Annotated in this window: 116 protein-coding genes, 2 tRNA genes and 3 pseudogenes (2 of these 121 cut by a window edge); 64 read left to right on the forward strand and 57 right to left on the reverse strand. The window is 37.9% G+C overall.

The genetic code is table 11. The features are described 5' to 3' along the window. The 3 genes from AC5WOF_RS15185 to AC5WOF_RS15195 form a co-directional block, all read right to left on the reverse strand. Positions 1 to 56, reverse strand: the 5' portion of a protein-coding gene (locus tag AC5WOF_RS15185) for a M23 family metallopeptidase (RefSeq protein ID WP_496050800.1). 895 nt of this gene lie to the left of the window's left edge; the window shows 56 of its 951 coding nt (coding positions 1-56); it begins with the start codon at positions 54 to 56; its stop codon lies beyond the left edge, outside the window. A 162-nt stretch (positions 57 to 218) separates the two neighbouring features. Then, positions 219 to 1,010 carry a YjgB family protein gene (locus AC5WOF_RS15190; RefSeq protein WP_496050801.1) on the reverse strand — a complete coding sequence of 264 codons (792 nt, stop codon included), beginning with the start codon at positions 1,008 to 1,010 and terminating at the stop codon, positions 219 to 221. 263 nt (positions 1,011 to 1,273) lie between these two features. Continuing rightward, positions 1,274 to 2,248 (reverse strand): ABC transporter substrate-binding protein, encoded by a 975-nt coding sequence (locus AC5WOF_RS15195; RefSeq protein ID WP_496050927.1) that lies wholly within the window; start codon positions 2,246 to 2,248, stop codon positions 1,274 to 1,276. Between the two features lie 209 nt (positions 2,249 to 2,457). On the opposite strand from AC5WOF_RS15195, the gene AC5WOF_RS15200 reads away from it, so the two are divergent. The 4 genes from AC5WOF_RS15200 to AC5WOF_RS15215 all read left to right on the forward strand — a co-directional run bounded on the left by AC5WOF_RS15200 (position 2,458) and on the right by AC5WOF_RS15215 (position 5,781). Next, positions 2,458 to 3,432 carry a FecCD family ABC transporter permease gene (locus AC5WOF_RS15200; protein ID WP_496050802.1) on the forward strand — a complete coding sequence of 325 codons (975 nt, stop codon included), beginning with the start codon at positions 2,458 to 2,460 and terminating at the stop codon, positions 3,430 to 3,432. Continuing rightward, the gene (locus tag AC5WOF_RS15205; protein ID WP_496050803.1) at positions 3,429 to 4,433 is read left to right on the forward strand and encodes a FecCD family ABC transporter permease; all 1,005 of its coding nucleotides are present in this window, start codon (positions 3,429 to 3,431) and stop codon (positions 4,431 to 4,433) included. Before AC5WOF_RS15200 ends, AC5WOF_RS15205 begins: the two co-directional genes overlap by 4 nt. A 57-nt stretch (positions 4,434 to 4,490) precedes the next feature. After that, positions 4,491 to 5,363, forward strand: coding sequence for a lipoyl synthase (lipA, locus tag AC5WOF_RS15210; RefSeq protein WP_496050804.1), 873 nt, complete (start codon positions 4,491 to 4,493; stop codon positions 5,361 to 5,363). Between the two features lie 127 nt (positions 5,364 to 5,490). After that, entirely contained in the window at positions 5,491 to 5,781 is a 291-nt protein-coding gene (locus tag AC5WOF_RS15215; RefSeq protein WP_496050805.1) for a YutD family protein, read from the forward strand. 7 nt (positions 5,782 to 5,788) lie between these two features. Here the strand turns inward: AC5WOF_RS15215 and AC5WOF_RS15220 are convergent, their stop codons facing one another. The 5 genes from AC5WOF_RS15220 to AC5WOF_RS15240 all read right to left on the reverse strand — a co-directional run bounded on the left by AC5WOF_RS15220 (position 5,789) and on the right by AC5WOF_RS15240 (position 8,866). Beyond that, a complete protein-coding gene (locus AC5WOF_RS15220; RefSeq protein WP_496050806.1) occupies positions 5,789 to 6,040 on the reverse strand; it encodes a hypothetical protein in 252 nt (83 codons plus the stop codon). A 31-nt stretch (positions 6,041 to 6,071) separates the two neighbouring features. Beyond that, the gene (locus tag AC5WOF_RS15225; protein WP_240876183.1) at positions 6,072 to 6,338 is read right to left on the reverse strand and encodes a DUF3055 domain-containing protein; all 267 of its coding nucleotides are present in this window, start codon (positions 6,336 to 6,338) and stop codon (positions 6,072 to 6,074) included. A 45-nt stretch (positions 6,339 to 6,383) separates the two neighbouring features. Beyond that, on the reverse strand, positions 6,384 to 6,989 hold the full coding sequence (locus AC5WOF_RS15230; protein ID WP_496050807.1) for a MerR family transcriptional regulator: 606 nt from the start codon (positions 6,987 to 6,989) through the stop codon (positions 6,384 to 6,386). A 224-nt stretch (positions 6,990 to 7,213) separates the two neighbouring features. Beyond that, complete coding sequence (locus tag AC5WOF_RS15235) at positions 7,214 to 7,435, reverse strand: spore coat protein (protein ID WP_496050928.1); 222 nt, start codon at positions 7,433 to 7,435, stop codon at positions 7,214 to 7,216. Between the two features lie 534 nt (positions 7,436 to 7,969). Further along, positions 7,970 to 8,866: a DUF4349 domain-containing protein gene (locus tag AC5WOF_RS15240; protein ID WP_496050808.1), complete on the reverse strand. Its 897-nt coding sequence runs from the start codon at positions 8,864 to 8,866 to the stop codon at positions 7,970 to 7,972. A gap of 35 nt (positions 8,867 to 8,901) precedes the next feature. On the opposite strand from AC5WOF_RS15240, the gene AC5WOF_RS15245 reads away from it, so the two are divergent. Continuing rightward, complete coding sequence (locus AC5WOF_RS15245; RefSeq protein ID WP_496050809.1) at positions 8,902 to 9,333, forward strand: DUF86 domain-containing protein; 432 nt, start codon at positions 8,902 to 8,904, stop codon at positions 9,331 to 9,333. Beyond that, positions 9,326 to 10,282 (forward strand): MBL fold metallo-hydrolase, encoded by a 957-nt coding sequence (locus AC5WOF_RS15250; RefSeq protein WP_496050810.1) that lies wholly within the window; start codon positions 9,326 to 9,328, stop codon positions 10,280 to 10,282. Before AC5WOF_RS15245 ends, AC5WOF_RS15250 begins: the two co-directional genes overlap by 8 nt. Before the next feature lie 30 nt (positions 10,283 to 10,312). On the opposite strand, the pseudogene AC5WOF_RS15255 reads toward AC5WOF_RS15250, so the two are convergent. After that, positions 10,313 to 10,765, reverse strand: a pseudogene (locus AC5WOF_RS15255) (phosphatidylglycerophosphatase A family protein); the annotation flags it as partial. 160 nt (positions 10,766 to 10,925) lie between these two features. Between AC5WOF_RS15255 and AC5WOF_RS15260 the strand changes: the two are divergent. The 3 genes from AC5WOF_RS15260 (at position 10,926) to AC5WOF_RS15270 (ending at position 14,898) form a co-directional block, all read left to right on the forward strand. Continuing rightward, complete coding sequence (locus tag AC5WOF_RS15260) at positions 10,926 to 12,812, forward strand: OPT family oligopeptide transporter (protein ID WP_496050811.1); 1,887 nt, start codon at positions 10,926 to 10,928, stop codon at positions 12,810 to 12,812. Continuing rightward, entirely contained in the window at positions 12,799 to 13,143 is a 345-nt protein-coding gene (locus AC5WOF_RS15265; protein WP_496050812.1) for a PqqD family protein, read from the forward strand. Before AC5WOF_RS15260 ends, AC5WOF_RS15265 begins: the two co-directional genes overlap by 14 nt. A 108-nt stretch (positions 13,144 to 13,251) precedes the next feature. Continuing rightward, positions 13,252 to 14,898: a peptide ABC transporter substrate-binding protein gene (locus AC5WOF_RS15270; protein ID WP_496050813.1), complete on the forward strand. Its 1,647-nt coding sequence runs from the start codon at positions 13,252 to 13,254 to the stop codon at positions 14,896 to 14,898. A gap of 19 nt (positions 14,899 to 14,917) precedes the next feature. Here AC5WOF_RS15270 and AC5WOF_RS15275 read toward each other — a convergent pair whose 3' ends face one another. Beyond that, the gene (locus AC5WOF_RS15275) at positions 14,918 to 15,139 is read right to left on the reverse strand and encodes a NifU family protein (protein WP_240876194.1); all 222 of its coding nucleotides are present in this window, start codon (positions 15,137 to 15,139) and stop codon (positions 14,918 to 14,920) included. 145 nt (positions 15,140 to 15,284) lie between these two features. Here AC5WOF_RS15275 and AC5WOF_RS15280 point away from each other — a divergent pair, with 145 nt between their 5' ends. The 4 genes from AC5WOF_RS15280 to AC5WOF_RS15295 are packed head-to-tail and all read left to right on the forward strand — an operon-like array spanning position 15,285 to position 17,904. Beyond that, positions 15,285 to 16,205, forward strand: a complete 921-nt coding sequence (locus tag AC5WOF_RS15280) for a PLP-dependent cysteine synthase family protein (protein WP_496050814.1) — start codon at positions 15,285 to 15,287, stop codon at positions 16,203 to 16,205. Between the two features lie 2 nt (positions 16,206 to 16,207). Continuing rightward, the gene (locus AC5WOF_RS15285; RefSeq protein ID WP_496050815.1) at positions 16,208 to 17,338 is read left to right on the forward strand and encodes a bifunctional cystathionine gamma-lyase/homocysteine desulfhydrase; all 1,131 of its coding nucleotides are present in this window, start codon (positions 16,208 to 16,210) and stop codon (positions 17,336 to 17,338) included. Between the two features lie 13 nt (positions 17,339 to 17,351). Next, a complete protein-coding gene (locus AC5WOF_RS15290) occupies positions 17,352 to 17,681 on the forward strand; it encodes a DUF1462 family protein (RefSeq protein WP_496050816.1) in 330 nt (109 codons plus the stop codon). Then, positions 17,665 to 17,904 (forward strand): YuzB family protein, encoded by a 240-nt coding sequence (locus tag AC5WOF_RS15295; protein ID WP_496050817.1) that lies wholly within the window; start codon positions 17,665 to 17,667, stop codon positions 17,902 to 17,904. Before AC5WOF_RS15290 ends, AC5WOF_RS15295 begins: the two co-directional genes overlap by 17 nt. A 149-nt stretch (positions 17,905 to 18,053) precedes the next feature. Here the strand turns inward: AC5WOF_RS15295 and AC5WOF_RS15300 are convergent, their stop codons facing one another. The 4 genes from AC5WOF_RS15300 to AC5WOF_RS15315 all read right to left on the reverse strand — a co-directional run bounded on the left by AC5WOF_RS15300 (position 18,054) and on the right by AC5WOF_RS15315 (position 21,885). Further along, on the reverse strand, positions 18,054 to 19,040 hold the full coding sequence (locus tag AC5WOF_RS15300) for a ketoacyl-ACP synthase III (protein ID WP_496050818.1): 987 nt from the start codon (positions 19,038 to 19,040) through the stop codon (positions 18,054 to 18,056). Between the two features lie 178 nt (positions 19,041 to 19,218). Further along, entirely contained in the window at positions 19,219 to 20,292 is a 1,074-nt protein-coding gene (gene mqnE / locus AC5WOF_RS15305; protein WP_496050819.1) for an aminofutalosine synthase MqnE, read from the reverse strand. A gap of 34 nt (positions 20,293 to 20,326) precedes the next feature. Further along, positions 20,327 to 21,160 carry a 1,4-dihydroxy-6-naphtoate synthase gene (locus AC5WOF_RS15310; protein ID WP_496050820.1) on the reverse strand — a complete coding sequence of 278 codons (834 nt, stop codon included), beginning with the start codon at positions 21,158 to 21,160 and terminating at the stop codon, positions 20,327 to 20,329. Beyond that, a complete protein-coding gene (locus AC5WOF_RS15315; RefSeq protein WP_496050821.1) occupies positions 21,160 to 21,885 on the reverse strand; it encodes a futalosine hydrolase in 726 nt (241 codons plus the stop codon). Before AC5WOF_RS15315 ends, AC5WOF_RS15310 begins: the two co-directional genes overlap by 1 nt. 326 nt (positions 21,886 to 22,211) lie before the next feature. On the opposite strand from AC5WOF_RS15315, the gene AC5WOF_RS15320 reads away from it, so the two are divergent. Beyond that, positions 22,212 to 22,451 (forward strand): Spo0E family sporulation regulatory protein-aspartic acid phosphatase, encoded by a 240-nt coding sequence (locus tag AC5WOF_RS15320; RefSeq protein WP_496050822.1) that lies wholly within the window; start codon positions 22,212 to 22,214, stop codon positions 22,449 to 22,451. Positions 22,452 to 22,504: 53 nt separating this feature from the next. Further along, a complete protein-coding gene (locus AC5WOF_RS15325; protein ID WP_496050823.1) occupies positions 22,505 to 22,864 on the forward strand; it encodes a HesB/IscA family protein in 360 nt (119 codons plus the stop codon). Positions 22,865 to 22,896: 32 nt separating this feature from the next. Here AC5WOF_RS15325 and AC5WOF_RS15330 read toward each other — a convergent pair whose 3' ends face one another. Beyond that, positions 22,897 to 23,160: a hypothetical protein gene (locus tag AC5WOF_RS15330; protein ID WP_496050824.1), complete on the reverse strand. Its 264-nt coding sequence runs from the start codon at positions 23,158 to 23,160 to the stop codon at positions 22,897 to 22,899. Between the two features lie 254 nt (positions 23,161 to 23,414). Between AC5WOF_RS15330 and AC5WOF_RS15335 the strand changes: the two genes are divergently transcribed. Together AC5WOF_RS15335 and AC5WOF_RS15340 are read left to right on the forward strand one after the other, a co-directional pair. Further along, the gene (locus AC5WOF_RS15335; protein WP_496050825.1) at positions 23,415 to 24,611 is read left to right on the forward strand and encodes an NAD(P)/FAD-dependent oxidoreductase; all 1,197 of its coding nucleotides are present in this window, start codon (positions 23,415 to 23,417) and stop codon (positions 24,609 to 24,611) included. Between the two features lie 165 nt (positions 24,612 to 24,776). Beyond that, positions 24,777 to 25,058: a YuiB family protein gene (locus AC5WOF_RS15340; RefSeq protein ID WP_338057502.1), complete on the forward strand. Its 282-nt coding sequence runs from the start codon at positions 24,777 to 24,779 to the stop codon at positions 25,056 to 25,058. Here AC5WOF_RS15340 and AC5WOF_RS15345 read toward each other — a convergent pair. Together AC5WOF_RS15345 and AC5WOF_RS15350 are read right to left on the reverse strand one after the other, a co-directional pair. After that, entirely contained in the window at positions 25,055 to 25,678 is a 624-nt protein-coding gene (locus AC5WOF_RS15345; RefSeq protein ID WP_496050826.1) for a divergent PAP2 family protein, read from the reverse strand. The two genes, AC5WOF_RS15340 and AC5WOF_RS15345, sit on opposite strands and share 4 nt — an antisense overlap. Beyond that, positions 25,632 to 26,282, reverse strand: a complete 651-nt coding sequence (locus AC5WOF_RS15350) for a hypothetical protein (protein WP_496050827.1) — start codon at positions 26,280 to 26,282, stop codon at positions 25,632 to 25,634. Before AC5WOF_RS15350 ends, AC5WOF_RS15345 begins: the two co-directional genes overlap by 47 nt. Before the next feature lie 617 nt (positions 26,283 to 26,899). On the opposite strand from AC5WOF_RS15350, the gene AC5WOF_RS15355 reads away from it, so the two are divergent. Continuing rightward, a complete protein-coding gene (locus AC5WOF_RS15355; RefSeq protein ID WP_496050828.1) occupies positions 26,900 to 28,267 on the forward strand; it encodes an amino acid permease in 1,368 nt (455 codons plus the stop codon). Positions 28,268 to 28,319: 52 nt separating this feature from the next. On the opposite strand, the gene AC5WOF_RS15360 is transcribed toward AC5WOF_RS15355, so the two are convergent. The 3 genes from AC5WOF_RS15360 to AC5WOF_RS15370 all read right to left on the reverse strand — a co-directional run bounded on the left by AC5WOF_RS15360 (position 28,320) and on the right by AC5WOF_RS15370 (position 34,356). Further along, the gene (locus tag AC5WOF_RS15360) at positions 28,320 to 29,519 is read right to left on the reverse strand and encodes a peptidoglycan-binding protein (protein ID WP_496050829.1); all 1,200 of its coding nucleotides are present in this window, start codon (positions 29,517 to 29,519) and stop codon (positions 28,320 to 28,322) included. 113 nt (positions 29,520 to 29,632) lie between these two features. Beyond that, positions 29,633 to 31,951 carry an ATP-binding protein gene (locus AC5WOF_RS15365; RefSeq protein WP_496050830.1) on the reverse strand — a complete coding sequence of 773 codons (2,319 nt, stop codon included), beginning with the start codon at positions 31,949 to 31,951 and terminating at the stop codon, positions 29,633 to 29,635. A gap of 26 nt (positions 31,952 to 31,977) precedes the next feature. Beyond that, positions 31,978 to 34,356 (reverse strand): type IV secretory system conjugative DNA transfer family protein, encoded by a 2,379-nt coding sequence (locus AC5WOF_RS15370; protein WP_496050831.1) that lies wholly within the window; start codon positions 34,354 to 34,356, stop codon positions 31,978 to 31,980. Between the two features lie 493 nt (positions 34,357 to 34,849). Between AC5WOF_RS15370 and AC5WOF_RS15375 the strand changes: the two genes are divergently transcribed. Together AC5WOF_RS15375 and AC5WOF_RS15380 are read left to right on the forward strand one after the other, a co-directional pair. Next, positions 34,850 to 36,757 carry a heavy metal translocating P-type ATPase gene (locus AC5WOF_RS15375; RefSeq protein ID WP_496050832.1) on the forward strand — a complete coding sequence of 636 codons (1,908 nt, stop codon included), beginning with the start codon at positions 34,850 to 34,852 and terminating at the stop codon, positions 36,755 to 36,757. 149 nt (positions 36,758 to 36,906) lie between these two features. Next, positions 36,907 to 37,425, forward strand: coding sequence for a DNA topology modulation protein (locus AC5WOF_RS15380; RefSeq protein WP_496050833.1), 519 nt, complete (start codon positions 36,907 to 36,909; stop codon positions 37,423 to 37,425). A gap of 34 nt (positions 37,426 to 37,459) precedes the next feature. On the opposite strand, the gene AC5WOF_RS15385 is transcribed toward AC5WOF_RS15380, so the two are convergent. After that, positions 37,460 to 38,242, reverse strand: a complete 783-nt coding sequence (locus AC5WOF_RS15385; RefSeq protein ID WP_496050834.1) for a mechanosensitive ion channel family protein — start codon at positions 38,240 to 38,242, stop codon at positions 37,460 to 37,462. Positions 38,243 to 38,415: 173 nt separating this feature from the next. On the opposite strand from AC5WOF_RS15385, the gene AC5WOF_RS15390 reads away from it, so the two are divergent. The 6 genes and pseudogenes from AC5WOF_RS15390 to AC5WOF_RS15415 all read left to right on the forward strand — a co-directional run. Continuing rightward, positions 38,416 to 38,499 (forward strand) — tRNA-Leu (locus AC5WOF_RS15390). Between the two features lie 14 nt (positions 38,500 to 38,513). Then, positions 38,514 to 38,591, forward strand: a tRNA-Pro gene (locus AC5WOF_RS15395). A gap of 82 nt (positions 38,592 to 38,673) precedes the next feature. Further along, complete coding sequence (rnhA, locus tag AC5WOF_RS15400; RefSeq protein WP_496050835.1) at positions 38,674 to 39,084, forward strand: ribonuclease HI; 411 nt, start codon at positions 38,674 to 38,676, stop codon at positions 39,082 to 39,084. Positions 39,085 to 39,100: 16 nt separating this feature from the next. Then, on the forward strand, positions 39,101 to 40,240 hold the full coding sequence (queG, locus tag AC5WOF_RS15405; RefSeq protein ID WP_496050836.1) for a tRNA epoxyqueuosine(34) reductase QueG: 1,140 nt from the start codon (positions 39,101 to 39,103) through the stop codon (positions 40,238 to 40,240). 482 nt (positions 40,241 to 40,722) lie between these two features. Beyond that, positions 40,723 to 42,102, forward strand: a complete 1,380-nt coding sequence (locus AC5WOF_RS15410) for a cytochrome P450 (RefSeq protein WP_496050837.1) — start codon at positions 40,723 to 40,725, stop codon at positions 42,100 to 42,102. An 84-nt stretch (positions 42,103 to 42,186) separates the two neighbouring features. Continuing rightward, positions 42,187 to 42,675 (forward strand): annotated as a pseudogene (locus AC5WOF_RS15415) (amidase domain-containing protein); the annotation flags it as partial. 2 nt (positions 42,676 to 42,677) lie between these two features. Here the strand turns inward: AC5WOF_RS15415 and AC5WOF_RS15420 are convergent. Further along, the gene (locus AC5WOF_RS15420) at positions 42,678 to 43,517 is read right to left on the reverse strand and encodes a Cof-type HAD-IIB family hydrolase (RefSeq protein WP_496050838.1); all 840 of its coding nucleotides are present in this window, start codon (positions 43,515 to 43,517) and stop codon (positions 42,678 to 42,680) included. 25 nt (positions 43,518 to 43,542) lie between these two features. Then, positions 43,543 to 44,715 (reverse strand): MFS transporter, encoded by a 1,173-nt coding sequence (locus AC5WOF_RS15425; protein WP_496050839.1) that lies wholly within the window; start codon positions 44,713 to 44,715, stop codon positions 43,543 to 43,545. A gap of 105 nt (positions 44,716 to 44,820) precedes the next feature. On the opposite strand from AC5WOF_RS15425, the gene trmL reads away from it, so the two are divergent. From trmL to AC5WOF_RS15445, 4 genes are all read left to right on the forward strand, one after another. Further along, positions 44,821 to 45,285 carry a tRNA (uridine(34)/cytosine(34)/5-carboxymethylaminomethyluridine(34)-2'-O)-methyltransferase TrmL gene (gene trmL, locus AC5WOF_RS15430; RefSeq protein WP_496050840.1) on the forward strand — a complete coding sequence of 155 codons (465 nt, stop codon included), beginning with the start codon at positions 44,821 to 44,823 and terminating at the stop codon, positions 45,283 to 45,285. A gap of 338 nt (positions 45,286 to 45,623) precedes the next feature. Further along, positions 45,624 to 47,522, forward strand: coding sequence for a PrkA family serine protein kinase (locus AC5WOF_RS15435; protein WP_496050841.1), 1,899 nt, complete (start codon positions 45,624 to 45,626; stop codon positions 47,520 to 47,522). A gap of 28 nt (positions 47,523 to 47,550) precedes the next feature. Next, the gene (gene yhbH, locus AC5WOF_RS15440; protein ID WP_496050842.1) at positions 47,551 to 48,699 is read left to right on the forward strand and encodes a sporulation protein YhbH; all 1,149 of its coding nucleotides are present in this window, start codon (positions 47,551 to 47,553) and stop codon (positions 48,697 to 48,699) included. Between the two features lie 378 nt (positions 48,700 to 49,077). Continuing rightward, positions 49,078 to 49,428, forward strand: a complete 351-nt coding sequence (locus AC5WOF_RS15445) for a hypothetical protein (RefSeq protein ID WP_496050843.1) — start codon at positions 49,078 to 49,080, stop codon at positions 49,426 to 49,428. An 84-nt stretch (positions 49,429 to 49,512) separates the two neighbouring features. Here AC5WOF_RS15445 and AC5WOF_RS15450 read toward each other — a convergent pair whose 3' ends face one another. Together AC5WOF_RS15450 and AC5WOF_RS15455 are read right to left on the reverse strand one after the other, a co-directional pair. Further along, the gene (locus AC5WOF_RS15450; protein WP_496050844.1) at positions 49,513 to 51,324 is read right to left on the reverse strand and encodes an ATP-dependent nuclease; all 1,812 of its coding nucleotides are present in this window, start codon (positions 51,322 to 51,324) and stop codon (positions 49,513 to 49,515) included. A gap of 883 nt (positions 51,325 to 52,207) precedes the next feature. Next, entirely contained in the window at positions 52,208 to 53,914 is a 1,707-nt protein-coding gene (locus AC5WOF_RS15455; RefSeq protein WP_496050845.1) for a DUF262 domain-containing protein, read from the reverse strand. Positions 53,915 to 54,305: 391 nt separating this feature from the next. Between AC5WOF_RS15455 and AC5WOF_RS15460 the strand changes: the two are divergent. Continuing rightward, positions 54,306 to 54,565, forward strand: a pseudogene (locus AC5WOF_RS15460) (DUF444 family protein); the annotation flags it as partial. A 127-nt stretch (positions 54,566 to 54,692) separates the two neighbouring features. Here AC5WOF_RS15460 and AC5WOF_RS15465 read toward each other — a convergent pair. Genes AC5WOF_RS15465 through AC5WOF_RS15480 form a run of 4 tightly spaced genes read right to left on the reverse strand, consistent with a single transcriptional unit; the run spans position 54,693 to position 58,094 of the window. Further along, complete coding sequence (locus tag AC5WOF_RS15465; protein WP_496050846.1) at positions 54,693 to 56,129, reverse strand: glycoside hydrolase family 1 protein; 1,437 nt, start codon at positions 56,127 to 56,129, stop codon at positions 54,693 to 54,695. Beyond that, positions 56,122 to 56,484 carry a PTS sugar transporter subunit IIA gene (locus AC5WOF_RS15470; RefSeq protein WP_496050847.1) on the reverse strand — a complete coding sequence of 121 codons (363 nt, stop codon included), beginning with the start codon at positions 56,482 to 56,484 and terminating at the stop codon, positions 56,122 to 56,124. The genes AC5WOF_RS15465 and AC5WOF_RS15470 overlap by 8 nt, the downstream gene beginning before the upstream one ends. A 34-nt stretch (positions 56,485 to 56,518) precedes the next feature. After that, positions 56,519 to 57,757, reverse strand: a complete 1,239-nt coding sequence (locus AC5WOF_RS15475) for a PTS sugar transporter subunit IIC (protein ID WP_496050848.1) — start codon at positions 57,755 to 57,757, stop codon at positions 56,519 to 56,521. A 28-nt stretch (positions 57,758 to 57,785) separates the two neighbouring features. Continuing rightward, positions 57,786 to 58,094 (reverse strand): PTS sugar transporter subunit IIB, encoded by a 309-nt coding sequence (locus tag AC5WOF_RS15480; protein WP_496050849.1) that lies wholly within the window; start codon positions 58,092 to 58,094, stop codon positions 57,786 to 57,788. Positions 58,095 to 58,285: 191 nt separating this feature from the next. Here AC5WOF_RS15480 and AC5WOF_RS15485 point away from each other — a divergent pair, with 191 nt between their 5' ends. From AC5WOF_RS15485 to AC5WOF_RS15500, 4 genes are all read left to right on the forward strand, one after another. Then, on the forward strand, positions 58,286 to 60,187 hold the full coding sequence (locus tag AC5WOF_RS15485; protein WP_496050850.1) for a BglG family transcription antiterminator: 1,902 nt from the start codon (positions 58,286 to 58,288) through the stop codon (positions 60,185 to 60,187). A 558-nt stretch (positions 60,188 to 60,745) separates the two neighbouring features. Next, positions 60,746 to 61,579 (forward strand): AraC family ligand binding domain-containing protein, encoded by an 834-nt coding sequence (locus AC5WOF_RS15490; RefSeq protein WP_496050851.1) that lies wholly within the window; start codon positions 60,746 to 60,748, stop codon positions 61,577 to 61,579. Next, the gene (locus AC5WOF_RS15495; RefSeq protein ID WP_496050852.1) at positions 61,572 to 61,994 is read left to right on the forward strand and encodes a DUF2000 domain-containing protein; all 423 of its coding nucleotides are present in this window, start codon (positions 61,572 to 61,574) and stop codon (positions 61,992 to 61,994) included. The genes AC5WOF_RS15490 and AC5WOF_RS15495 overlap by 8 nt, the downstream gene beginning before the upstream one ends. Before the next feature lie 97 nt (positions 61,995 to 62,091). Continuing rightward, positions 62,092 to 62,712, forward strand: coding sequence for a LysE family translocator (locus tag AC5WOF_RS15500; RefSeq protein ID WP_496050853.1), 621 nt, complete (start codon positions 62,092 to 62,094; stop codon positions 62,710 to 62,712). 192 nt (positions 62,713 to 62,904) lie between these two features. Here AC5WOF_RS15500 and AC5WOF_RS15505 read toward each other — a convergent pair whose 3' ends face one another. Further along, a complete protein-coding gene (locus AC5WOF_RS15505; RefSeq protein ID WP_496050854.1) occupies positions 62,905 to 63,732 on the reverse strand; it encodes an alpha/beta fold hydrolase in 828 nt (275 codons plus the stop codon). Positions 63,733 to 63,876: 144 nt separating this feature from the next. Between AC5WOF_RS15505 and AC5WOF_RS15510 the strand changes: the two genes are divergently transcribed. The 3 genes from AC5WOF_RS15510 (at position 63,877) to AC5WOF_RS15520 (ending at position 67,346) form a co-directional block, all read left to right on the forward strand. Continuing rightward, positions 63,877 to 64,317, forward strand: coding sequence for an Lrp/AsnC family transcriptional regulator (locus AC5WOF_RS15510; RefSeq protein ID WP_496050855.1), 441 nt, complete (start codon positions 63,877 to 63,879; stop codon positions 64,315 to 64,317). Positions 64,318 to 64,357: 40 nt separating this feature from the next. Beyond that, a complete protein-coding gene (locus tag AC5WOF_RS15515) occupies positions 64,358 to 64,837 on the forward strand; it encodes a hypothetical protein (RefSeq protein ID WP_496050856.1) in 480 nt (159 codons plus the stop codon). A gap of 787 nt (positions 64,838 to 65,624) precedes the next feature. Beyond that, positions 65,625 to 67,346, forward strand: a complete 1,722-nt coding sequence (locus AC5WOF_RS15520; protein WP_496050857.1) for a M20/M25/M40 family metallo-hydrolase — start codon at positions 65,625 to 65,627, stop codon at positions 67,344 to 67,346. Between the two features lie 325 nt (positions 67,347 to 67,671). Here AC5WOF_RS15520 and ulaA read toward each other — a convergent pair whose 3' ends face one another. The 3 genes from ulaA to AC5WOF_RS15535 form a co-directional block, all read right to left on the reverse strand. Further along, positions 67,672 to 69,042, reverse strand: a complete 1,371-nt coding sequence (gene ulaA, locus AC5WOF_RS15525) for a PTS ascorbate transporter subunit IIC (RefSeq protein WP_496050858.1) — start codon at positions 69,040 to 69,042, stop codon at positions 67,672 to 67,674. Positions 69,043 to 69,196: 154 nt separating this feature from the next. Further along, positions 69,197 to 69,640, reverse strand: a complete 444-nt coding sequence (rpiB, locus tag AC5WOF_RS15530; protein ID WP_496050859.1) for a ribose 5-phosphate isomerase B — start codon at positions 69,638 to 69,640, stop codon at positions 69,197 to 69,199. Between the two features lie 102 nt (positions 69,641 to 69,742). Beyond that, the gene (locus AC5WOF_RS15535; RefSeq protein WP_496050860.1) at positions 69,743 to 70,540 is read right to left on the reverse strand and encodes an HAD family hydrolase; all 798 of its coding nucleotides are present in this window, start codon (positions 70,538 to 70,540) and stop codon (positions 69,743 to 69,745) included. Between the two features lie 648 nt (positions 70,541 to 71,188). On the opposite strand from AC5WOF_RS15535, the gene AC5WOF_RS15540 reads away from it, so the two are divergent. From AC5WOF_RS15540 to AC5WOF_RS15555, 4 genes are all read left to right on the forward strand, one after another. Beyond that, positions 71,189 to 71,722: a hypothetical protein gene (locus tag AC5WOF_RS15540; RefSeq protein ID WP_496050861.1), complete on the forward strand. Its 534-nt coding sequence runs from the start codon at positions 71,189 to 71,191 to the stop codon at positions 71,720 to 71,722. A 265-nt stretch (positions 71,723 to 71,987) separates the two neighbouring features. Then, the gene (locus AC5WOF_RS15545; protein ID WP_496050862.1) at positions 71,988 to 72,506 is read left to right on the forward strand and encodes a pyridoxamine 5'-phosphate oxidase family protein; all 519 of its coding nucleotides are present in this window, start codon (positions 71,988 to 71,990) and stop codon (positions 72,504 to 72,506) included. A 566-nt stretch (positions 72,507 to 73,072) separates the two neighbouring features. Next, on the forward strand, positions 73,073 to 73,186 hold the full coding sequence (locus AC5WOF_RS15550; RefSeq protein WP_496050929.1) for a LuxR C-terminal-related transcriptional regulator: 114 nt from the start codon (positions 73,073 to 73,075) through the stop codon (positions 73,184 to 73,186). Positions 73,187 to 73,313: 127 nt separating this feature from the next. Next, on the forward strand, positions 73,314 to 74,354 hold the full coding sequence (locus AC5WOF_RS15555) for an oxidoreductase (RefSeq protein ID WP_496050863.1): 1,041 nt from the start codon (positions 73,314 to 73,316) through the stop codon (positions 74,352 to 74,354). A gap of 132 nt (positions 74,355 to 74,486) precedes the next feature. Here the strand turns inward: AC5WOF_RS15555 and AC5WOF_RS15560 are convergent, their stop codons facing one another. The 5 genes from AC5WOF_RS15560 to AC5WOF_RS15580 form a co-directional block, all read right to left on the reverse strand. Beyond that, on the reverse strand, positions 74,487 to 75,041 hold the full coding sequence (locus tag AC5WOF_RS15560) for an RNA 2'-phosphotransferase (protein ID WP_496050864.1): 555 nt from the start codon (positions 75,039 to 75,041) through the stop codon (positions 74,487 to 74,489). Between the two features lie 29 nt (positions 75,042 to 75,070). Beyond that, on the reverse strand, positions 75,071 to 75,373 hold the full coding sequence (locus AC5WOF_RS15565; RefSeq protein WP_496050865.1) for a putative quinol monooxygenase: 303 nt from the start codon (positions 75,371 to 75,373) through the stop codon (positions 75,071 to 75,073). A gap of 15 nt (positions 75,374 to 75,388) precedes the next feature. Continuing rightward, positions 75,389 to 75,883 carry a DinB family protein gene (locus AC5WOF_RS15570; RefSeq protein ID WP_496050866.1) on the reverse strand — a complete coding sequence of 165 codons (495 nt, stop codon included), beginning with the start codon at positions 75,881 to 75,883 and terminating at the stop codon, positions 75,389 to 75,391. A 72-nt stretch (positions 75,884 to 75,955) separates the two neighbouring features. Next, the gene (locus AC5WOF_RS15575; protein ID WP_496050867.1) at positions 75,956 to 77,005 is read right to left on the reverse strand and encodes a hypothetical protein; all 1,050 of its coding nucleotides are present in this window, start codon (positions 77,003 to 77,005) and stop codon (positions 75,956 to 75,958) included. A gap of 2 nt (positions 77,006 to 77,007) precedes the next feature. Continuing rightward, positions 77,008 to 78,774, reverse strand: coding sequence for an HSP90 family protein (locus tag AC5WOF_RS15580; RefSeq protein ID WP_496050868.1), 1,767 nt, complete (start codon positions 78,772 to 78,774; stop codon positions 77,008 to 77,010). Positions 78,775 to 79,061: 287 nt separating this feature from the next. Here AC5WOF_RS15580 and AC5WOF_RS15585 point away from each other — a divergent pair, with 287 nt between their 5' ends. From AC5WOF_RS15585 to AC5WOF_RS15595, 3 genes are all read left to right on the forward strand, one after another. Further along, positions 79,062 to 79,508: a MarR family winged helix-turn-helix transcriptional regulator gene (locus AC5WOF_RS15585; RefSeq protein ID WP_496050869.1), complete on the forward strand. Its 447-nt coding sequence runs from the start codon at positions 79,062 to 79,064 to the stop codon at positions 79,506 to 79,508. 19 nt (positions 79,509 to 79,527) lie between these two features. After that, positions 79,528 to 79,950: an organic hydroperoxide resistance protein gene (locus tag AC5WOF_RS15590; protein ID WP_496050870.1), complete on the forward strand. Its 423-nt coding sequence runs from the start codon at positions 79,528 to 79,530 to the stop codon at positions 79,948 to 79,950. Positions 79,951 to 80,106: 156 nt separating this feature from the next. Further along, on the forward strand, positions 80,107 to 80,865 hold the full coding sequence (locus AC5WOF_RS15595) for a pirin family protein (RefSeq protein ID WP_496050871.1): 759 nt from the start codon (positions 80,107 to 80,109) through the stop codon (positions 80,863 to 80,865). Positions 80,866 to 80,994: 129 nt separating this feature from the next. Here AC5WOF_RS15595 and AC5WOF_RS15600 read toward each other — a convergent pair whose 3' ends face one another. From AC5WOF_RS15600 to AC5WOF_RS15620, 5 genes are all read right to left on the reverse strand, one after another. Continuing rightward, positions 80,995 to 81,129: a hypothetical protein gene (locus tag AC5WOF_RS15600; RefSeq protein WP_496050872.1), complete on the reverse strand. Its 135-nt coding sequence runs from the start codon at positions 81,127 to 81,129 to the stop codon at positions 80,995 to 80,997. Positions 81,130 to 81,230: 101 nt separating this feature from the next. After that, positions 81,231 to 81,848 carry a YcnI family copper-binding membrane protein gene (locus AC5WOF_RS15605; RefSeq protein ID WP_496050873.1) on the reverse strand — a complete coding sequence of 206 codons (618 nt, stop codon included), beginning with the start codon at positions 81,846 to 81,848 and terminating at the stop codon, positions 81,231 to 81,233. A 20-nt stretch (positions 81,849 to 81,868) separates the two neighbouring features. Next, complete coding sequence (locus tag AC5WOF_RS15610) at positions 81,869 to 83,119, reverse strand: copper resistance CopC/CopD family protein (protein ID WP_496050874.1); 1,251 nt, start codon at positions 83,117 to 83,119, stop codon at positions 81,869 to 81,871. A gap of 135 nt (positions 83,120 to 83,254) precedes the next feature. Beyond that, complete coding sequence (locus AC5WOF_RS15615) at positions 83,255 to 84,061, reverse strand: alpha/beta fold hydrolase (RefSeq protein ID WP_496050930.1); 807 nt, start codon at positions 84,059 to 84,061, stop codon at positions 83,255 to 83,257. A gap of 119 nt (positions 84,062 to 84,180) precedes the next feature. Further along, the gene (locus AC5WOF_RS15620) at positions 84,181 to 84,552 is read right to left on the reverse strand and encodes a YndA family protein (RefSeq protein WP_496050875.1); all 372 of its coding nucleotides are present in this window, start codon (positions 84,550 to 84,552) and stop codon (positions 84,181 to 84,183) included. A 155-nt stretch (positions 84,553 to 84,707) separates the two neighbouring features. Here AC5WOF_RS15620 and AC5WOF_RS15625 point away from each other — a divergent pair, with 155 nt between their 5' ends. After that, positions 84,708 to 84,896, forward strand: coding sequence for a hypothetical protein (locus AC5WOF_RS15625; protein ID WP_496050876.1), 189 nt, complete (start codon positions 84,708 to 84,710; stop codon positions 84,894 to 84,896). On the opposite strand, the gene AC5WOF_RS15630 is transcribed toward AC5WOF_RS15625, so the two are convergent. Continuing rightward, positions 84,893 to 85,018 carry a hypothetical protein gene (locus tag AC5WOF_RS15630; RefSeq protein WP_496050877.1) on the reverse strand — a complete coding sequence of 42 codons (126 nt, stop codon included), beginning with the start codon at positions 85,016 to 85,018 and terminating at the stop codon, positions 84,893 to 84,895. The two genes, AC5WOF_RS15625 and AC5WOF_RS15630, sit on opposite strands and share 4 nt — an antisense overlap. 374 nt (positions 85,019 to 85,392) lie before the next feature. On the opposite strand from AC5WOF_RS15630, the gene AC5WOF_RS15635 reads away from it, so the two are divergent. Then, positions 85,393 to 86,328 (forward strand): EamA family transporter, encoded by a 936-nt coding sequence (locus AC5WOF_RS15635; RefSeq protein ID WP_496050878.1) that lies wholly within the window; start codon positions 85,393 to 85,395, stop codon positions 86,326 to 86,328. Between the two features lie 116 nt (positions 86,329 to 86,444). Further along, a complete protein-coding gene (locus AC5WOF_RS15640) occupies positions 86,445 to 87,044 on the forward strand; it encodes a DUF4241 domain-containing protein (RefSeq protein WP_496050879.1) in 600 nt (199 codons plus the stop codon). Between the two features lie 19 nt (positions 87,045 to 87,063). On the opposite strand, the gene AC5WOF_RS15645 is transcribed toward AC5WOF_RS15640, so the two are convergent. Then, the gene (locus AC5WOF_RS15645) at positions 87,064 to 88,416 is read right to left on the reverse strand and encodes a protein kinase domain-containing protein (RefSeq protein ID WP_496050880.1); all 1,353 of its coding nucleotides are present in this window, start codon (positions 88,414 to 88,416) and stop codon (positions 87,064 to 87,066) included. Between the two features lie 320 nt (positions 88,417 to 88,736). Here AC5WOF_RS15645 and AC5WOF_RS15650 point away from each other — a divergent pair, with 320 nt between their 5' ends. Both AC5WOF_RS15650 and AC5WOF_RS15655 read left to right on the forward strand, forming a co-directional pair. Then, positions 88,737 to 93,065 (forward strand): PolC-type DNA polymerase III, encoded by a 4,329-nt coding sequence (locus AC5WOF_RS15650; RefSeq protein WP_496050881.1) that lies wholly within the window; start codon positions 88,737 to 88,739, stop codon positions 93,063 to 93,065. 56 nt (positions 93,066 to 93,121) lie between these two features. Next, positions 93,122 to 93,538, forward strand: coding sequence for a hypothetical protein (locus tag AC5WOF_RS15655; RefSeq protein WP_496050882.1), 417 nt, complete (start codon positions 93,122 to 93,124; stop codon positions 93,536 to 93,538). Positions 93,539 to 93,969: 431 nt separating this feature from the next. Here AC5WOF_RS15655 and AC5WOF_RS15660 read toward each other — a convergent pair whose 3' ends face one another. Beyond that, on the reverse strand, positions 93,970 to 94,593 hold the full coding sequence (locus AC5WOF_RS15660) for a flavin reductase family protein (protein WP_496050883.1): 624 nt from the start codon (positions 94,591 to 94,593) through the stop codon (positions 93,970 to 93,972). Positions 94,594 to 94,766: 173 nt separating this feature from the next. Beyond that, positions 94,767 to 94,946: a hypothetical protein gene (locus AC5WOF_RS15665; RefSeq protein ID WP_496050884.1), complete on the reverse strand. Its 180-nt coding sequence runs from the start codon at positions 94,944 to 94,946 to the stop codon at positions 94,767 to 94,769. A 267-nt stretch (positions 94,947 to 95,213) separates the two neighbouring features. Between AC5WOF_RS15665 and AC5WOF_RS15670 the strand changes: the two genes are divergently transcribed. The 7 genes from AC5WOF_RS15670 (at position 95,214) to AC5WOF_RS15700 (ending at position 100,852) form a co-directional block, all read left to right on the forward strand. Beyond that, positions 95,214 to 96,497 carry a phytoene desaturase family protein gene (locus AC5WOF_RS15670; RefSeq protein WP_496050885.1) on the forward strand — a complete coding sequence of 428 codons (1,284 nt, stop codon included), beginning with the start codon at positions 95,214 to 95,216 and terminating at the stop codon, positions 96,495 to 96,497. Positions 96,498 to 96,536: 39 nt separating this feature from the next. Further along, a complete protein-coding gene (locus tag AC5WOF_RS15675; protein WP_496050931.1) occupies positions 96,537 to 97,412 on the forward strand; it encodes an RNA polymerase sigma-70 factor in 876 nt (291 codons plus the stop codon). Between the two features lie 238 nt (positions 97,413 to 97,650). Then, positions 97,651 to 98,157 carry an SRPBCC family protein gene (locus AC5WOF_RS15680; RefSeq protein WP_496050886.1) on the forward strand — a complete coding sequence of 169 codons (507 nt, stop codon included), beginning with the start codon at positions 97,651 to 97,653 and terminating at the stop codon, positions 98,155 to 98,157. A gap of 246 nt (positions 98,158 to 98,403) precedes the next feature. Continuing rightward, positions 98,404 to 99,597 carry an NAD(P)/FAD-dependent oxidoreductase gene (locus AC5WOF_RS15685; protein ID WP_496050887.1) on the forward strand — a complete coding sequence of 398 codons (1,194 nt, stop codon included), beginning with the start codon at positions 98,404 to 98,406 and terminating at the stop codon, positions 99,595 to 99,597. Between the two features lie 78 nt (positions 99,598 to 99,675). Then, complete coding sequence (locus AC5WOF_RS15690; protein WP_496050888.1) at positions 99,676 to 100,302, forward strand: FMN-dependent NADH-azoreductase; 627 nt, start codon at positions 99,676 to 99,678, stop codon at positions 100,300 to 100,302. 213 nt (positions 100,303 to 100,515) lie between these two features. Continuing rightward, positions 100,516 to 100,644, forward strand: coding sequence for a winged helix-turn-helix domain-containing protein (locus AC5WOF_RS15695; protein WP_496050889.1), 129 nt, complete (start codon positions 100,516 to 100,518; stop codon positions 100,642 to 100,644). 1 nt (position 100,645) lies between these two features. Beyond that, entirely contained in the window at positions 100,646 to 100,852 is a 207-nt protein-coding gene (locus tag AC5WOF_RS15700; protein WP_496050890.1) for a hypothetical protein, read from the forward strand. Between the two features lie 78 nt (positions 100,853 to 100,930). On the opposite strand, the gene AC5WOF_RS15705 is transcribed toward AC5WOF_RS15700, so the two are convergent. The 4 genes from AC5WOF_RS15705 to AC5WOF_RS15720 all read right to left on the reverse strand — a co-directional run bounded on the left by AC5WOF_RS15705 (position 100,931) and on the right by AC5WOF_RS15720 (position 105,396). Further along, on the reverse strand, positions 100,931 to 101,284 hold the full coding sequence (locus AC5WOF_RS15705) for a nuclear transport factor 2 family protein (protein ID WP_496050891.1): 354 nt from the start codon (positions 101,282 to 101,284) through the stop codon (positions 100,931 to 100,933). Positions 101,285 to 101,321: 37 nt separating this feature from the next. Further along, complete coding sequence (locus AC5WOF_RS15710) at positions 101,322 to 101,750, reverse strand: MarR family winged helix-turn-helix transcriptional regulator (RefSeq protein WP_496050892.1); 429 nt, start codon at positions 101,748 to 101,750, stop codon at positions 101,322 to 101,324. Between the two features lie 366 nt (positions 101,751 to 102,116). Further along, positions 102,117 to 103,268, reverse strand: a complete 1,152-nt coding sequence (locus tag AC5WOF_RS15715; protein ID WP_496050893.1) for a D-glucuronyl C5-epimerase family protein — start codon at positions 103,266 to 103,268, stop codon at positions 102,117 to 102,119. 808 nt (positions 103,269 to 104,076) lie between these two features. After that, the gene (locus AC5WOF_RS15720) at positions 104,077 to 105,396 is read right to left on the reverse strand and encodes a tetratricopeptide repeat protein (protein WP_496050894.1); all 1,320 of its coding nucleotides are present in this window, start codon (positions 105,394 to 105,396) and stop codon (positions 104,077 to 104,079) included. A gap of 172 nt (positions 105,397 to 105,568) precedes the next feature. Between AC5WOF_RS15720 and AC5WOF_RS15725 the strand changes: the two genes are divergently transcribed. The 5 genes from AC5WOF_RS15725 (at position 105,569) to AC5WOF_RS15745 (ending at position 108,636) form a co-directional block, all read left to right on the forward strand. Next, complete coding sequence (locus tag AC5WOF_RS15725) at positions 105,569 to 105,799, forward strand: hypothetical protein (RefSeq protein ID WP_496050895.1); 231 nt, start codon at positions 105,569 to 105,571, stop codon at positions 105,797 to 105,799. A 319-nt stretch (positions 105,800 to 106,118) separates the two neighbouring features. Further along, a complete protein-coding gene (locus AC5WOF_RS15730; protein WP_496050896.1) occupies positions 106,119 to 106,292 on the forward strand; it encodes a hypothetical protein in 174 nt (57 codons plus the stop codon). Positions 106,293 to 106,408: 116 nt separating this feature from the next. Then, a complete protein-coding gene (locus tag AC5WOF_RS15735) occupies positions 106,409 to 106,819 on the forward strand; it encodes a hypothetical protein (protein WP_496050897.1) in 411 nt (136 codons plus the stop codon). 120 nt (positions 106,820 to 106,939) lie between these two features. Next, positions 106,940 to 107,347 (forward strand): GNAT family acetyltransferase, encoded by a 408-nt coding sequence (locus AC5WOF_RS15740; protein WP_496050898.1) that lies wholly within the window; start codon positions 106,940 to 106,942, stop codon positions 107,345 to 107,347. Positions 107,348 to 107,727: 380 nt separating this feature from the next. Next, complete coding sequence (locus AC5WOF_RS15745) at positions 107,728 to 108,636, forward strand: peptidoglycan recognition protein family protein (protein WP_496050899.1); 909 nt, start codon at positions 107,728 to 107,730, stop codon at positions 108,634 to 108,636. 89 nt (positions 108,637 to 108,725) lie between these two features. Here the strand turns inward: AC5WOF_RS15745 and AC5WOF_RS15750 are convergent, their stop codons facing one another. Next, on the reverse strand, positions 108,726 to 109,385 hold the full coding sequence (locus tag AC5WOF_RS15750; RefSeq protein WP_496050900.1) for an SDR family NAD(P)-dependent oxidoreductase: 660 nt from the start codon (positions 109,383 to 109,385) through the stop codon (positions 108,726 to 108,728). A gap of 385 nt (positions 109,386 to 109,770) precedes the next feature. On the opposite strand from AC5WOF_RS15750, the gene AC5WOF_RS15755 reads away from it, so the two are divergent. Continuing rightward, complete coding sequence (locus AC5WOF_RS15755) at positions 109,771 to 110,334, forward strand: DUF4309 domain-containing protein (RefSeq protein ID WP_496050901.1); 564 nt, start codon at positions 109,771 to 109,773, stop codon at positions 110,332 to 110,334. A gap of 141 nt (positions 110,335 to 110,475) precedes the next feature. Here the strand turns inward: AC5WOF_RS15755 and AC5WOF_RS15760 are convergent, their stop codons facing one another. The 4 genes from AC5WOF_RS15760 to AC5WOF_RS15775 are packed head-to-tail and all read right to left on the reverse strand — an operon-like array spanning position 110,476 to position 113,906. Beyond that, the gene (locus AC5WOF_RS15760) at positions 110,476 to 111,765 is read right to left on the reverse strand and encodes an MFS transporter (protein ID WP_496050902.1); all 1,290 of its coding nucleotides are present in this window, start codon (positions 111,763 to 111,765) and stop codon (positions 110,476 to 110,478) included. A gap of 11 nt (positions 111,766 to 111,776) precedes the next feature. Then, positions 111,777 to 112,562, reverse strand: a complete 786-nt coding sequence (locus AC5WOF_RS15765; protein ID WP_496050903.1) for a carbon-nitrogen family hydrolase — start codon at positions 112,560 to 112,562, stop codon at positions 111,777 to 111,779. A gap of 13 nt (positions 112,563 to 112,575) precedes the next feature. Then, a complete protein-coding gene (locus tag AC5WOF_RS15770) occupies positions 112,576 to 113,250 on the reverse strand; it encodes a DUF2848 domain-containing protein (protein WP_496050904.1) in 675 nt (224 codons plus the stop codon). Beyond that, complete coding sequence (locus AC5WOF_RS15775) at positions 113,247 to 113,906, reverse strand: GntR family transcriptional regulator (RefSeq protein ID WP_496050905.1); 660 nt, start codon at positions 113,904 to 113,906, stop codon at positions 113,247 to 113,249. The genes AC5WOF_RS15770 and AC5WOF_RS15775 overlap by 4 nt, the downstream gene beginning before the upstream one ends. A 267-nt stretch (positions 113,907 to 114,173) precedes the next feature. Between AC5WOF_RS15775 and AC5WOF_RS15780 the strand changes: the two genes are divergently transcribed. Further along, positions 114,174 to 114,617 carry a hypothetical protein gene (locus tag AC5WOF_RS15780; RefSeq protein ID WP_496050906.1) on the forward strand — a complete coding sequence of 148 codons (444 nt, stop codon included), beginning with the start codon at positions 114,174 to 114,176 and terminating at the stop codon, positions 114,615 to 114,617. Positions 114,618 to 114,816: 199 nt separating this feature from the next. Here AC5WOF_RS15780 and AC5WOF_RS15785 read toward each other — a convergent pair whose 3' ends face one another. Beyond that, positions 114,817 to 115,343, reverse strand: partial view of an NAD(+)/NADH kinase gene (locus tag AC5WOF_RS15785; RefSeq protein WP_496050907.1) — the 3' portion only. The gene runs 442 nt beyond the window's last position; 527 of the gene's 969 nt are visible here — the last part of the coding sequence; its start codon lies beyond the right edge, outside the window; the stop codon is at positions 114,817 to 114,819.

Raw genomic sequence — 115,343 nt, forward strand, 5'->3', positions numbered from 1 at the left:
ACAGAATGTGGAGGAAAATGGATGAAAAAGAAAATAAGTAAAAACAAGTAACGCATATGTCCACTCCTTTCGCTGTTAGTTTGCAAAAGAAGAATAGTAAGTATACATTACATGTCACATGAAAGTAGAGCAGTGGGAGTAAGGTGACGATGGACAGCTTATGTAAGCTGTCCAAATAGAAGGAGAATGAAAAAATCATCTCAGGAGTTGGAGATATTTTAATTGGAATAATTTATATCTACTAAAGAGATGTTAATCAGCTTTGGGGAAGGCTTATCTTCGGTCGGTTTAGGAAAAACCATCCGCAGTTTGTATTTGCCCATTTGATACACGAGAATATGTTGATTTAAATTTATATGATCATACTCTTTATCCGGTTTTCCAGTTTCTTTTAGTTGCTCCAAAGTTAATTTTTGTAGAGATGGATCAAAAGAACGTATATCAATCATTCGATTTTTGTAAACACCAATTGTGATATGGTGTTTTTTGTATTCCCAGTATTCGATTAATCCTAATTTGGATCGAGAATCAGGTTCTCCCCAGTTTTGGAGCAAGATTTCTTTGGTAGTTCCTATAGGGATTTGGCAATTTATCGTTTTTCCATTATTAGCTAATTGGTTTAGTTTGATCAAGGTCACTTCATCAGATTTTAATTGGGAATTAACAGGAGTTTTTACATTGACTTGTTTAGAATCGGCTGAGGCTTGTTGTTTTGTTTCTTCTGTACCAAATAAATTTTGTATCCATTTGTCAGTCGTATCTTGGTAAGCAGATAGGATAATGGGAATGAGAATGGTGGTAAGGAGAATACCTGCAAATTTAAGTCCCATTTGTAATTTTTTTTTGCTATTCTCTTTTTTGTCAGAAGGACTTATTTTCTCTAGCGTGGTTTGTTTATCAAAGGGGGTTGATTTAACCTTTGTTTTTGTATCAGAGGAGCTTTGTTCGTCTACACTTGTTTTTTTATCGGTACTACTCTTTTTATATACAAGAGTCTCTTTTTCTTCCAAGGATAACATCTCCCTACTACTCAAATTATGATTTTATATAATTTTCATAACGTTTCTAATTCTAAAAGATAACACAAAGGATGAAAGAATGTTAGTTTAAAAATGTTAACAATAAATGATGGATAAGAAACAGAAGGAAAACAGTTTTTGTGATCAGTGAATGAAAGAGTAAAAAAGCAGTTTGATCATGTCATTTCTTTAATAAACTTCAAAACAAATAAAACCGTCGGTTTGAAAACCGACGGTTTTATTTGTTTTGTTATTTACTTCATTTGTTTAGTGTATTCTACTAATTGATCCAACATCTTATTTGCAGCCAAAATGCCTCCAGCAGTATTCCAAACAATATCATCAACTTTAAATGCATGTTTCTGCTGAACAGCATTTAATGCTTTCCAAAGAGGATCATTGGTAAACTCTTGTTCTAATTTAGTACCGCCGTTATCTTTTCCTTTATCGTAGGTGAAGTAGAATAAGATATCAGCATCCATTTCAGGAATTTGTTCACGAGTAACTTGTATAGCTAAGTCATTTTTGTTTTGATTGGCAGGTCTTTGAAAACCGAGCTCTTTAAAGATCGCACCTGTAAAGCTGTTAAGTTGATAAATTCGAGTCTGACCCGCCATAAAACGTACAACTGAAACTTTTTTATGGACGAGATCCCCTAATTCTTTTTTCGTTTGTTGGATGTGTTGTTCGTAGGCAGCTAGTACTTTTTTCCCTTCTGCCTCTTTGTTTACAGCTTTCGCATATAGTTGGAAGTTTATTTTCCAATCCCCCCGCAATTCCTCTGAAAAGACAGTAGGGGCAATTGCAGAAAGTTGGGTATAAACTTTTTCTTGGCGCATTTTATTTCCGATGATCAAATCAGGTTTTAAGCTGGCGATTGCCTCTAAATTAGGCGCACTTTCAATTCCTAAGAGCTTTACACCTTGAAGCTTGTCCTTCGTATAGTCGTACCAAGGATTTCCATTGTATGGTTGAACAGCACCTACAGGTTTAATTCCCAAGGCCAGCAGGGCTTCTGTTCCTTCACTTGTCAAAACAACAATGCGTTTTGGATTTGCTGAAACTTTTGTCGTTCCCATTGCATGTTTGATTGAAATCGTATTATTTGCATTTTCCGATTTTTCTGGCGTACAACCTGTCAGTGCAAAAAGAAGTAAAGCCAAAACAACGAAGCTAGATAACCATTTACGCATGTGGTTGGTAATTCCCTTCTCAATAGTGATAATCATTCTCATAACAAATGTATCCAATATTGATTTGGACGTCAACATATTTGTGACAGAAATTTATATTATTTTAAAACGAAAATATTCGAAAAAGAAACATATTAGGATGAAATGAATATTTTTTGCAACTCTATTGAGAATGAAAATCATTGACGATACACTTTCCTTTTTTTAAACTGGATAAGAAAAGAACACAACAAAGGTTGAGATAGATGGTAAAATTTGTAAGTTTTGTCGGTGGTTTTATTTTATTAATTGGCTTGATGGCATCTAGTTTACTGGTTGGTACAAGGGACATTCCCATTCAGACAGTTTTAGATACATTTACCAACTATCATGCTACAGTAAATGAATTAATTATTCTTACAGATCGTTTACCTCGAACGATTATTGCAGTATTAGTGGGAGCCAGCTTAGCGATTGCAGGATGTATAACTCAAGTAATTTTTCGCAATCCATTAGCATCTGAGACAACACTTGGTATTAATGGCGGTGCTAGTTTTTTCATGGTACTCAGTGTTACGTTATTTACAGGATGGTCACTGAGTCAGTTAATTTGGGTCAGTTTTATAGGATCAGGATTGACTTTTTTTATTGTTTTTGCGATAGGACGAGCTCATTCTCCTTTACAGCTTACATTAGCAGGAACGAGTATTGCTGCTCTTTTTTCTTCTTTAACCCAAGGATTTCTGGTCATGAATGATAGAAGCTTGGAACAGATGTTGTATTGGCTAACTGGATCAGTAGAAGGGCGAAAATTAGGAGATATAACACCTGTCCTTCCCTATCTATTAGTTGGAATTATTTTAGCAATTTTTCTATCACGGTCTCTTAACCTGATGGCTTTAGGAGAAGAAGTTTCAAAAAGCTTAGGGTTGTCGGTCTCTATCTATAAATTTCTGGCTGGTGTTGCAGTGGTGCTGCTTGCAGGAAGTTCTGTGGCAATATCAGGACCTATCTTATTTATCGGTTTGTTGGTTCCTCATCTAGCAAAAATTTGGGTTGGACAAGATCACCGGGTAATTATTCCATTTGCTGGTCTATTGGGAGCTATTTTGTTATTAAGTGCAGATATGTTAGGACGAGCTATCATGATGGGACAAGTCATTCCAGTAGGAGTTATGACAGCTGTTCTTGGGGCGCCCGTCTTTTTGTATTTGGTTAGAAGGTGGGGTCAGAACATATGAAGAAATACGTTTGGGTGATATTATGCCTTATTCTTTTTTGTCTCGTTGTCATTAGTGTTGGGGTAGGGGAAGCATATGTTTCTCCTATAAATGTGATAAAATCATTTTTAGGATTTGGTAATTCATTTGATTCGCTAATTATTTTCCAACTTCGTTTACCTCGTATTGTGTTAGCAATTCTAGCAGGAATGGCTTTTGCTGTAGCAGGTTGTATCTTACAAGCGATTACTCGAAATCCAATGGCAACTCCTGAAATGATGGGAATAAGCGGAGGAGCTTCCGTAGCAGCAGTTTCGGTCATCATGATATTTAGTAGACCAGATGATGCGTTATCGATCGGTCTAAATTTTCTGCCTTTATTCGCTTTTTTAGGTGCTACGCTTGTAGCACTTCTTATCTATCTAGTTGCTTGGAAGAAAGGTGTTTCTTCTCTTCGGCTTGTGCTTGTTGGGATAGGATTTTATATTTCAATGAATGCACTTGTTAATCTGATTGTTTTAATGGGGCCTTTATTTCGTGCTATGCAGGCGAAAACTTGGTTGACTGGCAGCATTTATGGAACAACATGGAAAGAAGTTATGGTATTATTACCTTGGCTTGCAGTGTTGCTTCCCATTGCTTATTTATTCAGCCGCAGTTTAACAATTCATGAATTAGGGGAAAATACAGCGATTGGACTTGGAATGAAGGTGAAAATGGAAAGGTTTTTTCTTTTGATCCTCTGTACGAGTCTTACTGGTGCAGCGGTTGCATTTGTGGGAGGAATAACTTTTATCGGATTGATCGGCCCACATTTGGCCAGAAGATTGGTAGGAAATAATTATCGGTTCATTTTACCCGTGGCGGCTTTAATTGGGGCAATAATGGTAGTAGGGGCAGACTTGATTGGACACACGTTATTAGCTCCAAAAGAGATACCCGCTGGCGTTTTCACAGCTCTAATTGGTGTACCTTATTTTCTCTATTTGATTTATCGCAGTAAGGGACAGGTATCTTCCTAATTTTATCGGAAACAATGTGGTAAGATAGGATAGTGCTTAAAGGTGGGGAGTGATCATATGGCAGAGCGTAAACCAGAATGGTTAAAAGTAAAATTAAGTACAGGTGAGAACTTTCAAGAATTAAAAAAAATGATGCGCAGCAAAACTTTACATACGGTTTGTGAAGAAGCTCGCTGCCCGAATATATATGAATGCTGGGCGAATAGAACGGCAACTTTCATGATTTTAGGTGACATCTGTACCAGAGCTTGTCGTTTCTGTGCAGTGAAAACAGGAATGCCGACAGAGTTAGATTGGCAGGAGCCTGAAAGAGTAGCAGAGGCTGTAGAGCAGATGGGTGTACGTCACGCAGTTGTGACATCTGTTGCACGTGATGACTTGGAAGATGGAGGAGCGGCTATATTTGCTGCGACGATTCGTGCAATTCGTCAGCGTAATCCTTTGACTACGGTAGAGGTACTGATACCTGATTTCCAAGGAAATTGGAATGCATTAAAAGTTGTAATGGATGCAAAACCAGATATCCTCAACCACAATATTGAAACAGTGAGAAGACGTTCTGATCGTGTTCGTTCTAAAGCGAAATATCCACGTTCATTGGAATTGCTAAAAAGAGCGAAAGAAATGCAACCGCAAATTCCTACCAAATCCAGTATTATGGTGGGAGTAGGGGAAACGTTTGAAGAAGTAATCGAAGCCATGCAAGATTTACAAGCTCATGACGTAAATATTGTAACAATTGGTCAGTATCTCCAGCCTACGAAAAAACATATGAAAATAGAAAAATATTATACCCCAGAGGAATTTGCCATTTGGAAAGAAATGGGATTAGATCTTGGGTTCTCCCATGTAGAATCTGGGCCGCTTGTGCGTAGTTCCTATCATGCCCACGAACAAGTAAAATCCGCTGAGGCTAGAGCTACTAGTTAGACAATTGAAAGTAAATTATAATGAAAAAGATCTTGAAAGAATCTCTGTATGTATGGAATAAAAACACGAAGCAGAGCTAGCTTCTAATAGGAAGCTAGTTCCATTTCCATTTGAAAGGGGAATTAAAATGGATATTTTTCAAGTGGAAGAAAATCAATATAAACTGATAAAAAGCTATCGAAAAGGTTGGAAACAAAATGCATTCCGCAAACGGTATGTAGATTTATTGGAAAAGTATGATTATATTGTTGGTGATTGGGGATATGGCCAACTCCGTTTGAAAGGTTTTTACGAAGATACAAATGAACTATCAGAGAGAGAGACAAAATTTAGTTATTTGGAAGAATATCTTTCCGAATATTGTAATTTTGGTTGTGCTTATTTTATTTTAAAGAAAATACAAATACAAAAAAGCTAACCTTGGGCTAGCTTTCTTCTTCGTCATGGGTAGGATGACTGCCTGGTATTTGCCGTTCTATTCCTTCATGGAATTGGCGATTTTCATAAGTGAATTGCGCTGGTGCATGTTGTCCAGGAAGCCAAGGTGAGTTTTTACCCAATTTCTCTTCATTATGAGCTGCACCATAAGGTCCTTCTGGGAACTCTTCAAAAGCCAATTCTGAATGGTAGGCGATTACCGAATCGAGTTCCTTATAATCTTTTTTATTTTCATTCACATCAGGTCACCTCAATTATAAGGTGCCCAAACTATACGATCGTATGTAAAAAAGAATGAAGTTCTGCTGCCTCTGCTTCAGAGAGAGAATATGCTTCTTCTAAATATCCTTCTTCTTCTAGATCATCTCGACCAATGATTGCAAAGTTATTGGATTGAAGATGCATAATCAAGTGTTTACCATAAAAACGACCTGACATCATAATAACAAGGTCATAACGATTCTCTTTACCTACAAAACTGACAAAGCGTGTTTTCGTTTCTTCCAGGTCATCATACAAGAAATCAAATTCTTCCATTTTTTTGGCTCCTATATCTAAGATGTATCTTTGGCTTCTAGTATACTAAAAAAAGAACAAGAAGCGATTTTTTTTCTGACGACGCGGAAGCATCCCTTGTTCGGAAGTTGCAGAAGTGAGTCGTTGTGTAAAATGAACATTGCGTAATTCGATTTTTAATTGATCTTGTTTTTTACGAATTTCATCAAACATTTTATGAACTTCACCAGATGAAACCGCGTCTTGAGCCACAACTCCCATTTTTTGCTCTAGGTCTTCAAAGGAATCATAAATACCATAGAGGTGTTCTTCCATTCTTTCCATTCGTGAAAACAATTCTTCCATCATGTGTCCCATTTGATGCATAGAACTGATCATTTCGTCAAATGTTTGTTGGGAATAGTATGTTTCACTTGGTTGAGATAATTTCCCTTCGTCTAACATTTCTTCACGTAATTTACGCATTGACATACCAGGACTTTGTAGTTGTATTTGTATTTCTTTCAGCCTTTCTATACTTTCCTCCGAAAGAAGGTAATGTCCTTTTTCCGTCACGTCATATCCTATGTATTCTCCATACATATCGATCCACTTTCGGATACTTCTAGCATGTACTTTTAATTGTTCAGCAGCTTCACGAGTCGTAATAGAGAACACTTCTTGTTGAGCCATGATAGATTACCTCCCTGAAAAAGATGTTAATACCTTTTTCTACCATCACTTTTATCTCTCCTGCTCAGTGACAAAGGAAGTCATGAGTTGACAAAGGAAGTCATAAAAATCGAAAGAAAACTTGCAAATGTGTTAACAAACAAAGGTGTAAAGTTCGGAAAAAGTAAGGAAAATCATTTTTACAAAAAGAGAAGCGATTATTTTGAGATAATCGCTTCTTTTGATCAATATGAAAATTGGCTGCGGTATTCCGCGAACTGTGTAGTTTTTTGACTTATTTTCTGACTTTCAGCAGGTTCGATCTTATAGTAACCTTTTTGTTGCATCAAATTGTATAAATCTCGGGCAGCTTGATGGATATCGTTTAAATGCTTAATCTGAAGTTGATAAAGCTCTTCTATACTGGCTTCATTTACAGAATTATGCTGGTTGAAAGCCCACGGTATATCTGGTTTAAATCATGGGATGAAAAGCATCGTTGTTCGAATTCCAAAAAAAGGGGTTGTAAGAGCTACAAATATTTTGTATATTAGAACACATGATCGGTGATCATTCTACTGGTAGTAGGTTTGTTCTTTTAAAATGTAATGGTATGGGGTTTCGGTGGGCAAAGGTAGGTCTCCCATCGTGTAAAACCATTAGAGTTAGAAAAGGACTAGAATACTGGTAACAGGTATTCCGCCCATGTGGGTACATTTCTAACTGCACGGGATGGGCTGATGAGACAGCCCTGAACTTAGGAGTTGCACAAAACAGAAATGGACGCACGTAGCAGAACTACCTAAGAATCCCACGACTTCAGTCGTGGAGAGTCTCAATGCTGTAGTAGTTAAAATATCATTGATATAATCGTGATCATTCATTTGAGGGTCTTGTATCACTGAGGTATTGAAGATCTTTGGATGAAATTTGCATCTGGTTTATCTCCCTTCAAGGTGTACAATCATTCTGTAACCAAGAAGAGTTAGGTTACGCATAGATTATTTTTTTTGACGTTTCTTGATCAACATTCCGAATGGAATAGCAATGATAATAAACAAAACGAAGTATGGTAAAGCTTTTGCTAACCAAATGATAAATAATTGAAGTCCAATCCATAGATTGTTACAGGAATTGATAAACCCTTGTGAGATATCATTTAATAATGAGTATTTGGTTTGTAAGGGTTGATACGTAGATGAACTGATTTCAACCGTAATGGTGGAAAATGCAATACGATGTTGTAAGTATTGCTGTCTACCTGTCAATTGTTCCAATTGTTCTTGGGTGGTACCGAGAGTATTCTCGATATCTAGTAAATCACTGGTAGTGGTTGCTTTGTTCATCATTGCCAGTAGACGTGCTTCCATCGCTTTTTTGGCTTTGATACGTGCTGTGAGATCTACTAATTCTTCACTTACATCTTCACTTTGGATTTGTATATCTGGTGGAGTATTTGATATCTTTTTAATGTGGTCAAGAAACAGTTGAAAATTATTTTGTGGAACATTATAGGTGATACTCAGATTTCTTTCATCGAGTTTTTCTGTATCAGAACTGCTGACTACAACGGCATTGGTTTGTTTCACAATTCTATCCAATTCATTTTTTGCAGACTGTAGCTTGGTCACTTCTAAATAAATATCAGCATGATAGACCATTTGTTGCGTCTCACCAGCTACATGGTCAGTTTGAGGAGTTTGAGTTATTTGCTTTCCCGAATAATCTTTGGAAGCCTGTGAGTTATCAAAAGACGGTGATGTGTTATAAGATCTTGTTTCAGGAGAGTAACTATTATTGTTTTCATCTTGATTGAAGGAAGCTCCAAGTAAATAGCAACCAATCATTACAAAAATTACAATCAAGGAAAGCAATAGCCAATATTTTTTCTTATTCAAAAAGACAAACCCCTTTCAAAATTGGAGGTATTTTGGTGTACGAGCTTAATTTGAATCGAATTCATAGCCAAGCGAATTATTTATCAACTTGTTTAGATGTGTTAAAGGAAGTAGGAATACCTGCAACTAATATGGAACGATTTGCAGTGATGCGTTCTTTCCATATTGGTGTAGAGTGTGTTATCGACATTGGAAATACAATAATTGATGGATTTATTATGCGTGATCCAGGTGGATATTCAGATATTATAGATATTTTAGAAGATGAACAGGTGATTCCTACTATTTTAGCAAATAAGCTCAAAAATTTTGTGAAATTAAGAGAACAATTGGTACGATATTACGATCAAATAGAAGATTCCGTATTAGAAGACTCTCTTAAAGAAATAGCAGCGTTTCAAACATTTATCGATCATGTGGAAGCATTCATCAGGAAAGAAAAAGCAAGTGGTAACGTATATGTATAACATATTTGCAGTATCCTTGCCTTTACCTTTTTCTTTAAAGCAAATTACAGCTTATGTAGTAGAAGCTGCAGATAAATTAACGATTATCGATACAGGGCTTCATACCAGACAGACAAGTGATACATGGCAACGATTTTTTCACGAAAAAGACTGGAAATGGAAACAAGTAGAAAAGATTATTGTAACGCACTATCATCCTGACCATTATGGCTTTGCAGGAAAACTACAGGAGTGGTCAGGAGCAAGTGTATATATGTCCAAGCAAGAATATGATCAAATTCAAGCTTTTTGGAATCCAACCTCAGGAAATCCCGCTGAAGTAGCGACTTTTTTTGCTGCCTATGGTTTTCCAAGTGAACTTTTGCATGAAATAACAAAACATATGGAAGGGTTTCGAGCGGTTATCGAACCACATCCGTCTGGTTTAAAGTGGTTGGAAGAAGATGAAATAGTCAAGATAGGAGGAGAATATTATCGAGTCATACATACTCCAGGGCATTCTCAAGGTCATCTTAGTTTCCTTCATGAAAGTGGAATCTTTTTTGCAGGAGATGTAATTTTACCAGTAATCACCCCAAATATTCCTTTAATGCCATATGGTGATCCAAATCCTCTTGCAACCTTCCTCTCAACATTGGGGAAAATAGAGTCATTGGATATTGAAATAGTTTATCCTGCTCATGGCGACGTATTTTTTTCTGTAGAACAACGTATTAAAGAGATAAAAGATCACCATGGCAGGCGTTTGGAAAAAATAAAAGCTATGGTGCATGGCAATTCAACACAGACAGGATTTCAGATTTGTGAGCAGTTATTTAGTAATCGAAAGTTAGATATACATAATCTGAGGTTTGCATTTTCGGAAACGCTGGCTCATTTGGAGTATTTAAGGTTAGAAGGAGAAATCAAGCGACAATTCGACAGAAATGGATACCACTATTTTGATTAATAAACATCCGTTATTCGTTAACGGATGTTTTCATTCGATGATAATAGTACTTGAATGTGCTCGAGTATGGGCGAGCCTTGCAGCGGCGGCTGCAGCTACCGCAGCAACCAAATCATCTAGATATGTATGTATTTTTCCATCACTTTTGCTATTTAACCGACATAAAATGCCTGGTTTTAATCGATCGATGTACCCGTAATTGGTGAATCCTATGCTTCCATATACATTTAGTATGGCAAGTGACATGACTTCATCAATTCCATACAAACTTTCATCAGAGTAGATCATCTGTTGCAAAGGTTCTCGCAATATTTCTTTTTCAGCAAGTAGATCCAATTGAATTCCAGTCAGGAGTGCATTTTGTACTTCTCGTTTGGTGAGTACCGTCTGTACATTTTCCACGCATTCTTCCATGGTGACATCGGAAAAAAAATCTGCTTGTAAAAAAAACGTGAGTTCTGCAATATCTTCTATTTGTACACCTCATACACAGTTTGTTCTAATGGAGACATAGTATGCCCCTTCCGTTTTTTTTAGCTTTTACCTTCTTGTGTAAAGATATCCAATAAAAACATGGGAAAAGATGGTTTTGAGAGGCGGTTTATATTAACATTGAGTTAGATATAGATAAAGAGGTGTATAAATGAGCAAAAAGAACAATTTTGTACCGTATATTCCTGCTAGTAAATCGTTACCAGAATTGACGATAACGGCTGTGTTATTAGGCTTTGTTTTAGCTGTTGTGTTTGGAGCTGCAAATGCGTATTTGGGATTAAAAACGGGTCTGACAGTTAGTGCATCTATCCCAGCAGCAGTCATATCAATGGCGATTTTACGCGGCTTATTTCGAAGACAGTCGATTTTAGAAAATAATATTGTTCAAACGATGACTACTGCAGGAGAAGCATTAGCAGCAGGGGCAATTTTTACAATTCCCGCGCTTTTTTTCATCCACGCAGCGCCTACGCAAGGAACAATCATTTTTATCGTTTTGGTAGGAGGCTTTCTAGGAGTTTTGATGATGGTTCCACTCCGCCGGATGTTGATTGTAAAAGAGCATGAAGTATTACCATATCCAGAGGGGACTGCATGTGCAGAAGTATTAAAATCAGGGGAACAAGGCGGACATCAAGCCAAATTGATTGGATATGGATTTTTAGTCGGTGGGCTTTTTAAGATTTTAGGTGATGGTTTTCATCTATTTAAAACAACAGTAGAGACAGGGCTTGGGAAGTTTAAATATGCGTCACTTAGTATGGATACAATGCCTGCATTATTGGGAGTTGGATACATTATTGGACCTCGTATAGCAGGTCAGATGATCGCAGGTGGATTGCTGTCTTCTATCGTTTTTGTCCCGATAATTGGATTTTTTGGATCAAGTAATCCAACTTCTATTTTTCCTGCGATGAGTCCGATTGGTAACTTAACTCCACACGATATTTATTCTAACTATATTCGTTACATTGGAGCTGGTGCTGTAGCTACAGGAGGATTTATCACACTTCTCAAAACACTTCCACTACTAATCAGTTCTTTACGTGATACATTTGCTGGATTAAGAGATAAAAAAACAAAAAATTCGCGCTCTTGGGAAAGAACCGATCGAGATATTCCTCCTAGTGTTTTGATAATCGGGATTATACTGTTGGTTTTAATCATTGCTTTTGCCCCTGTGACAAGTGTAGGCATAATTGGAGCACTATCTATCGCAATATTTGGATTCCTTTTTGTTACTGTAGCCTCTCGAATAGTGGGGATTGTTGGAAGTACTTCTATGCCCGTATCTGGGATGACCATTGCAACCTTATTAATTGTAACGATCTTATTCAAATCTTCTGGATTATCAGGTCAAACTGGTATGATCGCATCACTGATTGTCGTAGCTATTATATGTGTTTCGTTGGGGGTTGCAGGAGATATTTCACAGGATTTAAAAACGGGGTATCTAGTAGGCGGAACCCCATGGAAACAGCAAATTGCAATGATGATTGGGGTATTATCAAGCGGTTTGTTTATCGGTAGTATTCTTTTCTTGTTTGATAAAACTTATGGATTGGGTTCTGATGCATTACCTGCACCAAAGGCTGCATTAATGAAAATCATAGCACAAGGACTTATGTCTGGTAATTTACCATGGGAAATTATTTTTATTGGGATAGCTTTGGCCATAAGCCTCGAGTTTTTGGGTCTAAACTCATTGACAGTTGCAGTAGGTTTTTATTTACCATTGTCCGTCAGTACTCCGATTATGATTGGTGGAATTGTGAGATGGGCAACAGAGCTTTTTGCAAATGCTGAAGTTAAAGCAAAACGAGATCGTATTGGTACACTTTTTGCTTCTGGTCTTATCGCAGGAGAAGCTCTTATCAGTGTTATTATTGCTATGCTAATTGTACCAGGGGTTATTAATCCTGATGCACCTGTATTTACAGAAAGCAACTTAATTCCATTTTTATTGTTTATGGTGCTGGCAGTATTGTTATTTGTCATTACGATAAAAAAGAGAGAAAAAAATGAGCTCGAATAATGTATTGTTGATGATTCCAAAGAGAAAAGAAAAAATCAGCTTAAAATTTTCGGCAGAAGAATCTGGGATTTTATATGTTCAAATTCCTAGAACGAATTTTTTAGAACGTCTGTCCATTAAGTATTTACGGCAGCCTGCTCACCATGAAGTGAAGCTGGATGAACTTGGTAGTTTCGTTATTCAATTGTGTGATGGTTCTTTTCCTGTTCATGCAATTGAGGATAAAATAGCAAAACAATTCGGTAGCAAGGCTGCTCCAATAAGAGAACGTTTATTTGCTTTTTTAACCATTTTAGAAGTAAATGATTGGATTGAATGGAGAGAACCTTAGGGCTCCCTCCATTCAATCCAATCGAGATTCGTTACAAGTTTCCTTTCCCAAATCGTTTCGATATAATGAATATATTAGAAACAAAAAATTCACAAAGGAGGCAAAAGTTTGTATATCAAGAAAAGGTGGATCCTCCTATTATTAGTAGTTGTTATAGGAGTTGCAATCGGATATATTTATAATCATTTTTTTCAAGAAAACGAAGCAGAGCAAGTATGTTGCCAAAAACACTACATAAAAGTTCCGTCCGTTTTAACGATAACAGAATCAACCCCTATACCAATCTTGGACAGCTCCAAAGCAAATCAGCAAATTACATATAATATTTTGAATCAAGTACAAGAAGGTTTGATGAGACTCGGTCCAAATGATGTTCCAGTACTTGGATTAGCTGAAACCTACCAAGTAAGTCCAGATTATCGAACTTATACTTTTACAATCCGAAAAAATGCACGGTGGAGTGATGGAAAACCTGTTACTGCAAATGATTTTAAATATGCATGGGAAAGAGCATTAAACCCTGCGAATGAATATGAATATGCGTTTTTATTTTACCCTATTCATAATGCACAAGCGTATTCTTTAGGAAAAGTAGGGTCGGATCAAGTTGGTATTTCGGTTACAGATGAAAGCCACATAACCATTCAATTAGATAAACCAGATCCAAATTTCTTAAGTCTTGTAACACTTACACCTTTTCTTCCAATCAGAGGTGATTTAGTCGATAAATATGGGGAAAGCTATGCAACATCACCTGAAACGATGAGCTTTACAGGTCCTTTTGTATTGCAGTCATTTACACCACAAAAAGCAGAACTGATAAAGAATAACTCATACTGGGATCAAGCAAAAGTTAAGCTTCCAGAAGTAGATATTAATGTTGAAGTGGACCAGAATAAACAAATAGAAAATTATAAGTCTGAATTAACAGGATTAATTAAAATAAACGAAAATGAATTAAAGAATTATAATGGGAATCCAGAACTACAAAGAATTCTAAAGGCCAAAGTTGATTTTATAGAGTTGAACGAAAAAAATGGGATTTTCAGTAATCAAAATATTAGAAAAGCTATACAACTAGCAGTTAGTGGTTCTGACATAGCCCAAAAACTAAATGATGGTTCAGTAGATGCTAATAGTGTTATTCCTTTGACTTTAATTAGGGAAAAACCAGATTGGAAATTAAACAGAAATATTCAAGAAGCAAAGGTAGTATTAGACAAAGGACTAAAAGAGTTAGGTATCAAAAGTTTACCCACACTAGAAATTAGTTCTTATAATTTGCAGCATTTTTTATCAGTTTCAAGTATTGTAGAAAAACAACTTGAGGAAATTGGTATTAAAGTTGATGTTAAGAAATATGATATCTCACAAAAATCAAAATTAGATTCTAGTGGCAATTATGATCTTTCAGTATCGCAATGGTCAAGTTATTATAATAATCCAGAGGACAATTTGAGATTATGGAGTTCTGATGATCAAAGGAATATTTCAGGTTTCAAAAATAATGAGTACGATCTTATACTTGAAAATATTGACAATGAAAAAAATAGAGTTAAAAGGAAAAGTTTAATGAGGGAAGCAGAAAGGTATCTAATCGTCGATAAAGCTGTCGTCATGCCATTAATATATGTTAATGATTTAAGATTGCAGAAACCTTATGTGAAAAATGTGTTGTATCATCCGTTTGGTGCAGATTATTCTTTAAAGTGGGCTGCTTATCAACCACCTAAACAAGTGGAGGCGACCAAATAGGTCGCCTCTTTTTCATATTTTATAGTACTTGTTCTACTTCGCGAACTTCTGGAATCTCTTCCATCAACGCACGTTCGATTCCTGCTTTTAAAGTGATGGTAGAACTTGGGCAACTTCCACAAGCACCAAGCAAACGAACTCGAACAATACCCTCTTCGACTTCCACTAATTCAACGTCTCCACCATCACGTTGGATATAAGGACGCAATTTATCTAAAATTTCTTGGACTCGTTCTTCCATTTTTAAAATCCCCTTTCGGTTGTTCAAATGCATCAAAGCTATTGTATGCCTTCTTGGAAAAGAAAGCAATGTAGCAAATTTATTCAAGTTCCTGTTAAAATGAGAATACGTTTTTAAGGATATTGCTAAAGGAGTAGGAAATGGTATGAGTAAAATATATGAGGGAATCCATGAGTTGATTGGTAACACTCCAATAATGCGATTAAAATCTTTGTCAAAGCATGCAAATATACTTGCGAAATTGGAGTTTTTTAATCCTGGCGGAAGTGTAAAAGATCGGCTTGGAGTTTCACTTATTAAAGAAGGGGAATCGACTGGAAAGTTAAAATCAGGTGGTACTATTATTGAGCCAACTGCAGGGAACACTGGGATAGGATTGGCTTTAGCTGCTGTTGGAACAGATTATCGTGTGATTTGTGTTGTGCCTTCCAAATTTTCTATGGAGAAACAAGAAATCATGCGTGCATTAGGAGCGACAGTTGTGAATACTCCTACAGATGGAGGAATAAAAGGGGCAATTGCAAAAGCAAAAAAACTCTCGGAAGAAATTCCTAATTCCTACATCCCTCAACAGTTTGATAATCCAGCAAATCCTATTGCACACTATGAAACGACCGGTCCGGAAATTTGGGAGCAGACTGGTGGAAAAGTAGATGTATTTGTTGCAGGTGCTGGATCATCAGGTACATTTATGGGTGTCGCACGCTATTTGAAAGAAAAAAATCCTGGCATTCGAAATGTGATTGTGGAACCACAAGGGTCTATTATCGGTGGTGGAGAATCTGGTCCTCATAAGACAGAAGGAATTGGCATGGAGTTTTTTCCGCCATTTTTTGTCCATGAGTTAGTTGATAAAGTTTATACCGTTGATGATGTAGATTCTTTTACTATGGTGAATAAATTAGCAGAACAAGAAGGATTATTGGTTGGCAGTTCTTCTGGTGCAGCATGTTTTGCAGCAGTACAAGAAGAAATAAATGCATTACCAAATGCTAATGTTGTGGTACTATTTGCAGATAGTAGTGATCGCTATCTCAGTAAGAAGATTTTCCAAGGAGGAGAATGAAAATGAAAATTGATACAAAATTGATTCATGGAAGTCATTTAATAGATGAACAGACTGGTGCAGTAAGTATTCCCATTTATCAAGTTTCTACTTACAAACAAGATGAAGTAGGGAAACACCGAGGATATGAGTATTCTCGTACTGGAAACCCAACCCGTCAAGCCTTAGAGGATTATATTGCTGCACTGGAGAATGGGGCGAGGGGGCTCGCCTTTTCATCTGGAATGTCTGCTACTGGAACAGTACTATCTTTGTTTGAGCAAGGAGATCATATCATTTGCAGTGATGATGTATATGGTGGTACGTTTCGCATTATGGATAAAGTATTTCGTCGTTTTGGATTAGAGGTTACTTATGTGAACACTAGTGATCTATCTGCTGTGGAACATGCCTTTAAACCTAGTACGAAAGCTCTTTTTGTCGAAACTCCGACTAATCCGCTCTTAAAAGTATCCGATATTTCGGCATTGAGTGTATTGGCGAAGTCGAAAAAAGCCACATTTATTGTCGATAATACGTTTTACACGCCATATTGGCAAAATCCACTTGATTTAGGTGCTGATATTGTAGTACATAGTGCTACCAAATATTTGGGTGGACATAGTGATGTCGTGGCAGGATTAGTTGTTACTAAAGAAGCAGAACTAGGAGAGAAACTTCACTTTTATCAAAATGCTATAGGTGGAGTACTTGGTCCACAAGATTCTTGGCTTTTGATGCGAGGGATGAAAACATTAGGTTTACGAATGAAGCAGCATGAATTTGGAGCGAATAAAATCGCAGAATGGTTGTCTTCCAAAGTGGAAAAGGTATATTATCCAGGTTTGCCAACACATCCCAATCATGAAATCGCAAAAAAACAAGCACGAGGCTTTGGAGGAATGATATCATTTGATGTAGGGGATGGCGAGAAAGCAGCTACAGCCCTAACAAAAGTGAAATATTTTACTCTTGCAGAAAGTCTAGGTGCGGTGGAGAGCTTGATCTCTATTCCAGCAAAAATGACGCATGCCTCTATTCCGGCTGAAACAAGAGCAAAATTAGGCATTACAGATGGTTTGATTCGTATTTCTGTTGGGATTGAAGATGTGGAAGACTTGATCAATGACTTAAATCAGGCCATTTTTGCATAAAGAAGGTATTCTCATGATGGATTTATACGTCTACGGGGCAGAGCAGGTCTGCCCAAGCTGTGTATCTTTCCCGTCTTCCAAAGAAACAGCATCTTGGCTTACACATGCATTAGAGCGTAAATATGGAAACCAAGTTACTGTTCATTATGTCGATATCTATTCTCCAAATGGAGAAGATCAAGTCCATTTTGCAAAAAGAGTATTAGAAGAAGATTTATGGTATCCTGTTGTTGTTATACAAAATGAGGTAATTGCAGAAGGCAATCCTAAATTAAAAACAATCTGTGATAGATTGGAAAAATTAGGGTTAGGAAAAGTGATTGATCATGAGGCCACTAATTGAGTTTTGCGTGAATAACTTAACTTCAGATGTACTCGAGATAAAAGCGAAATTAGAAAGCAATTTGGATTTCGATGTCTTGGAATATGGATGCTTAGGTAATTGCGGCCTTTGTGCTAAATCCCCGTATGCTTTAGTAAATGGGGAAGTAATTACAGCAGAGACAGCTGAAGAACTATATAAAAAAATATTACAAGCATGTGAAGAAATGGAATTTCGTTATTGATGAAAGCCTTGATATTATTTTCGAGGCTTTTTTGTCTGCTCTTTGCCAAGTATTTTGTAAAACCTAATTACTGTATGTATAAATAACAGAAGAGACAAAGGCATTTAAGGTACTTTGTCTCTTTTTGTACGGTAATAAGATCTCTAGTTTTATCCTATATTCCATTGGATCATAATGCCTAAATGCGTAAGCCCACCTCCAAAACCATAGAGAACAATGGTATCTTTGTTCTTTACTTTACCTTTTTTAATACCTAAATCTAGTGCTAATGGAATCGATGCAGCAGATGTATTTCCATAATGAGTTACACTTGTTAAAGTTTGATTTATGGAAATGCCTGATTTTTCGCAGATGGCTTCAATCATCCTTAAATTGGCACTGTGAGGAACAAACCAATTGATATCTTCTTTTGCATACCCTGTTTTATCAAGAAGTCTTTTAACCCCCTGAGGGACAGTACGCACAGCCCATTTGTATACTTCTCTTCCATTCTGAACTATTTTTCCTGAACGATTTAGTGGAGTAGTACCGAAAGAGTCAGAAAGATTTGTTCGGTATAAATGAACTCCTCCTTGTCCATCTGTCCCCATATATTGTTCGAGAAAACTTGGGTTTTCTGGATCGTATTCCATCAACATTGCACCAGCACCATCACCAAACAATATACAAGTTGTCCTATCTGTATAATCCGTCACTTTTGATAATGTTTCCGTTGCAACAACTAAAATTTTTTTATGTGTTTTAGCTGTAATTAGGCTGTTGCCCATGTGCAAAGCATAAGTAAATCCTGCACATGTTGCATTTAAATCAAATGCGCCAGTAAAAGGAATGTGGAAATGGTTCTGAATCTGACATGCTACACTAGGAAACATATGATCTGGGGTTGATGTTGCGACAATGATACAATCAACATCGTCCAAGCTCTTTTTGTATCTCTGTATAAGATCTTCTATGGCTTTAAAGGCTAATATAGAGGAATATTCCTTTTCTCCTGCAATTCTCCGTTCTTTGATTCCTGTACGTTGGGTAATCCATTCGTCACTTGTTTCAACCATTTTTTCTAAATCCCGATTGGTTAAAATCTGCTCTGGAACATAGGAGCCAATCGCTGTTATTCGAGCTGTTGATTTTGTCATCTTATGTCCTCATTTCGAGTCTCTTATGACCAGATATTAGTACTAGGTACTAAATTACTTTATCATTTTCTATTTGCATTCCGCAACTTTCTTTTTATAAAGTATAAAAACGAGTCCGAATAAAATAAACCCACCAAATTAGTGGATTTATTTTATCATGACTTTTTTGAGCAGCAGATTAAGTGTATACTTTTATTTCGTTATAGAATGTGTCTCGTTCAACAGGAATCCGGTCTGCACCTTGAATCAACCATTTCAGCTCATCACGTGTGATACCTGATTGAGTCAATGCTCCAACTGCATGGCTAATCCGTTCTTCAACCAATGTTCCATGGATATCGGAAGCTCCAAAATGAGTAGCTAGTTGAGTTAGCTGAGGTCCGATATTGATCCAATAGGCTTTGATATGTGGGAAATTATCTAGCATCAGACGACTAATAGCAATGGTTCGCATGTCATCCATGGCAGAAGTACGTCTTTTCAGCGATGCAGAAGTTTTTCTTGGCTGCATTGCCAGCGGGATAAATACCATAAATCCATTCGTTTCGTCTTGAAGTTCACGAACACGTATCATATGGATAAGGCGTTCTTCTAGCGATTCGATCGATCCATAAAGCATAGTAGCATGTGTTTTTAATCCAAGGGAATGGGCGATGCGGTGTGCTTCTAACCATCCATCTGTGCTTGCTTTATCAGGGCTCATTTTGGCTCGATAGCGTTCCGTTAATATTTCTGCTCCACCACCAGGAAGAGTATCTAAACCTGCATCCATTAACTCTTTTAGGATCGTTTCAGGTGTGCGACCGGCAATTTGAGCAAAGAATTGAATTTCAGCACCAGTGTAAGCCTTTATGGTGATATTGGGGTAATTTTTCTTTAAAATAGAAATGGTATCCAAATAATAGTCAAATGGAACAGTATGGTTGTGTCCACCGACGATATGGAATTCACGGGTACCTTTTGTAATACGTGTCTCAACGTAATGAAGAAGCTCATCCGTTGACATAGTATAAGCTCCATCTTCATCTGGATCTCGTCTGAATCCACAAAATGCACATTTGGCTTCACAGACGTTGGTCGGATTGATATATAAGTTTTCAATAAAGTAGACTTTATTTCCATTCCTTTTCAAATTAACCTCGTTTGCAAGTTGAGCAACTTGCAACAGATCTGGAGATTGATAGAGTGTTAATCCATCCTCTAAAGATAATCTTTCTCCTGCTCTCACTTTTTCTATAATTTCTTGAAGCATCATATGTATACTCCTCTCTTAAGCTATTATCCGGTTACTTTATCAAAAGAGATTTAAAATCAAAGGATGGAATCAAACCTTCCTTCATTGCCCTTGTAAGTAAAGCATGTATAGCTTCATATCCTTCTTTTCCTAAATCATCAGAGAAAGAATTGACGTATAAATCTATATGCTCCTGAGCTACATTCCAGTCTAATTCTTGGGCATGATCCATAACGTATTTCTGAGAAGATGCAGGGTGTTTTTGGGCATGAGCAAGGGAAGCTCTTATCCATTGTGCAATTTTAGCTAAATCGAGCGTTTTTTTGGCAATAATCGCACCTAGCGGGATAGGGAGAGAAGTATCTTTTTCCCACCAATCTCCAAGGTCTACAACACATCGTAATCCATATGATGGATAAGTAAACCTCGCTTCATGAATAACCAATCCGGCATCAATTTTACCATCGGCAATAGCTGGCATAATTTCATGGAAAGGTAAAATACGGATTTCTTTGATTCCTTCTGGTACATGTTTTGCGATCCACAAACGAAATAGTAAAAAAGCAGTAGATCGTTCACTGGGAACAGCAATGCTTTTTCCAGCAAGTGAAACATTCTCTTGCCCTTGCTTTGTAAGGATAAGCGGTCCACATCCTCGTCCAAGTGCACCACCGCATGGTAATAGCCCATAGCTCTCATGCACCCATGGAAGTGAGGCATAGGATATTTTCAAAATATCTGGTCCATCCGCTTTTTCAGCTAAGGTATTGGTTATATCGATATCGGCATAAGTTACCTTTAGTTTAGGAGCATCTGGTATTAGTCCGTTTACCCATGCATGAAAGATAAAAGTATCATTGGGACATGGGGAAAAAGCAATATCCATTATTTATCTGCTTCTTTCTGTATATGGTTTGTTTCATTTAAAGTTTCCTTTAAAACCATACCTACTTTTTTTAGTTGAGAGAATGCATCCACAAAACGCCATTTTGACTTATCTCTGGGTCCGATATGATTAGATATAGCTCGTATTTCGACAAATGGAATGGAAAAAGAGTCAGCAGCAGATGCCACACCGAAGCCTTCCATTGCTTCAGCAACTGCCATTGGATAGCGATCAGCCAATTGCTGTGCAGTATTTTTTGTTCCAGTTACCGTTGATAAAGTTAAAATAGTACCTGTAATGGTATGATTTATTTTCGTTTGAAAGATAATTTTAAGCGATTGTACGAAATCGGAAACCGTAGAAAACCTAGTTTTACCAAGCTCCAATTCCTCAAGTGACAGAAACATCTCGGATGACTGAGCCCCTAAATCAGCAGCAATAACTTGGTCAGAAATCACCAAGTCTCCAATAGAAGTGTGGTTTTCAAACCCACCTGCTATGCCAGCACATATAACAAGATCATATTTCTGCTTAGAAAGTAATTTCGTTGTTTCTATAGCAGCAGAGATAGAACCAACACCTACAACTTCGACGTCAACGGATGAAAGTTGACCTAACCCGTCTATTAGAGCCAATTTCTCAGCAAGAACGGAAGTTACTACAATGATTTTTATGTTAGCATTTGTGGAATCTGGTGGTGAGTCTCCAAGTCTTTCTTGGATCATTTCTCTCTCCTTTGCATTTCTTCGATATGAATAAATTTCTAGTGTCTAAATAAATAAAAACAAGCAATCTTGACCTGAAAAAGAAAACTTGTTTTGAACTTTTTTTAAAACAAGTTCATTCTATCACAAAGTTATGGATATCACCTATCCCTAAAAAATGGACAAGACAAAATTCTGCAAATGTAAATATTTGTCAATGTTTTTGTCGTGATCAAAATACAAAAAAAAACAAAACTGAAAAAAATGTAAAAAAATAGCTTACAAAAATCGTGTTAACATGTATACTAAAAATTGGTAGCAGATAAAGAATGAAGGAGGGCTTAAAGATGGGAGCGTGGGATTTAGAAGAGCGCATTGAAAAATTGCGTTTAAAAATGGTTGAATCTGCATTGCTTTTAGGGATTGGTCATCCTGCAGTGTACGAATTGAGTGTAGAGCTAGACAATCTTCATAACGAATGGCAAAGAAATTGGCAACAAACCAAACAGGATCGAAATTACATTCGTACTCACCCAAAACATCAGATCAAAGAGTCCTTAGATGAAAAATACCGTACAGTGGTTTAAGCGAAAGTGTGGTAAACTAAAAGGTATCAATTGTCACATTGGAGTGATGAGAAATGATTACCTTAACTGAACAAGCTGCATTTAAAGTAAGAGAGATGCTGAGGGAAACAGAGAATCCAGAAAAACAATATCTACGTGTGGGTGTTCAACATGGTGGTTGTAGTGGATTTTCTTATCTAATGGGCTTTGATGAAGAGAAAACAGCAAAAGATTTAGAACTTGAACAACATGGTGTTCGAGTACTTATAGATGACGAAAGTCAGGGATTGATAAAAGGTACTGTTGTTGATTATAAGGAGTCATTGATGGGTGGGGGATTTCAAATCGATAATCCCAATGCATCCCTAACTTGTGGATGTGGCTCTTCTTTCCGTACAGCTGTTGATGAAGGTAAACCAGATACCGATTGTTAGTCTTATATCCCTCTCCTAAAGAGAGGGATATTTCATGTTTGTATCTCATTGATAAACACCACTTTATCAAATCCACAAGCAGGGCAGAAGACTTCATGTGGACAATAATGCTGTCTACTACCGATTAACCAGCCATCATTTCGCTTCATTTCCTCGATAGGTCGATAAGGACTATACGAAGCTAACAAAAATGAAGCAGGTCCATAATCTTCCATAGTATGAAGGCAATTTGGGCATTCTTCTAAGTAAGATGTATATCCATTGCATAAAGGACACTGGAAATGGGTTGGGTTCATATAATCATCTCGTTTTTGATTAGCATAAGAGAAACCAATGGAAAACATGCATGATTGTCACAAGAAAGTTATAGAATAAAGAATGGAAATTAGAAACCCCTTGTAAAAAGTACGTGAAATACATATCATATTATTGTTAGCATTTTAGGAATCTAAGGGTTTTCCTCTATTAGGTTTGTGATCTCTCACACATAGTGTCTAAGTAGATCATATGAATGGAAAATATAATGAAAATTAGATGGAAGTGATGAACAATGAAAGTCCCCAAAATACTTATTTTAGGCGCCGGTTACGGTGGACTTATGACAGCAAAAGGCCTTCAAAAACATCTCCGTCCCGGAGAAGCAGAAGTAACTCTAGTGAATCAGAACTCTTATCATTACATTACTACTAAATTACATGAACCAGCCGCTGGAACTTCTCATCATGATCACGCTCGTCTTTCGATAACTTCTGTGATCCATCCTCATCGAGTAAACTTTATACAAGATCAAGTGACTACAATTGATACAGAAGCAAAAAAAGTCACATTAGCAGAACATAAAGAACCTTTGACTTATGATTATCTCGTGATCGGCTTGGGAAGCGCTCCCGAAACATTTGGAATCAAAGGTCTACTTGAGAACTCATTTTTCATCAGAAGTATCGATAGTGTTCGAATGATTCGCGAACATATGGAGTACATGTTCTCTCAATATGCAGCTGAGAAAAAAGACGAACTTATTACCATAGTAGTTGGTGGGGCAGGATTTACGGGAATCGAGTATGTAGGTGAATTAGTGGATCGTATGCCAGAACTATGTAGAGAATATGATATTCCCCTTGAAAAAGTACGTCTTGTAAATATCGAAGCTGCACCTAGTGTACTACCAGGGTTCGACCCTGAACTAGTAGAATATGCTACGACTTATCTAAAGAGCAAAGGTGTGGAATTTCACATCAATACTCCTATTGCAGAATGTACACCTGAAGGTGTTATTCTTAAAGACGGAGAAGAGATTAAAGCTTCCACGGTAGTATGGACTGGTGGTGTCAGAGGTAATAAATTAGTAGAAGACGCTGGAATTGAAACGATGCGTGGACGTGTGAAAGTCGATGGCCAATTGCGCGCTCCAGGACATGAAAATATTTTTATCATCGGAGATAGTTCACTTGTATTCCCAAGTGAAAATGAAAGACCTTATCCACCAACTGCTCAAATTGCCACTCAGCAAGGCCAATTCCTTGGTAAGAACTTAGTGAATGTGATACACGGTGGTCAAATGGACACTTTTGCTTATCATCCAAAAGGTACTTTTGCTTCCCTCGGAAGAAAAGAAGCGATTGGAGTTTTAGGAAAAAATAGCAAAATGTTTGGCTTTAAAGCTTCCTTTATCAAGAGAATTACTGAGTTGCGTTGGCTCTATTTACTGGGTGGAATTTCGCTTGTGCTACGTAAAGGTAAGTTTTAGAAGAGATCACTGTTGCGAAAATGTAGATAAGTTACTTAGCTACACAAAAAGAGCAATCATCTACAGGAAAGTAGGATTGCTCTTTTTGTGTAGAGAAAGACAGCCATTGACCGCATGTCTCATTTTTTGTACCATATAGGCAGCATGTGGAAGGAGATAATTCCAATGACAATGTTAGCAGTTCCCCCAATTAGCCTTGTTCAATTAATTATTTCTATCCCTTTATTACTGGTTTTCTTTTTTGGGATAGGATTTATCTTAAATATGATATTAAAGACTACATGGTTACCGATTTATTTATTTGCAGCCCTAATTGTGTATTTTGCATTTCAAATTAACACCGTTTATATGACGGATATTACGTGGTTAATTGCAAGTTTAGCAGGGGTTGTAGGCAGTGGTTTAACCATACGTTATTTAAGAGCTAAAGGTTACCGGATGTTCTAATACCAAAGATAATAATTAATGATAGCCACGATAATTCCAAACCATAATCCAACAAAGACTTCAATAGGTTTATGACCTAAGATCTCTTTTAATTTCTCCCTTGTCTCGGCAGGGGATTTTTCTTTTGCTTCTGCAAGCAACTTGGTCATATCTTCTGCGAGGCGATTTAATACTTGAGCGTGTACTCCAGCCTGTCTTCTTACACCTGTTGCATCATACATGACAACGACACTCAAGATTGTAGCAATTGCAAAAGTAGAAGAGTTCCATCCTTGTGTAAGACCAATTGCAGTGGAAAGAGAACTTACTGCTGAAGTATGTCCACTGGGCATACCACCGGAATGATAAATCCATATCCAATCCCATTTACCTGTCATGGAGAGATTCCATATTATTTTCAAAAATTGTGCGAGTAAAATCGCCAGTAACGATGTCCATAAAGGAAAATTTGCAAGTAAATCACTTACCATGTAGAGGTCCTGCCTTTCGGATACAACTGTGCATTTCTCCTTTATTGTCTCATATTCTGCACAAGAAAAACCAGCTTTCATTTGAAAGCTGGAAGTGGAAATATTAGAAAGATAGGTTTTCTTTAACTTCACGATTAAAGTCTTTTTCATTGAGCGTTTTCCAAGCTGCGTTAAATTCATCGATTTCTTTGTTGAAGTTATCGACAAGTTCTCCCTCTTTTTTGGAGTATTCATCGTATTTATCGATATTAGGTTGTTGACCTTGTGAGATAGTGACATAAGCTTGACGATAAGAGTCAATTAGATTTTGAAAGTTATTGATATAATCCACTTGCGATTGGGTTGCTTTCTTAAATGCCGTTAAATATTGGGTTGCTCTTGATTTGGTTTCTTCGTTTTTCAACTCATTTGCTTTGCTTTCAACGGCAGGGATTTCATTAAGCAAAGTTTGAACACCTTGCTTATATGTAGTTAGATCAGTATTAGCTTTATCTAAAGAGGACATTAATTGGTTGTACTGGGTTTCGCTCATATTGGTACCTTGGTTTAAAGCTTGAGAGATTTCATTTCCTAGCTGGTTTGCGGAGTTGTAGTCATTAATCATCTGACGTTGATTACCCATGTTTTTGTCATGATGATCCATCAATTTGTCCATTTGATCCATTAGTTCTTTTTTGGTACCAGAATCGGCAAGTAAGGAACAGCCAGATAGTAGTAAGAGGCAACTAAATAAAATGAGAGCTTTTTTTAACATATTATAAACTCCTTTAAAATTTGTAATGAAACTAGTGACTATTGTAACAAACTATGCAAAAAATTCAAGAAGAACAGAGATGATTTGGCAAAATAGAAATTGATGTGTTTATTTTTGTTATTGAAAAAACGGTCCGAATTGAGTTGCTGATTCACCTGAAAAAAGTACTCCGAGTTTTAAAACAGCTTCAGTAATGGATAATCCTTTTCCTTCCGCTACTCCCATCTTTTTTGAAAATGCATGGAAACATTACACCCCAAACCCAAACTTCATAATAAACTGTTGTGTGTTTGTTGCCATGGATAACAGTATCTCTTGTATTTGGCCTAAAAATATGATCAAGTGTCATCTACAGCCTTTCTTGTCGAGCAAATACATCATTTTCCTTTAACATGGGGATTTTATAAGACAATCAGCAGTTCATTATCAATGCTCCTCTCGTAAAGTATTGGTAGTCCCATATCACCTAATATATGCCTCGAATAAGACTAGATAACAGATACACTCTTTCTAAGAAAATTTTAGGTATATTAAAATGAAATATTTAAACAAATTAGACATTATTTGCAAACAAAATAAAAACATGTCATAATGGCTTAGTCAGTGAGGAGGTATTTATGGATAACCAAAATAAGTTAAAAAGATCAATGAAAAGTAGACACCTTTTTATGATCGCATTGGGTGGAGTCATTGGGACAGGCTTTTTTAATGGCTCTGGTTATACAATTAGTCAAGCAGGACCAGTCGGAGCAATTCTTTCGTTTCTTGTTGGCGGTCTGGTGATGTATCTAATCATGTTATGTCTAGGGGAATTAACACTAGCAGATCCATCTTCTGGTTCATTTCAAGATTATACAACCAAATATGTAGGCCCAGGAACGGGTTTTATGGTCGGTTGGTTATATTGGTTTGGTTGGGCAGCAACCGTTGCATTGGAATTGGTAACAATTGGTTCAACAATGAAGCGGTGGTTTCCGGATGTAAGTATTTGGGTGTGGAGTTTAGTATTTGGTGTCATACTGTTTTTAGTAAACGCTTTCTCCGCAAGAAGTTTTGCAGAGACTGAGTTTTGGTTTGCAATTATCAAAGTTTCGATGATTGTCCTCTTTATTATAATTGGTGCAGCTGCTATTTTCGGTTTCATACCTGTACATAGCGGAGTAACTGGATTTGCAAATTTGTTCAAAGATGGTATATTTCCAAATGGATTTACTCCCATTTTAATGACAATGATAGCAGTGAACTTCTCATTTCAGGGAACTGAACTAGTGGGAATTGCTGCAAGTGAAAGTGAAAATCCAGAGAAAACCTTGCCTAAAGCCATTCATCAAACCGTTTATCGGACAATTTTATTTTTTGGTTTAGCAATTGCGGTGTTGGTGTGTTTAATACCATGGAAACAAGCTGGCGTTGTAGAAAGTCCATTTATACTGGCTTTAGATAAAATTGGAGTCCCCTATGCTGCAGACATCATGAATTTTGTTATTATCACAGCATTGTTATCTGTCGCAAACTCTGGATTATATGCTGCAACCAGAATGTTGTATGCGCTATCAAAAAATAAGATGGCTCCTAAATTACTAGGAAAAGTAACAGATCGAGGGGTTCCATTTTGGGCACTAGTCATAAGTTTTTTGGTTGCTAGTTTGTCTTTGCTTACATCTAAGTTTGCTGCTGATACCGTTTATATGTGGATTCTGTCCATAGCAGGTACTACAGCTGTTATTGCTTGGATGTCCATTGCTGCATCACAGTTTTTCTTCAGACGACAATATGTGAAAAATGGTGGAAAAGTAGAGAATTTATCTTTCCGAACTCCATTCTATCCATTTGTTCCTATTCTTGCTTTTGTTCTAAATGCTATTGTGATGTTAAGTCAAGTTTTAGATCCATCAACAGCTCTATCTGTATATTTAGGTATTCCAGCTATTATTTTGTGTTACATCATATACTATGTGTTTGTTGATAAAAGGCGTAACGCTTAGACTGACGAAAAAGAAACGCTACTTTCCAATGAAAGTAGCGTTTTGCATGTTTCTAGTGACTATATTTTGTATAGTACTTATTGTATAAGCGTTTCCATGTTTCGGGACCTGGGTATCCATCAGCATCGCCGCCTGTCCAGCCTTGTGCACGCTGGAATGCTTGTGTATTTTTCAAATCAGCTGATGTCCATTCTGGTCCAGGGCCAACTTTGTAATACTTTCCATAACCAGCTGCTACTAACATGTGACCTAATTGTGTAACAAATTTATTTTTAGCACCTGTTTTAAAGTATTTTGTTCCAGGGAATGTCTTTTGTACTGCATATGGTGCTTTTGGTTTTGATGGTTTCGAAGTCGAAGTACTCGGTTTCGAAGTTGAAGTACTAGGCTTTGAAGTCGAAGTACTAGGCTTTGAAGTCGAAGTACTAGGCTTTGAAGTCGAAGTACTAGGTTTCGAAGTCGAAGTACTCGGTTTCGAAATTGAAGTACTAGGCTTTGAAGTTGAAGTACTAGGTTTCGAAGTTGAAGTACTAGGCTTCGAAGTTGAAGTACTAGGCTTCGAAGTTGAAGTACTAGGCTTTGAAGTCGAAGTACTCGGTTTCGAAGTAACAGGCTTTGTAATGACTTGTATTGGTGTTGGTTTCTCTTTTACAGCTGGTTTTGGCTTTGATTTTTGGATAGCTGCTGTAATTAGGTTGGAATGTTGTTTGTCTTCTTTTCCTTTTACTTGTTCTTTTTCGACGTTGCTATCTGCTACAGCATAGTCTGGATCAGTAATGATCTCAACTGGGTTTGTTGGTTCTGAAGACTGAGAATCAGCTACATCAGTTGAGGTTGAATCAGTTGTTGTCGATGGTGTTTGTGAAGCTATAGAAGTATCAGGCAATTCGACTGCATCACTACTACCCTGTGGAGTAGAAGAAACTCCCGTTAGGGGTACATCTTCATTTTGATCCGTTCCATTGTAAGGAATAGGCTTTACTTTTAGTGTTGTTTCCAAACTTTTGGATGGAAGGTTCTCCATCATCTGTTCATTCGCATCTTTAGAAACAACAGTATTCATTACAATAGGTGATTTTTGAACACTTGGTTGCTGCTGTGCAGGTGGAGACTGCGCAAATGTTTGAGTATAGTGATAGACGAAAAAACCACCAAATGTGCAAATAACACCAATGGATGTTAGTTCTAACCATTTGGCAAGCTTGCTACTAGTTGGTGATTCTTTCTTAAATAGACCGGATAATTTTGACATACACTTCCTCCCCTCACTAATTAGTTATCCACATCATACTACAAGGGAATAGGAGAAGAGTATACAAAATTAAAATTTTTAGTAACAACAGAGGATTCTTTTTACTGTTAATTTTAGGAAACATCATTTTCGTACAATTGATCAATAAGTTTATAAACTGGATCTTCTTGTTTTTCTTTTACCAATGGCTTAAGTCCTAATTTAATTTCTGCTCGTTTTGCTTCTTCTGTTTCTAGAGCTGTTGCTAATGATTTATCTGCTATGGATTGTCCCGTTCCTGTGTAATTTGCAGGATTAATTTCTTTTGGGTTTAAAATAAACACTTCTGATCGAAGTAGAGTATGTTGTATATAACAATGACGAGGATTGATTTGATAATAGTCGAATTCTGTTAAAGAGAATGATTCTGAACGCAGACTATCTCTCACGGTTTGAGCATCTTTAATACTTCCTAATTGGAAGACGGCATGAGTACCGAAGTTACGGAAAAAAGCTTCTGTATAACTCGGCGGCATATGATCTTTCAAACCTTGGGTTGATAATATCAATGGCATGTTAAACTCCCGGTAAAAATCAGTAAGAGTTTTTAAATCACCAAATAGATCAACGAATCCTGACCCTTCGTCAATAATAAGTGGATGTTGTGCGTATTTTCCTTCTGCATTTTTTCTTCCACGTGATACCATACCAAGTTCGAAGTGAGCGATGGTACAAGCAGCGATAAGTCGTTGATCTCCAGGTGGCATACCTGATATATCAATGATATTGTAGTGACCATCTTCCCATGATTTCAACCATTTAATTCCACATGTGTAAGCATTCATCATTCTAGTGATACCAGAAGTATTGATATTACGTAATCGAGCAGTACTGAAACTTTCGATAAACTCACGAGGCCAGCTGATTTTATTGCTATCTTTTTGTACGTATTTTAACAGAGAGCGTTTTAGGGTAGCTGTTTCTGGTAAAGATTCATCAAGTTGATCGATAACCCAGTTACAAAATTCTGGTTCCTCAATGACTCGTTGAATGTTCCGCAAATTAGGAATGCCTATTTTAGAGAGAGAATATCCAATAAGCAATAATGTTTCCGTGACGACAGGTTTCCAATTAGAGGAATCTGCACGAGCTAATATATCGACTACCTGTCCACCTTTTTGTTGAATCGAGTAGTCCACATCAAATGGATTAAAAGGAAAATTGCCTTCCCTTGCACGTACAACTGTAACTTTATCATGCATTTCTGGAGGGATACGATCTAGCACATCATTGGCTAATGTCCCTTTTGTATCGATGATGGTGAAGCCCATGCGGTTTTCATCTGTCCGCAGTTTAATCAAGTCATCAATGAGATTTAAAATAAAACCGCTTTTCCCCGATTTTGGTCCACCCATAACGGCAATATGATCATCTAAATTTTCTGGTCGTAGATAGATGGGGAAACGAGCTGTAAATCGTTTACCATTACCTATAAAGATATTACCGGGCTCTTTCGCTAATTTTCTAACCACGACAGGTGGAGGTGGATATTGCATTTTGGTACGGACTAGCTTACTAGAACCTGAAGTGGTTGGCCATCTTGCTAATCCAGATAGTTCTGGAGTACCTAAAATCACTGCATTTTGTGGTCTGCGAAAAGGAAAAATACGATTTTGTGCTTCATATCTAAATAATGGATGAATGATTCTCCACCATTCACGGGAGTGAAATCGATTTAATTCTGGAGAGTTTAACATGGCCAGAGACCGATAAGTATGCTCCGTAATTTTTTTTGCATTCTCTTCAGAATCAGCAAAACTTAAGATTTTAATAGCGACTTCTGCTTTGGGTTGTTCCATTTTTTCTTGAATTGCATCAAGGTACATTCCTGTATCGGATGATTTATCTTTTTTAAGGCTGTTTAGTACTCTTCTAAATTTAGGAATCATCTGCCTATCATAAACTGGTCTTATCAAATATTGAATCAATAATTCCTGTCCTGGGCCGACATTGCTCATATGTTCAACAAGTTGTGTCAGGCTGTCGTGGCTGCCTGTAAATATTTCAATTGGGACAGTGAAGTCACGCTCTAAAAATAACTTCATGCCATTATGAGGCTTAGAAAAATCAAGCTGATAAGGGTCTTCGGCATATTCATAATTGAATTCAAAGTGCTCTAAAGCAATTCGGTCTAGTGTATGCTGTCCGATCGTTTCATTAGGTGCCCAATAAAAAAAGCGTGTTCTTGTCCCGGTAGCAAATGCTTCCCACGCTACCCAAGGTTCAAACCAGGCATATGGAAAACGACGAAACCATTTTTGCTGCAAAAATTCGAGAATGTTTTGCCAAGCGATGGCAGTTAAATCATAGGAAGGTGAATCTGCTAATAAGGTATTTACTTCATAAAGGACGCCTTTTGGAATGGATTGTGGTAAGAAATGATACCTTTTCAATGATTTTCACTCCTTTCAACTAAAAATCAATCTTCATAGAAGATGTCGATAAAGTCATCTTCTTCCTCTTCAGATGAATAGGGTTCCATATTCTTTAATTTTTGTTCTAATAATTTTACTTTTTCTTCGATGTCCTGCCAATTCTTTTTTCTTTGATTTTCTTTTTCTTTTGCTACCTTTTCTTCGATTTCCATTGCTTTATCGAAGTGTTCTTTGGCCATTTGATCTGCTGATATATCGTGTATTGGGTTTGGAGGTTTTCTAATGTTCATACTAAAGGTCCGTATCTTTACATTGTCCACTATCATTTGAAGATAAGCGACATGTTTTTCCACCAAGTTAAAATCACGATGGGATAGTCCATAAAGCAACATATTTTCTACAGCGACTTGTGCATCACTTGGACTGCCTTGTTGGAAAGCAAATATCGTACCAAAATTACGGAATAAAGTTCCAATGTCTTGATCTTGAAGTTGTGATTTTAACGCTGAATTTGCCAAGATAAAAGGTACATGGTATTTTCTGGCTTCATTTAATACAAACTCAATATTGTCCAGTGCTGCATTCATGTACAAACTAGCATCATCCACGATAAGAGGGTGCAACGGCATATGTTCATTAGCTCCAAATTCTTTGGCGCGTGTAACCATTGCTTGACGAAATAGAACAAAACAAGCAGTTCCAAAAAAGGTACGTTCATAAGCTGGACAGGCGGATATATCTAAAATAACGATGTGACCTTCATCTAAAGCTTCACGCCATTTAATATAATTGGATTTCTTATTCATCAGAATTCCAGAATAAGATAAGAGCATTCCTCTAAAACGAGCTAATGTGGAGCTGAGTACAAATTCTTTTCGCCAATCAATTCGCTTTGTGTCACGCAGGTTTCTCATGAGACTTCGAATAAGTGTCGCTTGTTCTGGATCATTTTCATCTAACAGACAGATGACTCGTTTGCAGAACTCTTCATCTTCGATAACCTTTAATAAGTTTTCTAAGGTTGCCATGCCAACTTTTAATAGAGCAAGGCTTGATACAAGAAATATTTCTTGCATCATAGGGTTCCAACTACCTGTAACCCGTCGAATGATTTCCGAAATGAGATTTGCTTTTCGGTTATCACTTGCAGGGAAATCCATATCATATGGATTGAATGGAGTTCTTGTACGAAACCGGACTACACGAACCAAATGATGCCATTTAGGTGGAATTTGTTCTAATAATTGATCAGACAATGTCCCCTGTGTATCAATTAAGGTTAAACCGTGTTTATTTTCCTCTGTTTTTAATTTTAGAAAATCAGAAAGCATGTTTACGATGAGGGTACTCTTTCCCGTCTTAGGACCTCCGACAATCGATACATGATTTTTTAGATCTTCTACAGGCAGGTAGACCGGTGCCTTGTTGATGTTTCTGTTATTATGACCAACCAATATAGTAGGGTCAGGGCGATTAGCTAAATTTCGCACCTCAACAGGAATGAGCACTCTTCTACCTTTAATTTTTACAAATTTTGTTGTACCTGCAATACTGGGCAGTCGTGTAAGACCAGCAAGCTCTGGAGTGCCAAGCACAACTTTGTTTTCTGGTTTGCGAAAAGAGAATATACGTTTATTCCATTCATAACGGAACATCGGACGGACAATTTGCCACCACTCACGAGATTGAAATCGATTTAACTCTTTTGAGTTCATATAGCTCAATGTACGTGCAGTTTGGTCTGTCAGTTCAAATGCTCGCTCATAAGATTGTGCTGTTGCAGCAATGCGAATAGATACTTCCGCTTGTGCTTGGGCGCTTTTTGTTTTTATAGCATTCAGATACATTTCCGTTTCTTTTCTAGTTGCAGTTTTATCTCGACTAACTTCTCGAATCGCTCTCTGGAATGCCTTATCAGTTTGGTGATGAAAAATAGGCCTGATTAAAAATTGTAGACCAACTTGTTCGCCTTCCTCTACATTGCTAAGAAACTCGAGAAGTGCAGATTGAGTATCGATTGTGCTCTTTTCATAAATGCGCATCGGCACAGTAAAATCACGTTCTAATTGAAGCTTTAAACCTGCATGAGGTAAAGAAAAATCCATCTTCGGTGTATCTGCTAGGGTGAAATTAAGTTCAGGACTCCAAGTATACATCCGGTTCCAAAATTCGTTTCCCCACTGTAGATTTGGTGCCCAAAAAAAGTACCTGGTTTGTGTATCATCAGCATATATTTCCCAAGAAATCCAAGGTTCAATCATACGAAAGGGAAAGCGTCGGTACCACTTCCACTTCATATAATCGATGTAGTCATTAAGGGATTTCTGTGTATTTGCATAATTCGGCCTTGAGCCTATAAGTGTTTCTATTTCATACGTAACCCCTTCAGGGATGAGAAAAGGTAAGAAGTGAAACCTCTTCAAGATTATCTGCTCCTTTCCCTTACGATGGGATGTAAGGCTAGTCTATTTTCTAATAGGATGGGTAAACCTATCAACTTCAATTGATCGAGAAGTGGTCAGATTTTCTTTAAATTTATCATAATAGTGCAGAAAACGATAGTAAAAACAGAATCATAAAAATGAAGTCCTTATTTACATTAGGGCTTCTTTTTTTGAAACAGCAAATAGAGCGGCATTGGTTCTTCATATTTCAAGTGGGGTGTTATTTTAATATAGCAGTAGTTTTTATACTGCATTAGCCTACCTTTGTAACCTTTATCCTCTTATCTTGTACTTGGAACAGTACACAACAACAGATTGAAATTAATAAAAATAAGTATTCACAAGTAATCATTTTTACTTTATAATAATTATCATAAAGTTGCGGGTGGGCAAAAATGAAAATCATTCTCATTACATCGTCCTTTTGCCCAAAAGGTAGAAATAAAATTCGCTAATAATGGTGGTGAAGATCATGGAATTAGTGACATATCAAATAGATAAAAAAAGTAAAGAATCAATGGAACCTACAAAAAAAATAGATCAATATTTGGAATTTGTTTTTGCCATCTCAAGTGGATTGTTAACATTTGTCGCGTTTTTACTGGAAAAATCAAGTTTTCATTATGCAGTTACTTTTTATGCTATGGCATTTCTTATTGGGGGATATGTAAAAGCAAAAGAAGGACTTGTGGAGTTATGGAAAGAACGTGAATTCGGTGTGGATTTACTTATGATGGTAGCTGCAATTGGCGCAGCATCAATCGGATATTGGTTGGAAGGAGCACTACTCATCTTTATATTTTCCTTAAGTGGAGCACTAGAGACATATACAATGGCTCGAAGTGAACGAGATCTATCTAAGCTGCTCAGTCTACAACCTGAAGTTGCGACAATCGTTTTCTCAGATGGTTCGGAGGCTGAAGTTCCAGTCTCACAGCTAAAAGTGGATGATGTTGTCGTTGTAAGACCTGGTGGGAGAATTCCAGTAGATGGGGTTGTGTTAGAAGGATCTTCAGAAGTTGATCAAGCAAGCATTACAGGAGAATCAATTCCAGTAGCAAAAGTCATGAACGATGAAGTATACGCCGGGACTATGAACAGCACTGGTTCACTTTTCATTAAAGTTACAGTTTCTAATGAAAATAGTTTATTCGCAAAGATCGTAAACATGGTAGATCAAGCTAGAGAAGAGGTACCAGAGTCTCAACTAAAAATAGAACGTTTAGAAAAAACATATGCAAAAGTAATTTTACTGGTAACGTCTATTTTATTATTTGCTCCTCACTTTATTGTTAGCTGGAGTTGGTCAGAGACTTTCTATCGGGCAATGGTCTTTCTAGTTGTAGCTTCTCCATGTGCTTTGGTTGCATCCATTATGCCTGCCATTTTGTCTGCAATGTCAAATGGATCGCGAAAAGGAATTTTGTTTAAAAATGGGATGCAACTCGAAATCTTGTCTGAGATAAATGTTGTAGCTTTTGATAAAACAGGTACTTTGACAGAAGGAAAACCGAAAGTAACCGATATTGTACCGTTTGTGGAATTGGAAGAAATGAAATTACTACAAGCTGTAGCTTCTATAGAGTGGTTGTCTGAACATCCGATTGCAAAAGCAATCGTTTCCCATGCAAAATGCAAAGGGATAGATCGTACGAAACCAGAGATGCTCCAAGCGGAAACTGGTTATGGTGTCAAAGCAAATTACCGTGGAGAAGAGTGGAGAATCGGTAAACCAGAATGGTTTTTCCTGACGAGTGAAAGGCAGAGATCAGTTCAAGAATTGGAAGCTCAAGGAAAAACAGTTGTGATCATAGAAAGGAAAAAAGAAGTAATCGGTGCTATTGCGTTAAAAGATACAATAAGAAATGATGCTAAATCTCTGATTCAATCACTGCATAAATTAGGAATTCATACAGTAATGTTGACAGGTGACCAAAGACGAACAGCAGAAGTTATTGCAGATGAATTAGGAATTAAGGAGTACTACAGTGGTTTACTGCCTCAAGACAAGGTTAATAAGGTAAGAGAATTAAGGGAAACTCATGGTAAAATTGCAATGGTAGGGGATGGCGTAAACGATGCTCCAGCATTGAGTCAAGCAAGTATGGGTATTGCGATGGGGGCAGGAGGAAGTGATATTGCTCTAGAGACTGCTGATGTTGTCCTGATGAATGATAAGCTTTCACGAATTACTACAGCTGTCAGTTTATCCAAGAGAATGAAGCGGATTGTGCAGCAGAATCTTATTTTTGCAGCAACCGTTATCTTACTCCTCTTGCTCTCTAATTTTACGGAGTTGATCAATTTGCCTTTGGGAGTAGTTGGACATGAAGGTAGTACGATTTTGGTTATTTTAAATGGATTGCGTTTATTACGGTAAAAGAGGATTTGCTTTCTTTGTTTATAAAAAAAGAAGCAAGAAGGTAAAGCGAAGCCTTATCTTGAATAAGATAGAACACCAAAAATAGATATGTGCAGGAGTAGGCTCTCTAACCCTACTCTTTTTTTTGTCTGGAAACGGAGGAGGTAATGAGAAGACTATGTATTGTGGGTTCACCGGGTTCTGGCAAGTCGACTTTAGCAAAAAAATTAGGTTGTCTATTAGAGATAGAAGTTATTCATTTGGACAAACTTTTTTGGAAACCTGGTTGGAATGCTGTTTCAACTGAAGAATTAGCAAGATTGCAAGAAAAATATTTGCAAAAAGACAGCTGGATAATAGATGGTTCTTACACTAGTGTCTGGAAACAAAGGCTTGAAAGGGCAGACACGATCATTTTTTTAGATATTTCGCGGTGGATTTGTCTTTATCGTGTATTCAAACGTTACGTTTTAACTTGTAATCAAACAAGATCGGATATGGGCAGCGGTTGTCTAGAGAAGATCGATTTTGCTTTTTTGTTGTATGTTTGGAGATACCCAGCACACCGTAGAAACAAAGTATTGGCGATGACACAGAAATATACCACTCAAAAAAATATCATTATCTTACGCAATGGTAAAGAGGTAACGGAGTTTCTGATAAACATAGAGCAAGGCAATCGATAAGATGGATTGCCTTGCTTTAAAAAATAAAAGTTGTTTAAACCGTGACCGTTTTTTCTACTTCTACAATTTCCTTCGCATGTTGTTCTAAAACATTAGCAACAGCTATTCCTTGATTTGGTTCTGTTTTAGCGATAATGCGGATATAATTTTCTGCTTTGTTTGGTGTATGTACATCAAGTACAGCAGGTCCTTCCACTATTTGTGGCATATCTGTTTTTAGTTGGTTCAATTTTGCTTGGAGTTCTGATATGTAAGGGAGCATATCTTGTCCATTGTTATAAGGAATTTTCACATTGACGATCGTATTGGAAGTACCTTTTGAATGGTTGGTCAGTGATTTTAACTCGCGATTTGGTATAAAGTGAAGGTCTCCATTAAGATCACGAATTTTTAAAACACGTAGCCCTGTCTGTTCTACTACACCAGAAAATCCGTTAACGGTGATGTGATCATTTACATTTACTTGGTCTTCCATCAAGATAAAGAAACCTGTTACAATATCACTTACAAGACCTTGTGCACCAAAACCAATAGCTAAGCCAATAATTCCGGCGCTGGCGATGAGTCCTGTTGCATTGATACCAAACTGATCCAGTAATGCAACTATCGCTACAAAGAAAAGGACATATCCAATAAAATTGCTGGCTAAACTGGCTAGCGTTTGTAGGCGAGGAATTTCTTTTTTTCTTCCAACGATAAAACGATAAATAATTCCTTTGATAATCAAAAAGGCTATGTAGGTAATAGCAATAATAACAAGACAACTGATGATGACCTCAGAAACATGAGCCCAATTGATATTAAAGTTCCAATTCATAATATCTTCCTTTCTTGTTAGGATAAATAATGGGAGTAGGTATAATATAGCATATTTAAAAATAAAACATATAAGAAAATTCAATCAAAGATAAAAATGTTTGCTAGATAATTTTCTTTTGAAAAGGGATTGACACAGTGGATATTATATCGTATCATAGTTTTTGTCGCTGAGCCGAAGTGGCGGAACTGGCAGACGCGCACGACTCAAAATCGTGTTCCTATGGAGTGTGGGTTCGAGTCCCACCTTCGGTACCACCAAAATTGCATATCGGGGTGTAGCTCAGTTTGGCCAGAGCACTCGCTTTGGGAGCGAGGGGTCGCAGGTTCGAATCCTGTCACCCCGACCACACAATTTAGGTGTAAGATAGAAAAAGACATGTTAGAGAAAAAATCTAATATGTCTTTTTCTTTTGATAGGGAGGAAATGAATTGAAAGAAGTTACAGTCTATACGGATGGAGCATGTTCTGGAAATCCAGGTCCAGGTGGATGGGCAGCTATTTTGATATATGGCGATCAAATGAAAGAAATCTCTGGCGGAGAGCTGAAGACAACTAATAATCGAATGGAACTAATGGCTGTTATCCGATCGTTAAAAATATTAAAGCAAACTTGTAGAGTAAAAGTTTATTCAGACAGTGCTTATATTGTCAACTGCTTTCATGAAAAGTGGTATGTGAAATGGGAAAGGTCAGGTTTTAAGAAAAACGAAGACTTATGGAGAGAGTTACTAACATTATATCGAAAACATGATGTGGAGTTTATAAAAGTAAAAGGACATAGTACTGTGGAGCTAAACAACCGTTGTGATGAATTAGCTCGAGCAGCTGTTCCAAAATAAGAAGGGAGGTAGGACGATGGATGGATCGCAATTGAAAGAGAAACTAATGGAGAAAGCTAAGCAATTAGGAATCGATAAAATTGGTTTTGCATCTGCTGATCCCTTCTTAGAATTGAAAGAAAGATTGCGTGAACAACAAGAGCGTGGATTTGCTTCAGGCTTTGAAGAAAAAGATATTGAACTTCGTACGCATCCAGAAAAGCTAATGCCAACGGTAAAAACCATAATTGCGATCGCCATCGCTTATCCTGCCAAACTTTCAAATCCTCCAAAATCAGAACTTGGAAATTACAGAGGAATCTTTTGTCGAGCTTCTTGGGGTACGGATTACCATCAAGTCCTAAAACAAAAGTTGGATGATCTTGCCGTTTATCTACATTCACTTATTCCAAATGCTACTATTCAATCCATGGTCGACACCGGGGCTTTAAGTGATCGAGCAGTTGCAGAACGTGCAGGAATTGGCTGGAGCGGCAAAAATACTTCTATTATTACAGAGGAATTTGGTTCTTGGGTGTACCTAGGAGAGATGTTGGTAGATGTGTATGTTCCACCAGATGAACCGATTGAAGATGGTTGTGGGGAATGCACGTTATGTATGACAGCTTGTCCAACTGGAGCTTTGGTAGAACCAGGTAGATTGGATGCACAATCCTGTATTGCCTATCTGACACAAACGAAGACGATGATTCCTGAAAAATATCGAGATAAAATTGGTAATCGCCTGTATGGCTGTGATACATGTCAAACGGTGTGCCCGAAAAATAGAAAGCGATATTTTGATCATCATGAAGCATTGAAACCAGATAGAGAAAAAGTAAAGCCTTTGTTGAAACCACTGTTAAAACTTAGTAATCGACAATTTAAAGATCAGTATGGAAGTATGTCTGGTTCTTGGAGGGGGAAAAATCCAATCCAGCGAAATGCAATTATTGCCTTAGCTCATTTTAAAGATAAATCTGTAGTTACCCAGTTGACTTCCATGCTTCAACAAGATGCTCGTCCGATGATTAGAGGGACCATAGTATGGGCACTTGGGAAAATTGGCGGAGAGGAAGCAGAAAAAAGTTTGCAAAAGGCAATTTCTATCGAAGGCGATGCAATGGTTAAAAACGAGATAGAGTCAGCGCTCTATAAATTAAAAAAGAGCAAATAAAAACCAATCTCTTATTTTTCTATAGAGGATTGGTTTTTTATTTTGGAAATAATCCTGATTGGAGTAATATTATGATACATTACCATAATCCTATTTTTCCGTTAAGTAAAAATTTTTGGTTTGACACTCCACACGGCTAAAACCGTTGGATTCTTGGGACGATAGCCTCATGACTATTTCATTACCAAGCTAACCCCGTGTGCCCCACGGTTTACGTATGTTAATTTCTTATTGCCGCGAACAACTTGGTTTTCGTCTTCTGCGATTAGACATATATTACTATGCGAATACTCGTTTGTAAATTACTTTCTTCAAAGGTTGGATTGGTGAAAGAAAATCCCTTCCCTTGTCCAACGCTCGTTTTCATCCCACGATTTAAACCGTGGGTTCTCTCGCTCACAATGCTATAATAATAATCAGCAATTCAATTTATTTTGAGTAAATGAAATATGATTTCACCAAACAACAAAGGAGCAGACAACATGACTACTTCAACCCCAAAAAATTCCCAAAAAGTCATACATCCAAAAGGACCAAAGGGGTTCGGTCTTCTTTCTTCTCTTCCTCGGTTAGCCAAAGATCCTTTTGGTTATTGCATGAGTGAGGCAGCAAAAAGTGATGGTCTTGTACGCCTCGGTTCTGGTCCAGCCCGTGCATATTTAGTAAGTCATCCAGATTATGTTCATCATATCCTGATTGAGAACGCTTCCAATTACATAAAAGGGAGTATTATGGATGGTATCAGGTTTGCTTTAGGTAATGGGTTATTTACAGCAGAAGGGGATCACTGGAAACGACAAAGGAAATTAATGCAGCCAGCTTTTCATCCGGGCCAAATTGAAAAGGTAGCATCTATCGTAAATGAAGAAATCAAAGAAGCAGCACAAAGATGGGAAAAATGTTCAGAAGAAAATTTGCCATTGGATATGCTTCAAGATGCAACACAAACGAATGTACAAGTGGTACTTAAATCATTACTTGGCACATCTATTAATTCAGAGCAGACCCGAAAGCTAGTGGAATTGACAAACGCTGTTTTTCAAGGGATGACAAAGAGAGTTTGGACATTTTTTGTCCCGAGTTGGCTTCCTACACCTGGGAAATCTGCCTACCGACAGGCAATTGTTCAATTGGATCAAGAAATTTATTCGATTATCAATCAGCGAAGACAATCGAGTGAGTCAGGAAAAGATGATTTACTGAATGTTTTATTAGAAGCGAAAGATGAAGATGGACAATATATGACAGACAAACAAATAAGGGATGAGGTTTTTACTATCTTCCTAGCAGGGTATGAGTCTACAGCAAGCAGTGTGACATGGGCTGCTTATTTGCTCAGCCAAAACCCAATCATTGCGGACCGGGTCTACGAGGAAGCAAATAAGGTATTAAAAGATCGGATGCCCGAATACATGGATTTGAAGGAATTGAAATATGCTCGAATGGTATTGAATGAGACATTGCGATTATACCCAGCTTTTCCGATGTATTTTCGTACTTCAGTAGAAGAGGATACAATAGGAAACTATGTCATACATGGAAATTCGGCTGTCATTTTAAGTCCTTTTGCAACTCACCATGATTCTCGATTTTGGCCAGATCCAGAAAAATTTGATCCAGACAGATTTTTACCTGAGCGTTTTGATCATACTGCACGCAAAGCCTATTACCCATTTGGAAAAGGCCAGCGATTATGTATTGGACAAGATATGTCATTGGCAACTGCCCTCATCATGATGGTTGCATTTGTGCAAAAGTATGAATTCACGCTTGTCCCTAACAAAAATGTAAGTCCTCGTTATGCGATGACTTATCAACCTGCTGAGATGCCTTTATATTTGAAAAAAAGAAACAATATTTAGGATCAGAATAATCAATATTCACATTGTTTCTGTGAATGTACTTTTTTAGTGACCACATTCCACCCTCTACATATAGATGAATAGTGGAGGGGAGAAGCTATGTATAATCGTGAACGAGCAGTTACTTATGCAAATACTTATTGGAACTCGCATAACCCGGCATTTCGTTACTTTTCGATTAATGACTGTACAAATTTCATTTCTCAGTGTTTACATGCAGGGGGATATCCTATGGTTGGCGGTAGTGACCGTGGCCGAGGCTGGTGGTACCGCAAAGGACACCCTGATAACTGGAGTTACAGCTGGGCAGTTGCCCATAGTTTACATGGATTTTTGCGCAGTCGGGCACAGAGGGTTTCTCGAGTAGAAGAGTTACAAATCGGAGATGTTATCTGCTATGACTTTGAAGGCGATGGCAGATGGAATCATAATACCATTGTGACGTATAAAGATGAAAATGGTCAAGCGTATGTTAATGCCCATACGAACAATAGCCAAAATCGTTACTGGCAATATCAAGATTCAGCAGCATGGACTCCAAATATTCGATATGATTTTTTTCACATCCGCTAAACCTACAATGCAGTGCTTGTAGGTTTTTTTGATCGACGCATAAGGTAATGGTCAATTAGGGTAGCAATTCCATTTGCATCATTGGAAGGAACTTCATGAGTGGCGTGTTTTTTAGCTAAAGGGTGAGCATTACGAACTGCCGCTGCTAAGGATGCAATTTGAAACATGGAAATATCATTGCAATGATCACCAATAACAGCAGTTTGATCCATAGTGAAATTTATCAATTGCAGCACTTTTTGAAGAGCTCTTCCTTTAGAGGCATGGCTCGGCAATATTTCAAAATATTCATCCGCTGTTTGGGTAAATTCTACATAATTAGCAAGTGGATGCGTATGTGACCATTCTTTCAGCATATCGATTTCTTCACATGTTCCGATGAGCTGAATTTTAAAAATAGGTTCAAGTAGCTTTAACCCCGGAGGAAATAATCGAATACGTATAGGGAGCTGATCCAGTACTTCTCTGGTGGATATACGCATTCTTCGCACATACATACTTGTAGGGCTGTAGAGGAGGATATCTGCTGTTATTGGTAGCTTTCGAATATCCTGTAATAAAGTTTCCAATAGATCCGCAGGTAACGTGTATAAGGGAATAATACGATCTTCCAAGGGTAAATAGATAGCTGCCCCATTATAAATAATGACAGGTTCTTCTACTTGGAGTTCCTCCAAATATATTTTACATTCTGCTAAACTTCTACCAGTGGCAATGGAAAATCTTCCTCCATCACTCCGGAAATCGTTTATCCTTTTTTTTACTATATGAGGTATTTGATTGGCGGAATTTAATAATGTTCCATCTAAATCGGTCACTAATAGAGGGTATAATGGGTACATAACGATCAACCTCACAATTCGTATGTTAGAATGGATCTGCGTTTTGTGGTAATAATCGTATGACTAAAAAAAGAAACATGCCGATGAGAGAGACAATCCCAAACAATAGATAGACATAGTGGATATTGCTATGTTCCAATACAATCCCACCTAACAAGGTAAAAAACCAGTTCCCAAGACCAAGACCTACTCCGCTATAAATTCCTACAGCAGTTGTTTGAAATGATTTGGGTGTAAGAGATTGTACATATTGGAGAGATACAGGGATGAATATTCCCAAAGAGAAGCCTTGAGCGATGTTGATAAGGTAAATAAAATTTGTAGAAGAGTGATAAAAAAATAACAAATATTGAATAGCTGAAACGAAGGAAGCTACAAATAAAATCGTAGCAATATTTATGTGTTTTAGTAGTTTTCCGGCGAGATTCATAAAAGGAACTTCACTGCCTACACTGATCAGAAAGCTGATGCCCAACCCTGAAATTGTTCCTCCTAAACTGATGTATAAAAGTCCATAAAAAGAATTATTAGACAGCATGGTTCCATAAACCAGAAAGCATGCGAGAAGAAAGAGTAAAAATCTTTTATGGGTCATCAATTTTTTTATATGTCTTAGTGAGGGCTTGCTTTGCGTAATCTGTGATGGCTGAGATGGTAGTTTCCAAGCATAAAAAGCAGATAAGACTAAAAACAGGGAGAAGGTGTAAAAAATAATTTTAAGAGAATACAATTGGGCTAATTGCCCTAATGCCCAAATAGACAAACCATACCCAACAGCACCCCATAAACGAAAGTTACCAAAAGATAAATTGAATTTTTCAGTGTAACTTAAAATGATACTGGTAGATACTGGCTCAATTGCAGCTTGCAAAAAAGCAAGACAGATGGATAATAAAAGAAATAGAGAGAATCCACTAAGCATTGGGAATAAGAGCCCTAATCCAGCTGATAATAGGATAGTAATGATCAAAATCAAATGAAAACGTTTGGTTATGTCTGCTACATACCCCCAAAGAGGTTGGACAAAGAGTACAATAAGAGGATTGATGGATGCAATTATACCGATTTGTGATCCAGTAAATTGTAGATCTTGTAAATATAAACTAAAAAGAGGTGCAAAAGCCCCTAACGCGATAAAATACGTCAAAAAGAAACTAGAAATAATATAATTATTTTTTTTGGTTGAGGAATAAATCAAAGGATAACTCCTTTTTCGTTTCTTTCATTATAAAATGATAATTTTTATATTGAAAGTGTAAAATAATACATTAATTTCTAATGATAAATGACAGGAGAATTAAATATGCCTTTTCATATTGTATTAGTTGAACCTGAGATTCCTCCTAATACTGGAAATGTTGTTCGTACATGTTCGGTAACCGGAGCAAAATTGCACTTGGTAAAACCTCTTGGCTTTGCCATTGATGATACACAATTAAAGCGAGCTGGTTTAGATTACTGGCATGATTTAGATATTCAAATGTATGATTCTTTTCAAGAACTTCGCGAAAAGTATCCCGACCGCCGCTTTTTTTGTGCTACAACGAAAGCCAAACAGTCTTATACATCGTTTTCCTATCAAGAAGGTGATTTTTTTGTGTTTGGAAAAGAAACAAAAGGGTTAGATGCTTCCATCCTAGAAGCAAACAAAGACAGTTTGATCCGTGTTCCTATGATGCCAAAAGTAAGATCCCTTAATTTGGCAAACTCAGTAGCTATTGTGCTTTATGAAGGGTTACGTCAGCTCGATTTCCCAGGTTTGAAGTAGGAGAAATGGATATAAAGATCAGCCTAATATGCGAAAACAACAGCAAATTAGGCTTTCTTGATGTATAATGAATAGTAGAGAATAGAATTTCAAATTCATTCTTATGAATTAATGGCTTGTACAGTGGATTTTCTCTCATTTGCCTAGGAAATTTGGATATATTACTAACTCCCATTTTTCTAAAAGTTTAAAACTTATCGTATCCTTTTGCTATAGAAAAGCATATAGTAATATACACTTTTTCTCTATTTATAGGTTTTAAAGTAGGGGTATTGGTGGAATACGATAATAAACGGTTAAGCAAGTGAAGCTGGTTCTTACCGGAGAGGAGGCTTCCATTGGACATCTTAAAACGTATTTCCGACTACCGTGAAAATGAGTTGAATTTCCTGTGGGAAGGTACGTTTGCTGACTATCTGCAAATTGTGAAGGAATATCCGCAAGTGGCTGAGACTGCACATTCACGTGTTTACAATATGATCAAAAGCCACGGTGTAAAGACACATGCAGATGGTAGAAAAACGTATTTGTTTTTTAGTGAGGAGCTCTTTGGTCTCAATCATTCAATCGAGCGATTGGTAGAGGAGTACTTTCACTCAGCAGCACGTAGGTTAGACGTGAGAAAAAGAATTCTTCTCTTGATGGGGCCAGTAAGTGGAGGTAAATCAACAATTGTTGCCATGTTGAAGAAGGGATTAGAACAGTATTCTCGTACGGACGAAGGAGCGCTATATGCGATCAAAGGTTGTCCGATGCAAGAAGACCCACTAAACCTAATTCCAAGAGAGTTAAGAGCCGAAGCTGAAAAAGAGCTAGGGGTTCGCATTGAGGGTAACTTATGTCCATCTTGTCGTTTCCGTCTGAAAGAAGAGTTTGGTGGTCGTATTGAAAATATGACTATCGAGCGTATTTTACTCTCAGAAGATGAGCGGCAAGGAATTGGTACTTTTAGTCCCTCTGATCCAAAATCTCAAGACATTGCTGATTTGACTGGTAGTATTGATTTTGCGACTATTACTGACTACGGTTCAGAATCAGACCCGAGAGCTTACCGTTTTGATGGAGAACTAAATAAAGCAAATCGTGGATTGATGGAGTTCCAAGAAATGTTGAAATGTGACGAGAAGTTCTTATGGAACTTATTGTCTCTCACACAAGAAGGTAACTTCAAAGCAGGACGATTTGCCCTGATTTCTGCAGATGAGCTAATTGTTGCTCATACTAACGAATCCGAATACAAATCTTTTATTGCAAACAAGAAGAACGAGGCATTGCAGTCTCGGATGATCGTAATGCCGATACCATACAATCTGCAAGTAACAGCAGAAGAACGTATTTATGAAAAGTTAATCAAACAAAGTGACCTGTCCCATATCCACATTGCACCACATTCTTTCAGAGCTGCCGCTATTTTTTCAATCTTGACCCGTCTTAAAGATTCCAAAAAACAAGGTGTAGATCTACTCAAAAAGTTGAGACTCTATGATGGTGAGGCTGTCGAGGGTATGAAAGATATCGATGTCCAAGAACTGCAAAATGAGTTCTTAGACGAAGGTATGTCAGGTATTGACCCTCGTTATGTCATCAATCGGATATCCAGTGCCTTGATTCGTACTGATCAAGATTACATCAATGCATTAGATATCTTACGGTCACTAAAAGATGGACTAGATCAACATCCTTCGATCACAGCCGAACAGCGTGAGAAATATTTGCATTTTATTTCAGTAGCTCGAAAAGAGTACGATGAAATTGCAAAAAAAGAAGTTCAAAAAGCATTTGTTTACTCTTATGAAGAATCTGCCAAAACATTGATGGATAATTATTTGGACAATGTGGAGGCATATTGTAACTGGGGCAAAATTCGTGATCCACTTACTGGAGAAGAAATGGAACCAGATGAGAAATTGATGCGCTCGATAGAAGAGCAGATCGGTATCTCAGAAAATGCTAAAAAAGCATTCCGAGAAGAGATTCTCATCCGTATCTCTGCATTTGCAAGAAAAGGAAAGCGCTTCGATTACAACAGTCATGAACGTTTACGCGAAGCAATCCAGAAAAAACTGTTTGCTGATTTAAAAGATGTAGTGAAAATAACTACTTCTACAAAAACACCTGATGAAATACAACTGAAAAAAATGAATGAAGTTATTTCCCGATTGGTAGAAGATTATGGCTATACTCCTTCCAGTGCGAACGGACTACTGCGTTATGTAGGAAGTTTACTCAATCGATAACCTAACAAGGCGGGAGGTGAACCGAAAAATGAAGAATCCCCTGTTTATTGTGTCAGAGGAAGATTGGTCCCTCCATCGCAAAGGCTATCAAGATCAGCTGCGCCATCAAGAAAAAGTCAAAGAAGCAATTAAGAAAAACTTGCCTGATCTGGTGAGTGAAGAGAGTATTATTATGTCAGATGGAAAACAGATGGTAAAGATTCCTATCCGTTCCATTGAGGAATATCGCATTCGCTACAACTTTAACAAAGGAAAACAAGTAGGTCAGGGAGATGGCGACAGTCAAGTAGGTGATGTGGTAGCTAGAGATCCTTCCGGCTCACCTGCTAAGGGGAAAGGCAAAGGTGCGGGGGACCAAGCAGGTGATGATTACTTTGAAGCTGAAGTTTCCATCGATGAATTGGAGAATATTTTGTTCTCTGAAATGGAACTTCCCAATTTGGAACGCAAAGAACAAGAAGATATTCAAATCGAGGAGATTCGTTTCACCGATATCCGCAAAAAAGGTTTGATGGGCAATATTGACAAAAAGCGTACGCTATTGGAAGCCATTAAACGAAATGCATTAGCAGGTTCGAGGGAAAAGACGCGAATCTCGATCGATGATCTTCGTTTTAAAACATGGGAAGAAAAAGTTCAGCCTCATTCCAACGCCGTTGTGATCGCGATGATGGATACTAGTGGCTCAATGGGTATCTTTGAAAAATATATTGCGCGAAGTTTCTTTTTCTGGATGGTACGCTTTTTGCGTACCAAGTATGAAAATGTAGAAATCGTGTTTATTGCACATCACACGGAAGCAAAAGAAGTAACAGAAGACCTGTTCTTTACCAAAGGAGAAAGTGGTGGAACCATCTGTTCCTCTGCTTATAGAAAAGCTATCGAGATAATCGATAGTCGTTATCCTACCAATCGTTACAACATTTATCCCTTTCACTTTTCCGATGGGGACAATTTGACCTCTGACAACGAAAGATGCGTGGGTTTAGTCAAAGCTTTGATGGAGAGAAGTAACATGTTTGGCTATGGTGAAGTAAACCAATACAACCGCCACAGCACACTAATGACGGCCTATCGTAATTTGGTAGATCCAAAATTTATGCACTTTGTAATTCGAGAAAAAAGCCAAGTGTACCATGCATTGAAGCACTTTTTTCAGGAGAAAGAAGTGGTGTAAAAGAAGATCGCCTTCTCATTTGAATTTGAGGAGGCGATTTTTTTATCATTTACAGATGAAACAAAAGAACGGTCCTTTTGTCTCATCTGTTAGCTCAACTCTACTGTCATAAATAAATATTATTTACCGTTTATGTCCTTTTCCCTTTACGAAATCTATTTTTTATTTCAGAGATAAATTTCGATATAATGTAACTATTGACACAAATAGGTAGGGATTCATGATTAAAAGTAATTTTCTCTTCCTTTCGAATAAATGGAATATTCTTGCTCATTTAGGGTTGACAGCTGAACGAAATGTGTTCATTGATCCCAATGCAACCACAAATGGCTTCATTTAGAGAAAATATGAAGAATTGATGGGTGAGGGGTGGTAACTGTGGAAAGAAAGGAAGCACAACAAATAGGAAAATTATTAGCGGAATATTTCGTTTATTCTTGTGGTGAAGGGGAACACTACATTGCCCTGATCGACCGGCTGCGCGCTGCCAATACCCGATCCAGCATCATCGAAGTGATCTATGTCCTGATTTGTTATGGAACTGCACATCTCAAATTCGAATTAGAAGACTTACAGGAACCAAAGTTAAAGCATTTATACCCATTTATCCAAACAAAAAGCAGGGAAGAGGTCACCCATTTTCACTCTTCCCTTAGTATGCATATCTGGAAGTATGAGGTGGAGAAGATACGGGAGCAGGATCGTTATTTGTTGGAGTTATTGAGTTGATGTATATGAGAACTGTTCCTGTGGTTTTCTTTACGGGTGTAATTATTCTGCTAAATATACAAGTAGTGGATTTATTTAGAGGAACTATCCCATAATTAATTCACTCTTTTTAGACTCTTTTTCACTTATAGAATTTAATCCAAAAGCAGTAAGGATAACTTCACTCCATTTTTTGGGGATATCTTCCCAACAATTCCATTTTGAAGTCACTTTATGAACCTGAAAAGGCTTGTTAGAACTGAGTGGCTCATAACCCAAACATTGTTCCAGACACTCTTCTAATAAGGAGATTGAATCAGGATTGTCAACTGCTTTCAATATAAAATCGTTGAAACTTTCAGCCTTTACCTTTCTTTTATCTTTGTCTCTGTCATGTATGACGTAAAATGATATATCTAAGGCTTTTAAATATTTGACAAGAGGGATGATTGTTGCTTTTCCTCGTGCATTCACCACTTGAATTTTGGATAATACATACTTTTTTTGTTCTTCAGGGAGATGTTTGATCGTATTTTTAATGGCGATAATTTCCGAATCTCCTTCAACAATTACACAGTGCTCTGCAAAAAACACTTGAGATAGTTCGTTATCAAATGTCTTAATCATTTTGAGATGTTCTTTCTCATCACTCTGTAGAATTTCAGTTGCTTCTGACAACCCGTAATTGATTGCAAAACTGTATCCGTTATCATTTAAATTAAGTCTGGTCAAACTTTGCCAATCTTTAGACAAGTCGACCATCCATGGTGAATGGGTTGTACAAATAATCTGGTCAGATCTACCTAGGGAATAAAGAGTATCTTTTAACAAGTTTGCTGCTGCAGGATGTAAATAAATTTCAGGTTCTTCAAATGCAATAAGAAGAGGCCTTGTTTTAAATTCTTTATTTATTTGAGAGTGATATCGTAACATAGAAAAGATACCAGTTCGAATTAGTCCTGTTCCTTGTCGAGATGCATTCGTTTCTACATTCGAGAACATTTCCACTTTGTATTGTGGTTTCAGCACAGAAGCTAGGTCTTGAAGCGACGGTTGTATAGTTATCCCACATTCTGGGAAAACACTGCTGATCACATCATTAACATTGTTACAGATCTCATCTATCATAGATCCGTTTATACCAGGTGACATCTCTTTTTGTAGTTCATATAGTTTCAATTGTATTTCAGAAGCTAATTTACTACGTTTTAGTAAATCTCCAAATAGAAGATTCAAACATTCCCCTAGTTTTGACTTGGCTCCTTCCGCTTTACCAATATCATCCGCATTTGCAAATGATGGAATATGAACTAAGCGTGGTAACTTTGAAACGATAATACTTGGAAGACCTCCAGGATTTTCAACTTCTCTAAAGTCAGAATCTAAATCCCATTCAATCGCATCCTCAATACATAATTCCCATTCATTTGGTAATTTGTCATTTTTAGGTCTTTTCATATTCAGCAATTCTTTTAGTTTCTCTAGTACGTATCCTTTGTCAATAAGATGTTGCCAAGTAGTTACTTCTTTAAATTCATCAGTTCGATTATGTGTATATTTTTTAGTAAATATTTGGGTCTTCACTTTGTTATCAGAATCGTTAATGGAAAAGCGTTTTATATAAGAAAAACATCCATCTACGACTCTTCCTTTGAAACCTTTACTATTTGCTGTGTCTCTAGGTATATCGGAAAAATAGCCACGTATCTCAATTATATTAGATCTTTTTCCTTCGGATAATATCCTGAAATCTTCTATACATAGATCTTCTTTGTTGGACAGTAGTAATTCGATTGCTCTGATAACCGTTGTTTTACCGACATTATTAGGACCAATAATAAACGACGCTGGACTAAACTGAATATCTGCATATTCGATTTTTCTCAAATTTTCGATTTCAATTCTTGTTAATCTCATGATCAACACTCTCCTATATTTTTGTTCGTACTGATTAAATTGGGACTGTGCTCTATATTATTAAAATTAAGAATAGTGTGTAAAGTAATTAGTATATCTAAAATTTGAATTTTCCAAACTGAATACTATTTTTCAAGCGATATTCTATGTTTTCCTCTCTTTTTCAGAAACCATAATGAAGGTTGTTGTTGTAAAGGCAATAAATTCATTCATGTAACAGTAAAGAAGAACTGTCCTCTGTAACACTTGTAAGTATGGAATCTCCCAGACAAAAAAGCCAACGCTCAGATGAAGTTGAAGCTACTCGTTGCGGGAAATAGAGTGCAGGTAGTCAGGAAAAGAAGTAGAGGAACAATAGTAATGGTGTTTTGTTGTGAATTTTATTATTGGATTACAGAAAATAAAAAAACACCTGCTACCATTGAGTTGCAAGCGGTTTGACAGCGTGATCATCTATATGGTAAACCCGGATAATCAGATCCTTGGAACGTGAATGTCCGAGGTTTTTGACCTTCCTCCTTTTTTAGAGAAGAAGAAATCCAATGTTTGCTGTCTGGGATCTACTCCTCTTTCACGTTGAGGCCGGGGGTCAGAGGCTGGATTCCATTGAAAATAGAAAGTGAATCAGTCAAACGACGGAGGCATTCTGTATCCTAGATATACACAAATAAGTGTGGCTTTTTTCTATGCTCGTTATCTGTAGTGGGCGTCATTTAAAAAAATAGTTTGTTGTTTCTCATATGTACAATAATCGAATAAAAGAAAACTGCATGGTTGGAGTCCTGTTTTTGTTAGAATCCCATTTATGCAGCACAAAGTTAATTATTAGTTTAGTAAAGTGTTACAGATTTACCCAATAAAATTTTTGATTTTCTAATCCAATCTAACTCTTGTTTTTCATGTAATTTATTAATTTATCGATAATACTCAATTCTCTACCTATCACATCATCCAATGCAAACTCATTATAATACTTGATGCTTAGTTCTTTTGTATCAATCACTTGCGAAGTGGAATAATGTTCTTTCTTTCTAGCGTAAAAATAGTTACTTGCTTTTACGTTTAGGCGTTTCTCAAATAATGTTTTATTTCCGAGACGTTCAACATACGTTTGAACTTCTTTCCATGGTTTATCAAATAAAGTAGAATTTTTACCATTTCGAGGTATGATATGTTCGATTTCCAGATTGTTTTCTAAAATCTCTTGTTGTTTAGGATTTAAGATAGCAAGTATGTACAGAATTGTTGTAGTAATCCGCTTATTTTTAGATTTAGTATCGTTGGTTAGTTGTTTTATCTGTTCTCTGATAAATGGCTCTTCATGATCTTGCCATGAAATGCTGTACATCTGAGGTAAGTCATTTACAATTTCAATTGATTTTGCGATGGTCAAAGCATTAATTTTACCACTGGTTTCTTTTGTGAAAATTAATCTAAGTATGGATTGTACCCATGACAGAATGAATTTTCTAAGTTTATGAATGTCTAGATTCTCTCTGTAATGCAAATAGTACACAATAATTGGTGCAACATAATTGTCATTCAAAGCAGTTTTTGCGTTCATAATTAATCTTATATGGCTTTTTATAAAGTAATCCTCAAATGGCGAATACACATTGCTACTCTTATCTTGAATGAATGCAAAAATATCAGCAATTTGGATTAGATTTTGTAATGTATTATTTTGGATGAACTCATCGATACTGTGACGTTTAAAATATCCTTTTAATGCACCACCATATTTTTTCGCGTCGCGATGTCCTGCTTTTGCCATCAAATACGTGTTGTATATGGAAAAAATTAACTCAGGTGAGATGTTTCCATCTTCACAAGTTTCAATAAACACTCCCCAATCTTTGACAAATTCATTTCTGTCTTCATTTGAATTTAATCGTTCATACAGTTCTGCTTTCACAATATCAAGTTCACTTAAGGGAAGTCCTCTTGAATTCAAAGTGGAGAAAATCCGGAGTGACAGTTCAAAAGTATTACATTCAATGGGTAAAATGATGCATTTTTTGAGTAAGAATTCAACGAAGTCTGCAATATAACTAGCATTGGTACTTGTATATTGATCTAGAAAATCATTGAACCGCCTGAAGTTCTCGAAATATCTACTCTGATTATTCTCATATTCTTCTTCGGTGTAATTTCTTCTGAGGATTCTCTCCAAAATGGTATTGTCTTCTTGAATGAGCTCTGATGCTATTACGATGGGCGATTTCTTTTCGTCAATATCACCTGATAATCCCTTTGCTTTAAAAATAGTTGGCAAAACATTATCATATAGTGTAGATTTTGGGTTTAAGTGATTTAATATAGCACGTATAAACAATAGAAGAGTAATGGTTCTTTGTTGACCATCAATGATGTCAGCAAAACTTCTATTTTGGTATGTAACAATGGAGCCTAAAAAATATTCTGTTTCTGGGGCATCTTCAAAAGACTGTTTCACATCTTCCCATAGTTGATCAATTTCATTGATTTCCCAAGCATAAGGTCGTTGATATGGGGGTATTCGATAGATTTTTTCTCCTGTTTCTTTAAAATAGTGGTAGATAGTTGTCTTATTAACCATTAATTCTGCCATTCTGTCACCTGCTTTATTTGTCAAAGAATCAAAATTTTCAATTCCTATTTTATCATGAACTATTTTTTATTCGAATGAGAAATTCTTTTTTTATTTAGATTGAAATAGAATCATCAGTCTAAAAGGTTTATATTGAATGGTTAACAAATAAAATCTGAGACACCTGATTTAATACCGTATTGAAAGGCACTTTCTGTGTATAGATTGACAAACAAGATAGATATGATTCTACTTTAATTATTGGAGTTGAAGAATATAAAATACGAAAGATATAAGAGATGGAATTTTTATAGGAATGAAGAGATTAACCAAAAAGGTAATTAGTGTGCGGGGGAGTGGATCATTATCTAGTATTCAATGCGACAAGGGAACCGTCCCGTTGAATACTGGCCGTTACAACATTTATCCCTTTCATTTTTCCGATGGGGACAATTTGACCTCTGACAACGAAAGATGCGTGGGTTTAGTCAAAGCTTTGATGGAAGCAACATGTTTGGCCATGGTGAAGTAAACCAATACAACCGCCACAGCACACTAATGACGGCCTATCGTAATTTGGTAGATCCAAAATTTATGCACTTTGTAATTCGAGAAAAAAGCCAAGTGTACCATGCATTGAAGCATTTCTTTCAGGAGAAAGAAGTGGTGTAAAAGAAGATCGCCTTCTCATTTGAATTTGAGGAGGCGATTTTTTAATAAAAAGTTTCCACCAACCGTAGTTTGTGGGAACATAATAAAAGTAAAAATTTTTATACACAGTTGCTTTTCTCTTACATTTTCACTTTAAGTCTTTACCGTTCGACTCAATGACTTTTTTATACCAGTGATAGCTGTCTTTTAGTATTCGTTTCTTGCTGCCATTACCATAATCATCTTGATCTACATAGATAAATCCGTAGCGTTTGGACATTTCAGATGATGAACAGCTGATAATATCAATTGGTCCCCAAGCATAGTAGCCACGTAGGTCAACACCGTCTTTGATTGCTTCTTTCATTTGTTCAATGTGTGCGCGGTAGTAATCAATCCGGTAAGAGTCGTGAATTTCGTCATTTTCTAATTTGTCATAGTATCCAACACCGTTTTCCGTGATGTAAATTGGACATTGATAGCGGTCATAGAATAGGTTAAGAAACGTTCTTAACCCAACAGGATCAATAGACCAGCCCCAAGGGTTTGCATCCAACTGTGGATTGCGGTAAGTTTCATTCCCATTTGCAAAACTTTCAGTATCACAAATACGAGTATAGTAGTATGAGAATGACATGAAGTCAGCAGTGTTTCTCAATGCTTCTTCATCACCTCCGCCAAATTCTACGTCGATGCCAATATCGGCAAAGTATCTGAATGCGTAACCAGGATAGTACCCGCGCAATAATACATCGGAAAAGAAGTATTCCATTTGATTATGACGAACGGTAGCGAATACATCTTCCGGTTTTGGAGTCGCTGGATAAGCTGGTCCACCGCATAACATCATTCCGATTTGTAGATCAGGATAGTTTTCATGTGCGTATTTTGTTGCATACCCACAAGCAACCATTTCATTGTGGACGCCTTGATATTTTGCTTCTTGAAGGTTATCGACCTTATCTTCGGCAATTCCTAAATGGTTAAAGGATTCATGAACGATTAAGTTAATTTGATTAATAATAATCCAATATTTCACTTTTTCGTGGTAACGGTCAAACAGGACTTTACAGAAACGAGTGAAAAATTCAATTAATTCACGAGAATACCAGCCGTTGTATGCGGTTGTTAAATATAAAGGCATTTCATAGTGTGAAATGGTAATCATCGGCACCATGCCGTTTTTGATGATTTCATCAAATAAGTCATCGTAGAATTGTAAACCTTCCTCATTTGGTTCTAATTCATCGCCGTTAGGAAAAATGCGTGCCCATGAAACGGATGTTCTAAATGTTTTTAAACCCATTTCTGCTAATAATTTCAAATCTTGTTTGTACGTATGATAGAAGTCAGTTCCCCAACGTTTCGGGAACACACGATCTTTGCTGTTTAAGGCATCTTTAATGTATTGCGTGTTAATTTCCCAGTTTGACTTTTTCTCAATCGGAATATCGTCACGGAATTCATTAATATCTGCTACACTTAATCCTTTTCCGTTCAAGTCATACGCGCCTTCTGCCTGGTTGGCGGCTATAGCGCCGCCCCATAGAAATTCTTTAGGAAAACCTGCGGGTACTTTACTCATGTTCATTCACCTTTTCTATCTTTTCTAATTTTGCTAAACGAGCATCATACGCTTCAAAAATCTTAATCATTCGTTTGGCGATGTTAATTTCACTATAAATGGTCATTAATGTATCTTGGGCATGGGCAAAGAGCACAGAGTATTTACCATCTTCACCTTGTGTTTCCGCTGAAATAGCATTTGTTTGAATACGATGGGCTTTGACGATTTCGACATTCGCACGTTCCATTTCTTCTTTCGCGTTTTCAAAATTACTATTTTCAATTGCTTTTAATGCATTCATGCAATGGGTGCGTGCATCGCCGGCATGGAGAATAATTTGCATGGCATTCTGAGCTGTTTTTTCATCAATCATTTTTAAAATCTCCTCAAAATCATTATTTCGCTTCTCATGTAGTGGTTGTACTTTCTTTTACTTCGTTTTCCATTTCTTGTTTTTCATACACTTTAAAAAATGGATACCAAATGAGAGATGCTACTGTCACACAGATAAGCATTAAAATTATCCCGCTTACAGCGCCTGTTGTAATCCAAGTTGAAATAGGGAACGGAACATACCATAAATCAAAGACAATTTTTGGGATAGGTGCAAAAGGAATGATTTTTGTTCCAGTCCAAATGATGATTGGCAATATAATGGAGATAATCCACATTGGTAACATCATAATTGGGTTCCATGCGATTGCCCCAAAGACAATTGGTTCATTAATGTTAAAAATACCAGGGGTAATACTAGCTCGTCCTAACGCTTTAAGTTTCGCATTTTTAGAGAAAGCCATCATTAAAACGAGCGGCAATGTTGTACCGATACCACCGACGAAAAGATAAGCTGAGAAGATTGTTTCAGAAGTAACTAGATAGTGTGCCCCAGCAGTAGCATTAGCGGTAATAGCAGCTAAATAAACCGGCTTTGTTACTGGAGTCAGCACCCAAGAAGAAATACCCAATGTGTATAAGAAACAGATAATAAAGCTCATAAGCGGGAATCCCCATGGTGATTCCATAATGTTTCCAAGTGGTTTAAAAAGTCTTAAAATCGTGTTGTATAAATCAAAGCCAGCGATATCCACTACTAACCAAGTGGCCACAATTACAACAGCAATCGGCAGCATAGCATCAAACCAGGCCCGGACAAAGTCAGGAATGACAGACTCTTCCTTAAAGAAAGAAAACTTCCCAAATAGACCCATGATGTATCCGGTTATTACACCTGCAACAATCGCTACAAACATACCCCCTGCGCCCAATGACTCATGGCTAAAGCCGATCGCTTTATCAGCGATGACTTGTGGAGTAATAATGATTAAAAACGTTATAAGACCTGTACATCCAGCGATAAAACGTTGTTTACGCAACCGTTTCTTTTCCATTAAGTTGAATGGAATTAAGAATGAAATGAATAGGGACAGCAGACCCATTGTCCAACCAAATAATGTCCAGAAATTAGGATAGTTTTTAATATGGAGCACATCACCAGGGATGGTTAACAAACAAAATACAGAACCTAATAAAATAAAGGGAAGCAATTGCATGATGGAGTCTTTTAGCGTTGTAATCCATACATTACTGTTAATTTTCATCATTTTTGGTGAGAAATCATTTTCTAACCATCTCATCATTTTTTGCATTTTATTATACACCTCGACTAATCAGGTTTTAGAATTCCTTTAATAAATCTTCTAAAGCTGCATCACCGTCAAGAGTAGAATAGTAGGAAGGTTTCATAAGAATAACTTTTACGTCAGCATTGCCTATATATTCTTCGATATCTTCTAAAATATAGGCTAAGTGAGGGCCTACCATTAGGGCATCGATTTGATCAATATAGTTTTCAATTTCTGCTTCACCACGGGCTTTGACATCAATATCAAGTTTACGTTTTGCTGCTGCTTTGCGAATATTTGATGCCATAAAACCTGAGCTTGCCCCAGATCCACAAACTAATAATACGTTTAATTTTTTCATATGAATCACCTCAGCTTTTTTTACTTTTTTGATAGCGCTATCATTTATTACATCTCTACAATAAAATGAATCTCGACATCTCTCAAATATTCGTTTACACTAAGGTGGTGCAAAAAGATATTTTTGTAGTGCAAATATATGTATTTCATGGTGAAAATCCATATTTTAAAAAGAAATAGGGCTGAAAACCAATGAATTTAAAATACAGAAATATTCTTCGTCATCTAAGTACTCAAAATGGCTGGACTTCTTCAGCTCAGCTTGCCAGTGCATTAGGTATTTCAAAAAGAAGTGTGAAAACATATATTGCTGACATTAACTCATTGGAAAATGATTTAGTCATTTCTTCAAAAAAGGGTTATCAAGTTGACCTAGAAAAATTAAACCCATTTTTAACATCCATGAATAACACGATTCCACAAACACCAAAAGAACGTGTTGAATATATTTTAAAGTCTTTGGTTAATACAGACCGCGAGCTTAATATTTACGATTTAAGTGATGAATTATACATCAGTGAAGTCACCTTAAAAGGTGATTTACGTAAAGTCAAAAAACGTTTAGCAGACCATGATTTGGAACTAAGAATTTCCAGCGACACGATTCAAATTGTCGGGAATGAAAAAAATAAACGGAAATTAATGAGTTCTATTCTTTATAGTGAAACAAACGATAATTTCTTAGATATTGATAAGCTAAAAGCCTCTTTTGAGGGTTTTGATGTTGATTATATCCGTAATGTTATTTCGGAAGTCTTCTCAACTTATCATTATTTTACAAATGATTATTCGCAGATCAATGTCATACTGCATATCGCTATTGCCATTGATCGTATGAAAAATGGCTTTATTTTTTCGAAACAAGTGGATGGGGATGCGAATCAGGAAAAAGAATACAAAATTGCCAAGGAGATTGCCAAAAAACTTGAAGGGCACTTTGGTGTTGAGTATTCAGAAGGGGAAATACGCGATCTTGCTCTCCTTATTTCCAGTAGTGGAACCAGCATCAACTTCATGCACCTGCAGCTTTCCGAACTGCAGGACGTGGCAGGATTGCGATGTTTAAATCTAGTAGGGAAAATCCTTGATGACTTGCAAAGTAATTATTATTTATTGATTGAGGACGCAGAATTTTTGGTACGTTTCACCCTTCATATCAAAAATCTGCTTATGCGTTTGGAGAATAATTTTTCTAGCAAAAATCCGTTGACTTCTTCCATTAAGCTAAATTGTCCGTCCATTTATGATTGTGCCGTTCATGTTTCGTATACTATTAAGGAAGAAACAGGATACACGATGAATGATGATGAGATTGCCTATATTGCCTTTCATTTAGGTTATGCCTTAGAAATGCAAAAGCAGGCAGATTCAAAAATTACTTGTTCTATCCTTTTTCCTTTTTACTATAATTACAATGTGCAGCTGTCAGAAAAGTTAACGAAACAGTTTGGTGAAGATCTTCTTATTCAGCATATCGTAACAAATGAAAGCGATTTAAATGTACTAAATAGCGATTTAGTTATTTCTACAGTGCAGCTTAATTCAGTGCCGAAAGCACCGTTTGTTTTAATTAATCCTTTTTTTACGAGTGCTGACAAAAACAAAGTGGCTTATAAAATTAGTGAACTAAAAGAAACGAAAAGGAAAGACTCCTTCAAGAGAAATATTGAGGCGATTACAGATGAAGATCTTTTTGAAATAGCTGATGCAACAGGAACGAAAGAGGAAATTCTGACCATGATGTGTAAAATTATGGAACAAAAGGGGTTTGTTGATTCTAATTTTCTTTCAAACGTAAAAGAACGTGAAGCTATGTCTTCAACCGCATATGGACGAATAGCTATTCCTCATGCTATCAAAATGAATGCGAAAAGGACCGGAATGTTTGCTTTAATCAATAACAAGGGCATAGTGTGGAATGATTTAACCGTTAACTTAGTCCTGCTTTTAGCTGTCAGTGCAGACGATAGGGGAATATTCCACGATGTATTTGATTCACTGGCAACCATTTTGACTGAGGATAGAAATGTTTCTCAAATTGTGACCGCAGTAAATTATCAGAGCTTTGTTGATTTACTTGTTTCATGTTACTAATTAGATTTAATGACAGATTGCAATATAAGCAGGGGAGTAGCTGCCGCCATGTGCTAGTCTCAAAATTATGCATTACATCATTCGAGAAAAGAGTCAAGTGTACCATACGTTAAAGCATTTCTTTAAGAGCAAAAAGAAGTGGTGTAAAAGAACTCGCCTCCAATAATTTGGAGGCGAGTTCTATATAATGAGATCGTTATAGTCACGAGAAAACCGTTGGATGACAGATGTCAACCATCAAGTCTCTAAGGCACTCGTGGAGCAAATGGGGAAAAATAGTTTGATCGTGCTGGAAGAATGAGAAGGCATTCGATCTGCAACCGAGAAGGTTCGTAAGATTCATTATATAGTTTCATTTCCCCTCAGTAGTCAGTTGCTGGTTCTACCCTTAAAGATAGAGTTTCTTGTTGATATACTTCAATAGACTGGAGCATGCCTGCATCTTCATTTTATTTTTCAAGACAACCAGCTAATGTCTCAAGCGCAATATCATACAAGAAAAGTTTTAAAGTAAATGATACATTTAGAAAAGTTATTACAGTATAGGAGGCTGGCTTGATGTTAAATGAAATCCGAACAGTTTATCTTGATTCTGATTTAAACATCGAAGCCTATCGATTTAAGGGGATCATGCAAAAGTTTCCTGCCCACTTTCATGAATATTATGTGATCGGTTTTATTGAAGAAGGGCAGCGTTATTTGGTTTGTAAAGGTGAAGAATACATTATTAATCCAGGAGATTTATTATTGTTCAATCCCTATGATACTCACAGTTGTGAACAGATAGACGGCAAAACATTAGATTATCGCTGCATCAATGTGAATCCAGAAGTCATGAAAAATGCAATATCGGAAATTAATAGTAATAAAAATCTTCCCTGCTTTAAGCAAAATGTTTTATATAATAGCGAGATTGTATCTAATTTAAAAGAGTTACATTTAAAAATTTCGCAGGGTGAGAATGACCTTAAAAAGGAAGAGTTATTTCTGTATTTATTGGAAGAGCTCATTCAGATGCATTCTGACCTTACGATCCTTCCGACAGCTTCTGAGACCTCTCACGAAATCAAAACTATATGTAGCTATTTGGAAGAAAATTATACAAAATCAATTACGCTTAATGAATTAAGTAACTTAACGGGATGGAGTAAGTATCACTTACTAAGATCCTTTACAAAACAAAAGGGTATCACTCCTTTCAGCTATCTAGAAACCATCCGAGTAAATCATGCAAAAAAACTTTTGGAACAAGGTGTAAAGCCCATAGAGGTAGTGTATTTAACAGGATTTAGTGATCAAAGTCATTTGACTAAGTTTTTTAAAAGACTGGTTGGGTTAACGCCAAAACAATATATGAGAATTTTTGAAAGTGAAGGAGAACCTAATGAGTAATTTTGAAACAAAATGTGTACTTGTTATTGATGAAAATTTACCTTTAGGATTGATTGCCAATACAGCAGCAATCTTGGGTATAACTGTTGGAAAGTATGTTCCCGAGATGGTAGGCCGCAGTGTAACAGACCTTTCAGGGATCGAACATTTGGGAATAGTGAAAACACCAGTTCCAATCTTAAAAGGGAGTACTCACATTCTTCATGAGCTAAGAGATAGGACGATGACAGAAGCGTTTGCTGATCTCATTGTCGTAGGTTTTTCAGATACCGCACAAAGCTGTAAAACATACGAAGAGTACACAGCGAAACTACAGAAAATATCCAAAAACGATTATCGTTATTTTGGGATGGGAATCTATGGCGATAAGAAAAAAGTAAATCGATTAACGGGAGGTTTATCTCTGCTCAGGTAGACAGAAACGAGATTATAGTTTATGTGTGTTGTTACATAAGAAAAGGCAACTTGTAACTGCCGATTTGGACCAATAGATATAAAAAAGGAGGAGTATAATGGATCATTTGCTTGCATATATCTTAATGGCTCTTATGATGTCTATGTTACCTGGTACAGATACAGCACTTATTATTAAAAATACGCTCAACCATGGAGCAAAAGCTGGATGCTATACGATACTTGGGATAGCAACAGGTTTAACTTGCTGGACGATTATTGCTGTTCTCGGTCTGTCAGTTGTCGTTGCTCAGTCAGTAGTTCTTTTCAATGTAATCAAGTATTTGGGAGCGGCGTACTTGTTTTATTTAGGTATGAGGGCATTTTTTTCTAAAAGTACAATTTCATTAGAAGCTGTTCAAGGTGTGGACAAGTCAACACAACATCATTATTATAGAGAATCCTATTTGCAAGGAGCACTCAGTAATATCCTTAATCCTAAGACTGTTTTAGTCTATATAACTTTTATACCTCCATTCATTGATCTGAATGAAAATATAAATCAACAACTGATTGGATTGGGCTTAATTCTTACCATAATAGCAGTGGGATGGTTTTTAATCTTGATTTATCTTCTAGATCATGTGAAAAAGTGGTTGAAAAAACCTAAAATTCAAAAAGTATTTCAAAAATCTATTGGGGTAATGTTAATAGCATTTGGAGTAAAAACTTGTAATTGAATATGTAGACAAAGAATCGCCTCCAATTTTTTTGAGGCGATCCTTTGTTATTTAACATTGTTTGTTTGCTATACTTATATATCCACAAATAGACGGAGGTTAGCATAATGGATCAAATAGTGCAATTTGATGATATGATCTATAAATTTCCATCTGATCAAGAAGTCAGTCGATAGAATTAAATAATTTCCTTTATTTCGAGAGTAAGAATTCCAGTACTGCGCTCTGGAAATCGGAAGGGCGCTCTACATTTGATAAGTGGACTACAGGTAAAATGACTAGTTTTGAATTAGGTACTGTCGAATCAATCAATTCGCTGTGACTGGGGAGAGTGACCGTATCATATTGCCCTGCGATCACCAATGTCGGACTATTAATAAGGGAGATCGTTCGACGCAAATCCATGTCACGAACTGCACACCAACATCCAGCAAGACCTTGTGGGTTGGTTGCGAGTACCATGCCACGAAACTTCGACACAATGTCATTCTCCGTCTCAAGCATACTTGATGGAAACCAATTTTTCATAAACATGTCAGCAAATTTGAAGAGCTCCTTGGCTTTCAAAGCAGATGCGATTAAATCTTCCCATTGATCGGCTGGTCCCAAGTATGAGGAAGTGTTGCACAGAATTAGCCGTTCGATTCTATCAGAATGATGGATTCCTAGCCATTGCCCAACCATTCCTCCTAATGAAAGCCCGCAAAAATGTACACGACTTATATGTAACGAGTCGAGTAACTCGATTACATCCCGTCCCAACCGGTCAAGTGAATAAGCACCAACTGAGGCCTCAGAGGCACCATGACCACGGAAGTCATATCGTAGGACGCGGAAATGTTTTGACAAACTCTGGATTTGTCCGTCCCACATATTCATTGTAGTTGCAATTGAATTTGCAAGGACCAACACAGGTTTGTTGGATTGACCATCAAATCGATAAGCAATGCGGCACCCATCACCAGTTGTAAAGAAGTTTAGTCTGTCATGTAGTATAGGTTCGTTTACTTTTGTTTTCATATTATTTTCTCCTTTTATTTGATAGTGACATTTTATAAGGGAAAATGTACAATTTACATATGATTATTAAGTTATAAAAGGGTAAATACTTAATTATTTATTTTAAATAAGAGATTAAACTTTATAAATGGAGGTATCCTGTTTATGGATAAAATTGATTATGAAATTTTGTCTGTGTTACAGAACAACGCTCGTATTCCTGTTTCAGAAATGAGCCGACTGATCGCTATGTCGCAGCCAGCTGTAACGGAAAGAATTCGGAAATTGGAAGAGAAGAAGGTTATAACTGGCTATCATGCGAAACTCTCTACTCAGAAACTTGGTAAGCATACAACCGCATTTGTTTTGTTTAAAACTAGTAATTGCAAGGATTTCAATACATTTTGTGAAACATCCCTTGAGATTGTCGATCTTTATAGGATTAGTGGAGAGTATAATTTTTTAATGAAGGTACAGTCAGAAACGACTGAATCACTTGCGGAATTTCTTGACAGCTGCAACATATTTGGATTTTCAATACCATTAATCGTACTCTCGACGACGTTTGAGGATAAATGTATTGTAGGAAATCCGTCAACCATATGACATGGTCCCATTGCTCACACTTGGGCAGACACCAACACAAATGAGTATGAGTTCACCAGAAGTAACACAAATACACTGGTATGACTCTTATAAATTTCAATTGGGGCTATTGATAGTATTTCTTTTAGCTTTCGTAGGATATTATATTGGAACCATTGGCGGGTTCTTTAAGAAAAGAAAACAAGACTATTTCCCGTTCAAGTTACAAGCAAGATTACTAGCATTTGCTGGTACTATTTCTGTTCTTGGTTTTTGGGTATATACCTTTTTCGTTTTAACAGGAGGAGGGAAAAATGTCGGTCCAGTCATGATTGGACAACCATTGTTTTGGCTACTCATTCAACTAACCTCACTTGCAACACTAGTACTAACTGTATTCTTATTCATAAGTTGGATAAAAAGACGACATGCAAAACTGACAAATATTTATCGTATTCGTATCATTATGCTTATGATTGGAGGGATTTTTTTATCCCTTGGGCTATATACTGGAAACTTTTTTCTCTCTTTATGTAAATAAGTTAAGAAATTATAGTTTAAGAATAAGGCTTCTAGTATCAATTGGAATCATTAGCCGGGGAGTACAGATAGATTAATATGGAAAGTTTATTAAGTATAGATCTTGTTGTTCTATATCAATACAACCGTCACAGCACGCTCCTGACTGCTTATCGTTATTTGGTCGACCCAAAATTTATGCACTATGTAATCCATGCTTGAAGTACTTTTTCAAGTGAAAGAAAGTGGTATAAAAGGAAATCACCTTCTCTATCATTCAGAGGAGGCGATTCTTTATTTTATGGAATTATGAGGTTTTGCTAAATATATATGATTTAATATATTGGTATTGTTTCAATTGTTTCAATTCGTTCTATGTATGTTGTTTATGTGCGTTTAAATATAGTAATACGATGCAATGAAATAGTATATTTAAACCACGTCAATATGTAGAGCGAATTTTTGGCCTAAACACTTGAGGATAATAAGAAAATGCTCTTAAGGAGGGGGCAGCGGATGATCTGGGTTACATGAAAAATAGGGTTAAGGGAAATTTACTCAGTGTTTTCGATTTTCTTTTTGTTCACGATACTAGCAATTTCCATTGTCAATTGTCAATATTGGTCTGGCTTTTGTGAATTCGTAAGGTTTGGATGGAATCTTAACCTTCGCATAACTGAGCTTGTCTTATCATGGGACTAACTGGATGAAGGGAGAAATGATATTGAAAATATTAGTAGTCGAGGATGATTTGTCAATACAACGATCAATCAGCATGGGCTTACAAAAATTCGGCGGGAGGACACAATATGTCGAGAATTCTTTCAATTATTCTAATGTTCATTGTACTTGCGACAGGAATTGGACTGGGGGCTCATCTTTTTCAGCCTCCGATGCAGCCGTCCAAATCTGATACCAATTATCTAGCATATGAGCAGATGATGGATAACCTAAAGGCGATGACTGTCGCACCACATCCATCCGGCTCGAAGGAACTGGAATCGGTTCGAGCCTATATACTGGAGCAAATCCGCAAAATGGGAGTGAAAGCGGAAGTCGAAAAAGTAACCTACACGGTCAAAGACGTGGAGGATGACCAATTTGAGCGCAAGGGACGGCCGGATTTCAAGAATATGCCAACTATTAACGGCATTCCTCCAGAGGAGGATCTCTTGAATTTCATTCGAGCAAAAGCCCATTTTGATAAGAATGATAAAGTGGTTCTGCAAAATATATTGGTGAAGTTGGACGCTCCCGGAACGGATCGCGGAATCTTGATGTCAGCCCATTACGACTCCAAACCGGAAACTCCAGGCGCGGCCGACGATATGCTCTCCGTAGTCGCCATGCTGGAAGCCATGCGCCAACAGGCGGGAAACCCGAATCTTAAATCAGATCTTTATTTTCTGTTTACTGATGGAGAAGAGATCGGGACATTGGGAGCGAAGTCATTTGTTCGATCACACCCGGAGTTGCAACATAAAATCGATCTAGCCGTCAATTTTGAAGCACGAGGTAATCGCGGACCACTGCTGATGTTCGAAACTTCCGATGACAATCTGGATGAAGTACACTACCTTCAGTCTGCAAGCTCGCGTCCGTTGTCCTTTTCGTTTCTGACTGCGTTGTACCACCAGATGCCAAATGATACAGATTTAACCCGATTTTTGAAGGCAGGATACTCAGGTCTAAATTTCGCAGCAGCGGAAGGAGTGGAGAATTACCACAAAAAAACGGATAACTTCGAAAATTTAGACCGTGGTACGGCATACCATTTTTTATTAACAGCCTTGGAAGTTACAGGCCATGCCGCACAGGTACCTTTTAACGAAGGAAGTAACCAAGACAGCCTTTTCTTCTCCTTGTCACCTGACTATTTGATGATCATGAGCAGTTTTACGTCTTATATCCTGTCATTTATAGCGGTTGTGCTTGCCTTATGGTGGATGATCTCACAGATTCGAAATGGCAACTTTCGGCTTCATACAATCATGATAGGAACAGGCTGGTTGCTCGGAGCGATGGCTGGAGCGGCGTTATTGAGCTGGGGAATCGTATCTGGAGTAACGCAAGTGATGCAGCTGGGTAAGTCAACAAACAATGATGTGGTATTTTTAAGTATCTTATTCGTTGTAGAAGTGTGTATTCTCACTGCTGGAATTATCGGAGTTCGCAAATTGTCTCTGCATGAAATGCTTGCTGGCCTCTCACCTCTTCTCTTGCTTCTGATTGTAGGCAGTGCTGTTCTGTTTCAAGAGATTAGTTATTTGTTTTCTCTCCCCACGCTAGGGCTTTTGATTGTTGCCCTATTGGATCAGTACCGAATCGGGAGATGGATTGTATCGGCAGTTGTCGGAGTAGGGATAGTGTTTTTGTATACGCCGGTATGCTGGTTGATTTATGTAATGTTCATGTTACCGTTTACCCCGTTAGCAGTCACGATAAGCGTCATTCCAATTGCGATAATTTCCGCATTGTTCGTAACAATATCAAAAGATGCTGAGCGATGGAACCTTTCTGAAGCTCAATAAGCTAGTGAGTGATATCAATACAACCGTTACAGCACTCTCATGACTGCTTGCCGGCATTTGGTAGAATCCTAATTTATGTATTCTGTAATCTGTGAAAATGGTCAATTATTATATGTGTTGAAGCATTTTTTCAAGTGAAAGAACTAATGTAAAAAGAAACCGCCTTCTCCGTGTATTGGAGGAGGCGGTTTCCTCTTTTTATGTCGTCCGTAATTAGGACTTCACTCTGCGAAGGAATGAGATATTAACCTAATAACATGGGGGTTTCTGTGGTCTCTCTTTAACCTTCAATAACTGAGTGCAATCGTGTTTCGTTGACTAAGAGTCAGCCTGCACTACTCTTTTCTTTCATTTTATTCACCGAAGCCAAATTAGTTTTTTTTCTTGACCCTATAAAAAAAAGAGCGATGATGACAATGGGTAAGGCATAAACAACAAGTTCATGAATCTGAGTCAGTTTCCCTATAATGATTCCAATGATTGCATAATCAGAGTCACCAAATGTGGTATTCACAGAATTCAGGGGACCAGTAAATGTAAAAAGCAGAGATGACAGAATGCTAATAATAAAGCCGTTAGCTAATGAGCCATAAATAGCTCCTTTTCTCCCACCTGTAGCATTTCCAAAAATACCAGCAGCAGACCCTGTAAAAAAATGAGAAGCTAGTCCAGGGATGACGATTTTCATTCCCAATATAGGGAGAATAAACATGCTGATTACGCCGGCAAGAGTACTAAAACTGAATCCTATCACAACAGCGTTTGGTGCATAGGGGAAAATACTAGGAGTATCCAGAGCCGGAATGGCATTTGGAACGATCTTTTCAGCGATTCCTTTAAATGCAGGAACAATTTCAGCATTCAACAAACGAACACCGGCTACTATTACATATACACCAGCAGCGAATGTAAGTGCTTGCATTGATGAAAATATAATGAAATGGGTACCTCCACTCAATTTACTCTCAACAAAAGATGGACCAGCTGCAAAAGCGACAATGAAAAACATCAACAGCATGATTAGGGAAATGGATATTGTGGTATCTCTTAAAAACCCTAAAGATTTTGGAATGTTTATCTCTTCCGTTGATTTCGTTTTATCTCCCCACAATTTTCCAATCGTACCTGATATCAAATATCCAAATGAACCAAAATGACCGACGGCTAAATCATTTGATCCGGTAATTTGTTTTACAAATGGTTGGAGGAGTGCAGGCAGCGATACCATAAGGATGCCGAGAATCAGTGAACCAATAAATATGAGTGAAATTCCTTCTATGCCTCCATTTGATAATACAACGCAGAGCAGGCAAGACATATAAAGAACAAGATGGCCGGATAAGAAAATATATTTAAAACGAGTAAAACGTGCCAAAAAAATATTAACGATCATCGCAAAAAACATTACTAAGGCAGTTTCAGTAGAGAACATTTTTTGAGCAATAACTACTATCGCTTCATTATTTGGAAGAACACCACGAATATGAAATCCTGCTTCAAACATTTTTCCGAAGATACCAATGGAGTTAATTAAAACACCAGCACCAACTTGGAGGATAATAAACCCCATGATCGTTTTGATCGTTCCCGAAATAGTATCAGCTACATTTTTTCTCTGTAATAAAAGACCTACGAGAGAAAATGATCCCATGAGTAGAGCAGGTGTATTGAGGATATCTTTCAAGAAGTTAAACAATGCCAACACATCCACATAGGTGAAATAAAAACACTTTACATTCTTGTATTTTAGGGCGTATTTGATAAATTACATTTTACCGTCTGCTGAGTAGATAGTTTGAGACTCCACACGACCCAAGTCGTAGGATTCTAAGGTAGTTCATACACGCAATCTATCTCTGGTTTTCAAATTCGGCAATTTTATTGATTCGGCGCAAATGACGTTCTCCAGCAAAGTTGGCATTTAACCATGCTTGTACGATTGATTTGGCTAATTCAGGTCCCACGACCCGTTCACCAATAGCTAAAATATTGGCATTATTATGTTCAGCACTCATACGAGCCGAATACTCATCGCTGACAAGCGCACAGCGAATTCCTTGTACTTTATTGGCTGCTATCGACATGCCAATCCCTGTACCACAGATAAGAATTCCTAAGTCATATTCTCCGCTAGCTATTTGCTCAGCAATAGGAATGGCGTAGTCTGGATAGTCACTTATTCTCTCACTATCAAAACCATAGTCAGTAAAATCAATCTCTGATTTTTCTAAGAATTCTTGGATGTCCGATTTTAATTTTAGTCCACTATGATCAGAACCAATTAAAATTCGCATTGATGTATTCCCCCGTATTTTGATGTTTGTCATCAATTTTTTGTTTTTTAAATACATCACACTTTAGATTCACATGTATTTTACTAGTGAAGGAGGTCCCCACTAAGCGTTTTTTTGATTATAATCAAGTATCCATTCAGCTGCTTTAGCTACGGAAGAAACCACATGATTCGCACTGTTTTGTATATGAGGTTTTGCATGGCTCATAGCAAAACTGTGTGGCGTGTAAGCTAACATCGAGAGGTCGTTGTCTGAATCTCCGATGGTCACTACTTCGTTTGTTTTTATTCCTAAATGTTGAGCTAATTTATGAACACCTGTGCCTTTATTTACATTTTTAGGTAAAAAATCCAAACTATAAGGAGTACTCATAAAACTATCCAGCTTTTCAGGAAAAGTATGATGTATGAGTTGATCCAAAGAATTAAGTTCTTCCTGTGCGCCATAATAAACAAATTTACTAGGTAGAATACTATTTCCTATTTTGCTCTCTACACCTCGATCTTCTTCAAATATGATGCCTACTTTTTGGGAATATTCTCGTGCTAAATCGTGATTTTCTGGAGTGAGTATCTGTGTAGGAGTTCCAATAAAATGGAATAATTCATACTTTTTAGCAGTTTGATAAAGTTCACGTGCCAGATGAGGTTCAAAGGAGATCGTATCAACACAATTTCCTTCGTATGTGAAAACATCTGCCCCATTTTGGCAGATTCGATGATAACTGCCTCCAATATCTTGAACCACTTCATCAATCTCTAATTTATTTCTTCCAGATGCTAAACAAAGGTGGATACCGGCTTGGTGTAATTTTTTTAGGGCCTCTCGGTTTTCCGAATCAACTTGCTTTTTCTCATTGTACAAGGTGTCATCAATGTCACTAACAAATAATCGAATCATTTCTTTTCCCCTTCTTCAATAGAAATCATTCCCATCTTCTTGCACAATTTCTGCAAAATATAAACTTTAATTATCAATGATTGGGATTTATTTTATCAGAAATATATAGATAATTCTATATAGGAATAATGATAATTATATAAAGAAATATTAAAGATTGTAAATTATATTTAAACTTAATTTCTCAGTACATAACAGTTAGGTAAGTTTTGATATAGTTGGATAGTTCTACAAACGAAAACGAATCTTTGATACATTTGAGAGAGACAAAAAAATTCAAAGAAAATATGACTAAAATGGAAAGCCATTAGAGTTTTGAATAAATTTTAGACTCTATTCTTTTGAACAAGAATAGAGTCTAGTAGAAAATTGGGCGATTGAATTTATATATTTATATAATAGTTGGAGGTTAGCTTGATGGATCAAATAGACAAACAGATTCTTATCTTATTACACGATTTTTAATAGGAGTAGATTGTAAAAAAAATAGATTGTTTGCGCTATCAAAAGAGTTTCGTTTTATATAAAAACATTCCTTATGGGATTTATGTTTTCTTAGTGACTATTTCAAGGAATTCGCCTAAGGGGCAGCTGCTCATTTTATGACTTTTTCGTTATAATAGATATATCGAAACCCTGGAGGTAAAGATGTCCGATGGACTTTCTTCCGAAGCACTTGAGTTGACCGATCAATACTATCTGTGGCAGAGGAAGTTTCTCTTTCACATGATGGCTGCCGTAGTTCCCAGAACACAGGAGGTAATCTACGAATCACTTCTGAAGCCCTGCTCCGAGGAAGATTCCCGTGAGTTGTCCCATCTGGAGAAAGATCGTCTCACCATCGTTGATTCCAAGGTGTACCAACTTGCAACAAGGTGGTATCCCGTGATGATCGGTTACGACTTCACTTTGGTGGGAGATCGAATCTGGTATCTGATGAGACTGACGGACAATCGCCCTACGTGGCAAAAAGGATTTCGACCTAACTTCTCTTTTCGAGGCTATGAAGGAGAAGAGGACTACTTGGCTCGAATGCTACCACTGGGTGAAAAATTGATCGGGATTCTGAAAGAGTACGTTCTGCTCAATGATGCCTTGGCTGAATGTGGGATCCCAGAGGGATACCACCATCATGGCCGGAGAAGGTCTGGAAAGGACCTCAGGAGTCTCCTGAGCGAATAACTGAATTTCCAGGGAGGCTGGACGAGGACGAGGCATCGCCTCAGTGATCTCGCCCAGCCACCAAAAATATGTAAGTTATATGAGTGGTTTATTAATCGAAATTTAATTATTAACAATTTTTAATAAAGTAATGGATAAAATCGTCTTCTCTTAGTTTGAAATAGACGGTTTTTGTTGATTTATTGTTATTCTTATTATTTTTCCTTTACTTCGTTTGGTAAATTCTATATTTTATATATAAAACTTTTAAAAAAGGAGAATTAAAATGAATAATCCATCTGTTGCACGTGCGGTAAAAATCCTCAAAGAAAACAGGTATTTAACTTTAGGAACCAATTCAAACGGAGAAGCTTGGGTTGCACCTGTCAATTATGTTATCGGACCTGAAGGTCATCTGTATTTTTATTCTGCAACAGAAGCACATCACTCTCGAGATATAATAAAGCATCCAAGGGTCATGTGTGCTGTATATAACTCTACAGCTATTGGTGAGCAAGTAGATGGTATGCAATTCATTGGAAATTGCTCCGTTGTATCTGGCAAAGAATTAGAGGAAGTATCCGAATATTATTTTAAAGTTAACTTTCTTGACTCAAAAGAGCGGGAATGGTGGTACCGTCCTTCTACTTCATTTGAAGGAAATGCTCCATGGAGATTTTTTAAGATTGAATTAGAGAAAATATACATTATAGATATCGAATCTGTTATGAAAACACAAATTGATCGTCGTTTAGAAGTAGAGGTTGATCGTGTGTTGGAAAACTTAAAAGGATCACAACTATAGCCTCTTTTTTCTGAGCAACGTCTTCACTAATTCCAAAATTGGAGAAGACGTTTAAGTAGATCTTCTCTATCCTGAAATGATTTGCTTTTATATAAAACTGACTAATGTAGAAATCGGTGTGATATCCAGAGTTTGCGGTTTTCCTTTTCGGTCAAAAGACTATAAATGAAATGTCTTTTCTTTATGTAAAAATAAACGACTTGAATCGGAAATGATTCAAGTCGTTTATTTTTTGTCAGGAACCTATGAAAATGCCAATAAAGCATGGATAAGGGATGAGCTTAAAGATCATCTTCTCCAATTCATGATAGAAGATGATGGAATAGGTTGTGAGTCAGTAAAAATGGGTTTTGGTTTAAAGAATATATAAAATCGTGCAAAAGAATTGAACGGAATATGTTCATTTTTATCTGAAAAAGGGAATGGATTTAAAACAAGAGTTGTTATTCCCATCGTCTAATGAGAGGGGAATAGTCATGCAAGAAGACGTAACAGGAGAGATTATGGAAGAGCTCTGATAAAAATAGAAAAAATGAGAATACACTAGATGATGAAGGACAAAAAAGATTAGATCAGATCAGCTTACTAGTAGAGAGAAGAAAGTTCTCGATTTTTTGGGATGTGGTCTTCATCACAAAGAAGTAGCGAGTAAGTTGTATATCAGTGAAGGTACCGTTTAAAATTATCTCTCTTCTACATTAAAAAAATTGAAAATTCGAGATCGTACACAAGCAGCTTTATTTGCTTTGAAAGCAGGTTTAACGGAAAATGTAGAAGAGAAAAATGGAAGGGAAAAGAGGGTGTTATATGATTAAAGTAGGGCTTATTGGATATGGATTTTCAGGGGCTACCTTTCATGCACCTCTGCTAGAAGTTTTGGAAAACTTTAAGATCACTAAGGTACTGTCATCCAACCCAGAGAAGGTACATCAAGATCTTGGTAATGTTGAAGTAGTATCTGATCTTCAACTAATTTTAGATGATTCAAGCATACAATTGGTAGTCGTTACTACCCCTAACATATTTCACTTTGAGATGGCCAAACAATCGTTGCTGGCTGGAAAACATGTAGTTTTGGAAAAACCGATGGTGAATACGGTTGAAGAAGCTGAGCAGTTATTGGAAATAGCAAAAGAGAGAAATGTAATGCTCAGTGTCTATCAAAATAGAAGATGGGACAACGATTTTTTGACGGTAAAACATCTTATAACCGAAGGAGTATTGGGAGAAGTTCGTATGTATGAAGCTCACTTTGATCGATATCGGCCGGATGTGCAAGCGCGTTGGAGAGAGCAAGAAGGCGTAGGTTCAGGAATTCTTTATGATCTTGGGTCTCATTTAATCGATCAAGCACTCCATCTATTTGGACCTCCTCAGTTTATACAGGCTGATCTCCTTCACCAACGAGATCAGGCAGTAACAGATGATTATTTTCATTTGGTGCTAGGTTACGATACATTGCGTGTGATTTTACATGCAGGTTCCGTCGTTTCAGCACATGATTTAAAATATATTGTTCATGGAGACAAAGGCAGTTTTATTAAATATGGACTGGACTGTCAAGAAGAAGCATTAAAAGCAGGGAAGAAACCGATCAGCAGTGATTGGGGAGAAGATGATCCTACAAAATATGGGGAATTAACCGTTGAAAAAGAAGGCAAATCAGTGACGCAAAGAGTGAAAACGATTCCAGGTTCTTATCTAGCCTACTATCAAAAAGTATATGAGCATATAAAAGAAGGCAAAGCCTCTCCCGTCCCAGCAGAGGAAGGTTTGTTAACCATAAAGTTGATTGAGCTGGCAAAATTAAGCAGTGAGCAGAAAAAAGCAATTTATTTGTCAGAGTAGAAACGGAAACTCCCTAGAAAAGAGGGAGTTTTTTCTTTTTATTATGCAAGATGTGATTCTCGGACAAGCACCAATATGTATTCTGAAGTTAATCCAAACTAAAGATCAAAGGTAATCATCTATAGCCGGTGATTACCTTTGATCTTTTTGCAAAATATACTTTGGTGGTACATGTTCGGTTAGCCAGACTCCATTTTCTGATACATAGAAGAGATGATCGTCTTGTGCCATTTGGTAAGCATTAACGGTGAGTATAACAGGAACGCCATGTCGTTTTCCAACATCCCTGGCTGTTTCCGGAGATAACGATAAGTGGACATGATGGCGGGATTTTTTATTTAAACCTGTTTTTAAAATTTGTTCTAAATAATGTTTTGCAGTTCCATGGTACAGCAGATCTGGTGGGGACTTGGGTTCATAGCCTAGATCTATGTTTATCGAATGCCCTTGATTTGCACGTATTCGAAGCTTTTGTATATCAAAGGAAAACCGTTTTTTGTTGTTCGTTTCTACGATAAATTCTAATTCTTCCATCGTGATGGACTTGTTTTTGGTTTTACATGCAGTTAGAAGCTTGGAAACAGAGGCCCATCCATTTTGGTCTAATTCAATTCCAATTAATTCTGGTTGGTGTCGCAAGATTAAACTGAGGAACTTACTGGTACTTTTTAGTTTGCTTTCATTCATTTCCATCACTTCTTTGTTTTATATCCAAATTACAAGCCAAAGCCACCTAATGTTTTTAGCTCTACTTTATCAACTTGTTTGATAAGAGGTAAACTAGCAGCGATATATTTTTTGCTTCCTTCTAAGGTGAGAGAGGCTTGATGAGCTTCCTTACTTGACCATATCTCTGTAACCCATAATGCATTTTCATCTTCAATAGATATATTGATAACATAAAGTTCACAACCTTCTACTATATGCATGTGCTCAACCACCTGTAGTAGATTTTGAGCCAGCTCATCTCTTTTCCCTTCATGAGTAATGAACTTCACATACTGACCGAATTTGTCCATGTCACTTGGCTCCTCTTAAATTGGAGGTGTTTCTCCTTGTTCTATCCAATCATCACTTGTCGGACCATATAATCCTGGGATACGTAAACCTGCTTGTCTCATCAATACGGTCATTTGCCCGCAATGATGGATGGAATGATTGATGATAAATCGAAGTGCTGCACCGTTCTGTAATTCTTCTCCCATTATGTTTACTTGCTTTTTTAATTTTTTATCTTTCCATTCCGTTACAACAGCTCGTAACACTGCATTTATCATTTTATTATACTCTGTTTGAATGTATTCAGCAGATAACCTAATATCATCTAGTTCAAATGTTGGTACAGATAATCCGAGTAAACCGACGAAATTATAAGAAGCGATAACATGCAAAGCGAGTTCTCCTAGCGAGCGGTGATCCTCTGTTATTCTTTGATCGAGAGATTCGTCTGTCAGGGCATTAAACAGATTTTGTGTATTGGTGGCGTGTTCAATAAACTCGGCTTCAAATTGCTTTATAGTAATAAACATGCATATAAACTCCCCTAACTATTTTCTTTTATTATACAATCACCCTGACAAAATATGGTCAGGGTGATTGATTTATTGAAATATTTTTTGAAGTTCTTGTATTTCCGTTTGGACCTTTTTTATTTTGTTGGTATAGACATTTGTTTGGTTTTGCTCATCAAATAGTGTAGCTAATCTTAACATTTCTTGTTTGATGTCTTCTAGTTTCATGGAATCGGGTAACTGGATCGTTTTAGAGTCTTGTTCTTCTAATATATCCAAAATGGTTGCTGCAACAATATAAAAATCAAATTTGACAATAGATTCATCTGTTTCATATGCATCTTTAAAGTATTTTTCTAAAAATGCTACTGCTTTTGCTGTATCGGTAATGGCCAGATATGTAAATAGTTTTATAGATGTATCTAGAAATCCAGTTTGATTATAGATCAGTTCATAGCATTTTTGATAATAAGTATCAGCTTCTGCTTTGCGATTCGCCTTTAAAAGAGGAAGTAATAAATCAGCATAGGTTCGATGTGGAACGCTATGACAAGAAACCTTTCCTGTTAAAATAGGCTGTGCGACGGTTAAGGCTTCCTCTAATTTTCCCAGATAAAGAAGCGTCTGTGTTTTGTTTGCTAATGTACAAGCATGACAATCAGACAGTGAATCACTTGGTTCTGCTATCCATTTTTCATAATAGTGTTTTACTTCTTCTGTTTTCTCTAAGTTCATCGCTAAGACATGTTTGAGATAATAATAGTAGTGTGGCCCATGACCAGTCTGGGAAAATCTTTCTCTTAAATCTTCGAGTGTCGATTCCACTTTGGCAAGTTCGATATCTGGGAACAAAAGGAGACGATCGGCAACCCATTTGTAGTTCCACATCATTTGATGGTTGTTTGCCATCTCTGGATGTTTATCATAATAAGCCAGACACCAAGCGAATGCTACGATGGCCTTCTCGCCATGCCCAGAGAAAATAGCAGTATCGACTAATAACATTCTCGCATCGAATTGATATTCTGGACCTAAATGTACATCTGCGATTCGGATCGCTTCTTCCAAGATACCGATTTTTGCTCTGCCATGAGGAGCATCATATGATTGCTCCAAAAGGTCTTCAAATTTTTCTATCATCGCTATTCTCCTAACCCTCGCTCGATAAATGAGATTAATCCTTTGTTCAGTAATTGAAATTCTTGTTTTTTCAGTGGATAATTCCCTAGCAGTAACGCTTGTACATATAATATTTCTACGATCAACTCATTGAGTGATGTATTGGTAGATTGGATCACTTTTTGGATTGTGGGATTTTGAAAGTTAAAGCACAATTGAGCAAAACTAGGTTTTACTTTGTTATTGGTCAGTTGAGTGATAATCGAAGAAAATAAATCGTTCGCTTCTTCTTTTGTCTGTTCGGTCGTACGAATAAAAAGTGCTTCTTCATTTGTTGTATAAAGTGCTGGGAGATCATCAGGTTGGTAGTTTCTCATCTCTGCTGTACATTGGTAGGGCTGTAGAACTTTGTTTGCTAATTCAACAAAATCATATGCTTTTCTTCGGTCTTCCAGTGATAACTCTGTGAAATTATACATGAAAGAACTAGAATTGATGTGTTTCACTTTATAATCAGAAAATACGTTTGGCAGTTTTTCCAATAGCTCTGTGTCGTACATATAAGAACCATTTACAACGCAGATCGATTGAGCTTTCGCTACTTGGTGGATTTGTCGAAATTCATCCATATTCGAGGTATATAAGATGGTATTGGAATGATCTCGGATTTCTTTCATGGCCAGTCGTCCAAAAGAAGTGTTGAATGGTAGCCAATCGATGAAAAGTGTATATAATTCATCATCTTCTTGCGCCAAAAACTTAAGGGATTCATAATGAATTTCAATGATTTTTTTAAATCGATTTAAGTTTGTTTTGCTCAGTTGAATGAGGTATCGTTTGACACATTTTCCTAATTCTTGTTGAACCAATTTTAGGCGTTCGTCATTGGAGAATTCTTCACGAGACGCTGTCGGTTTTAGTAAATTGACATTGAGAATACTTGTGACAAAAAATGCCCAGTCTGGGAGTATTCCTTCTACTTTTTCGGATAATAACATTTGCTTCACATAGACAAGATGCTGTTTTTTAGCGTTGACCCTTATAGGATAGGGAAGAATGTAGGCAACACCACTAGCATCCCCGGCAGGTGAATATAACGGAATTGCATCGAGATAATCGATTTGCATTTTTTTCTTTCCATAAGAAAGTGCTTCTTCAGTCGTCATTTCCCATGGGGTTTTATCGCTGTTCAATCGAATTGGCTTATCATCATAAAAGTGAATGGGGAAAGGAAGAAACTCCCCATAGTGTCGAACCATTTCTTGTATTTTTTCCTTTGTAAAGTAGGATTCAAAGCCGCGTTTGCTCTGGAGGTAAATCTTTGTGCCTACTTCCATTTCCTGTTCCAACACTTGGATTGTATAGCTTCCATCAGGCTTACCGCGCCATTCAATCGTTTTGTTTTCCTTAGCAGAACGAGTGAGCAGCACAATTTCATCACTCACGATAAAACAAGATAACAACCCAACACCAAAGCGACCGATGAAATCTTGTTCTTCTTCCCGGTTTTTGGATGTTTGTCCAATCTGTGCAAGGAAATGATGTACTTCTTCTTCTGTTAATCCAATACCGTTATCTTCAATATATAAAGTGGGGAGAGTATCAGGAGAAGAGAACAACTCTAATCCTATCTTCCCTTGATGAGAAGCTTCTATTTTTTGACGTGCTGTGATCGCATCCACTGCATTTTGTATCAATTCACGGGCGAATACTTGTGGGGTGCTGTATAGATGATTGGAAAGCAGATCAATCATCCCTTTGAGGTTTACTTTAAAATGAAATTGATCCATTTTATATCTCCCTTGTGATTTGCAAATAAATATTGATTTTAATTTTATTATAAATACTTAGATCAAACCAGTAATTTCATTAATTTTATGGCAATTGGATGTTTTTTCTAGGGCATTTTGGGGAAAATAGAATTAGTTTTTAGTCATCATAAACCTTTCCTTGACAAGAAGAATAGAACATGATATTTTAATTGTGCACAATCAAATTGCTTAAAATTGAATTTGAAGAAGGTGGCTGTTTTGCTGGTAGAAAGAAACTACGAAGCAGTTTCTGGAGGATAGGAAGAATGAACAAAGAAGATATGCTGCGGCTTGATTCACAACTTTGTTTTTCGATATATGCTTGCTCTCGGGAAGTTATCGGGCTCTACCGCCCTTTGTTGGATGCTTTAGAGATAACGTATCCCCAGTACTTGGTGCTGCTTGTATTATGGGAGCAAAAACAAGCAACTGTTAAAGAACTTGGAAAGAAACTTTACTTAGATTCTGGTACTCTTACCCCGATGTTAAAGCGAATGGAAGCAAATGGGTTAGTGAAACGCTTTCGATCGAAGGAAGATGAACGAACGGTTTTAGTAAGTTTGACGGAAAAAGGGGAAGCTTTAAAGGAGAGAGCTTATTGCATACCTGAGGAATTGCTCGAAAAAAGTGGATGGACAGCAGAAGAAATCATGGAGATGCTCAGCCGCTTACAAGCATTACTTGGGCAATTGCATGGGTTAAAAGATAAATAAATGAAAAGAGGTAAACAATATGGAATCTCTATACACAGCGCATGTGACTGCTGAAGGCGGTCGTAATGGTCGAGTAGTATCAAGTGATGGTGTGATTGATTTGGAAGTGAAAATGCCTAAGTCTTTAGGCGGACCGGGTGGAGAAGCAACAAACCCTGAGCAGTTATTTGCAGCTGGTTATTCTGCTTGCTTTGATAGCGCACTTAACCTTGTGATACGAAAAAAACGTTTAAAAGAAGTAGAGAGTACAAAAGTCACAGCTAACGTTTCAATTGGCAAAGATACAGATGGTGGATTTGGACTTGCTGTTCAGCTGGATGTACAAATCGTTGGAGTAGATAAAGAGACAGCACAAGAGTTGTTAGAAGCAGCACATCAGGTATGTCCTTATTCCAAAGCCACTCGTGGCAATATTGATGTTGTGTTGAATGTAGTAGAATAAACCATAAGCAAAACAGGCTATAGATCAAACGAGATCTATAGCCTGTTTTTTCTAGATGAAACAAGTAACTTCACAAAAGTAAGTGAATGTTATATACTAAATTAAAGTAAGTGATTGAACTAATAAAATTTTTTATAAAAATGATGAGGTGTCATGATGGGTATAAGCGTTTATCAACCATCTCAACAAGCTGTTGGCAGTTTTGATGGCGGTAAAATTACAGAACAAAAACCCATTGGTTTTTCAGGGGAAAGATCAGGAGTTAAACGAATTGGCCCTTTGTTTTATTGGGCATGGGCTCATGCAGAGCAAGAAGGCTATATTCCGTTACATCCCCACCAAGCATTTGAGATTATCACCTATGTGATACATGGTCAGGCAGAACATGGGGATACGTTGGGCACGAAAAGTGTTGTTGGCGCTGGTGGATTACAAGTGATGCAGACAGGATCTGGAGTGTCTCATGAAGAAAGATTCATCGGACCTAATATGGAAGCATTTCAAATATGGTTTGAACCTTTTATTCAAGAAGCAATGAAAAGGAAACCAACTTATCATCAATTTGAAACAACAGAGTTTCCTGTTGTGGAGCAAGATGGTGTGCAGATTAAAAATATTATTGGCAGCGGTTCCCCTGTTTTTTTGACTACTGATGTACAGATGTGGGATGTACAATTAGCTGGCAACAGTACTTATGAACATCTTCTTCCGGAAGGATATGTCTTAGCGGCATTAGCCCTGCGAGGAACGGGTAGTTGGAAAGAGGATGACTGGACTTCTTTTCAAGAGAGAGATTTTATTGTTTTGGAAGCAGATGAGCAACACATATATCAACTGAAATCAGATTCCGAGTTACGAATGTTACTCATTCAAGTACCCAGTAAAACAGATTATAAACTGTATCCAAAATGGTAAGATGTTTGTATGTAAGTAGTGTGGAGACTTAGCATTACTAAATGCGATTTTCCTTATATCAATAAAATGAGCGACCGACCGAATCTATCCGAGATGATTCAGGTCGGTCGCTTCTGTTTGCGGACTCAGTTAATCCGTAGGTTCACCAGCGGCTAGCTGTTTGACTTTTGCCAGTGCCTCTTCAACATCAGAATCCCCTTCCAGAGATTCAATGAGGTCTTTGTCCAGCTCCTTCAGAGTTTCCTTGAGTTGCTCATCATCCATAACTGCTCCCAAACAGAAGGAAGAGTGATGCTTATGCTTACACTTATCATTGTATCTGCTCGGTAATATGAATCCAAGTACGAAAAATTTTCCTTAATAAGTTATTCTCCTGTTCTCTTTCGGAACAGATTGATGATGGAAAGCAAGAGTGCTAGTGCAGCAAGGACGATGGCTATCCATTGATAGGAAGATGAAGACTTGTCGGTTGCTGGAGGATTCATATTCATCGTATGATCCATTGCATTCATTTCCACTTTAGGACTAATGGTGGTGACAGATGCAGGTGATTCACTCTCAGGAGCACCAGTCCAGTCAACTACAGTGCCATCTGCATACGTTTGATGAGCTTTCCATGAGACAGATGTTGCTTGTTTTGGGTTTGCTCCGATAAACGGAAACTCAAAAAATTCATGGGATTTGATCCCATCCCCTGTAGCCGTCCAGATGATACCGGTATTGCGGCCATCGGAACCTTTGACAAATTGATAGTTCCAACCGGGAACAGGTTCTACGGTTTCTACCTGCACGTCTTTTGGAAATTCTAATTGTACTTTCGTCGTGCTGCTGTCTTTTTCAGATGGTACACGTACGGTGTATTTTTCATAAGCTCCAACCGTTGATTCTTTAGGCCAAACGGTAACATGTGCATCGACGATGCTTGTAAATCCAAAAAAGGTAAATAAAACGAATAACGTCATAGGGATATGATATTTTTTCAATGAAATAAACTCCTTTTTCATTAGATGGGATAAGCGATTTGACTCATCCAGACACCAAGTAATAATGCGATGAAACCAAGTATGATTTCTGTTCGCAGGGAATCACGCTCAAGCAGAATAGTGGATTTCCAATGACGATTTTGCAGTCCTGCATATAAGAGCATTCCGATGATAAGTAATATTTTTATGATCAGAAAACGACTCCAAAATGTCTGGAATGTCCAAACAAGAGTCCAATCGGTTTGAACCGTAACAAGTAATAGGCCGCTTGAAATCAATAAACTAGCAGCTATCAATGCTGTTCGAGAGAAAAAAGGTTGAAACTTTCGCAGCGTTTCCCCGATTTTTGTTTGATAGTGGATGCAAACCCATAGTAAATAAGCGAGCCCTCCGAGCCATAGTGCTCCAGACCAAATATGAAGAAGTCTAGCGATCAAGGCTAAACCGACCGATTGGCTAGACCAAGCATGCCCGCTAAAAGCAAAAGTTGCTGTAATCAATACCCATAGGGTCAGATACCAGCCTTTGACCATGTTTGGAAGGCACAGCAAGATATAAAGAAATGCCTGAAGCAGTAAGACGATTGCAAATGGAACAAGCACAAGGGAAGCAAACTGCCCTTGCCATAACCATTTGTTTAACAAGTTTTGAGGCAGTTCCGATGCATACAAAAACCAGATAGTGATTTGAAACCCAAACCAAAGAAGAGCCGAAGTCCATTTGACAAGACGGTTGGATTTTCCTGTCCAGACGGGTAACTGATATTTTTTCGCAAAAAAAGAAACCCAGACAAATCCTGCACCGATCAGCAGCCATCCTTCATTAAGGAAACGGAGCAGAATGAGCAGTGATGTCGAGATGGGATGTGAAGTTTCATTTCCCCCTGCTGTTGTGGCTGCTTTCTCTCCAAAAGCAAAAGAATAGCTTCCATTCACTGGATGACCATCTTCAGAAACTACTGACCAGTTGACGGTATACGTACCTTTACTAATACTTGGGAGGGACGCGATTACTCGGGATGGATCAGTTGGGGCAAGTTTTAGCGATATGGGAAGGGACTGTCCCCTTGGATTTTTCACAGTAATACTCAGCACATCCGGTGTTATTTGTTCGCTGAAATGTAACTGAATCTCTTTGGGAGCTAGTTTTACTGTTTCTCCTTGTTTGGGACTGCTATCGAGTAAATATGCATGTGCAAATACACGGCTAGGTATAAGGCATCCAAGGAAACAAATAAATAAGGATAATAGAAAAGCTGATTTTTTTGGCATGAAAAGACCACCTAAATGTAAAAACTTGTCTTCTCTATTATAGAAGATCATCTTATTTTTGATATGACTCAAAAGGACTATCCTTTCACAAAAAAATACGAACCTATTTTATAAAAGGTTCGTATTTGCAGGCTCTTATTCGGATAAAATTTGATGTAATTTTTGAGCAAAAGCTTGAGGCTGAAAGACATAACCGATGTGATCACCAGGAAATTCAGTAACTTGCTTTTGTAATAGCCCGGCAAGCAATACGGAACTTGTAAATGGGAAGTAATCTTTTGAGCTTTCTCCACCAGCAGGTAATACCGACAGAGCGTTGTTTTCTTCGATGGATGATAAAAGATTTTTATTAAATTGGTATTCCACAACACCCGGTGCTTCTTTGGTAATAAAATAAACCACATTCTTGTCTGATTCTCTTTCTGGAGGGGCTTGATCACCGTGATGCATACCTAGCACTTGTCCAAACCGATTCATTGCATAAAATGCGCCTTTTTGTTGGAGATCGATTTGCAAATCAATGATTAAGTTTCTTGCAAATTCTCCTTCTTTGCCAGAGAGAAGTTGAAACAAAGGTGGCTCATGGGCTATAAGGGTTTTTATTTGCTCAGGGTGATGAAGAGCTAGATCGAGTCCAATCACGGCTCCAGAACTACTTCCAAATATATAGGCAGGTTCATCAGTGATATGGGACAAGAGTAAATGAGCATCATTGCTGTGTGTGGAGATATGAAAGGATTCTGATGGGTCTATTAAGCTACTGCGAGAATGTCCTCTGCGGTCATAAGTTACAACAGTATACCAATTGGCGAGTTGATCAACGATAAAATGAAATACATTTGTGTCTCCTCCTCCACCATGAATCAAAAGGAGAATAGGGCCAGAACCTCTGACTTCGTAGTACAAGTTAGCTCCAGGAACAGGTAAAATATTTGTTTTCATACTCAATTTTTGCTTCCTTTCTCTTAGGGAGTGGATATTATTATGTTTATTTTAGGTTTTGAGTATGAACACAAAATGAATTAGTAACACTGTCGAGAGCTTTTTTCTATAAACTACACTCAATCATAATATTTTACCCAAGTACTTTCGTAGCCGGTGACATAAAATTCTGCTCGCTCATTGTCCCCGTCGACATATTTGGAAATACCGCGCCAAATGGAACACCAGCCGCCATAAGTAGGATTCCATAGAGGATACTGAGAACCGACATAATCATCAGCATTGTCCGGATCATATTCCCACAATTTAATGGTTTCACGGTGGGAGGTACAAGCCATAAAGTCTCCGCCTGTAGAGTATACATACGTATGCATATCATACTTACCTAGATAATCCCATGTTCCAGCATGTATCACTCCAGATGGAAGAACAGAAGCACAAGCTAAAGTGAGAAATAGCACAAATAAATGACTGAACCTTTTTCGTTTCACGGCGATTCCCCCTATTTCGCTAATTGAATTTTAGTATAAATCAATATATCAGAAGTATAAATGCATAAAATTTAGGAATGTAATGAGATAAGCTAATGACAGCCTACTTTGAAATAGATTGTTAACACTGAACCTATCTCCTAAGAGGGTACTGTGTGAATGGTATGAGCGTACGAAAAAAGACTAGTATTCCTACCAGCCCTTTTCCTCTCTTATATAAAACACATAAAGTGTTTGCTTTTGCTCGCCCGCACTCTCATCATTACCAAATCAATGTATTGATGAGAGTGCGGACTTGTGCTAGGATGATCGTCCATCCTAATCTACCGATCCCTTCGGACTAGCGGTCACGACCGCCGTGGTTGCAGCCCGCGCCCTGTCCCTGCGGCTTTCCGCAGGAGCAGACGTTGTGCTCTGCCACGATGACGATGACCTTGATGACCTTGACGAAAGTGGTGTTCGCCATGAGTTCCTCCTAAGAGGTCCAAACTATGAGCCTCAGCTCCTAAGTTTCCGGGTAACTCCACGGTTGTGAAGTCATCTTTATTATAGACCAACCACCAAAATTATGCTACCCCTTTTTCGTAAATTTTCAAAAAAACTGCCGATTGGATATTTTCTTTTTATGATGATTTCATTCTTTACATAAAAGATATCGCTTTCAAAATAAGGAGATTTTTTGCTTTAGCGTACTAACAAGCCAGAGAATTATTGATTTTTTGTAAAGATGCGAGTTTAAAATTTAAAAAATAAATAATAATCTTAATAAAAAATCAATAAAGTCATTTTATTATTTTTAATAAAAATTTATGAATTTTACACTGTTAGGATGCGGAAAAGGTGCTTTTTTTTGCAATTCTCCACAATTATAATGAAATAACATGGATTTATTTTTTTGTCAAGAAAAAAAGTATTAATGTAAGGGAAAGGATTGGTCATTTGACTGGATATATTTTGTCCTTATTGTTGATTTCGGCATTGGGTCATGCAGGATGGAATGCTATCTCGAAGCAAGTAACAGAAAAAGATACATTTTTCACGATTATCGTAGGTCTCGCTGTTTTTCTTTACTTGCCACTAGCCATTTATCTCTTGTTACAACAACCCATCCCACCAGCAGCATATCTCTATATGGCAGGCAGCATTGTTTGTGAGCTCATCTATTTTTGGGGTTTGGCTCATGCTTATCGACAATTGCCATTTAGTTATGCTTATCCGATCGTTCGAGGATTAGGGCCGTTGGTGTCTACTTTTTTATCCTTTTTTCTCGGAGTAACTCTTACATGGATTGGTTTTGGCGGCATTCTCCTCGTTGTCGCGGGTATTTTATTGATGCAGTTTAGCGGAAAGTTTACTTTGCAAACGGGAGCAGGCTGGGCTTTTCTCGCTGGCGCGATCAATGGAGGTGCGATCACATTTGACAGCATGGGTGCTGCTATGATGTCTGGTGTGTTATTCAAATACATTGTATTTATTGGCATCTGGCTAGGGAAAATGATGATGGATCGTATTTCATTGCGTGAATATAAACGGGTTTTTCTTTTAAATAAGGACAAAGCGGTGGTTGGCGCATTGCTGACTTTCGGAGCAAATGCCTCTACGCAATATGCCTTGCAATCTACTCCAGTAGGTTATGTCTCTGCTACCAGAGAGCTGAGCATTGCTTTTGGGACGTTGATTGGCTGGTTATTTTTTAAAGAAGAATTGAAGAAAAACCACTATATTGGCATTGGGATTTTGATCGTGGGGATTCTTTTGATCAAGTTGGGTGGATAGGTTTGTTCGATGTTATGCTTTAGAGTCTTTCTTATCTGTTAACTTAATGAAACATGATTGAAATTTAGTAACATTTTCAATATGTTATGATAAGGAAAAAATTTTGGAGGGGTTTCATGAGACAATTATCCATACAGATTGACAACATGGAAAATCTTACACACGACAACTGGAAAAAGCTAGGCACTATATTGCTCCCTACCGGACGCATTGTAGCTTGTGATCCATACATATATCCTTTAGGTCCTGAATACGAGCCATTTGTACAAGTTGTTCCTCAAGGCAGATACCCTGTGTATATGAATCGCATCTCTTCTGAAGATGAAAATAATGGTCGTGTTGCTCATGCCATGTTGCGTTTTGGTGATGGGAACGTAGCTCATTGGGAGCTAGCCACTACCAAAGGGCAAGATATCAGAGAGCTAAAAGAAAACGAGATATTTGGTTATGCAGTAGACGCTGGAGTAGGTTGTTTTATGGATTTAGAAACAGCAAATCTACTGCGGTTCCGTCGTGATGAAGTAGAAGATGGCGGGGATTGGATGAAGTTAATCAGTAAGGATGATATGACTTGGGGAGAGAGAATGCTCAATCAAGTGGGCTACAATGTATTTAGTTTTCAGGCTGGCAATGGGCACGGTATTTATCCTACTTACTGGGGATATGACGAAGACGGCGACCCTGTCTGTTTAGTCACGGAGTTTATAAAAACATAAGAAAAAGAGTGGTTCTATTTTAAGAACCACTCTTTTTTATGTCTTTCGAGTCCATTTCTGTGATATAGGCATCTTGTATATTTTTTATATCTGTTTGTTTCAGTTCATCCAACTGGACTTGTGCTTCGTTTTTATCGGAATAAGTACCTAAATAAACACTGTAATATTTAGTTCCATTTACTATTTTCGGAGTAATCATTGCGTCGAATTGTTGATTATCTAATTTTTTTACCAACTTTTCTGCGTTGGTACGATGCTGAAATAGTCCAACTACTACAATATAAGATGATTGCGATGGTGGTGATTGTTCCGTCTTTGGCGGTTTGGTCTCATCTGCGTTTGGTTCCCCTGGCGACCAGAAAAAGTAACCTAAACCGACAATGATTAAAATACATAAACCGATAATGGTATATTTCCGACGATTGCTCTTTGGAGGATATTCCGGGTTTTTGTCCGTCCATCCTGCTTGATTGTCGTTTGTCCAAGCGACCTCTTGGTCCCCAGTAGGCTGGTAATGTACTTCGGTACGAAGGGGAATTTCGGGTTCTGGGTTATTGGAAAATGATTGAAGTAATGCTGTTTTAAATTCTTCGGATGACTGATAGCGTTCTTCCGGTTTTTTGGCTAATACACGGTTTAATACTTGAGTGAAACTTTCTGGCAAGTCTTCTTGCACCAATCTTGGATCAGGTACTTCATCATGAAGATGCATCATCGCAACTAAAATATGTTCTTTAGCATCAAATGGAACAGAGCCAGTTAACATTTCAAATAGTACTACGCCTAGCGAATAGAGATCAGAAGGGTAGGAGATGTTGAGTCCGCTAGCTTGTTCTGGTGAAAAATAATGGACAGACCCCATTACCGTTCCAGTTTTGGTCAGATGTGTAGCTGCGTCCACTAAACGGGCAATTCCAAAGTCAGTCAACTTGTATCTTCCATCTGGAGTACACAATATATTTTGCGGTTTGATGTCACGATGAATGATGCCTTGTTTGTGTGCGTGTGCTAAACCATCACAGATTTGAGCACTAATTTCCGCTGCTTCTCTTGCGGAAAGAAAACCTTTTTCTATAATATATTCTTTCAGTGTGATGCCCTCTACAAACTCCATTACCATGTAGTAGATGCCATTTTCTTCTCCAGCATCGTACACATTTACAATGTTAGGGTGGGATAACCTCCCGGTTGCTTGGGCTTCTAGAATAAACCTTTTCACAAATTCATCGTCTTGCCCCAGTTGGGGGTCCATCACTTTTACTGCCACGATGCGATCTAAAACATTGTCTCTTCCTTGATAGACAGCTGCCATTCCGCCACCAGCGATATGTTCTAGTATTTCGTACCTGCCAGCGATAATCTTACCTAACATGGTATCCACCTTTGTCTATTATCATAAGGATTTAGTCCATTGCTTATTATATCAGGTATGCTGAGATTTGTGTTCGAATACGTGTCATAAGCGTGAATCTTTTGAGATCATAGGAAAACGTTGTATCTCCTCTATAATTATGAAGTCTATCACAGGATAACACTCCAAGAGAATATTAATTATTTTTAAAGGTTAAGTGACGTTTGAGTGAAGGTAACGGATGTATAATGTTAGACTGTTTTGCTAGGAATAAATCGAGGGACTTCTGAAGCAAAATCTGATAAACTAATTTCTACTATGAGAAAAAGGATGTGGGGGATTTGTCGAGAGGTTATGAAGCTCTCCAGAAATTATTCTCTGTCGCTGAAATCCCTTCTGAATGGTATCAAGCTTATTTTACACAATCATTCATAACAAACGTAAACGTTCAACTTCAAAAGAAATCTTGGATGATACATATCCATTTACCAGAGCTGGTACCTGTAGAGGTATGGGAAGGAGTTCAAGAGAAGATTCAGCGTTACTTGGCTCCGAGTATCGATGCCACGGTACAGTTCATATATGATCCGCTGGAAACTAAAGTAGTCATGGAAAAATACTGGCATTGGATAAAAAGACAAATAGCAGAAAAGTCTGCTGTCGCAGCGAGTGGATGGCTTGGAAAAGCAAAGTGGAAAATGGTTTCTGGCAGTTTAGAAGTTGCTTTTCCCAATGTGCTAATGGAGAAAATGGCGAGACAAAAAGAATTGGATTTTCTCGTCCAGGGATATTATCGAAGATTAACGGGGCAAGAGATACGGGTTATTTTGAAAACAGATGGACAAACGATGGATTCAACAGAACGAGAAGAAAAAAAGCAGAAAGAAGAACAAGTACTTCGCCGCGAGTTGTATCAGACTCAGATGCAAGAAGCAAAAGTAAAAGAAAGAATAGAAGAAAAAGAGACGGTTGATAGCAAAATTCAACTTGGAAATCAAATTCAAGATTCCCCTGTTCCCATTGATACGATTCAAGATGAAGAAAAGCGGATCACTGTAGCTGGAGAAGTATTTGGAATAGACTGGAAAGATTTAAAGAGTGGAAGGACATTGTTCACGTGTTATTTGACGGATTATTCCAATTCTATTTCCATGAAAATGTTTGTGAACAAAGAAGATATGCCAGTTTTAAGACGGATTAAAAATGGAGTTTGGCTGAAAGTTCGCGGTCCTGTTCAATACGACACTTTTTCTCGCGACTTGGTTTTAACTGCTAGAGACATAGTAGAAGTGCCAAAAGTGGAAGAATATCGGATGGATGAATCAGAGGAGAAGCGAGTAGAACTTCACTTTCATACCGCAATGTCAGCGATGGATGGATTATATGGCTTTGAAAAAGAAGGTTTCTCCCAGTTTTCCAAAGTATGCAAAAGGTTAAAAGAGTGGGGACATACCGCTTTAGCGATAACCGATCATGGCGTGATTCAAGCATTTCCAGAGGCATATGATGTTGGGAAAAGTCATGGTATAAAGATGCTTTTGGGGATGGAAGCCAACGTTGTCGATGATGGGGTCTCCATCGTGATGAATCCAGAAGAACGAAAGCTTGAAGATGATATTTATGTTGTGTTTGACGTGGAGACTACTGGTCTTTCTGTCAATCACGATGTGATGATTGAGTTAGCTGCGGTTAAGATGAAAGCAGGCAAAATCATCGATCGATATGAAACATTTATCAACCCGCACCGCCCTCTATCTGCTTTTACAACAGAACTGACAGGAATTACCGATGATATGGTGCAGGATGCTCCAGAATTACACGAAATTTTACCTGATTTTATTCAGTTTATCGAGGGCAGTGTTATTGTTGCGCACAATGCTCGATTTGATATGGGCTTTATTCAAGCAGCTTTTCAGAAGAATGGGCATCCGAGCGCTGCGAATCCGGTAATGGATACATTGGAAATGGCTCGTTTTCTCTTTCCTGACTTGAAAAACCATCGCTTAAATACATTAGCAAAAAAATTCGATGTAACCTTAGAACAGCATCACCGAGCGATCTATGATACAGAAGCTACTGGTTATGTTCATTGGAAACTAATCGAATTACTATTAAAACGAGATATCACTGAGTTAAATGAATTAAATGAAGCCAGCAAAAACAGAGATCTCAGCAGACTTCGTCCTTTTCATGCTATTATTTTTGCCAAAAATAAAACAGGACTTAAAAATTTATATGAACTCGTTTCTTTATCTCATATCGAACATTTTTACCGAGTACCAAGGATTCCAAAAAGCTTATTAGAAGAATATCGAGAAGGATTGATTATCGGTTCAGGATGTGAGAAAGGAGAATTGTATGAGACAGTTCTCAACAAGACACCAGAAGATGCAGAAGAAGTGGCTAAGTATTATGATTACCTAGAGATTCAACCGCTGGAAATCAATCAACATTTGGTGGAAAAGGGATTAGTGGATAGCATTGATCGGATTAAAGAAGCAAATAAGCTGATTGTCCGCATTGGGGAAAAGCTGGGTAAACCCGTTGTTGCAACAGGCAATGCGCATTACTTGGATGAAAAAGATGCCATTTATCGAGAGATTGTCTCCAGTAACCAGATGGGTGGTGCACGCTTTACAGGGACATTACCCCGAACACATCTGCGGACAACGGATGAGATGTTAGAGGAGTTTGCTTATCTCGGTTCCCAAAAGGCAAGGGAAGTAGTTATTACCAATACCCAATTGATTGCAGATCAGATCGAAGAAATCAATCCGTTCCCAGAAGGTACTTACACTCCAGAAATTGAGGGCGTAGAAGATGAGCTGCGAAATATTTGTTATGAAACCGCTCATGCATGGTATGGAAACCCATTGCCAGATATCGTAGCAGAACGCTTAGATACCGAATTGAACGGGATTATCAGTAATGGATATGCTGTTATTTATATGATCTCCAGTAAATTGGTTGTTAAATCGATCGAAGACGGATATCTGGTAGGATCGAGGGGTTCTGTGGGTTCTTCCTTTGTCGCTACCATGTCACGAGTTTCCGAGGTGAACCCTCTCCCGCCGCACTATCGTTGTCAAGACTGCTTTGTCACCGAGTTTGTCACTGATGGTTCAGTCGAGACGGGATTTGACTTACCTGATCGTGCTTGTCCAAAATGTGGAGCACAGATGAAAAAAGACGGTCACGATATCCCGTTTGCAACCTTCCTTGGGTTTGAAGGAGACAAAACACCTGATATTGACTTGAACTTTGCCAGCGATTATCAAGCGAGATGTCACTCTTATACAGAGGATCTACTAGGCAAAGAATGTATTTTCCGTGCAGGCTCTGTAGGTACCGTCAAAGAGAAGACAGCTTTTGGCTATGTGAAAAAGTATGCAGAAGAAAATAATCGTACGTTCCGTCAAGCAGAAATAGCGCGAATTGCCAATGGCTGTATCGGGGTAAAACGTACAACAGGTCAGCATCCTGGTGGATTGATGGTTGTACCGAAAACGATGGTTGTTGAAGATTTCACTCCGATCCAACGGCCAGCAAATAACATGAAGTCCACCGTGACGACAACACACTTTGATTACAATGCTATCGGCGGTAAAATTTTGAAGCTCGATTTGCTGGGACACACAGCACCAGCGATGCTCAGAATGCTAAAAGATATGACAGGTGTTGATCCTGTTACACTGCCTACCAATGATTCGAAAGTAATCGAATTGTTTAAAAGTACAGAGTCGTTAGGGATAAAGCCGGAAGATATCAGTGGTGTGTCGCTTGGAACCCTTGGAATACCAGAGTTTGGAACCGCATTTGCCCAAGGTATTTTGGAAATTGCCCGTCCGAGAACGATTGGGGAGTTTACCCGTGTATCTGGCTTATCCCATGGGACAGATGTTTGGGCTGGAAATGCGCGGGAGTTAATCCAAAATGGGGTTTGTACCCTGTCAGAAGCCATTTGTAACCGTGACGATATCATGCTGTACTTGATTCGCAGAGGATTGCCGAATAAAACGTCCTTTAAGATCATGGAAGCAGTTCGGAAAGGAAAAGGCCTCACGGAGGAGCAAACTGCTCTTATGCGTGAACATGATGTCCCAGAGTGGTATATCGAGTCCTGTAAAAAGATCAAGTATATGTTCCCAAGGGCACACGCAGCAGCGTATGTTATCTCTGCCATTTGGATTGCTTATTATAAGGTGTATCATCCAGAAGCTTTTTATGCTGCTTACTTTAGCAAAGCAATCAATAACTTTGATATCGAATTGATGGGGAAAGGCTATCAAGCGATCACCAATGCGATGAAAGAAATCAAAGAAAAAGGGTATGGAGTAACCCAAAAAGAGAAAAACTTTCTGACTAATTTGGAACTGGCTCAAGAAATGTATGCACGAGGAATTAAATTTCTTCCCATCGATATTCATCAGTCTCATTCCGATAAATTTTTAATCAGCGATGGCGGTTTACTTCCACCTTTTGCCTCGATTGCAGGAGTGGGAGAGAGTGCAGCAGATGGAATTGCCGAAGCTCAAGAAGCTGGTGAATTTTTATCGATTGAAGACTTACAACGACGTGGTCGTATTTCCAGTACCGTCGTTGAGAGCTTGCAGCGCATGGGCTGTTTGAAAGGTTTACCAGAAAGCAACCAGCTCAGTTTGTTTGCATAGAGTTGCAAATTTAGCACAAACTCTTAAGGAGAAAGAAATGGAGGTTGTGACATAATATGTACTATAGTTATAGACGTAGATCATCTGGCAGTTCTTTTTTGATATTCCTAGTCATTTCCGCAGTTATTATCTTGTTCATATCTCCGCGAGCACGCAGAAAAGTTGGAAACTGGTTAGGTTCCCTTTCCTCTTTACTGATGGGTGTCGGAAAAGAAGTAGGTCGTAAAGTTAACCAGGTGGGGATTAATATTACCGATAAGTTTCGTACGTATAAGCTTTCTGATCTAACAGGAGGCTTCATGCGGACATATACAGCTTCGAAAGGCAGCAAAGTGGATTCTAATGAGGAAGAAGAGGAAGATAAGATTTATTTCCATGATCTCACTTCACGTGAAAATCAGACAGATGAAGAAGATGAGTATCATGAAGATGATAAGGATGGAAAAGATGATACGAAGAAGTATCGTGAGTAAGTAATGGTTCAGATCTCTCCAGAGGGAGGGATCTTTTTTTGAAATGAAAAAAGCACCTAGTATTAGGTGCTTTTCTTTATGGATATATCGTTATTTGTTGAGTCCCACACGGTGTTGCTGTGCGGGATGTGTGCGCATAAAGTAATTGTGCACTGCTGGTTCAGCTTGGTGTTGCTGGTACTGCTTGTACTTCTCCACAGAAGTGCCGTCCCGTCAAGGACGACACGAAGCGCTCGTAAAGAGCGAAACATGATTCATCGACTTGCGGGTAATGCTCTGCTTACTTCTACGGAATGGTACTGCTGGTACTGCTAAACCAATGTATGGGAGACAACTGCTCTCTCCTTATTTAAATATATCAGACTATTCTATAGAGAACAATAACATTTTTATTTTGGGCAATGTCTTTAACACAAATGTAGGAGAGACATCTATTTGAGACGTTTCTCCAGTGCAAACGACTCTCCAAGTGATGCATAATTATTTCCTGCCAGTCGGCTGATAGGTTGGAGTTTTTCGGAGTAAATATACTTCTTTTCAGGATCATATACTTGTTCACTAAAATGATAACAAACAATCCGAACAAGCAGAAAATCTATCACAATTTCTCCATGATCGTTCTGAATTGGCAGATGTTGATGGAGTTTACATTCATAACGTATGCGTGCTTCTTTGATACCTGGTACGGAAACTCTGTCGCTTTGGATGGTAGTGAGACTTGTCAAAGTTAACTCACTTTGATCTGCTTTCAGTGGAGTACCAGTTTTATCTACATCACCTATGATTTGTTCATCACAAATATGAACGACAAGTTCCTTATTTTCAATGGCATTCCGGGCTGTATCTTTCATTTGACCTTGACTGCGTCCAATAGATATAGAAAGTAAGGGAGGATCAGAAGAGACGGCATTAAAGTAACTAAAAGGAGCTGCATTTACAACTCCATTGACAGTTGACAATGTGGTAACAAATGCGATAGGTCGAGGGATAACGGAACCACTCATTAATTTATAATTTTCGTTAATGGACAGGTCATCAGGATAAATTTTATACATATACACGCCTTCTTCTCTATTTGATATACGCTATTTCGCAGTGTACAAATATCGTTTTGATCGCTCTTTGAGCATCAATGGCATACATACAAACGAAACAGAGATGACACATAACACTTTCAGCTTATGCTAGTTAGCAGTTGAGTTTGTTTGATTAGACAATTTTCATATTTTTAAGGGATAGCGAAACTGGGTAGAAGTTGGGTCATGACACGTCTTAAAAAAGTAGCATGTGTTTTGAATTCTTGAGCAATTACAGAACTAGAACAAGCTCCGTCTGTTTCGGCAATTACGACTAATGCTTGCACAGCAATATGAAACCTTCCAGGAATAGTTAAAAAATGCGATTTCAAATGATCTACCTCCAAATTAAATTTAACCAAATAGAGTCTCGTTCTTCAAGCGTAAGAACCTATTCATTCAATAGATAGTTGTAAAAACTGAATAAGGACTTAAAAAACGAATTTTATCAAGTTCTTGAACCGATTATCGCTTTCATTCTCAAAGAAACAGATATTAGAAAAAAGTTATTAGAAAATGTCACAAATCCACACCCTTCCCCATCTTAGTTATGAAAGACAAAAAAGCGAAGGGAGGTCTCAATAATGAAACAGTTTGATGTGGCAGTCATCGGTGGAGGTATTGCAGGCTTGGTGGCTGCAATTGACTTAGCTCAGGCAGGGAAGTCTGTTGTCCTGTTGGAGAAGGCCAGCCAATTTGGTGGTCGGGCTATATCTGTCAAGCAAAACGGGGCTACCTTTGATCTAGGCGCTCATGCAATAATCAGGGGAGGGGCAGTAGATGAAATCTTTCAAGATTTAGGTATAAGAATGGAAGGGAGATCCCCCTCGGCTAATATATCGTTTCTCTGGAACAATCAAGTATCTCATATATTTCGATTTATTTTCTCTCAAAACTTGAGCTGGTTAGGCAAAATAGAGTTTTTTAAGTTCTATAATAAGTTGACAAAAATCGATGCCGATTCCGTGCCGGCTATCAGCCTGCGGAGTTGGCTGGAACATGAAATTCGCGACCCAATGACTCGTCATATTGCTTACGCCATGTTCCGGGTAAGTTCGTATTCACATGCTCCTGATCACCAATTAGCGGGTCCTGCCTTACGTTCGATAGCACGCACGACGAAAAAGAATAGTATTGTCTATGTGCAGGATGGCTGGCAAACTCTAATGGATCAACTTTACGAAAAGGCAGTTCGATCAGGCGTAGCCATGATGATAAGAAAAAACGTAACGGAAATCAAGCATGATGGAGCCGTTCGTAAAATAAGGTTTGCTGACGGTCAGGAGATGGACATCTCGTATGTGATTTCCTCCACCCCACCAGCAGTAACTTCTCGACTTTTAGGGGATGTGGGAAGTAAGTCGGTTTTACGTTGGAAAGAACAGGCTCGTGTCATTAAGGCGGCAAGCTTGACGCTTTCTTTGAAGCGGCTTTCCGCACCAACTCATTTTGCGGTTTTGGGTGTGGATGAACCCATATACTTCGTGAATCAATCGAAATTTATTCGACTAAGTGAAGATGACACTTCAGTGGTGAACATTGTTAAATATAATGGCGCTGGTGGAACAGATCCAAAGGCTGACGAACGATTTCTCGAACAGATGTTGGACGTGATCCAACCGGGCTGGCAGAAGGAAGTCGTCGCCAAACAGTACCTCCCCAATATGGTGGTAGCCTACGACTATATGCATTTAGGCAGGGAAGATCGATTTCCCGGTCCAGCCGTACCTGAAATTGCAGGGCTTTACGTCGCAGGAGAGTGGGCTACTCATGGAGAAAATTTGGCAGATGCTGCGGCGGCAAGCGGAAGACGTGCGGCACAGTGCGTGTTAAAAGATATGGAGATAGACCGTAAAGGTGATCGGGAAACTATTGTAGTCTGAATAACAGGAAGAAAGCAGGTGGCTAACATCTTGGAAAACATAAAAACAGAACAATTCTATATTGAATACAAACCACTATTATTCTCTCTTGCTTACCGTATGCTTGGAAGTGTCACAGATGCGGAAGATATAGTCCAGGAAGCCTTTTTAACCTTATATAAATCTGGTTCTGATCACATTCGAAATATGAAAGCATACCTGTGCAAAATCGTAACGAACGCTTGTCTCGGTCTGCTTCGTTCTACGAGCAAACAACGGGAAAACTACATTGGGACATGGCTGCCTGAACCACTCGTGACTACAGCGAGTGAGGAAACAGATCCGATGCAATCTTATTTACAGAAGGAATCGGTATCCACCGCTTACTTGCTGTTGTTGCAGCAATTATCTTACGTGGAGCGGGCTGTATTCTTGCTGCGTGAGGTGATGCAGTATGATTATAAAGAAATTGCTGACATCGTTGGCAAGAGCAGTGCGAACTGCCGGCAAATCTTTCATCGAGCGAAACGCAGTCTTCATCTAAAAGATGGTCCGGATCATTTGGATCGCTTCGATCAAGAGCAAACCACCAACTTGGTGGAGCAATTTATGAATGCTCTTGCTTCCGGTGACGCGGCCCAAATCTTGAAACTCCTATCGGCTGATGCAGTACTCGTCACAGATGGGGGAGGAAAAGTAAGAGCACAACTGCAACCCCTTCATGGGCATATACCAATTTCCCATTTGACATCGAATTTTTTGAAAAAATTGCCTGGAAACGTAACTTATCGTCTCACCATGGTAAATGGCCTGCCTGGAATCGTCGTATATTTGGATGGGAAAACGTTGACTGTCCTTTCGTTTCAGATTCAAGATGGCCACATCGCTAATCTTTACTTCGTTATAAATCCAGATAAATTGACACATGTGTTTTAAGATGAATGAATTCATATATTTAATAGGTTATTTAAACCCACTTATATTAACTATTCTATGTGCTATATAGATTTTTATAGAAAAAAAGTTATTAAAAAATGTCACAAAACTACATCCTTCTTCATCTTAGTTTATGAAAGACAAAAAAGCGAAGGAAGGTCGGAATGAGGAAGAGCAACACTCGATCGTCTGAAAGCGCATTTGAAAAATAACAATATAAATTTTAGGGGGAACCATCATGTCCAAAAAAGTAGAATTCATTATTACGCGTACCGTTAATGCACCTAGTGAGCTTGTATTTCAAATTTTTACGAAGCCTGAGCATCTGAAAAATTGGTGGGGGAATAATGGGTTTGAGATGAATGTCGCCAAGTTAGATCATCTTCGTCCTGGAGGTCGTTTTCATTTCTGCCAAAAATCTCCTGATGGCAAAGAAATGTGGGGAAAGTTTGTTTATCGTGAGGTGGACGAGCCAGAAAATCTTGTGTTCGTCAATTCTTTTTCTGATGAAGAAGGTAATACGATCCGTGCGCCATTTCCCAACTATCCATTAGAAATCCTCAATACCTTGTCGTTTACTGAACAGGAAAGTAAGACTACCATCACCATGCGTGTGGGTCCTTGGTCCTCTGCTACAGAAAAGGAGCTCAAAACCTTTGAGGGTGGAATGGAGTCAGCTCAACAAGCATTTGCTGTACTCTTTGATCAGCTTGAAAATTACTTAGCAAGTGTGGTTTCGATTTAAAACAAACAGACCAACATCAATACAAAAACAGTTGGTGTTGGTCGTTTATTCTACTGGAAAAAAGAGTTTAGAATATAAGTTTATGTTTTCGTTTTAGTGTATCTGCATATTTATGTTGAGACTTGAAGAGAAAGGTTACAATTTCCAAATATAATAAGAAATTATATACGATATAGTTTGAGCTTTCGAAATCTGGCAGAGTATTAGAAAGATCAATTATTGTATGCCCCAATTGGAGGACATATCATGAAAAACATTGTTATTGTTGGCAGTGGATTTGCTGGTACTTGGAGCGCACTTAGTGCTGCTAGACAATTGAACCGGTTAAATATAAGTTCGGATGAAGTAAAAATACAGGTTGTGAATCGGGATGCCTATCTAGGCATTCGCCCGAGTTTTTATGAAAAGGATCCGCAAAACTACCGATTTCCGTTAGAAAAAGTTTTCAGACCCACAGGGGTTGATTTTATCCAAGGAGAAGTGGAAAAAATCAATACGAAATCCCAAGTAGTAACGATTCATCAACAAGAAAAGGTAAATATACATTATGACCGCTTGATTTATACCGCAGGTAGTCAATTAATTCGTCCAAATATCCAAGGGTTTCATCACTCCTTCTCTGTTGATACACTGCAAGATGCAGTAAAACTGGATCAACATATACACCAGTTACCTTCCTTATCTATCGCAGACGGAAAATATACAGTAGTAGTGGTTGGAGCAGGATTTACGGGACTGGAGATTGCTACTGAAATGGTGTCCCGTATCCAAGAAGTCGCAAAAAAGGAAAAGAAAGAATCCGAAGCAAAAGTGATTTTAATAGAAAGAGCATCTGTTGTAGGACCAGAATTAGGAGCTAATCCTCGACCCATCATTGAACAAGCATTACAGGAATTAAATATAGAAATTTATACGAATGAGACAGTCAGTGAAATGACGGAACAAGGTATCCTTTTACAGGACGGAACACGAATTCCTGCTGCTACTACTATCTGGACTGCTGGTTTACAAGCTAGTCCATTGGCTAAATGGTTTCCTGTAGAAAAAGATCATTTGGGGCGATTGTCCGTTGATTCTTACCTACAGGTCGAAGGGATCAACTCTGTTTTTGCTGCTGGAGATGCAGTAAAAGCGAAAGCAGATGATCATCATTTTTCACTCATGTCTTGTCAGCATGCAAATCCTCAAGGCAGAGTTGCTGGGCATAATGCGGTTTGTGATTTATTAGGCATAGACGAAAAAATTCCATACAGACAGGAAAGATATAACACTGCAATAGATTTAGGAGCATGGGGAGCACTTGTAACTCGAGGATGGGACAGAGTTCCGGTTATTCAAAAAGAAGAAGCGAAACAAGCGAAAAGAGGCGTTAACTTAGCGATCTATCCACCTAGTTCTGAAAATCGGGATGAGATTTTTGCAGCAGCAGAACTAGCATAAGGAAATGTCATATCAAAATGAAATTTGAAGTGATAAAACAAGTAGTCTCAGTTTATATAATGAATAGGAGATGAACAGATGTTTAATGTACTGTTCGTGAAAGTAAATGATCGCCCCTTTGAACAAGCTATAAGCGTCCAAATGTATGCAACATTTTTACATGCATATCAGGAAGCAAATCCGTCAGACACGCTGATGGAGATTGATTTGTTCAAAGAAAATATCCCTTATTATGGGAATGATGCCATAACAGGTCTGCATAAAGCTTCCCAACGAGAATCATTAACAGAAGCCGAAGAGCAAATGGTGAATGTTATTAATAAATACATGGATCAGTTTTTAGCCGCTGATAAAATCGTCATCGCTTTCCCGACGTGGAATCTTACTGTGCCTGCTCCGTTAATGACTTATATATCTTATCTTGCTCAGACTGGAAAAACGTTTAAGTATACCGCAGAAGGTCCTGTTGGGCTTCTGACCAATAAAAAGATTCTGTTGCTTAATGCCCGCGGAGGTGATTATTCTTCAGAATCCACACAACTTATGGAGTTTGCAGTCAAACCAACAAAGTCTGTTTTCTCCGGATTAATGGGAGCACCAGTAGAAGAAATAATAATTGAGGGCCATCAACAATATCCAAATCGTACTTCCGAAATCATTCAATCAGGGTTAGAGAAAACTAAGAAAGTCGCAGCAAGTTTCTGAGGTTACGAAAGGTAGACTACGTAAATCTGATACAGGCCTAGAACAGTGGTTTTACATATCACTGTTCTAGGCCTGTATCACTTATTCCATTTTGTGTTCGTCTGCTCCCTAAACTCCTCTTAGGAGTTCGCCATCTTAAAACTGTTTCTAACAAATCCCACTCGTGTTTTTAGTAAATCGAAAATTTTCTAAACCGTCTGACAGAAAGATAGTATGGCTGATGACAATGCCGTTATGGTGCATATCAATCGACTCAGAGCGAAGATAGAGCCAGATCCGTCCAATCCTGTTTATATTCAAACGGTGTGGGGCTTTGGTTATAAACTGGGTGAGGGGTGTTAGTATGCTGAGCATAACTCTTGTACTCCTATGTTTTATCCTAGTTCTTTTGTTTCGATACTTCCAGGTCATTCGGGAAATAAAAATAATCATCCAGATTACACGGGAAATTCAAGCTGGAAATCTTAATTTACGTTATCGATTACGTACTTCGCAAAAAGGCATGGAAAATTTAGGAGGAGAGTTAAACCGACTTGTAGACTACTTCTAATATCAATCGTTCTACTTCGATCGTTGGTGTGTTTACTTTTCTCACTTATTACACTCTCCATTCCAATCATTTTGGAGGCTAATTCATTTTACTTGTACCTGCTCCCCAGACTTCAACGGCTTGACCATTTTCCACACGAAATATCTCCATAATCATTGGCTGTGGTTCATGTGAATCCAATGGAATCCCGTGAACAGTCACACGTATAGCAAACTTATTGCCGTCTTCCACCAAATCTTCTACAACAAAACGCTTGTTTGGAGAGGTTTTATATAACCCAGTCAAATAATTTTTTATACTTTCGGTTCCTTTTATTCCAGATGCATGACTATAAAAATTGGGGGAGAAAAGTTCATCTATCGCCTCTAAGTTTCTTGTGTTATATGCTTCGTAAATCCGGTACCCTAAAGCCTTTTTATTTATTTCTGTCATATGAATATCCCCTTCGCTTTTTCTTGAAAATTAGCCCCTACTTATCCTGAATAGTAGATATATTACTTCGCATTCTCTCCAGCACACTCACCATGATTTCCTGCTCTTCTTTGGTGATTCCAGAAAGAAGCTTTTCTTGAAATGCACCGTGAGCTTCGATGGATTTAGAAACAAGTTGTTTTCCAGACGTGGTCAAAGAAACGAGCGTATAGCGATTATTTTGCGGATCGATTCGTCGGCTGAGGACTCCTTCAGATTCAAACTGTTTGACAATACGAGTAATTGTTGCTCCGTCAAGCGATAGTTGTTGTTTTATCTCAGCATGGCTGATCTCTCCTTGCCTTGCCACTAGTGTAAGCAGCCGCATTCTTTGCTGACTCACACCGATGTGATCAGCAAAGGCGCGCTTAGATTCAGAACAAACATGTGCAAGTTGTCGAAAAAGAATATCTGCTTCGTTTTTCATAAGTGATCCTTTTGGAGGAAAATATTTTTGATATAACGAGTCAATATGGAACATTTCATTTAGAGATAGGGTTACATCGGATGGAGGTAAATTGATCTCGTCTTTCTATTTATACCATCAATTGTTGATATAATCAACAGTTGATATTAGAAAATGAACATTTACAGTTTCTATGTTCCTGAGAGAGTTTGATTTCTGCCGTCTTTTCATGGTTCTCCTTAATTGTGATTTGATCTAAGGAATCAGAAAGAAGAGACCCTATACATTCATACAGGTCTCTTCATTCCTTATTTTCCAGTCGAGCAAATACACTGATATTTTCCTCGAAATTTGCTCGATATGCATATTTTCGCTCATACAGAGTTATTATTTATTTGGAATGGTTGAATTGTTGAGAATAGTTTCGATTTCATCGGTTGTAAAACCACTGGTTCCATTGGTATTTATATTAGGAGCTAGTGAACGCGTAGTGCTGGATTGTGTTGACGAAGCAGTATCGTTAGAGAAGCGGTTACTTAAAGCGAGAAAACGTGAATCATTTGTTATTTTGTACAACTGTTTGAGTTGACGAATATGGATATTGTGATACGTAGCACTCGCAGCATTATTATATTTCAGCCCATAATAACTATAGTTGTTAGGAAGGCGGAACCGGTCTCCATATGCAAGAATAGTGGTTAATCCACCTTGAAGGTAAGTTTTTGTGATGGTATTGCCGGTTGCATTATAGTAGTCATACAGACCATAAAGAGTAAAGATAAATCCATTTAACACATGATTGTGTACTTTTGTTTCAGTGGGATATTCTTCAAACCATTCGTATAAATAGCCATCTGAAGTTGTTACCCATGGTTTGTTACCGGGCATGGTGCGTACAAACTTAAGCAGTGCTTTTAGCGTACGATTTGCAGCTGTGTAATACTTGGTTTCGTGTGTTTCTTGGTAAAGTCGAATATATAGAGACAATGCTTGTCCTTGTGCCATAGAAGAATACCAAGGGGCGGTAAGTGTTTCAGTAGAACGACTTAAGACATTAAATTGAAATCGGTATGGAAAATAATATGCACCGTCAGAAGTCTTTATTGCCAGCGTTTCTAAGTGATCTGCAAACTGTTTTGCTTTCGCTAGATATTCTGGTTTTTGTAATTGTTTATAAGCATTCAGATAGTATAATCCATTCCCAGCAGCTCGAACAGGATGATGGTAATAGGAGGTTCCGACTTTTATCAATGGCATTCCATTACTATCTGTAGTCATCGGTGATACTGGTGCTGTTAATTCTTCCACGGGTTTTCCATTTACAAAGTCATAGTAATATGGATCATCGGTTTGTGCGGTTAAAGAAACAAAGTTAAATGGATAGATATTTACACGGTATGTACTATTATAAGTACCAATAGTTATGTAAGGCTTCATTACGGGGTTTGGTCTCGTCGTTGCTGCATTTGCTACTGCATATAAAGAAGTACTTAATGTAAAAATGCAAACTAGCGATGAAACAATGAATTTCTTGAACAAATAATTTCCTCCTTATAATTTTATATAATACCATTTTATTATAATAGAATAGGAGGAAGTGTAAATGAATAAAAATATGCAATTTATGAATTTAAAAATGATTGAAAAGTAGTTTTATATACTTATAAAAGTGATATTTATTTCGTTTTTAAATGATTGATAATCGGATTAATATTAAGATTTTAGTAAAAATAAATTTAATTATAAATATTTAATTATTTTCTATGAATAGAATTGTCTGATGGACAAGATTGCTTGTTGCTTCAATGGATAGAAAGGGGGATTAAGGAAGAAATGTATTCACTTCTTCATCTTGATAGATTTCATACATATCTTGTAAATCATCATTCATCGGATGCATGGAGAAATTTGTGATAATTTATAAGCTTTTTAGTAAAAAGGTAATTGAAAAGAAAAAATCGCCCATATGTTGGTGGGCGATTGGAAAAATGGAATGTATTTTATTTAATCTAGTATATGCGAAAATTACAATTTTCTATTGTTTAACTTCCTTCTGGGCCAGGTCCACCCATATACATTTTCATGTTTGTATGCAATGCTGTCACCACCCAAGTTTTTGATCTTTAGCAACCTCTATGATGATATACGTAATTAAAAATAGGACATGGTCAGATTTATAAAACTGATGGTTTTTACCATTCAGTGAATAGTTTTAAGCTAATTCAGGATCAACGGGACCGGATAACGGAAGATGTTTATAAGTAGACAAAGCAATCACCGACCTTATGAAATAGTTTTTCAAATTGAATATATAATTGTGGAAAGACTAAGTCAATCACGGAGAAAATCATTTGTCTTTGTTATAGGATAACCAGAAGAATTTTTTTGAATAGGATTGAAACATATCCAAGTTATTGATTTTCTCATAACAAAAGCATAAATCAGCAGTTAATTCAGTTAATAGAGATTTTGTTGGTTGTAGTTCAGCTAGTTTTTCTGCTTGTAAATATAAATCAATTGCTTCTTCAAATTGATTTTGTCTCATACACCATTTTGCCAAAGAAACAAGAGATTCAGCTAGTTCTCGTTCATCTTTTTGATTTTTACTGATTTCTATCGATTGATCAATAATTTCTTTGGCAAAATCCCAATCGTTTTTCATCATCAGCAAGGTGGCGAAGTGTTTGAATGCAAAAGGAATAAGATGTCTTCCTTTTACTTTTGGTTGTATATCCAGTGCTTTGGAGAAATATTCCTCTGCTATTTTTAATTCTTCTAGCTTTAGATAAATCGTACCGATTTGACTCCATAACATAAATAAGCTGTCTATTTCTTGGTTAGTATCGGCGATTTTTTCCCCGCATCTGGCATATTCTAATGCTTTTTGTGGCATTCCCAGTTTATCTAATGTATTGGTATAAAGGGTATACATCTTAATCTTTAATGAAGTTCGTATTTCATTTTGATCTGGTGTTATTGTGATATATTGATTTAATTCGTCCAATGATTTCAGTGCTTCTTCGTACTTTTCCAAACCGTCTAAGTAAATAATCTTGTTTAAAAGTAAGAGAGGTTTGATATAGGTTCGTTCTCCTGTCTCTAGAAAGCCTTCCAACCCAAATTGTACTTGTTTTAGTGCTTCTCGATAATTCCCTTGCAAGTGTTTAATGACACTTAATCCATTATAACAAAAGGTTTTATGGTTTGTTTTCTCCAGTTCAGGATACTTTTCCATGCTTTCAATGCAATAATGAAAATATTTCTCTGCGTTTTCCCCGTTTTGCAAAACGAAGTATGCCCTTCCTTTTAAATAATGAACAAATGGTCGAAGAATGCCAATATAATCAACTTTTTCTTCTTTATTTAGTTTTGCTAACTTCTGTAGAGCTTCTTTAGGATTTGCAAATACAATCTCTTCAATTATCTCTAATTTATGCTGTAAACGAATAATTCGTTTTTCAGCCTCTTCCACAATCCCAAATAAACTCCCCATACCTACTGCTCTCGCATAAGCAATCCGTTTTTCTTCGCTTACATTTAAAATTCCTCGTTCAATGGAGCTAATAGTGGATGCTCCACAGCCCAGTTCATCTGCAATCTGCTCTAAACTCTTTTTTTGCTTCTTTCGTTCTGCTCGTAAAACTCCGCCGATCTGCACTAAATCCATGTCATCACCTGTCTCTGCAAAAAAATGGATATTCTTTATCGTGATTATGGAAGATGTTGGACAAAAAAGCAAGATATTTTATGGATTGCGATAATAATGTTTACTATTTTAATATTTGTAAATATTTTCTAAATATTTTAGGCTAATAGTATCAAGAAAAAGGGGTGAGCGTATGAACGATTTATCGGCAAACATTCAAGTCGCTTCCTTTCTCAGCAGAGTACAGAAAGACATTCGATTACATCTAGAGAATGGGGAAAAGATTGATATTCCTTTATGGGATGCCAAATTGGTCGATATGGGTAATGGGCATGTGTTTGTGTTTGGCAAGGTGTTGGATCAGGAAGCTCATTGTCCTGCTAAAGAAAACGTGCAAACTAATCCTGTTCCATGGAATCTCTAAAATATTTAGCTTGGCACTTGATATATGCCTGTGATGAAAGGGAGATTTACCAGAAACTATCCTCTCAAGAGATGGATGAGCGAAAAAGCTTTGTTCAATGGATTAATGATTGTTTACAACATGGGAAGCCGATACAAACGGTACTAAAACAAGGACATCTAGAAGAGATAAGTAACTTTTTAATTCAAGCGGATGAGCACGAATGGAGGAAATCCTACTATGATTTTATTTACTATGTCTTAATATTTGGAAGCGAAAAGATAAGGGTAGAATTGGAGAGGCTGGAGGACTAGTTCAACTAGAGATAGATCACTGGCCTTTGATCCCAGCTTATCAAGAAATCGAAGCAGATTGTTATGAACGGGTAGTAGCGACAGTACGGTTGCTAGATTTGAAAGAGGAACAATTAACAGGGGAAAATACGACTAAAATATATAAACGGTATGGAATCGACTTAGATCAGATAAGGGAGTTGAAGTTTCCAATATCATAGACTATTTGTAAGTGAGGAAGAGTTTAAGGAGACGGGTCTCTGGTACTCCTTTATCCCTTTTGGGAATAGAAGTATACTTAAAATACGGGAACTTCCCAAGTCACTGGAGGTAAAAAATGTCCTTCGTTGGACTCAATGTCGAGGAACTGCGTGCCCTGAGAAAGCTTACTTACCACTGGGAAGACGTGACAGAGATTTTCCGTCAGGAAGGACCCTCAAATCTGTTCTGGAATCAGTTGCAGGCGGCGGTGGACGCTGGCGCTCAGCTCTTTCCAATCGGTGACTGGACCTTGTCCTTGACAGACAACCAAGATCGATGTCCTTTCAATGGAATGTCCAGGCAGGAACAAGAGGACATCCTCGCCGAGATCACCACCCTCTGGAAGGAGGCAGTAAACCTGCTGGATGCACAAAGGCTTCGGGAGGTACCGCTCCAAGGAGAGGCATCCCCCTTTCGGTGGGTATTCAAGGTGGGTACAACCCGAGGTCTCATCAAAACGGTGTTCCCTGAATTGAACCATCAGTGACAATCGGCGGCATCAGAGCCCACAGCTCTGATGCCGCCGCCGTTTTCTTCCTTTTTCATTACATTCAACGCTGCATTCCTCCTGCTATAGTATTTTTACTAAAACATAGGAGTGAATACTATGATTTTTCGTGGATTTGTATTAAATGATTTCGATTCCGTTATTCATTTATGGACAAAAACAGGATTACAATTATCTCGTTCGGATACATTGGCAGGAATGAAGAAAAAATTAAAAAGAGACCCGGAGTTGTTTTTTGTATTAGAAGATAATACCCGAATTATTGGAGTAGTGATGGGCAGCTATGATGGAAGAAGAGGTTGGATTAATCATTTAGCTGTTGACCCAGCATATCAAGGAAATAAGATAGGTCAGAAAATAATAGCCGAGCTTGAACTGCGTTTCAAGCAAGCAGGGTGTGAAAAGATTAATCTATTAATTGAATTGGATAATGAAAACGTGCAAGGTTTTTATGAAAAACAAGGATTTCATAGGGATGAATTAATATTTATGGAGAAATGGATATAATTAATGATCAAAGAATATTGAGAGCTATTGTTTCTTCCAATCGGCTAATCTCATATGCCATATAGATCAAATCATTAGAGAACTATATGAATGGTTTCGAGTTAGAATTACATTACAAAACATGAGCTTCCTTTGTAGAGTTATTTGGAGAGATCCTATAACTTTCAACAAGGGAAGCTCATGTTTTTTATTTCAAAGTCTTTTGCTCAAGCGGAGTACTCATTTTAAAGCCGAGTTATCGACCAGTCACTCTGAAAATAAAAATAGTAGATTACAAAAAAAGATAGGAATCTTCATCCTTGTAAGGATATATTTTCTATTTTGTGATATCTTTATATTATGATAATTCAATATTATTAAAACGAAGGGAGATTGTTTTATTGGAAATAAAACAGAAATTAATACCTAGATCTTTAACTGGAACACGTTCAGGTCTGTATTTAAATCCCTCTTACATCACGGTGCATGAAACGGATAATACGGGAAGAGGGGCAGATGCCAGGGCACATGCGAATTTACAGGCACAAGGGAATAGTAGAAAGGCAAGCTGGCATTATACGGTCGATGAAGGGGAGGTTTGGCAGTCTATCCCCGACGATGAAGTCTCTTGGGCTTGTGGAGATGGTAGAAATGGAGCAGGAAATCGGAAGAGTATCAGTGTGGAGATTTGTGTTAACGCTGACGGAAATTTTGAGCAGGCGAAACACAACGCTGCCCGCCTTATTTCATATTTGATGAAAAAACATGGCATTTCTATCTCAAATGTAGTTCAACACAATCATTGGTCAGGCAAAAACTGCCCGCGAAACATAAGAAAGAGCGGGTGGCAGTCATTTTTAAATCTTGTCACCCACTGCTCTGGTTCTAGCGATATTCCCATACCGAACACGGTTAACAAAAGAATGGTGAAGTTAACGTCACCTTATATGCATGGAAATGATATCAAGGTAATTCAAAAGGCTATTGGTATAGAGGCAGACGGAGTATTTGGACCTAAAACGATGAACTTAATAACAAAGTTACAAAAAGAACATGGTTTATCAACGGATGGGATCGTAGGAGAAAAGACTTGGAAGGTAATTTTTTTAAACAGGAGAACATTGAAACTAACGAATCCTCCCATGACAGGTGAAGATGTAAAAGAGGTTCAACAGAAGGTTCATGCACCTATCGATGGGATTTATGATGCCAAGACCATGAATCTCGTTACAAAGCTTCAAAAATCGTATGGTTTAGAAACGGATGGAATTGTAGGAGAGTCAACTTGGGAGGCTATTTTGCTTGGCTGACTGATTAAGAAACATAACCCAAGCGTAAAAGCTTGGGTTATTTACATAGTATGCAGTGGAAGGACAAGCTTTAGAAACTCAGGAAATGATTATACTTCTTTAAAAATAATTTCTTTTTGATCTTTATTTTTATATGCATCCCAAAAAACATCCGCGATACGGTCTGGATCATAATAGGTTCCACGTTTAACATGATCTGCAATCAAAACCTGGCCTACATAGATTCCATATGGAGAAAGTGTATCAGCCAAAGAAAGAGCAAGGGAACGAATTGCCGATTTACCTATCGATAGCGAGGCATACTCTGGATTTGGCTCAAGAGCAATTGCTCCTCCTGTGAAGAAAAGTGCTCCCTGCTTACGTTCGATCATTTCGGGTATCACTTGTTGGGCACTCGTTAATGCACCTACTGTATTCACTTTAAAATCATCCATTAATTGCTGTTCTGTCAAGGAAAGGGCATTACCCTGAACAATATTTGCCACATTGTATACAAAAACATCAGGTATTCCATATGTCGACTTTATATACTTCATGGCTTTTTTCAGTGAATCTGAATCAGCAGCATCGGCGGGAACACCATATGATTCAATATTTTGTTCCTGTAGTTCTTTGATATTACGTTCGAGAGATTCATGGGTTCTGGAAACGAGAACAATCCGAAATCCTTGTGCACCAAATTTCTTTGCAACACCTAAGCTTACTCCTGGTCCTGATCCAATGATGACAAGTAATGGTTTGCTGCTCATTTATCTAATCTCCTTTTTTATCTTCTCCGTACATGGCTTTCAGTTAGTCATCTGTATAATCCTTTTATAAATGTTTATTAATACTAGTATTTTGGTATAATCGTATTTTAGGCCGAATGATTAAAATTGTCAATATACAGAGTTCGTTATTGTATGGGAATTGGTTATACGAAGAAGCGATTGTTCGAGTTATTATCGCATATGTTTTTCCACTTCAAACAGTATTTGTCTGCCTCATTTTAGCCATAGTTAGTTTACATTGTGGAAACAATTTCGATATTTTTTGGAAAAAGGAGTCTCTTACAATAACCTTAAATTGATAAAGCGACAAGGGAACAAATTAGCTTGATCAATTGCAAATAAATGTTGTAAGGGGAAAAGGAAAATGAAAAAAAGTATAAAAACTGCGATGATCACTACATTGGCTATCGGAACTTTACTAACAGGCTTCGGTTATATGAATGGAGTGCAAGCCGCTTCGAGTCATGCAACACAAGTAAGTGCGAAACAAAATCATGCCCAACTGCTAAAACAAACATGGAATCTGGCTAAACAAGGCAAAGTGATAACAAGCGGCGAATTCAAACTGTCCACTCCCCGTAAATCTATTGAATCCAAATGGGGAAAACCAGATAAAAATAAGAATAAAGCGATTTTGAGCTATAGCAAACATCATACGATTTTCTATGTAGATACAGAAGATAAAAAACAACTTGTTGAAATAGTTTCAACTACCGATAAAAGTTACAAATCTGTAACGGTAGCAGAATTGAAAAAAACATGGGGGAAACCTTTTGAAGAAGGTAAAGTGGATAAAAATACGTATTGTGTGAGTTATCTTGCTCCAGCCGGCGGTGAACAATCAAACTATTTGAATTTTTATTTCTCTCTCGATAAACATGGAAAAATGGGAGATGTCAAAGAAGTATCTGTTAATTATTTTACCTAAACATTTCTCAAAATGAAGAACAAATCATTTCAAACGTGAACATACACCCGAAAAAATCAATAAGGATATCCCCTCCTAGTAGAGGTACAGAGGGGATTTTTTGTTATGTTATTTTATTTCGGTACAGACGATACAAAAAGGTTATTCCTCTTCGACAAACGCACGATCAGGTCGTACCATAAACCAAAGTATGATTGCAAGCAAGATCGGGAGGATAGTAACAAGTAATGTTCCTTCCCAGCCGATTTTTTGTGCCAGCCAGCCACAGATTAATGGAGATAGAAATGCAGCGATATTCCCCCATAGATTCATCCAAGCGGACACAGAACCAGCATATTGATTACCCATATCATTTGCTGCTGCCCAAGAGACGACGACTGGAAACCCGAGGGAACCCAGTGAGATGGTTAACCACAGGACGTTCATCCAGTCACTGGCTGCGTGTGCGGCTAAATACATGGTTACTGCAAATACTAGTAACCCAACGATCGCTAACATACCACGGGCAACAAACTTAGATTTTCCTTGTTTGACTAACCGATCGGAGATTGCTCCGCCAGTCATCACGGTGATAAAGATGGCGAGCCAAGGTAAGCTAGCTGCAAATCCCATCTTTTCTAGGGAAAAATTCTGAGCTTCTTGCAAGTAGGTAGGTAACCAAACCAGAAAGAACGTAACGATATATAAGACGACAAAATACTGAAGACCGAGTACCCAAAACCGTATATTAGACAAAAATTGTTTCCATGGTGCTGCTTGTTTTTGTCCCGTTTTCACAGAACGATTTGCTAGAATCCATTGCAATTCTGCTCCATTGACACTTGGGTGCTCTTCAGGTCGATTTCGACCTTTCCAGTACCAAACAAGACCGATAAGTAAACCGATCAAAGCAAATAGATAAAAAACGGCTTCCCAGCCAAGTAGGTTATAAATTGCTACTGTGACAATTGGTGCGATTACAGGACCAAAATAAGACCCAGCAAGTAGTGCACTTGAAGCCCGTCCTTTTTCTTCCTTAGCAAACCAATACGTATTAAATACTGCATTCCCCGGATACATCGGTCCTTCCCCCATACCAAACAAGAACCGTACCAAAGCCATCCACCCATGTGATTTTACTGTTGCCGTTAATGCAGTGAAGAGAGACCAAAATGCGAGAGCGTAAAACACAATCTTCCTTGCTCCAAGCTTTTCAGCTAAGAGACCAGCCGGAATTTGCATCAATGCATATCCCAATGAAAAAAGTGATGCTAGTAAACCGAATTGCACTTTATCCATATGAAGATCGTCCATGATTGGTTTTGCCATAACAGAGATATTTGAGCGATCCATATAAGCTACTAAACCAATGATAAAAAAGAGGAATGCTAACCACCAGCGAACTTTGGTAGGTTGTGACTGATTTCTTGCTGTAGATTCTTGGCTGCTCATACTAACTCCTCCTAAGAAAGTCGGTATCGGTGTGGTACTCTATCTTGAAATACAGGAATGGCTTGACGAATTTCTGCTACTTTTTCCAATGCTAAATCTGCAAACAGGATCTGTTCTTCTGCTCCTGCTTGAGCTACTATCTCACCCCAAGGATCAAAGATGATAGAGTTTCCATTAAATCGGTCATTTTCATTTTGACCGACGATATTGGCACCAACCACAAACATTTGGTTTTCGATGGACCGTGCCCGAAGGAGAGCAAGCCAGTGGGCCTCACGCTGTATCGGCCATTCAGCAGGAACGAATAAAATAGAAGCACCTTCCACTGCATAAGTACGGATTAATTCTGGAAATCGTAGATCATAGCAAATAATCACACTTGCCAGTGCATCCCCAAGCGGGAAGGTTTGGTAGTCTGTACCTGCTGCAAGATATTTATCTTCAGCCATCAATCCGATCAGGTGTAACTTTGAGTATGCATTAATCTGTTCCCCATGAGGGTCAAATGTCAGGGAGGTATTGAATACTTTGCCTGCTTGCTGCATCGTAAACGATCCGCCTATCAAGTACACACCATGTAATTTAGCTTGTTCGGCTAGGAAAGCAGCGGTGGCCCCATCGATTGGCTCTACATGCTTTGCTAAATTGGAAAAATCGTATCCTGATTTCCACATCTCTGGTAATACGATCAATTCCGCCCCGCCTTTTGCAGCTTCTGCTATCATCGTTGTTGCACGCTGTTCATTTTTTACCTTATCCCCTTGTACAACATTCATCTGGCATATAGCGATTTTCATTGAACATAAGCTCCTATCTAGCGATATTTTCTACGCTGTATTGCAGTTCTATTGTTTTTTCAAGAACAGGATCGTGCATTTGCATCCGAAAAGCAGATCCAAACTGAAAGGAACCACCTAGTATGGGCACAGTTCCACAAAACAGGATGGTAGTTCCTTCGACCGCTTGGCGTTTGTCTGCCCATGTTAGTAAATCTTGTACAGGTAATATCCCTGCAACAGTTCCTTGCTGATAAACTTGCCAATCTCCGTCCATTTTGATCTCACACTTTAGCTCAATTTGATCCCAATGCTGGAGTACTTCTTCTAAATTCCATACCTTTTTTGCCAATGGTTTTGGTGTGGCCTGCTTTGCATATGGGATACTATAGGCTTCTAACTCTCGATCTGTATGATCAGAACCAAGGGAGATCCACTTGTTTTCACCTTGCGATATGACCACAAACTCTACTTCTCCAGAAGTTTTTTCTCCTAAAACTTGAATTTTATCCTCTTGCGTCACTAGTAATTGACTCACTGGGTAAAGCATTGGGACTTCTGGCGGGGCAGCAATTCCTTCCATCGCCAGCTCATCAATATGCTTTTGTACTACTTCTTGATTTCGCCCAGAATAACCAATGCATACAACCTTTTGAGGGTTTGCGAAAACGTTTTCATTTGGTGCTAATTGAAAAACAAGTGGTGTCATGGTGTTTCTTCTCCTTTGATGTGAGGTGAAAGTGCTGTTTTGGTGTTTTCAAGATGATGAAGCAAAGCATTTTCGATACTGCCAGTCTGGAATGAGTCAATAATCGCTTGGTGTTCTTTTATTACCTCTTCATTTCGTGATTCCTGCTGCAATGCACGCATTCCCATGCGCCGCATCAAGTCTAGTGTCTGTTCATATACAGTGATTAAGCGATTATTTTCAGATAAGCTGGCGAGATAATGATGAAAATCACGATCCAAACGAATAAAGACATCATGTTTTGATAACTCTATCGCTTCTTTCATTTCTTCTATGAGAAGTTGCAGTTTAAGCTGATGCTTCGGCGTTAGTTTATCTTTAATTTTTTGGCCGATAAATGTCTCTAATAATACCCGCAGCTCAAACAAATCCTCCATGTCTTTGTGTGTGATTGGGCTAACAAAAGCACCTTTATAAGGTATGGTAAAGACCCAGCCTTCTGCTTCAAGAGCATGCATGGCTTCACGAAAAGGTGTCCGGCTAATACCCAATTCCTCTTTAGCACGCCGCTCTGAAATGATTTCTCCTTCCTTGAAAGTCCCATAAATAATTGCTTCTTTCATAATGTGATACGCCTGCTGCCTCAATGGATTTGGCAATAATGAATGATGATCCATGCGAAACTCCTTTAATATCAAATATATCGTATATCGTATATGATATACGATCCAAAGGCGTTTGTCTATTTTGTGATTAATGATGGAATTATGTGAATTTTAATTACAAAAATCCGCTGTTCATTTAGAGTCTTGTTTGTCTCCAAGTAAGTTTTGCTACCTACACTTCGCATTTTCGTGAAAAGTGATACAATAATGAAAACAACCAGTTTCGATCAGATTCTGGTTTCTGGCATGGATCGATTCCAGTGAGAGAGGCATTCCGCCATGCGTGAGCGTAAGCGTTACTCCGTCCTGGCTGTCGTGGTCACGATCGCCTTCTTCGTCGCCATCGGACTCTACGCCAGCAAGCCTTGGGTACACAGGCCCTCCCTGAACGAGCTGGCCGTCAAGGCTGGCTACACCAATGTCCAGACGGTCGCAAGTGACGACGAGCATTGGTCGAAGGTCACGGCCCGACTGGGACAGTGCCCCGTGATGATCTATCGTCACAAGGATGAGATCGACCCCGACAAGTTCGCGGTTGGGTTCATGACGCACGGCATCGCGGTGAAGGACGACTACATTGTTGCCTTGAGCGACTTCGAGAAAGAGCTCATCAAAGCAGACAAGGCAGTCGAGGCATGGACCGAGCTGGCACGGAAGAACGGCTGGATCAGTCCGGTGATGTGTGACGCCCGGAAACCCTACAACAACGGCAAGTGGTACTAGACCTCCTGGTCGATACATGCAGACCCAGCCCCTGATCAAGGAGGCTGGGTCGCTGCTTTTTATGAGGTTTGGATAAATCGTTGATAGTATAAATGCTCTTAGAAATTAAAAGACAACTGTTCTCTTATATGCGTTGTATTAGAAGAAACCAGCAAAACAGCCCAAGCGTAATATACTTGGGCTGTTTTCATCATATTCATTATGATTTGATTACTAAGTTTGTTTTCTGTTCAGCGATCGTAATGGTAGCTGTCATTCCTGCATTAAACGCTAGGAAGTCACTTTCCACTCCATCACTAAATATCACACCGCTTTGTTCCATTTGAGACTCAATGACCAGCGGTTTATGTTTCGTAATCGAGCCAGTTACCATCTGAGCGGATGTCATCTTGCTCACGAAAGGTTCCCGGACGGCAAACAGGAGAGATTCGTCTTCCCATTTGACCTTTGGTTGAGCAAGTTGCTGGCTTTTCGGTTGATAAGAGCGATAAACACCATTAGCCATATGGATCACAGAACTTATCCATCCAGTAGAACCGGCACCAGTGGAAACGATGATCCCACTGGAAGATTGTGTTTCATTTGGAGTTTGATATCCAAGCCGATAACGAGCAGAGACATGGGTAGAAGCACCGATAAATAAGTCATTAAAAGCACGTAAAGACTGTCCATCGTTAAGTTTGGCTTCTGCCATAGTAATTTTTTTGTATGTTTCTCTGCCATGGA

It is taken from the genome of Shimazuella sp. NTD250 (genome assembly GCF_059510375.1).

Bases quoted from the DNA above. Each gene is read 5' to 3' on its own strand.
- AC5WOF_RS15195 (WP_496050927.1), bottom strand. From the start codon at position 2,248: ATGATTATCACTATTGAGAAGGGAATTACCAACCACATGCGTAAATGG.
- AC5WOF_RS15200 (WP_496050802.1), top strand. From the start codon at position 2,458: ATGGTAAAATTTGTAAGTTTTGTCGGTGGTTTTATTTTATTAATTGGC.
- AC5WOF_RS15205 (WP_496050803.1), top strand. From the start codon at position 3,429: ATGAAGAAATACGTTTGGGTGATATTATGCCTTATTCTTTTTTGTCTC.
- lipA (WP_496050804.1), top strand. From the start codon at position 4,491: ATGGCAGAGCGTAAACCAGAATGGTTAAAAGTAAAATTAAGTACAGGT.
- AC5WOF_RS15215 (WP_496050805.1), top strand. From the start codon at position 5,491: ATGGATATTTTTCAAGTGGAAGAAAATCAATATAAACTGATAAAAAGC.
- AC5WOF_RS15225 (WP_240876183.1), bottom strand. From the start codon at position 6,338: ATGGAAGAATTTGATTTCTTGTATGATGACCTGGAAGAAACGAAAACA.
- AC5WOF_RS15230 (WP_496050807.1), bottom strand. From the start codon at position 6,989: ATGGCTCAACAAGAAGTGTTCTCTATTACGACTCGTGAAGCTGCTGAA.
- AC5WOF_RS15250 (WP_496050810.1), top strand. From the start codon at position 9,326: ATGTATAACATATTTGCAGTATCCTTGCCTTTACCTTTTTCTTTAAAG.
- AC5WOF_RS15260 (WP_496050811.1), top strand. From the start codon at position 10,926: ATGAGCAAAAAGAACAATTTTGTACCGTATATTCCTGCTAGTAAATCG.
- AC5WOF_RS15265 (WP_496050812.1), top strand. From the start codon at position 12,799: ATGAGCTCGAATAATGTATTGTTGATGATTCCAAAGAGAAAAGAAAAA.
- AC5WOF_RS15275 (WP_240876194.1), bottom strand. From the start codon at position 15,139: ATGGAAGAACGAGTCCAAGAAATTTTAGATAAATTGCGTCCTTATATC.
- AC5WOF_RS15280 (WP_496050814.1), top strand. From the start codon at position 15,285: ATGAGTAAAATATATGAGGGAATCCATGAGTTGATTGGTAACACTCCA.
- AC5WOF_RS15285 (WP_496050815.1), top strand. From the start codon at position 16,208: ATGAAAATTGATACAAAATTGATTCATGGAAGTCATTTAATAGATGAA.
- AC5WOF_RS15290 (WP_496050816.1), top strand. From the start codon at position 17,352: ATGATGGATTTATACGTCTACGGGGCAGAGCAGGTCTGCCCAAGCTGT.
- AC5WOF_RS15295 (WP_496050817.1), top strand. From the start codon at position 17,665: ATGAGGCCACTAATTGAGTTTTGCGTGAATAACTTAACTTCAGATGTA.
- AC5WOF_RS15300 (WP_496050818.1), bottom strand. From the start codon at position 19,040: ATGACAAAATCAACAGCTCGAATAACAGCGATTGGCTCCTATGTTCCA.
- mqnE (WP_496050819.1), bottom strand. From the start codon at position 20,292: ATGCTTCAAGAAATTATAGAAAAAGTGAGAGCAGGAGAAAGATTATCT.
- AC5WOF_RS15310 (WP_496050820.1), bottom strand. From the start codon at position 21,160: ATGGATATTGCTTTTTCCCCATGTCCCAATGATACTTTTATCTTTCAT.
- AC5WOF_RS15315 (WP_496050821.1), bottom strand. From the start codon at position 21,885: ATGATCCAAGAAAGACTTGGAGACTCACCACCAGATTCCACAAATGCT.
- AC5WOF_RS15320 (WP_496050822.1), top strand. From the start codon at position 22,212: ATGGGAGCGTGGGATTTAGAAGAGCGCATTGAAAAATTGCGTTTAAAA.
- AC5WOF_RS15325 (WP_496050823.1), top strand. From the start codon at position 22,505: ATGATTACCTTAACTGAACAAGCTGCATTTAAAGTAAGAGAGATGCTG.
- AC5WOF_RS15330 (WP_496050824.1), bottom strand. From the start codon at position 23,160: ATGAACCCAACCCATTTCCAGTGTCCTTTATGCAATGGATATACATCT.
- AC5WOF_RS15335 (WP_496050825.1), top strand. From the start codon at position 23,415: ATGAAAGTCCCCAAAATACTTATTTTAGGCGCCGGTTACGGTGGACTT.
- AC5WOF_RS15340 (WP_338057502.1), top strand. From the start codon at position 24,777: ATGACAATGTTAGCAGTTCCCCCAATTAGCCTTGTTCAATTAATTATT.
- AC5WOF_RS15345 (WP_496050826.1), bottom strand. From the start codon at position 25,678: ATGAAAAAGACTTTAATCGTGAAGTTAAAGAAAACCTATCTTTCTAAT.
- AC5WOF_RS15350 (WP_496050827.1), bottom strand. From the start codon at position 26,282: ATGTTAAAAAAAGCTCTCATTTTATTTAGTTGCCTCTTACTACTATCT.
- AC5WOF_RS15355 (WP_496050828.1), top strand. From the start codon at position 26,900: ATGGATAACCAAAATAAGTTAAAAAGATCAATGAAAAGTAGACACCTT.
- AC5WOF_RS15360 (WP_496050829.1), bottom strand. From the start codon at position 29,519: ATGTCAAAATTATCCGGTCTATTTAAGAAAGAATCACCAACTAGTAGC.
- AC5WOF_RS15375 (WP_496050832.1), top strand. From the start codon at position 34,850: ATGGAATTAGTGACATATCAAATAGATAAAAAAAGTAAAGAATCAATG.
- AC5WOF_RS15380 (WP_496050833.1), top strand. From the start codon at position 36,907: ATGAGAAGACTATGTATTGTGGGTTCACCGGGTTCTGGCAAGTCGACT.
- AC5WOF_RS15385 (WP_496050834.1), bottom strand. From the start codon at position 38,242: ATGAATTGGAACTTTAATATCAATTGGGCTCATGTTTCTGAGGTCATC.
- queG (WP_496050836.1), top strand. From the start codon at position 39,101: ATGGATGGATCGCAATTGAAAGAGAAACTAATGGAGAAAGCTAAGCAA.
- AC5WOF_RS15410 (WP_496050837.1), top strand. From the start codon at position 40,723: ATGACTACTTCAACCCCAAAAAATTCCCAAAAAGTCATACATCCAAAA.
- AC5WOF_RS15420 (WP_496050838.1), bottom strand. From the start codon at position 43,517: ATGTACCCATTATACCCTCTATTAGTGACCGATTTAGATGGAACATTA.
- trmL (WP_496050840.1), top strand. From the start codon at position 44,821: ATGCCTTTTCATATTGTATTAGTTGAACCTGAGATTCCTCCTAATACT.
- yhbH (WP_496050842.1), top strand. From the start codon at position 47,551: ATGAAGAATCCCCTGTTTATTGTGTCAGAGGAAGATTGGTCCCTCCAT.
- AC5WOF_RS15450 (WP_496050844.1), bottom strand. From the start codon at position 51,324: ATGAGATTAACAAGAATTGAAATCGAAAATTTGAGAAAAATCGAATAT.
- AC5WOF_RS15455 (WP_496050845.1), bottom strand. From the start codon at position 53,914: ATGGCAGAATTAATGGTTAATAAGACAACTATCTACCACTATTTTAAA.
- AC5WOF_RS15465 (WP_496050846.1), bottom strand. From the start codon at position 56,129: ATGAGTAAAGTACCCGCAGGTTTTCCTAAAGAATTTCTATGGGGCGGC.
- AC5WOF_RS15470 (WP_496050847.1), bottom strand. From the start codon at position 56,484: ATGATTGATGAAAAAACAGCTCAGAATGCCATGCAAATTATTCTCCAT.
- AC5WOF_RS15475 (WP_496050848.1), bottom strand. From the start codon at position 57,757: ATGCAAAAAATGATGAGATGGTTAGAAAATGATTTCTCACCAAAAATG.
- AC5WOF_RS15480 (WP_496050849.1), bottom strand. From the start codon at position 58,094: ATGAAAAAATTAAACGTATTATTAGTTTGTGGATCTGGGGCAAGCTCA.
- AC5WOF_RS15485 (WP_496050850.1), top strand. From the start codon at position 58,286: ATGAATTTAAAATACAGAAATATTCTTCGTCATCTAAGTACTCAAAAT.
- AC5WOF_RS15490 (WP_496050851.1), top strand. From the start codon at position 60,746: ATGTTAAATGAAATCCGAACAGTTTATCTTGATTCTGATTTAAACATC.
- AC5WOF_RS15495 (WP_496050852.1), top strand. From the start codon at position 61,572: ATGAGTAATTTTGAAACAAAATGTGTACTTGTTATTGATGAAAATTTA.
- AC5WOF_RS15500 (WP_496050853.1), top strand. From the start codon at position 62,092: ATGGATCATTTGCTTGCATATATCTTAATGGCTCTTATGATGTCTATG.
- AC5WOF_RS15505 (WP_496050854.1), bottom strand. From the start codon at position 63,732: ATGAAAACAAAAGTAAACGAACCTATACTACATGACAGACTAAACTTC.
- AC5WOF_RS15510 (WP_496050855.1), top strand. From the start codon at position 63,877: ATGGATAAAATTGATTATGAAATTTTGTCTGTGTTACAGAACAACGCT.
- AC5WOF_RS15515 (WP_496050856.1), top strand. From the start codon at position 64,358: ATGAGTATGAGTTCACCAGAAGTAACACAAATACACTGGTATGACTCT.
- AC5WOF_RS15520 (WP_496050857.1), top strand. From the start codon at position 65,625: ATGTCGAGAATTCTTTCAATTATTCTAATGTTCATTGTACTTGCGACA.
- rpiB (WP_496050859.1), bottom strand. From the start codon at position 69,640: ATGCGAATTTTAATTGGTTCTGATCATAGTGGACTAAAATTAAAATCG.
- AC5WOF_RS15535 (WP_496050860.1), bottom strand. From the start codon at position 70,540: ATGATTCGATTATTTGTTAGTGACATTGATGACACCTTGTACAATGAG.
- AC5WOF_RS15540 (WP_496050861.1), top strand. From the start codon at position 71,189: ATGTCCGATGGACTTTCTTCCGAAGCACTTGAGTTGACCGATCAATAC.
- AC5WOF_RS15545 (WP_496050862.1), top strand. From the start codon at position 71,988: ATGAATAATCCATCTGTTGCACGTGCGGTAAAAATCCTCAAAGAAAAC.
- AC5WOF_RS15555 (WP_496050863.1), top strand. From the start codon at position 73,314: ATGATTAAAGTAGGGCTTATTGGATATGGATTTTCAGGGGCTACCTTT.
- AC5WOF_RS15560 (WP_496050864.1), bottom strand. From the start codon at position 75,041: ATGAATGAAAGCAAACTAAAAAGTACCAGTAAGTTCCTCAGTTTAATC.
- AC5WOF_RS15565 (WP_496050865.1), bottom strand. From the start codon at position 75,373: ATGGACAAATTCGGTCAGTATGTGAAGTTCATTACTCATGAAGGGAAA.
- AC5WOF_RS15570 (WP_496050866.1), bottom strand. From the start codon at position 75,883: ATGTTTATTACTATAAAGCAATTTGAAGCCGAGTTTATTGAACACGCC.
- AC5WOF_RS15575 (WP_496050867.1), bottom strand. From the start codon at position 77,005: ATGATAGAAAAATTTGAAGACCTTTTGGAGCAATCATATGATGCTCCT.
- AC5WOF_RS15580 (WP_496050868.1), bottom strand. From the start codon at position 78,774: ATGGATCAATTTCATTTTAAAGTAAACCTCAAAGGGATGATTGATCTG.
- AC5WOF_RS15585 (WP_496050869.1), top strand. From the start codon at position 79,062: ATGAACAAAGAAGATATGCTGCGGCTTGATTCACAACTTTGTTTTTCG.
- AC5WOF_RS15590 (WP_496050870.1), top strand. From the start codon at position 79,528: ATGGAATCTCTATACACAGCGCATGTGACTGCTGAAGGCGGTCGTAAT.
- AC5WOF_RS15595 (WP_496050871.1), top strand. From the start codon at position 80,107: ATGGGTATAAGCGTTTATCAACCATCTCAACAAGCTGTTGGCAGTTTT.
- AC5WOF_RS15600 (WP_496050872.1), bottom strand. From the start codon at position 81,129: ATGGATGATGAGCAACTCAAGGAAACTCTGAAGGAGCTGGACAAAGAC.
- AC5WOF_RS15610 (WP_496050874.1), bottom strand. From the start codon at position 83,119: ATGCCAAAAAAATCAGCTTTTCTATTATCCTTATTTATTTGTTTCCTT.
- AC5WOF_RS15615 (WP_496050930.1), bottom strand. From the start codon at position 84,061: ATGAAAACAAATATTTTACCTGTTCCTGGAGCTAACTTGTACTACGAA.
- AC5WOF_RS15630 (WP_496050877.1), bottom strand. From the start codon at position 85,018: ATGGCGAACACCACTTTCGTCAAGGTCATCAAGGTCATCGTCATCGTG.
- AC5WOF_RS15640 (WP_496050879.1), top strand. From the start codon at position 86,445: ATGAGACAATTATCCATACAGATTGACAACATGGAAAATCTTACACAC.
- AC5WOF_RS15645 (WP_496050880.1), bottom strand. From the start codon at position 88,416: ATGTTAGGTAAGATTATCGCTGGCAGGTACGAAATACTAGAACATATC.
- AC5WOF_RS15655 (WP_496050882.1), top strand. From the start codon at position 93,122: ATGTACTATAGTTATAGACGTAGATCATCTGGCAGTTCTTTTTTGATA.
- AC5WOF_RS15660 (WP_496050883.1), bottom strand. From the start codon at position 94,593: ATGTATAAAATTTATCCTGATGACCTGTCCATTAACGAAAATTATAAA.
- AC5WOF_RS15680 (WP_496050886.1), top strand. From the start codon at position 97,651: ATGTCCAAAAAAGTAGAATTCATTATTACGCGTACCGTTAATGCACCT.
- AC5WOF_RS15685 (WP_496050887.1), top strand. From the start codon at position 98,404: ATGAAAAACATTGTTATTGTTGGCAGTGGATTTGCTGGTACTTGGAGC.
- AC5WOF_RS15690 (WP_496050888.1), top strand. From the start codon at position 99,676: ATGTTTAATGTACTGTTCGTGAAAGTAAATGATCGCCCCTTTGAACAA.
- AC5WOF_RS15695 (WP_496050889.1), top strand. From the start codon at position 100,516: ATGGCTGATGACAATGCCGTTATGGTGCATATCAATCGACTCAGAGCG.
- AC5WOF_RS15700 (WP_496050890.1), top strand. From the start codon at position 100,646: ATGCTGAGCATAACTCTTGTACTCCTATGTTTTATCCTAGTTCTTTTG.
- AC5WOF_RS15705 (WP_496050891.1), bottom strand. From the start codon at position 101,284: ATGACAGAAATAAATAAAAAGGCTTTAGGGTACCGGATTTACGAAGCA.
- AC5WOF_RS15710 (WP_496050892.1), bottom strand. From the start codon at position 101,750: ATGAAAAACGAAGCAGATATTCTTTTTCGACAACTTGCACATGTTTGT.
- AC5WOF_RS15720 (WP_496050894.1), bottom strand. From the start codon at position 105,396: ATGGATTTAGTGCAGATCGGCGGAGTTTTACGAGCAGAACGAAAGAAG.
- AC5WOF_RS15725 (WP_496050895.1), top strand. From the start codon at position 105,569: ATGAACGATTTATCGGCAAACATTCAAGTCGCTTCCTTTCTCAGCAGA.
- AC5WOF_RS15735 (WP_496050897.1), top strand. From the start codon at position 106,409: ATGTCCTTCGTTGGACTCAATGTCGAGGAACTGCGTGCCCTGAGAAAG.
- AC5WOF_RS15740 (WP_496050898.1), top strand. From the start codon at position 106,940: ATGATTTTTCGTGGATTTGTATTAAATGATTTCGATTCCGTTATTCAT.
- AC5WOF_RS15750 (WP_496050900.1), bottom strand. From the start codon at position 109,385: ATGAGCAGCAAACCATTACTTGTCATCATTGGATCAGGACCAGGAGTA.
- AC5WOF_RS15755 (WP_496050901.1), top strand. From the start codon at position 109,771: ATGAAAAAAAGTATAAAAACTGCGATGATCACTACATTGGCTATCGGA.
- AC5WOF_RS15760 (WP_496050902.1), bottom strand. From the start codon at position 111,765: ATGAGCAGCCAAGAATCTACAGCAAGAAATCAGTCACAACCTACCAAA.
- AC5WOF_RS15765 (WP_496050903.1), bottom strand. From the start codon at position 112,562: ATGAAAATCGCTATATGCCAGATGAATGTTGTACAAGGGGATAAGGTA.
- AC5WOF_RS15770 (WP_496050904.1), bottom strand. From the start codon at position 113,250: ATGACACCACTTGTTTTTCAATTAGCACCAAATGAAAACGTTTTCGCA.
- AC5WOF_RS15775 (WP_496050905.1), bottom strand. From the start codon at position 113,906: ATGGATCATCATTCATTATTGCCAAATCCATTGAGGCAGCAGGCGTAT.
- AC5WOF_RS15780 (WP_496050906.1), top strand. From the start codon at position 114,174: ATGCGTGAGCGTAAGCGTTACTCCGTCCTGGCTGTCGTGGTCACGATC.